Annotated in this window: 102 protein-coding genes (1 of these 102 running past the window's edge); 49 read left to right on the top strand and 53 right to left on the bottom strand. The window is 44.8% G+C overall.

Annotated features, from left to right (window positions below; translation table 11 throughout):
- The 4 genes from panD to radA all read left to right on the top strand — a co-directional run.
- Positions 1–82, top strand: the 3' portion of a protein-coding gene (panD, locus tag BT112_RS04900) for an aspartate 1-decarboxylase (RefSeq protein WP_072316264.1). The gene continues 269 nt to the left of window position 1, outside the view; only the last 82 of its 351 coding nucleotides appear in the window; its start codon lies beyond the left edge, outside the window; the stop codon is at positions 80–82.
- Positions 83–136: 54 nt separating this feature from the next.
- On the top strand, positions 137–1,102 hold the full coding sequence (locus BT112_RS04895) for a lysylphosphatidylglycerol synthase transmembrane domain-containing protein (RefSeq protein WP_072316263.1): 966 nt from the start codon (positions 137–139) through the stop codon (positions 1,100–1,102).
- 175 nt (positions 1,103–1,277) lie between these two features.
- Positions 1,278–2,408, top strand: a complete 1,131-nt coding sequence (locus BT112_RS04890; protein ID WP_072316262.1) for an alpha/beta hydrolase — start codon at positions 1,278–1,280, stop codon at positions 2,406–2,408.
- 69 nt (positions 2,409–2,477) lie between these two features.
- Positions 2,478–3,845: a DNA repair protein RadA gene (gene radA, locus BT112_RS04885; RefSeq protein WP_072316261.1), complete on the top strand. Its 1,368-nt coding sequence runs from the start codon at positions 2,478–2,480 to the stop codon at positions 3,843–3,845.
- A gap of 52 nt (positions 3,846–3,897) precedes the next feature.
- Here the strand turns inward: radA and BT112_RS04880 are convergent, their stop codons facing one another.
- The 6 genes from BT112_RS04880 to trhO form a co-directional block, all read right to left on the bottom strand.
- Entirely contained in the window at positions 3,898–4,551 is a 654-nt protein-coding gene (locus BT112_RS04880; RefSeq protein ID WP_072316260.1) for a 3-oxoacid CoA-transferase subunit B, read from the bottom strand.
- A gap of 23 nt (positions 4,552–4,574) precedes the next feature.
- Positions 4,575–5,273 (bottom strand): CoA transferase subunit A, encoded by a 699-nt coding sequence (locus tag BT112_RS04875; RefSeq protein ID WP_072316259.1) that lies wholly within the window; start codon positions 5,271–5,273, stop codon positions 4,575–4,577.
- A gap of 87 nt (positions 5,274–5,360) precedes the next feature.
- Entirely contained in the window at positions 5,361–7,685 is a 2,325-nt protein-coding gene (locus tag BT112_RS04870) for a penicillin-binding protein 1A (protein WP_072316258.1), read from the bottom strand.
- Between the two features lie 50 nt (positions 7,686–7,735).
- Positions 7,736–8,227, bottom strand: coding sequence for a gliding motility lipoprotein GldH (locus BT112_RS04865; RefSeq protein ID WP_072316257.1), 492 nt, complete (start codon positions 8,225–8,227; stop codon positions 7,736–7,738).
- 77 nt (positions 8,228–8,304) lie between these two features.
- Positions 8,305–9,468: a PSP1 domain-containing protein gene (locus tag BT112_RS04860; protein ID WP_072316256.1), complete on the bottom strand. Its 1,164-nt coding sequence runs from the start codon at positions 9,466–9,468 to the stop codon at positions 8,305–8,307.
- A gap of 199 nt (positions 9,469–9,667) precedes the next feature.
- A complete protein-coding gene (gene trhO / locus BT112_RS04855) occupies positions 9,668–10,699 on the bottom strand; it encodes an oxygen-dependent tRNA uridine(34) hydroxylase TrhO (RefSeq protein ID WP_072316255.1) in 1,032 nt (343 codons plus the stop codon).
- A gap of 215 nt (positions 10,700–10,914) precedes the next feature.
- On the opposite strand from trhO, the gene recA reads away from it, so the two are divergent.
- The 4 genes from recA (at position 10,915) to BT112_RS04835 (ending at position 14,905) form a co-directional block, all read left to right on the top strand.
- On the top strand, positions 10,915–11,922 hold the full coding sequence (gene recA, locus BT112_RS04850) for a recombinase RecA (protein WP_072316254.1): 1,008 nt from the start codon (positions 10,915–10,917) through the stop codon (positions 11,920–11,922).
- Between the two features lie 212 nt (positions 11,923–12,134).
- Positions 12,135–12,575, top strand: coding sequence for a hypothetical protein (locus BT112_RS04845; protein WP_072316253.1), 441 nt, complete (start codon positions 12,135–12,137; stop codon positions 12,573–12,575).
- A 211-nt stretch (positions 12,576–12,786) separates the two neighbouring features.
- Positions 12,787–13,329, top strand: a complete 543-nt coding sequence (locus tag BT112_RS04840) for an RNA polymerase sigma factor (protein WP_072316252.1) — start codon at positions 12,787–12,789, stop codon at positions 13,327–13,329.
- A gap of 4 nt (positions 13,330–13,333) precedes the next feature.
- Complete coding sequence (locus BT112_RS04835) at positions 13,334–14,905, top strand: outer membrane beta-barrel protein (RefSeq protein ID WP_072316251.1); 1,572 nt, start codon at positions 13,334–13,336, stop codon at positions 14,903–14,905.
- Positions 14,906–15,041: 136 nt separating this feature from the next.
- Here BT112_RS04835 and BT112_RS04830 read toward each other — a convergent pair whose 3' ends face one another.
- Both BT112_RS04830 and BT112_RS04825 read right to left on the bottom strand, forming a co-directional pair.
- Positions 15,042–15,809 (bottom strand): enoyl-CoA hydratase/isomerase family protein, encoded by a 768-nt coding sequence (locus BT112_RS04830; RefSeq protein ID WP_072316250.1) that lies wholly within the window; start codon positions 15,807–15,809, stop codon positions 15,042–15,044.
- Positions 15,810–15,853: 44 nt separating this feature from the next.
- Positions 15,854–17,206, bottom strand: a complete 1,353-nt coding sequence (locus tag BT112_RS04825; protein WP_394333347.1) for an MATE family efflux transporter — start codon at positions 17,204–17,206, stop codon at positions 15,854–15,856.
- A 148-nt stretch (positions 17,207–17,354) separates the two neighbouring features.
- On the opposite strand from BT112_RS04825, the gene BT112_RS04820 reads away from it, so the two are divergent.
- Entirely contained in the window at positions 17,355–17,738 is a 384-nt protein-coding gene (locus BT112_RS04820) for a VOC family protein (RefSeq protein ID WP_072316249.1), read from the top strand.
- Between the two features lie 50 nt (positions 17,739–17,788).
- Here BT112_RS04820 and rsmI read toward each other — a convergent pair whose 3' ends face one another.
- A complete protein-coding gene (gene rsmI / locus BT112_RS04815) occupies positions 17,789–18,478 on the bottom strand; it encodes a 16S rRNA (cytidine(1402)-2'-O)-methyltransferase (protein ID WP_072316248.1) in 690 nt (229 codons plus the stop codon).
- Positions 18,479–18,528: 50 nt separating this feature from the next.
- The gene (locus tag BT112_RS04810; RefSeq protein WP_072316247.1) at positions 18,529–19,209 is read right to left on the bottom strand and encodes a hypothetical protein; all 681 of its coding nucleotides are present in this window, start codon (positions 19,207–19,209) and stop codon (positions 18,529–18,531) included.
- Between the two features lie 396 nt (positions 19,210–19,605).
- On the opposite strand from BT112_RS04810, the gene BT112_RS04800 reads away from it, so the two are divergent.
- The gene (locus BT112_RS04800) at positions 19,606–20,256 is read left to right on the top strand and encodes a thymidine kinase (RefSeq protein ID WP_072316245.1); all 651 of its coding nucleotides are present in this window, start codon (positions 19,606–19,608) and stop codon (positions 20,254–20,256) included.
- A 75-nt stretch (positions 20,257–20,331) separates the two neighbouring features.
- A complete protein-coding gene (gene alr, locus BT112_RS04795; RefSeq protein ID WP_072316244.1) occupies positions 20,332–21,438 on the top strand; it encodes an alanine racemase in 1,107 nt (368 codons plus the stop codon).
- 6 nt (positions 21,439–21,444) lie between these two features.
- Here the strand turns inward: alr and BT112_RS04790 are convergent, their stop codons facing one another.
- The 7 genes from BT112_RS04790 to BT112_RS04760 all read right to left on the bottom strand — a co-directional run bounded on the left by BT112_RS04790 (position 21,445) and on the right by BT112_RS04760 (position 30,161).
- Positions 21,445–23,079, bottom strand: coding sequence for a S41 family peptidase (locus BT112_RS04790; RefSeq protein ID WP_072316243.1), 1,635 nt, complete (start codon positions 23,077–23,079; stop codon positions 21,445–21,447).
- A gap of 52 nt (positions 23,080–23,131) precedes the next feature.
- Positions 23,132–23,737, bottom strand: coding sequence for a bifunctional nicotinamidase/pyrazinamidase (pncA, locus tag BT112_RS04785; RefSeq protein WP_072316242.1), 606 nt, complete (start codon positions 23,735–23,737; stop codon positions 23,132–23,134).
- 23 nt (positions 23,738–23,760) lie between these two features.
- Positions 23,761–25,176, bottom strand: a complete 1,416-nt coding sequence (locus BT112_RS04780) for a nicotinate phosphoribosyltransferase (protein ID WP_072316241.1) — start codon at positions 25,174–25,176, stop codon at positions 23,761–23,763.
- Positions 25,166–25,573, bottom strand: a complete 408-nt coding sequence (rnpA, locus tag BT112_RS04775) for a ribonuclease P protein component (RefSeq protein ID WP_072316240.1) — start codon at positions 25,571–25,573, stop codon at positions 25,166–25,168. The genes BT112_RS04780 and rnpA overlap by 11 nt, the downstream gene beginning before the upstream one ends.
- Before the next feature lie 74 nt (positions 25,574–25,647).
- Positions 25,648–27,516 (bottom strand): M1 family metallopeptidase, encoded by a 1,869-nt coding sequence (locus BT112_RS04770; RefSeq protein WP_072316360.1) that lies wholly within the window; start codon positions 27,514–27,516, stop codon positions 25,648–25,650.
- Between the two features lie 98 nt (positions 27,517–27,614).
- Positions 27,615–29,249 (bottom strand): S8 family serine peptidase, encoded by a 1,635-nt coding sequence (locus tag BT112_RS04765; protein WP_072316239.1) that lies wholly within the window; start codon positions 29,247–29,249, stop codon positions 27,615–27,617.
- A 45-nt stretch (positions 29,250–29,294) separates the two neighbouring features.
- Positions 29,295–30,161, bottom strand: coding sequence for an MBL fold metallo-hydrolase (locus BT112_RS04760; RefSeq protein WP_072316238.1), 867 nt, complete (start codon positions 30,159–30,161; stop codon positions 29,295–29,297).
- A 329-nt stretch (positions 30,162–30,490) separates the two neighbouring features.
- Here BT112_RS04760 and BT112_RS04755 point away from each other — a divergent pair, with 329 nt between their 5' ends.
- The 5 genes from BT112_RS04755 (at position 30,491) to BT112_RS21775 (ending at position 37,153) form a co-directional block, all read left to right on the top strand.
- Complete coding sequence (locus tag BT112_RS04755; protein WP_245776983.1) at positions 30,491–30,946, top strand: DUF202 domain-containing protein; 456 nt, start codon at positions 30,491–30,493, stop codon at positions 30,944–30,946.
- Between the two features lie 47 nt (positions 30,947–30,993).
- Complete coding sequence (locus tag BT112_RS04750; RefSeq protein ID WP_072316237.1) at positions 30,994–32,778, top strand: monovalent cation:proton antiporter family protein; 1,785 nt, start codon at positions 30,994–30,996, stop codon at positions 32,776–32,778.
- A gap of 85 nt (positions 32,779–32,863) precedes the next feature.
- A complete protein-coding gene (locus tag BT112_RS04745; protein ID WP_072316236.1) occupies positions 32,864–34,885 on the top strand; it encodes a cation:proton antiporter in 2,022 nt (673 codons plus the stop codon).
- A 10-nt stretch (positions 34,886–34,895) separates the two neighbouring features.
- The gene (locus BT112_RS04740) at positions 34,896–36,671 is read left to right on the top strand and encodes an SLC13 family permease (protein ID WP_072316235.1); all 1,776 of its coding nucleotides are present in this window, start codon (positions 34,896–34,898) and stop codon (positions 36,669–36,671) included.
- Positions 36,672–36,982: 311 nt separating this feature from the next.
- Positions 36,983–37,153: a hypothetical protein gene (locus tag BT112_RS21775; protein WP_175545749.1), complete on the top strand. Its 171-nt coding sequence runs from the start codon at positions 36,983–36,985 to the stop codon at positions 37,151–37,153.
- A gap of 114 nt (positions 37,154–37,267) precedes the next feature.
- Here BT112_RS21775 and accC read toward each other — a convergent pair whose 3' ends face one another.
- From accC to pdxA, 6 genes are all read right to left on the bottom strand, one after another.
- Entirely contained in the window at positions 37,268–38,620 is a 1,353-nt protein-coding gene (gene accC, locus BT112_RS04735) for an acetyl-CoA carboxylase biotin carboxylase subunit (protein ID WP_072316234.1), read from the bottom strand.
- Between the two features lie 20 nt (positions 38,621–38,640).
- Positions 38,641–39,129: an acetyl-CoA carboxylase biotin carboxyl carrier protein gene (gene accB / locus BT112_RS04730; RefSeq protein WP_072316233.1), complete on the bottom strand. Its 489-nt coding sequence runs from the start codon at positions 39,127–39,129 to the stop codon at positions 38,641–38,643.
- Between the two features lie 62 nt (positions 39,130–39,191).
- On the bottom strand, positions 39,192–40,190 hold the full coding sequence (locus BT112_RS04725) for a beta-ketoacyl-ACP synthase III (protein WP_072316232.1): 999 nt from the start codon (positions 40,188–40,190) through the stop codon (positions 39,192–39,194).
- Positions 40,191–40,526: 336 nt separating this feature from the next.
- Positions 40,527–40,724, bottom strand: a complete 198-nt coding sequence (gene rpmF, locus BT112_RS04720; protein ID WP_072316231.1) for a 50S ribosomal protein L32 — start codon at positions 40,722–40,724, stop codon at positions 40,527–40,529.
- A gap of 26 nt (positions 40,725–40,750) precedes the next feature.
- Positions 40,751–41,284 (bottom strand): YceD family protein, encoded by a 534-nt coding sequence (locus tag BT112_RS04715; protein WP_072316230.1) that lies wholly within the window; start codon positions 41,282–41,284, stop codon positions 40,751–40,753.
- A gap of 294 nt (positions 41,285–41,578) precedes the next feature.
- On the bottom strand, positions 41,579–42,628 hold the full coding sequence (gene pdxA, locus BT112_RS04710; protein WP_072316229.1) for a 4-hydroxythreonine-4-phosphate dehydrogenase PdxA: 1,050 nt from the start codon (positions 42,626–42,628) through the stop codon (positions 41,579–41,581).
- A 97-nt stretch (positions 42,629–42,725) separates the two neighbouring features.
- Between pdxA and BT112_RS04705 the strand changes: the two genes are divergently transcribed.
- On the top strand, positions 42,726–43,316 hold the full coding sequence (locus tag BT112_RS04705; protein WP_072316358.1) for a riboflavin synthase: 591 nt from the start codon (positions 42,726–42,728) through the stop codon (positions 43,314–43,316).
- Between the two features lie 6 nt (positions 43,317–43,322).
- Here BT112_RS04705 and BT112_RS04700 read toward each other — a convergent pair whose 3' ends face one another.
- The 13 genes from BT112_RS04700 to BT112_RS04640 all read right to left on the bottom strand — a co-directional run bounded on the left by BT112_RS04700 (position 43,323) and on the right by BT112_RS04640 (position 57,411).
- Complete coding sequence (locus BT112_RS04700; protein WP_072316228.1) at positions 43,323–44,066, bottom strand: LytR/AlgR family response regulator transcription factor; 744 nt, start codon at positions 44,064–44,066, stop codon at positions 43,323–43,325.
- Positions 44,067–44,105: 39 nt separating this feature from the next.
- Complete coding sequence (locus tag BT112_RS04695) at positions 44,106–45,140, bottom strand: sensor histidine kinase (protein WP_072316357.1); 1,035 nt, start codon at positions 45,138–45,140, stop codon at positions 44,106–44,108.
- A gap of 10 nt (positions 45,141–45,150) precedes the next feature.
- Positions 45,151–46,371: an ABC transporter permease gene (locus BT112_RS04690; protein WP_072316227.1), complete on the bottom strand. Its 1,221-nt coding sequence runs from the start codon at positions 46,369–46,371 to the stop codon at positions 45,151–45,153.
- A gap of 1 nt (position 46,372) precedes the next feature.
- On the bottom strand, positions 46,373–47,113 hold the full coding sequence (locus BT112_RS04685) for an ABC transporter ATP-binding protein (protein WP_072316226.1): 741 nt from the start codon (positions 47,111–47,113) through the stop codon (positions 46,373–46,375).
- Between the two features lie 49 nt (positions 47,114–47,162).
- Entirely contained in the window at positions 47,163–48,392 is a 1,230-nt protein-coding gene (locus tag BT112_RS04680; protein ID WP_072316225.1) for an efflux RND transporter periplasmic adaptor subunit, read from the bottom strand.
- A gap of 5 nt (positions 48,393–48,397) precedes the next feature.
- Positions 48,398–49,717, bottom strand: coding sequence for a TolC family protein (locus BT112_RS04675; protein WP_072316224.1), 1,320 nt, complete (start codon positions 49,715–49,717; stop codon positions 48,398–48,400).
- A 250-nt stretch (positions 49,718–49,967) separates the two neighbouring features.
- Positions 49,968–50,753 (bottom strand): enoyl-CoA hydratase/isomerase family protein, encoded by a 786-nt coding sequence (locus BT112_RS04670; protein ID WP_072316223.1) that lies wholly within the window; start codon positions 50,751–50,753, stop codon positions 49,968–49,970.
- A 4-nt stretch (positions 50,754–50,757) separates the two neighbouring features.
- Positions 50,758–52,194, bottom strand: coding sequence for a sensor histidine kinase (locus BT112_RS04665; RefSeq protein WP_072316222.1), 1,437 nt, complete (start codon positions 52,192–52,194; stop codon positions 50,758–50,760).
- A gap of 110 nt (positions 52,195–52,304) precedes the next feature.
- Positions 52,305–52,859, bottom strand: coding sequence for a CopD family protein (locus tag BT112_RS04660; RefSeq protein ID WP_072316221.1), 555 nt, complete (start codon positions 52,857–52,859; stop codon positions 52,305–52,307).
- A gap of 77 nt (positions 52,860–52,936) precedes the next feature.
- Positions 52,937–54,301, bottom strand: a complete 1,365-nt coding sequence (locus BT112_RS04655; RefSeq protein WP_072316220.1) for an MATE family efflux transporter — start codon at positions 54,299–54,301, stop codon at positions 52,937–52,939.
- A gap of 101 nt (positions 54,302–54,402) precedes the next feature.
- Complete coding sequence (gene hemH, locus BT112_RS04650) at positions 54,403–55,440, bottom strand: ferrochelatase (protein ID WP_072316219.1); 1,038 nt, start codon at positions 55,438–55,440, stop codon at positions 54,403–54,405.
- A 216-nt stretch (positions 55,441–55,656) separates the two neighbouring features.
- Positions 55,657–56,376 carry a ThuA domain-containing protein gene (locus BT112_RS04645; protein ID WP_072316218.1) on the bottom strand — a complete coding sequence of 240 codons (720 nt, stop codon included), beginning with the start codon at positions 56,374–56,376 and terminating at the stop codon, positions 55,657–55,659.
- A 144-nt stretch (positions 56,377–56,520) separates the two neighbouring features.
- Positions 56,521–57,411, bottom strand: coding sequence for an AraC family transcriptional regulator (locus BT112_RS04640; protein WP_072316356.1), 891 nt, complete (start codon positions 57,409–57,411; stop codon positions 56,521–56,523).
- A 206-nt stretch (positions 57,412–57,617) separates the two neighbouring features.
- On the opposite strand from BT112_RS04640, the gene hemA reads away from it, so the two are divergent.
- From hemA to hemB, 9 genes are all read left to right on the top strand, one after another.
- Entirely contained in the window at positions 57,618–58,919 is a 1,302-nt protein-coding gene (gene hemA / locus BT112_RS04635; protein WP_072316217.1) for a glutamyl-tRNA reductase, read from the top strand.
- 88 nt (positions 58,920–59,007) lie between these two features.
- The gene (gene hemC / locus BT112_RS04630; protein ID WP_072316216.1) at positions 59,008–59,967 is read left to right on the top strand and encodes a hydroxymethylbilane synthase; all 960 of its coding nucleotides are present in this window, start codon (positions 59,008–59,010) and stop codon (positions 59,965–59,967) included.
- A gap of 166 nt (positions 59,968–60,133) precedes the next feature.
- Positions 60,134–61,888 carry a TrkH family potassium uptake protein gene (locus tag BT112_RS04625; protein ID WP_072316215.1) on the top strand — a complete coding sequence of 585 codons (1,755 nt, stop codon included), beginning with the start codon at positions 60,134–60,136 and terminating at the stop codon, positions 61,886–61,888.
- A 67-nt stretch (positions 61,889–61,955) separates the two neighbouring features.
- Complete coding sequence (locus BT112_RS04620; protein ID WP_072316214.1) at positions 61,956–62,642, top strand: potassium channel family protein; 687 nt, start codon at positions 61,956–61,958, stop codon at positions 62,640–62,642.
- Positions 62,642–63,313 carry a uroporphyrinogen-III synthase gene (locus BT112_RS04615; RefSeq protein WP_072316213.1) on the top strand — a complete coding sequence of 224 codons (672 nt, stop codon included), beginning with the start codon at positions 62,642–62,644 and terminating at the stop codon, positions 63,311–63,313. The genes BT112_RS04620 and BT112_RS04615 overlap by 1 nt, the downstream gene beginning before the upstream one ends.
- A 57-nt stretch (positions 63,314–63,370) precedes the next feature.
- Positions 63,371–64,396 (top strand): uroporphyrinogen decarboxylase, encoded by a 1,026-nt coding sequence (hemE, locus tag BT112_RS04610; protein ID WP_072316212.1) that lies wholly within the window; start codon positions 63,371–63,373, stop codon positions 64,394–64,396.
- A gap of 36 nt (positions 64,397–64,432) precedes the next feature.
- The gene (locus BT112_RS04605) at positions 64,433–64,924 is read left to right on the top strand and encodes a DUF6973 domain-containing protein (RefSeq protein WP_139276003.1); all 492 of its coding nucleotides are present in this window, start codon (positions 64,433–64,435) and stop codon (positions 64,922–64,924) included.
- 13 nt (positions 64,925–64,937) lie between these two features.
- Positions 64,938–65,840, top strand: a complete 903-nt coding sequence (hemF, locus tag BT112_RS04600; RefSeq protein ID WP_072316210.1) for an oxygen-dependent coproporphyrinogen oxidase — start codon at positions 64,938–64,940, stop codon at positions 65,838–65,840.
- 42 nt (positions 65,841–65,882) lie between these two features.
- Complete coding sequence (gene hemB, locus BT112_RS04595; protein ID WP_072316209.1) at positions 65,883–66,872, top strand: porphobilinogen synthase; 990 nt, start codon at positions 65,883–65,885, stop codon at positions 66,870–66,872.
- Positions 66,873–66,916: 44 nt separating this feature from the next.
- Here hemB and BT112_RS04590 read toward each other — a convergent pair whose 3' ends face one another.
- Positions 66,917–67,987, bottom strand: a complete 1,071-nt coding sequence (locus BT112_RS04590) for a DUF3667 domain-containing protein (protein ID WP_139276001.1) — start codon at positions 67,985–67,987, stop codon at positions 66,917–66,919.
- Positions 67,988–68,152: 165 nt separating this feature from the next.
- Here BT112_RS04590 and BT112_RS04585 point away from each other — a divergent pair, with 165 nt between their 5' ends.
- The 6 genes from BT112_RS04585 (at position 68,153) to BT112_RS04560 (ending at position 72,748) form a co-directional block, all read left to right on the top strand.
- On the top strand, positions 68,153–68,518 hold the full coding sequence (locus BT112_RS04585) for a hypothetical protein (RefSeq protein ID WP_139275999.1): 366 nt from the start codon (positions 68,153–68,155) through the stop codon (positions 68,516–68,518).
- 99 nt (positions 68,519–68,617) lie between these two features.
- Positions 68,618–69,091 (top strand): hypothetical protein, encoded by a 474-nt coding sequence (locus tag BT112_RS04580; protein ID WP_072316206.1) that lies wholly within the window; start codon positions 68,618–68,620, stop codon positions 69,089–69,091.
- A 127-nt stretch (positions 69,092–69,218) separates the two neighbouring features.
- Entirely contained in the window at positions 69,219–70,295 is a 1,077-nt protein-coding gene (locus tag BT112_RS04575; RefSeq protein ID WP_072316205.1) for a CNNM domain-containing protein, read from the top strand.
- Entirely contained in the window at positions 70,292–70,774 is a 483-nt protein-coding gene (locus tag BT112_RS04570) for a methylated-DNA--[protein]-cysteine S-methyltransferase (protein WP_072316204.1), read from the top strand. The genes BT112_RS04575 and BT112_RS04570 overlap by 4 nt, the downstream gene beginning before the upstream one ends.
- 104 nt (positions 70,775–70,878) lie before the next feature.
- Complete coding sequence (locus BT112_RS04565; protein WP_072316203.1) at positions 70,879–72,033, top strand: serine hydrolase domain-containing protein; 1,155 nt, start codon at positions 70,879–70,881, stop codon at positions 72,031–72,033.
- 1 nt (position 72,034) lies between these two features.
- Positions 72,035–72,748, top strand: a complete 714-nt coding sequence (locus tag BT112_RS04560) for a 3'-5' exonuclease (RefSeq protein WP_072316202.1) — start codon at positions 72,035–72,037, stop codon at positions 72,746–72,748.
- On the opposite strand, the gene BT112_RS04555 is transcribed toward BT112_RS04560, so the two are convergent.
- The gene (locus tag BT112_RS04555; RefSeq protein ID WP_072316201.1) at positions 72,737–73,702 is read right to left on the bottom strand and encodes an endonuclease/exonuclease/phosphatase family protein; all 966 of its coding nucleotides are present in this window, start codon (positions 73,700–73,702) and stop codon (positions 72,737–72,739) included. The two genes, BT112_RS04560 and BT112_RS04555, sit on opposite strands and share 12 nt — an antisense overlap.
- A gap of 256 nt (positions 73,703–73,958) precedes the next feature.
- On the opposite strand from BT112_RS04555, the gene hflX reads away from it, so the two are divergent.
- The gene (hflX, locus tag BT112_RS04550; protein ID WP_072316200.1) at positions 73,959–75,170 is read left to right on the top strand and encodes a GTPase HflX; all 1,212 of its coding nucleotides are present in this window, start codon (positions 73,959–73,961) and stop codon (positions 75,168–75,170) included.
- Positions 75,171–75,222: 52 nt separating this feature from the next.
- On the opposite strand, the gene BT112_RS04545 is transcribed toward hflX, so the two are convergent.
- The 4 genes from BT112_RS04545 to BT112_RS04530 form a co-directional block, all read right to left on the bottom strand.
- Positions 75,223–76,143: a DUF3078 domain-containing protein gene (locus BT112_RS04545; protein WP_072316199.1), complete on the bottom strand. Its 921-nt coding sequence runs from the start codon at positions 76,141–76,143 to the stop codon at positions 75,223–75,225.
- Between the two features lie 103 nt (positions 76,144–76,246).
- Complete coding sequence (locus BT112_RS04540) at positions 76,247–76,750, bottom strand: DUF2480 family protein (RefSeq protein WP_072316198.1); 504 nt, start codon at positions 76,748–76,750, stop codon at positions 76,247–76,249.
- Positions 76,751–76,787: 37 nt separating this feature from the next.
- On the bottom strand, positions 76,788–77,114 hold the full coding sequence (locus BT112_RS04535) for an SUF system Fe-S cluster assembly protein (RefSeq protein ID WP_072316197.1): 327 nt from the start codon (positions 77,112–77,114) through the stop codon (positions 76,788–76,790).
- A 42-nt stretch (positions 77,115–77,156) separates the two neighbouring features.
- Complete coding sequence (locus tag BT112_RS04530; protein WP_072316196.1) at positions 77,157–77,579, bottom strand: SufE family protein; 423 nt, start codon at positions 77,577–77,579, stop codon at positions 77,157–77,159.
- Between the two features lie 329 nt (positions 77,580–77,908).
- Here BT112_RS04530 and BT112_RS04525 point away from each other — a divergent pair, with 329 nt between their 5' ends.
- Positions 77,909–78,775, top strand: coding sequence for a cupin-like domain-containing protein (locus BT112_RS04525; protein ID WP_072316355.1), 867 nt, complete (start codon positions 77,909–77,911; stop codon positions 78,773–78,775).
- Positions 78,776–78,812: 37 nt separating this feature from the next.
- Here the strand turns inward: BT112_RS04525 and BT112_RS04520 are convergent, their stop codons facing one another.
- From BT112_RS04520 to BT112_RS04510, 3 genes are all read right to left on the bottom strand, one after another.
- The gene (locus tag BT112_RS04520) at positions 78,813–79,313 is read right to left on the bottom strand and encodes a regulatory protein RecX (RefSeq protein WP_072316354.1); all 501 of its coding nucleotides are present in this window, start codon (positions 79,311–79,313) and stop codon (positions 78,813–78,815) included.
- A gap of 116 nt (positions 79,314–79,429) precedes the next feature.
- Entirely contained in the window at positions 79,430–80,974 is a 1,545-nt protein-coding gene (locus tag BT112_RS04515) for an Rne/Rng family ribonuclease (protein ID WP_072316195.1), read from the bottom strand.
- Between the two features lie 327 nt (positions 80,975–81,301).
- Positions 81,302–81,592, bottom strand: a complete 291-nt coding sequence (locus BT112_RS04510) for an HU family DNA-binding protein (RefSeq protein WP_072316194.1) — start codon at positions 81,590–81,592, stop codon at positions 81,302–81,304.
- Positions 81,593–81,723: 131 nt separating this feature from the next.
- On the opposite strand from BT112_RS04510, the gene mutY reads away from it, so the two are divergent.
- From mutY to BT112_RS04455, 11 genes are all read left to right on the top strand, one after another.
- Positions 81,724–82,761, top strand: a complete 1,038-nt coding sequence (gene mutY, locus BT112_RS04505; protein ID WP_072316193.1) for an A/G-specific adenine glycosylase — start codon at positions 81,724–81,726, stop codon at positions 82,759–82,761.
- Between the two features lie 61 nt (positions 82,762–82,822).
- Positions 82,823–83,290 (top strand): single-stranded DNA-binding protein, encoded by a 468-nt coding sequence (locus BT112_RS04500; RefSeq protein WP_072316192.1) that lies wholly within the window; start codon positions 82,823–82,825, stop codon positions 83,288–83,290.
- A 25-nt stretch (positions 83,291–83,315) separates the two neighbouring features.
- On the top strand, positions 83,316–84,644 hold the full coding sequence (locus BT112_RS04495; protein ID WP_072316191.1) for a gliding motility-associated protein GldE: 1,329 nt from the start codon (positions 83,316–83,318) through the stop codon (positions 84,642–84,644).
- 43 nt (positions 84,645–84,687) lie between these two features.
- On the top strand, positions 84,688–85,251 hold the full coding sequence (gene gldD / locus BT112_RS04490) for a gliding motility lipoprotein GldD (RefSeq protein WP_072316190.1): 564 nt from the start codon (positions 84,688–84,690) through the stop codon (positions 85,249–85,251).
- Positions 85,252–85,361: 110 nt separating this feature from the next.
- On the top strand, positions 85,362–86,543 hold the full coding sequence (locus tag BT112_RS04485; protein ID WP_072316189.1) for a glycoside hydrolase family 88 protein: 1,182 nt from the start codon (positions 85,362–85,364) through the stop codon (positions 86,541–86,543).
- A gap of 127 nt (positions 86,544–86,670) precedes the next feature.
- A complete protein-coding gene (locus BT112_RS04480) occupies positions 86,671–87,705 on the top strand; it encodes a LacI family DNA-binding transcriptional regulator (protein ID WP_072316188.1) in 1,035 nt (344 codons plus the stop codon).
- Positions 87,706–88,110: 405 nt separating this feature from the next.
- Positions 88,111–91,242, top strand: a complete 3,132-nt coding sequence (locus BT112_RS04475; RefSeq protein WP_072316187.1) for a SusC/RagA family TonB-linked outer membrane protein — start codon at positions 88,111–88,113, stop codon at positions 91,240–91,242.
- Between the two features lie 47 nt (positions 91,243–91,289).
- Positions 91,290–92,924, top strand: a complete 1,635-nt coding sequence (locus BT112_RS04470; protein ID WP_072316186.1) for a RagB/SusD family nutrient uptake outer membrane protein — start codon at positions 91,290–91,292, stop codon at positions 92,922–92,924.
- Between the two features lie 78 nt (positions 92,925–93,002).
- On the top strand, positions 93,003–94,583 hold the full coding sequence (locus tag BT112_RS04465) for a discoidin domain-containing protein (protein ID WP_072316185.1): 1,581 nt from the start codon (positions 93,003–93,005) through the stop codon (positions 94,581–94,583).
- Between the two features lie 80 nt (positions 94,584–94,663).
- Positions 94,664–96,637: a heparinase II/III domain-containing protein gene (locus BT112_RS04460; protein WP_083564792.1), complete on the top strand. Its 1,974-nt coding sequence runs from the start codon at positions 94,664–94,666 to the stop codon at positions 96,635–96,637.
- A 4-nt stretch (positions 96,638–96,641) separates the two neighbouring features.
- A complete protein-coding gene (locus tag BT112_RS04455) occupies positions 96,642–98,792 on the top strand; it encodes an alginate lyase family protein (RefSeq protein ID WP_072316183.1) in 2,151 nt (716 codons plus the stop codon).
- Between the two features lie 94 nt (positions 98,793–98,886).
- Here the strand turns inward: BT112_RS04455 and BT112_RS04450 are convergent, their stop codons facing one another.
- Entirely contained in the window at positions 98,887–100,953 is a 2,067-nt protein-coding gene (locus BT112_RS04450) for an insulinase family protein (RefSeq protein WP_072316182.1), read from the bottom strand.
- Positions 100,954–101,017: 64 nt separating this feature from the next.
- Positions 101,018–102,340, bottom strand: coding sequence for a M16 family metallopeptidase (locus BT112_RS04445; RefSeq protein WP_072316181.1), 1,323 nt, complete (start codon positions 102,338–102,340; stop codon positions 101,018–101,020).
- A 224-nt stretch (positions 102,341–102,564) separates the two neighbouring features.
- Between BT112_RS04445 and BT112_RS04440 the strand changes: the two genes are divergently transcribed.
- The 3 genes from BT112_RS04440 (at position 102,565) to rpmA (ending at position 104,126) form a co-directional block, all read left to right on the top strand.
- Complete coding sequence (locus BT112_RS04440) at positions 102,565–103,032, top strand: DUF4199 domain-containing protein (RefSeq protein ID WP_072316180.1); 468 nt, start codon at positions 102,565–102,567, stop codon at positions 103,030–103,032.
- A 105-nt stretch (positions 103,033–103,137) separates the two neighbouring features.
- A complete protein-coding gene (gene rplU / locus BT112_RS04435; RefSeq protein ID WP_072316179.1) occupies positions 103,138–103,791 on the top strand; it encodes a 50S ribosomal protein L21 in 654 nt (217 codons plus the stop codon).
- Positions 103,792–103,865: 74 nt separating this feature from the next.
- Positions 103,866–104,126, top strand: a complete 261-nt coding sequence (gene rpmA / locus BT112_RS04430; RefSeq protein ID WP_072316178.1) for a 50S ribosomal protein L27 — start codon at positions 103,866–103,868, stop codon at positions 104,124–104,126.
- A 100-nt stretch (positions 104,127–104,226) separates the two neighbouring features.
- On the opposite strand, the gene BT112_RS04425 is transcribed toward rpmA, so the two are convergent.
- Complete coding sequence (locus tag BT112_RS04425) at positions 104,227–104,583, bottom strand: hypothetical protein (RefSeq protein ID WP_139275997.1); 357 nt, start codon at positions 104,581–104,583, stop codon at positions 104,227–104,229.
- 463 nt (positions 104,584–105,046) lie between these two features.
- Between BT112_RS04425 and BT112_RS04420 the strand changes: the two genes are divergently transcribed.
- Positions 105,047–107,497 (top strand): TonB-dependent receptor, encoded by a 2,451-nt coding sequence (locus BT112_RS04420; RefSeq protein ID WP_072316176.1) that lies wholly within the window; start codon positions 105,047–105,049, stop codon positions 107,495–107,497.
- Positions 107,498–107,593: 96 nt separating this feature from the next.
- Here the strand turns inward: BT112_RS04420 and BT112_RS04415 are convergent, their stop codons facing one another.
- The 5 genes from BT112_RS04415 to BT112_RS04395 form a co-directional block, all read right to left on the bottom strand.
- A complete protein-coding gene (locus tag BT112_RS04415) occupies positions 107,594–109,015 on the bottom strand; it encodes a purine-cytosine permease family protein (RefSeq protein WP_072316175.1) in 1,422 nt (473 codons plus the stop codon).
- A gap of 34 nt (positions 109,016–109,049) precedes the next feature.
- Entirely contained in the window at positions 109,050–110,453 is a 1,404-nt protein-coding gene (locus BT112_RS04410) for an FGGY-family carbohydrate kinase (RefSeq protein WP_072316174.1), read from the bottom strand.
- Positions 110,454–110,499: 46 nt separating this feature from the next.
- Positions 110,500–111,774: a sugar isomerase gene (locus tag BT112_RS04405; protein ID WP_072316173.1), complete on the bottom strand. Its 1,275-nt coding sequence runs from the start codon at positions 111,772–111,774 to the stop codon at positions 110,500–110,502.
- 52 nt (positions 111,775–111,826) lie between these two features.
- Complete coding sequence (locus BT112_RS04400) at positions 111,827–113,935, bottom strand: bifunctional aldolase/short-chain dehydrogenase (RefSeq protein WP_072316172.1); 2,109 nt, start codon at positions 113,933–113,935, stop codon at positions 111,827–111,829.
- A 194-nt stretch (positions 113,936–114,129) separates the two neighbouring features.
- Positions 114,130–115,146: an IS4 family transposase gene (locus tag BT112_RS04395; RefSeq protein WP_245776987.1), complete on the bottom strand. Its 1,017-nt coding sequence runs from the start codon at positions 115,144–115,146 to the stop codon at positions 114,130–114,132.
- Between the last annotated feature and the right edge of the window lie 197 nt (positions 115,147–115,343).

Raw genomic sequence — 115,343 nt, 5'->3', positions numbered from 1 at the left:
CGGCATTATGGATTTCGAAGAAGCCAAATCTTTCAAACCTTCCTTGGTTTTCCCGAATGAAAAAGACAATTCGCTGCAATAGATCCCTTTTGTCAGAGGCAGCATTAACCCTACACCTATTTTCGGCAGATTCGCAGTGAAAAAGAAATTATCCAAGATTATTCAGATAGTCCTCCCCCTTGCACTGGGGTTGTTCCTGATCTGGTACACGTATACCAAGTTTACCCCGGAGCAACTCGACCAGCTCAAGGATAATTTCCTCAAAGCAGACTACCTCTACATCTGGATTTCTATGATTTTCGGAGCGCTAAGCCATTTTTCGAGAGCCTACCGGTGGAATTACCTGCTGGAACCGCTCGGCCACCGGGCCCGGTTGGCCAATAGCTTCATGGCCGTAAGCATAGGGTACCTTCTCAATTTTGCAATTCCCCGATCGGGGGAAGTTTCAAGAGCACTGGTCATTACAAAATACGACAACGTCCCTTTTGAAAAAGCTTTCGGCACCATCGTAGCCGAAAGGATCGCGGACCTTTTCATATCGGTCTGTATCCTATTTATAGCTCTTTCCCTCCAGTTCGATACGCTTTGGGGGCTTATGGACACACACCATATCAATACCGGAAAGCTTATTCTGCTCGGCATTGCAGGCATATTGGTTATGCTGTTGTTCTGGATCTACCTCAAGCGTACCCGGTCGGCTTTCGGGATCAGAATCAGAAATTTTGTTCACGGTCTTAAAGACGGAATACTAAGCATACTTTCCATGAAGAAAAAATGGGCTTTTATCGGCCACACCCTTTTCATCTGGATCATGTATGTACTCATGTTTTACATCTGTATTTTCGCTTTTCCCGAAACAAAAGCGATCACATTCTCACAGGCACTTTCTCTTTTCGTTGTCGGCTCCTTTACGATTGCCTTCACCAACGGAGGCTTCGGTACATACCCTTTCCTAATTGCTGAGGCCATATTGCTTTACGGCGTAGACTACACCGTAGGTACTTCTTTCGGATGGATCGTCTGGCTATCACAGACCGCAGTCATCGTATTCCTCGGGCTTGTTTCTTTTCTTCTGCTCCCCTGGTACAACAGGACCCGCTGAAGCCCGTATTTTCTTTTCGTTAAAAAACGTATTCGCGATTTGAGATTATTGTAATAATTGCTATCTTGGCTCTACAGTCCAATCCCCCAGGATTCAAATCATTACAGATCAAAAAGACAGCCTTGACCCTGTTACAAGCATAGTCAATCAAACCCAAAAATACACCTTTAGAGCCATGAAATCGTTGTGTCATATCCTGCTCGGGCTGCTTTCGTCAGTCTACGCGTATTCCCAGTCCAGGGAAATCTCCTTCGATTCGGAAATCCTTGAAGAAACCCGCAACATACGTCTGTATGTTCCGGAAAACTATACCGACGACCGGGCCTATCCCTTGATTGTGGTTCTGGACGCAGACTATCTCTTTGATCTTGTGGTGACCAATGCCAGGTTTTATGCTTCCAACGACCAGATGCCGGAAAGCATAGTTCTGGGTATTGACCAGAAAGGACAATCGGACAAAGACTGCATATATGATGCCGAAAACGGGTTTCCGGCCGGTAAGGGGGCCGACTTTTTTGAGTTTATCGGCGGAGAACTGCTTCCTGCTATTGCCGACAAATACAACCTGGCCAACTTTAAAATGATTGCCGGACATCTTTTCTCCGGAAATTTCATCAATTATTTTATGTTTAAAGACCAACCTATTTTTGATGCTTATATCGACATACAACCGGAATTTGCTCCCCTTCTCGAAAAAAGAATTCCCGACCGGTTAGCCGCACTTTCTTCTACCAAGTTTTATTACCTGGCTACGGGAGAAGACGCAGACAAAAACCAGGTAGAACGCATTCACGACCTGAACACTTCGATGAAAAAAGTAAAGAACGAGCACGTCTTTTATTTTTTTGACAGTTTTGAGAATACAGACGGCCATGCAGCCGCATCCTGTGCTATTCCCCGTGCGCTCAACAATATTTTTGCCATCTACAGGCCTATAACACCATACGAATACAAAAACAATATTCTCACTTCGGAAAATCCGGTATATGAGTATCTCGACACTAAATACAAAAGGGCAGAAGACCTTTTCGGATTTCGGAAACCGGTAAGTATCAACGATATTATGGCCATATATGCAGGATGCCTGAAGAAAGAAGATATGACATCCCTCGAACAGTTGAGCGAGCTGGCTAAAAAAGAATATCCGGACACGATGCTCGGATATTACTTTGAGGCAGAATACCTCGAAAAAACAGGGGATACCAAAAAAGCCACCAGGGCGTATAAAAAAGCATTCGGGATGAAGGAAATTGACTTTATCCACAAAGACCTTATCATGGAAAGGATTGAAGCCATTAACTACTAAACCTGTCTTCGATCAGAAAATAATGCCTATTTTAGACCGGGAAAAAACATCGTATCCGAACTCTATAATATGGCCAAAGTAAAAACCTCCTATTTTTGTCAGAACTGCGGGGCCCAATATGCCAAATGGCAGGGGCAATGTACGTCTTGCCGCGAGTGGAACACCATAGTCGAGGAAGTTATACAGAAGGAAGAAAAGAGTTCCTGGAAACAGGGAACATCGGGTTCGGGACAAAAAAAAACCTCCAGACCCCTCAAAATACATGAGATCACAAGAACGGAAGAGCACAGGATGTCTTCCGGAGATCATGAGTTCAACCGGGTACTCGGAGGGGGGATCGTACCAGGTTCTGTCATCCTCCTGGGCGGGGAGCCCGGCATTGGAAAAAGTACGCTGCTGTTGCAAATTGCCCTGCAGCTTCCTTACAAAACACTCTACGTGTCGGGTGAAGAAAGCCAGTCTCAGATAAAAATGAGGGCAGAACGTATTAATCCGGGCAGTGAGCATTGCTATGTACTGACCGAAACCAAGACCCAGAATATCTTTAAGCAAATCGAAAGCACGGATCCGGATATCCTCATTATTGACTCGATACAGACCCTGCACTCCGACTATATCGAATCTTCCGCCGGGAGCATTTCCCAGATACGGGAATGCACGGCAGAACTGATCAAGTTTGCCAAAGAGACGGATACTCCTGTGATCCTTATAGGCCATATCACCAAAGAAGGCAATATTGCCGGCCCAAAGATCCTGGAACACATGGTAGACACGGTATTGCAGTTTGAAGGGGACCGAAACTACGTTTACCGTATACTACGCGCCCTGAAAAACCGTTTCGGCTCTACAGCAGAACTGGGAATTTACGAAATGCTTGGCGACGGGCTACGGGAAGTGACAAACCCATCGGAAATACTTATTTCCCAAAGTAAGGATGCCCTCAGCGGAACGGCCATTTCAGCCACCCTGGAAGGAATCCGCCCGCTAATGATAGAAATACAGGCACTGGTAAGTACGGCGGTTTACGGAACTCCACAGCGCAGCACCACCGGATATAACGTTAAACGGCTCAACATGCTGCTGGCAGTCCTCGAAAAACGGGCCGGATTCCGCCTCGGAGCAAAAGACGTTTTCCTGAATGTCACCGGAGGGATCTCTGTAGATGACCCCGCTATTGACCTCGCCGTAGTAGCTGCGGTATTGTCGAGCAATGAAGACATTGCCATCCCGAAAGATGCGTGTTTTGCCGCCGAAATAGGGCTTGCCGGGGAGATCCGCCCGATACAACGGGTAGACCAGCGTATCCTGGAAGCCGAAAAACTTGGATTTTCCACTATTTTTATCTCCGGACAAAATAAAGTTGCTGTGAAGAACAGCAACATCCGGATAGCCCTCGTCTCGAAAATAGAAGATGTCATTTCCGATCTTTTCGGATAAGCAGAAAGAATATGATACGGAGCCGAAACACCATACGGCTCCGAAGATTAGTTTAGAGAATCATTTCCGGAATATCTCCCTCAACGACAAGCCTTCCTGCAGTCGCGTTTTTAATTTCCTCTACGGACACCCCGGGTGCACGTTCCAATAATTTAAAACCTTTGTCCGTAACTTCGAGCACGGCCATATTGGTCACAATTTTCTTAACACAGCCTACCCCGGTAAGCGGCAGCGTACATGCACTGAGCAATTTGGATTCCCCAGCTTTATTGGTATGCATCATGGCCACGATAATATTCTCGGCAGAAGCAACCAGATCCATGGCTCCTCCCATTCCTTTTACCATTTTCCCCGGAATCTTCCAATTGGCGATATCGCCGTTATCCGCAACCTCCATAGCCCCGAGAATAGTAAGGTGTACGTGCTGCCCTCTTATCATGGCAAAACTCAGGGACGAATCGAAAAAAGATGCACCGGGTAACGTTGTTATCGTCTGCTTCCCGGCATTAATAATATCCGCATCTTCATCTCCTTCATAAGGAAAAGGCCCCATTCCGAGCACACCATTCTCACTCTGAAACTCCACATCTATACCATCAGGCACATAATTGGCTACAAGGGTCGGAATTCCGATCCCCAGATTTACATAATATCCGTCTTTTACTTCTTTTGCAATTCGTCTTGCGATACCGTCTTTATCCAACATAACAGGTGATTGAAGTTTATGAGTTATCGTTTCCGAACGGTTCGTTGCTCGATCCTCTTTTCGTAATGCTCTCCACGGAAGATCCGTTGTACAAATATTCCGGGAATATGCACCTGGTCAGGCTCCAGTTCTCCCACAGGCACCAGTTCTTCCACTTCAGCCACCGTAATGGCAGCGGCACCGCACATACAGGGATTAAAATTTCTTGCAGTCCCCTTAAAAACCAGGTTTCCGGCTTCATCTCCTTTCCAGGCTTTTACGATAGCATAATCGGCCCGGAAAGCTTCTTCCATGACATACATTTTTCCGTTGAATTCACGGGTTTCCTTTCCTTCGGCCACTTCGGTACCATATCCGGCAGGAGTAAAAAATGCGGGAATGCCTGCCTGAGCCGCACGGCATTTTTCAGCAAGTGTCCCCTGGGGGGTGAGTTCTACCTCGAGTTCCCCGTTTAGCATCTGTCTTTCGAACTCTTCGTTTTCCCCCACATAGGAAGATATCATCTTCCTGATCTGACGCTTATGAAGCAATAATCCGAGACCAAAATCATCTACCCCGGCATTATTGGAAATACAGGTAAGATCCTTAACACCCAGCCTTACCAGCTCTGCTATACTGTTTTCGGGAATTCCGCACAAACCGAACCCACCCAGCATAAAAGTCATCCCATCACGGACACCTTGCAGAGCCTCGGTTACCGAAGCTACCCTCTTATTTATCATTCCGTAATTTTTTATTGGAAAAATACGAATTTTTCAACAAATAAGAGAAAACGAAGGATTTAAATTTTGAATATGTAAAAACAGGAATTAAAAATCGATCTCTTCGAAATTCAGTTCTTCCGGAGTGTGTTCTTCACTCACTTTAGAACAGTCGATTTCGATAGAAAGGTTTTCCGGCTTCCTGAAATCTTCGGTAGAAATACCGAGCTCTTTATCCTTGTAGCATTTACGCATGTATAATCCCCATATCGGCAAAGCCATAGTCGCTCCCTGTCCGTATGTAATGCTCCTGAAATGCACGGCCCTGTCTTCTCCACCTACCCATACTCCGGTCACCAGGTTGGGAACCATCCCCATAAACCATCCGTCACTCTGGTTTTGCGTAGTTCCTGTTTTTCCTGCAATAGGGTTGGTAAATTCATAGGGATATCCCGTGATTACTTCTTTGTACAACGTATTATTTACGGCCCATTTATTGCGCAATCTCGCACCCGAACCGGATTCGGTAACGCCTTCCATAAGTTTTACCGTAGTATAGGCCACTTCTTCACTCATCACGTCTTTGGTCTCCGGGACAGACTCAAACAGCACGGTACCGTTCTTATCCTCGATACGGTTTATCATGACAGGTTTTACGTAAACCCCCTGGTTGGCAAATGTACTATATGCTCCTACCATCTCATACACGGTAAAATCCGGAGTTCCGAGGGCAATAGAAGGTACCGGGGGAATATCGGACTCTATCCCCAGACTTCTCACCAACTGTGTCACGGGAACGGGCCCCACCTTATCTATCAGTGTAGCTGTAATGGTATTGACGGAATTAGCCAGCGCTTCTTTAAGCGTCATCATTTTACCGGTATACTTTCCGTTGGAATTCTTAGGGCACCACGGCGTAAGATTACCGTACTTATTAGCTTCTATACAATGTTGAACATCCGGCAGTTTATCACAGGGCGACATGTGCAACTGGTCTATGGCCGTAGCATACACAAAAGGCTTGAATGTAGATCCCGACTGGCGGGCTCCTTGTTTTACCTGATCGTACTGAAAATGCTTGTAGTTTATTCCGCCCACCCAGGCTCTAACATGCCCCGTCTGCGGCTCCATGGACATCATCCCCGTACGAAGGAAAAACTTGTAATACCGGATAGAGTCCATCGGCGTCATGATCGTATCCTTTTCACCGTCCCAGGTAAACACAGTCATTTCTGCTTTTTCCTTAAACGAAGCCCGGATCTCCTTCTCGGATTTACCCAGCTTGTCACGCATCTTACGCCAACGATCCGACTGCTTCATGGCACGTTCCATCGTAGCATCTATCTCTTCCTGATTAAGCCCCAGAAAAGGCGCTGTCTTGTTCCTGTCGGGAGTATTCTGATGGAAAAACTCGGCCTGTAGTTTTTTCATGTGTTCGGAAACGGCTTCTTCCGCATACCGTTGCATTCTGGAGTCTATAGTGGTGTAAACCTTCAGCCCGTCCAGGTAAATATTATACTTATCTCCGTTAGGCTTGCGGTTTTTGGAATCTTCTGTCCATTTTTTCAGAAAGTTCTGAAGATACATCCTGAAATATGTTGCGAGACCTTCCCTATGACTTTCTGCCGAGAAATTAAGTTTTATAGGCAATTGTTGCAGGGAATCTTTAACTTCTTTCGTAAGAAAATCGTTTTTCTCCATTTGCCGCAACACCACATTGCGCCGGTTCCAGGTAAGCTCTTCACGTTTCAGCGGGTTAAACAGGGAAGAGTTCTTCAGCATCCCCACCAGCATAGCAGATTCTTCTGTTTTGAGATCCCTGGGTTCTTTGCCAAAATAAATCCTCGAAGCAGATCGGATCCCGTCTGCCCTGTACCCGAAATCGTAGATATTGAGATACATGCTTATAATCTCTTCTTTGGTATATTGCCTTTCCAAACGGATCGCGATAACCCATTCCTTTATTTTCTGGATCACACGCGCTACGATATTATTAGCCACCTGCTCTGTAAACAGTTGTTTTGCCAACTGCTGGGTTATGGTACTCGCCCCTCCTTTTCTACCGAGAAATACTACTGCCCGTAAAGTTCCCTGCGCATCAATTCCGGAGTGCTCGTAAAAGCGCTCATCCTCCGTAGCTACCAATGCCTTTACCAGGTGATCCGGGAGTTCGTCGTACGCCACCGGGGTCCTGTTATCGTTGAGATAATATTTTCCGAGCGTTTTTCCATCCGAGGAAATGATTTCAGTAGCGAGATTTGTCTGCGGATTTTCCAGGATTTCGAAAGTGGGCATGGTTCCGAAAGCTCCCCATGAAGCGAGCAGGAATAACAATACGACGAGGAGAACACCTCCGAAAAACAATCCCCAAAACCACTTTATATACCTACCGAAGCCTTGTTTCTTCTCTTTCTTTACAGGAGTCTTTCCCATTTTTATTCTGTTAATTGGATGTTGATATACCGAAAAAAACCGGTATGATATTATTCTTTATTTACCTTTTCAATCTCCAGACCTACATCGGTTATTCCTTTGAGATCCGCTATACCCTGTTCTTCCCCGACCTTTCGCATCGCATGCTCTATGCCTACCGTATACGTCCCGGACACGGGAAAAACAACATTCTCCTTATACCATAACTTATTCTCCTTCAAATCGGTAAACCCACTTCCCAACCACTCTCCATCCGGCTTGGCCATCTCGTATTGGAGAGTGTCAGCAATAATCCTGCCATCCGGAAAATTCAGTTTTACAATAAGGAAAAGATTGCTGAAAGGATAATCGTTATCATTCCGCAAATTGATAAACATATTGTAGGCTTTCAGGGTATCGGGGGACTGAAAAGTAAAATCTACGCTTTGTCCTTTTTCCCAGGAATCGTTTACCGACTGATAGCCGGAATACACACTACCGTGATCACATGACCATAACAGCAGTATGCCCAGACCAAAAAACAATCTGAAGATATTACCCATTTTTAAAATTAACGGTTTTCTGTTGTCATCGTCTCTTTAATGCGATTGCGCTGCCTAAAGCCACCCGGTTATTCCACTTACTCCCTTTTCTTGGCAGTCCTCTTAGCGGGCCTCTTTTTCCGGCTTTTGCTCTTTCGTTTCTTCTTAGGCTGATCAAATCTCGTAAGACTGTCTTGTCCTACAACGTTTTCAAACTCCCGTTTAGTATCTTCTTCTGCAATTTCTGACGCATAATCCTCCAGACTCTCTACGCGGATGTCCTTCTGGTTCTTCTCGATAATCTCCAAAACCTGGTCCAGCATGAGTTTATGCCAGTTGGCACTGTTCTCTTCGTAGGCATACCACAGAAAACCTTTGAAGATATCGATCTTCTGACAAGCGGCACGGCCTTTCTTGGTATGCAGCTTAACATCGGCCTTCGGAAAATCCCGAAGCGCATCCAGGTAGGCGTCCAGTTCGTAATTGAGGCAACATTTGAGTTTTCCGCATTGTCCTGCCAGTTTCTGAGGATTAAGCGACAATTGCTGATACCTGGCCGATGACGTATTTACCGAACGGAAATCCGTGAGCCATGTAGAGCAGCATAGTTCTCTTCCGCAGGAACCAATGCCTCCGAGCCTCGAAGCTTCCTGGCGAAACCCTATCTGGCGCATCTCGATACGCACATTGAATGCCCTGGCCATATCTTTTATAAGTTGGCGGAAATCCACACGTTCTTCTGCGGTATAATAAAAAGTAGCCTTGGAGCCATCTCCCTGATATTCGATATCGGAAATTTTCATCTGTAATCCGAGGGCAATAGCAAGCTCTCTTGACCTTTTTTTGACTTCTTCCTCCTTATCACGGACTCCAATCCAAACATCGATATCGCGCTGGGAAGCTTTCCGGTATATTTTGGGGAGATTCTGGTCTTTACAGTCTGTTTTTTTTCGCTTCATCTGCACTCTTACCAGTTCGCCGGTAAGCGTTACGATGCCCACGTCATGACCGGAAGTTGCTTCCGTTGCCACGACATCACCGATAGAAAGCGACAGGTTTTCTGTATTTCGAAAAAACTCTTTTCTGCTGTTTTTAAATCGGACTTCCACACAGTCAAAAGGTTCCTGACCTGCGGGAAGTGACATATTGGAAAGCCAATCAAAAACGGTAAGCTTATTACAACCATCGGTCCCGCATGTACCATTATTCTTACATCCCCTTGGCTGCCCATCCTTGCCGGTTGAACAACTGCTACATCCCATATTTCCTCTATATTGTAACTGTATTACTCACAAAAAAACGTGAAAAACACAGAAAAAGGTTCATAATTCAATTTGTCGTACGGTAAAGCACATGTATGCCTTACAAAATGTAAAGATACATTTTTTTATTTACCGGGTTTGCGAACGTTGTGGTTTTGCCGGTCCCCGAAAACCGGTATTTTCAACACGGTCCGACAGGTCAGGATTTGAATTTAAGCACCGCTGACCTGCCTTTTTTAAAGATGTTATTACTCTTGTATTTTCCTTTACGCAAGGCCTTCTGCTCTTCGTAAGGCAGGGCCACAACCTCCTTACAGGCATCCGAACAACAGTTGTTCATTTTTGCCGCACATTCGTCACATTGTATAAATAACAGATGACATGCTTCATTGGCACAATTCACATGAGTATCGCAGGGCTTCCCGCATTGATGACAATGGGCTATAATATCTTCGGATATACGTTCCGAACGACGCTCGTCAAACACGAAATTCTTCCCTATAAATTTATTTTCCAGCCCTTTATCGTTTACCTGCCGGGTGTATTCGATGATCCCTCCTTCAAGCTGATAAACATCTTTGAAACCCTTGTGTTTAAAATAAGCGCTGGCTTTCTCGCAACGGATCCCTCCTGTACAATACATCACCAGTTTTTTATCTTCCTTATGCGCCTTAAGGTCATCTTCTATAATGGGAAGAGAGTCACGGAACGTATCTACATCGGGAGTTACGGCATTCTTGAAATGCCCGATCTCACTTTCGTAATGGTTACGCATATCCACCAGGATAGTATCCGGATCTTCGATCAGCTCGTTAAATCTTACCGCATCGACATGTGTACCCTTATCGGTAACATCAAAAGTATCATCGTCAAGACCATCCGCAACGATCTTACCCCTGACTTTCACCTTCAGTTTCAGGAAGGACTTGTTATCCTGTTCTACGGCAATATTGAGACGAACATTTTCCAGGAAAGTAATACTGTCCAGATGTTCTTTGAATGCCCGGAAATTATCTGCAGGAACGGAAAGCTGCGCATTTATCCCTTCTTTTGCGATATAAATACGTCCCAACACCTCCATGTCGTTCCACGTAACGAAGAGATGATCCCGGAATATCGGCGGGTTTTTAATATGGTGATATTGATAAAAAGAGAGCGTAAGACGGTCTTTGCCTGCCTTTTCGATAAGTTCCGCCCTCTCTTTAGCGCTTAAGGTATTGTACAGTTGCATGCTATACTAATTTAATTAAGGTTAAAGAATTCGGATATTTTTTGCAAAAGTAATATTTTTAACCGGTATCACAAAAGTCCGCCCATATAGCCTGTTTTCTGCTTTCAACACCGTATAAAGCTTCCCTACCTGATCAACAAGAGTAAAAGACCCGTTGCCACTCTGAAAAAGAAATGGTACTTTAGCACGGATTATTTTTTAGAAAAAACGCAGTAATGAGCTCAGAGAAAGACGCAAAATTAAAAGCCCTTAAGCTTACCCTGGATAAGCTGGATAAGACTTACGGGAAAGGCACGGTGATGAAAATGGGAGACAATGTGGTCGACAATGTAGAGGTTATCCCCACCGGATCTATCGGCCTGGATATCGCCCTGGGAGTAGGTGGATACCCCAAGGGAAGAGTTGTCGAAATATACGGACCGGAATCCTCGGGTAAAACCACACTGACCTTACACGCTATAGCCGAAGCACAAAAAGGAGGAGGTATTGCTGCTTTTATAGATGCAGAACACGCATTCGACCGTTTTTATGCCAAAAAACTCGGTGTTGATGTGGACAATCTCATTATTTCCCAGCCCGATCACGGAGAACAGGCCCTGGAAATCGCAGACAACCTTATCCGCTCCGGAGCTATCGATATTGTCATCGTCGACTCGGTTGCCGCACTGACACCTAAAAGTGAGATCGAAGGAGAAATGGGAGATTCCAAAATGGGACTTCACGCCCGGTTGATGTCACAGGCACTGCGAAAGCTTACCGCCAGTATCAGCAAAACCAAATGTACCGTTATCTTCATTAACCAGCTCAGAGAAAAGATCGGTGTAATGTTTGGTAACCCGGAAACGACTACCGGGGGTAATGCCCTGAAATTCTATGCTTCCGTACGCCTCGATATACGCCGTTCCACACAGATAAAAGACAGTAACGGAGATGTTGCCGGAAACAAGACAAAGGTCAAAGTAGTTAAAAACAAAGTAGCTCCTCCGTTTAAGGCTGCTGAATTTGATATCATGTACGGCGAAGGGATTTCCCGTGTAGGTGAGATTCTCGACCTCGGCGTAGAATATGAGATCATTAAAAAGAGTGGCTCCTGGTTTAGTTATGGCGACACCAAACTGGGACAGGGAAGAGATGCAGTAAAACTACTCCTGGAAGACAATCCGGAGCTTCTCGAAGAACTGGAGAACAAAATCAAAGAGGCTTTAAAAGCTATCAAGGAATAAATATTCCGATAACTCATAATACTTAAAAAATCCTGCTATCCTAAAAGAAGCAGGATTTTTTTTATCTCTAACGCAACCTAATATAAAACCATGCATCTTTTTGTTGAATAATACACCTCAAAAAGGTGTTTTATACTAAGAGAAGTAAATAGCGACAGAAATAATAAACAAGCTTTTAATTATAAACCTCCTAAAAATTAAACAGAATTAGTATGAAAAAAGTAAGTATTGCCGCAGTATTTTTAACCTTAGTACTGTCTTTATCCGGATGCTTGAATGATGATGGCGCAAACTTTTACTACACCACACTCCCCATTTCAAGTGCAGTGACTCCCGATACTCTTGTGTATAACAAAACAGACTCTATCACCATACGATACTCAATCCCAGGTGCATGTCATGAATTTATAGGTATTGATTTCAGCAATGATACGCAAACCGGAGACACTATACAGCGAAGAACCTTCTGGGCCGTAGCACAGGCACAGACCGGCGAAGAATGCGAAGGCGCGCAGTCCGTAACCAGAGAACACAAGTTTGCCATTGAAGTGAGATACAAGCAACCTTACCAGCTTCGCTTTATTACCGGTGTAGACAGTGAGGGTGAGTACACTTTTATAACCAGGGACATCCCGGTAAAAGAAGAAGAATAACCCACCACCGGAACCATAACCGAATTAACCAGTACCTTTAAAGAAAAAAGGAATACAGGAAGGCATAGCCTCATTTTTCCGGATGTACGGAAAGATTATCGGACAGGAAACACATCAATTTCTTCATCCGGAAAAATGAAATAACATCAGATCACATGTTCAATCCATTCCGATTTTGACAAGGGAACCAAAACTAACGCAGACTATATAAGTGAGTTTAGAGGAACTCATAAACCGGTGCAAGGATCGGGATAGAAAAGCGCAAGAGCAGTTATACCGCTTATTCAGCAGTAAATTATACAGCATTTGCCTTAAATATTCCCGTAACCAGACAGAGGCGGAAGATAATCTGCAGGATAGCTTTTTGGCCATATTTGACAAGATCGGCAAGTATCATTTCAAAGGTTCTTTTGAAGGATGGATTCGCAGAGTAACCGTAAATACGGTCCTTCAGAAGTACAGGAAAGAAAAGGTGTTTAATATTGTCCCGGATGACATTGAAGACGAAATAGAAGTGGAGATCGAGGAAGAAGATATCAGTCTCGATTATCTCCTCAGCCTTATACAAAAGCTTCCGGATAAATACAGGTTAACCTTTAACTTATACGTATTGGACGGATACTCGCACAAGGAAATTTCCGAAATGCTGGGCGTTTCCGAAGGCACATCCAAATCCAATCTATCCAGATCAAGAACGATCCTCAAATCTTATATCGAAGAGGATCTAAATAAAAAAAAAGTGAAGTCACTATAAATTAATGGGCGACAAAAAAAACATAGACAGACTTTTCCAGGAAAAATTCAAGGATTTTGAAGCTTTTCCGGAGAAGGATTTATGGTCCGGAATCGAAGCCAAGCTCAATGCACCTTCAACCCTTCCTGCCGAAGCCCCGAAAAAAGACGGAAGGACTATCCCTTTCTTTTGGTGGCGTTTGGGAGGTATAGCCGCCACTATAGCCCTGCTATTGTCCATAGGCTTTAACCTGGTATTTACAGATCCGGAATCGCCCGACATGGATCCGCTTGAAAAAATTACCCGGGAACACCCGGAACAAAAAACACGGCCGGGCGACGAAGCCACCAGGTCTGCAGAAGAATACATATCCAATCCGGACAATAATACCCGGGAAGAGAAAGAAAAAAGCAACCCGGTCACCACTACCGAACGCTTCACAGCCTCTCCGGACACATCGGATAATACAGCCGGAACAACTTTACAAAATAACAACAGCCAGGCTAAAGCAGGCAATACGAAAACACAACAATACAGCACTTCCAAAAATGAAACGGGAATAGCCGTACGACAAACCACCCCTTCTCATCATACTCAGGAAAATGAGAAGCTGGTAGAAAATGGTAACCCTACGACACAGCACAATCCGGATAATAGCACTTCCGGACAGGTTATCGCATCGCAAAAAAGCACTGTGGCCGAACACCCGAACCACGTAACCGGGCAGAACAACAACACAATCAGCGTTGCGGAAAAGGAGCAAAAAGATATCCGTAATAAAGAGGAAGAAAATAAAAAATCCCTGCTTGAAGCGATTGCCGAAATGGAGAATGAAGCAGAACGCGAAAAAGAACTGGCATCGGGAGACGGGGAGCACAAAAAATGGAGCTTAAATCCAAATATCGCTCCCGTGTATTATAATTCGATCAGTAGCGGATCGCCAATCGATCCGGAATTCAAAAGCAATTCCAAATCCGGGAAGGTCAACCTCAGCTACGGGGTTAATGTCGCCTACCAGGTCAACGACAGGTTGAGTTTACGTTCCGGTATCAACAAGGTCAATTACGGCTATGACACCAACGACATTTCTTTTGCTCCGAATTTCGAGGCCAGGTCGCTTAGTAACATTAATTACGCCCGACAATCCGAAAGGGCTTCCGGGCTGTATGTAGCCAATAGCCCTGCAGACCCCGCTATGCCGGGGAAGCAAGAAGTTACAACAAGCCTTGCCCCACAGGAAGGCGCCATGCAACAGGAATTCGGCTATATTGAGGTTCCGATGGAATTGAAGTACAGGATATTAAACGAAAGATTCGGGCTCAACCTGATAGGCGGGGTAAGTTCCTTATTCCTTACGGACAATACGATTCTGCTCAAATCAGATGCGATTGCCACAGAACTTGGTGAAGCCAACAATGTGAACAATGTCAATTTCAGCACCAATGTAGGACTCGGAGTAGATTATCTCCTATCCGACAAACTCCAGTTGCAACTGGAACCCATGTTCAAATATCAATGGAATACATTCTCCAATGACAACGGCGGTTTCCGACCGTATACATTTGGCGTATATACAGGCTTTAGTTTTAGGTTTTAGTTAGTTAGGTTAGTTTTAATTGCTCAAAAAGCGTATTAAGGCTGCAAAAAAGGTTGTCAGTGGTTAGGCAACCTTTTTTCTTTTATATCGGTTACGACCTCCTCAAAAACGATAATTTAATCTAAGGCTTCCCCCTCTATTTTTTAAATTTCACCAGGGCCTGCTGCGTAAATTCGGAAAGCACCAGTCTCCCGGATATTTCCGCACGAGAATTGAGCAGTGCATCCCATTGATCTGTTCCTTCCCATAATATTTTCTTCATTTCTAAAAGTGCCTGCGGATTATAGGACGACAGTTTCTCCGCGAAAAGTGCCACTTCTTTATCGAGCTCACTCACCCGATCAAAAACACGGGCATACAGTCCTTTTTCTTTGGCCCAGTACGCATTTTTCCACTGATCCGGAGCCAATGTCAGTTCTGCCAGCGCTGCATTTCCCATTTTACGCACTACCGCTGGAGCAATGACAAAAGGACCTATCCCTATAGAGAGTTCGGATAGTTTTATTGCAGCTGCTTCGGCAGCCAGGACATAATCACAGGCAGCCGCCAGTCCTACGCCTCCACCTACAACCTTCCCGTGAACCCGCCCTACGATAAGTTTTTTACATCTTCGCATGGCATTGATCACCCCGGCAAAACCACCGAAGAACTTCTTCCCTGCTTCCGCATCACTGACCGCAAGGAGTTCATCAAAAGACGCACCTGCACAAAATGCCTTTTCGCCTTCGCTTTTCAATACAATTACTCGTATATCTTCGTTTTCGGAAAGGGTATCAAACTCTTTTTCCAGTCGTTCCAGCAATTCCAAGGGAAATGAATTCCCTGCGGGATGACCGAATTCGACAATAGCAGTTTTTCCCTCTGTTTTGGTGTATAGGCTACCGTTAGGACGTGTTGTGGACATCATAGAAAGTTTAAGAATAGCGTTGATCTACGAATTTACAAATATTAATCTACTGCATTCAGATATTTTCTACGGAATTTAATGATCAGGGCCCCGGCCCTGATCAGCATCCACACCATAAAAGCTATCCAGACACCATGCAGCTTCAACCCCCAATAATCTGTTATAAAAAGGGTAGGCGTAAAACCAAGGAACGTAGCGGCAATAAGTACATTTCTGAGATAAGCGGCTTCTCCGAGTCCTTTAAAGATCCCATCGAACATAAAAGCTACGGCATTGACCGGCTGCATGAGAAGCACCATCCAGAACACAGCAGCGAACGTGGCCAGGACCATGGGATCTTTACTAAATAACAAGCCGATTGCATCATAGAACACCCCGCAAACCACCATGAGTATTACGGCTATTCCGATAGCATATTTGCATATATCCACACTCAGGTACCATAACCTGCGATAATCACGGGCACCGAGAAGTTTCCCCGAAATAGCATTTCCCGCATTAGCGTATCCGTCGATAAAAAAAGAAAAAAACAGCCATATATTCATCAGCATACTTTGGGCTGCAATGTAATTTCTGCCATAGTCCGTGGCATAGGCATTGGCCAGGTAAATTGCAAAGTTAAGTGCCGCTGTACGGATAAACAGGTTAAAACTCATGGCGAGCAATCCCCGGAGACGAGGATTTATATGCAAACTGACTTTCCAGGAGAACGGCGTTTTGCTGAAATAAAAATACAGGGCCATGCACAGCATCACTAATTGCGCCAGCAAACTGGCATAAGCAGCGCCTTTGAGGTGGTATGCAGGCACCACACCTGCTATGCCATATACCAGGATATAATCGAACACGATGTTAACTACAGCCCCGGCAAGGCTGGCTTTCATCGCCCACAAGGTATTTTGCAAACCCCGAAATACCCCAAACAACGCAAAGGTCACCAGGGTTAGCGGATATCCGATGGCCCGGATACGGTAATACTCCACACTGTATTGCAACATGAGACCTTCGGCATTATAGGCCCCGAAAATGATTTCCGCGAATACCGATGTACTCACGTAGATAAGCAAACTGAGCAAAATATTAAAAACTATAGCCTGCGGAACAAGTGTACGAATGGCATGAAGCCGGTTGGCCCCCAGATGCTGGGAAACCATTGCGGAAATTGCCGTTTTGGTCTGGGCTACGATCCATATGATCGCCGAGAGAAAAGAACCTACTATACCCGCTGCTGCAAGGGCCTCCACGGGATTTTCATCGACATTCCCTATAATTGCAATATCGGTAAGTGAGATCAGCGGCTCGGCAATGCCTGCTATAATAGCGGGAATGGCCAGCTTATTGATCGACCGGAATGAAACTTTATTTTTGATATCTTTTATATGGGTTCCTGACAAAATGCGGGTTTTTGGCTTACAAAAATACTATGAATATCATTTTCAGCAACAAAAAGAGAGGTATTCGGGGGTGTTTATTCCAGGCAGAAAAATAATCGAAGCGGAACGACGTTGATAATCTTATCTGACAAGCAAAACAGGACGAACGATGAGACGAATGAAATTAATTGCAGGCCATCAACAGGTTATGCCATACCTGCTCACTCCCCGGGCTGATGCCCTGGTAGAATTTATAAAAAAGATCTTCAGGGGACAGGAGATGGTACGGATTCTAAATACAGATAAAAAGATCCAGCATTCGGAAGTTAAAATAGGAGATTGTACCATCCTCCTCGCTGAAGCCACTGAAGCCGGCCCTTCGATCCCCGGATGCATGTATGTCTATGTTACGGACACCGATAAAACATATTATGATGCTCTGGATGCAGGCAGTGAGTCGCTTATGTCTCCGTTGGATGAAGATGACAATACCCGGAGCGCTGGCTTTCGCGATCCTTTCGGAAATACATGGTGGATTACTACCCTGGCATAAAAAACAGCGGCGACAAAAATATCTCCGAACTGTACTTTCGGACAAAAGAGCTATTCCTTTTCCCTTGATTTCACCATTCCCCCCACAATAATAACGATCTCTCCTTTGGGCGGTTTTTCTTCGAAATGCCGGAGTACTTCTTCGGCAGTTCCGCGGATATTCTCTTCATAGAGTTTGGTGAGTTCACGTGACACCGACACCGGTCGGTCTGCTCCGAATACCTCTACAAAATCTCCGAGTGTTTTTGCCAGTTTGTATGGCGACTCATAAAATATCATCGTGCGGGTTTCTCCGGCAAGAACTTTAAGGCGGGTCTGCCTTCCTTTTTTTACCGGTAAAAAACCTTCGAATACAAACTTATCGTTAGGGAGCCCGCTGTTCACCAAAGCGGGAACAAAAGCAGTGGCTCCGGGCAGGCACTCCACCTCGAGGCCGTTTTCTATACATGCCCGGGTAAGCAAAAACCCCGGGTCGGATATAGCAGGTGTTCCTGCATCGGAAATTAAAGCTATATCTTCACCTCCTGCGATACGCTGCACGATATGCTGCACGGTTTTATGCTCATTGTGCATGTGGTGACTCTGCAACGGTGTCACAATTTCGAAATGCTTCAATAATTTTCCGCTGGTCCGGGTGTCTTCGGCCAATACGGTATCGACCTCCTTCAGTATTTTTACAGCCCTGAAAGTCATATCTTCCAGGTTACCTATCGGCGTAGGCACGATATATAGTTTAGCCATACTTTTCAGTTACCGGCATCGCTGCCGGAATTACAAATCAGGGGGCTGTGTTAGATATATTTTTTTTCAAGGATATACATAAAACGCTCTTCATACTTCTCCTTACCTTCCCAGTTGTTATAGTCGGGCTTTATCATGTGCCTGATAAAGTTCTTGGCTTCGTCCTCACTTTCGATGGTATTGATCTGGGAAATGACCCGGTTATAATCTTCCGTACTATCGTTAAAAAGGTGTTTTATAAACGCCAGTTTATCGTTGAGCCCCACACTGATACCTTCTTTAAACCTGTCGTTGATAGAAGACACTTTAGGTCTCCCTGTTTTTTCCATAACCGGCACGACATCATCTGCATCCCGCTTTTCAAACACCGGGTCGGGCAGGATATCTGCCAGAATATCATCGAGAGTTTCTTCCTCCGGCATCTCTGCGACCATATCCTTTATCGTATCGATCCCGGGAATAATGATATCTTCGCTATGCGGATTACTTTCGGGCACCTGGGTATTTTCTTCCATGACCGCCCCGGCAAGCTGTTCGAATTTGCGAAGGGCTTCACTTTTTCCTGCAGTGGGTTGTATTTCCCCGAAGTGTTCTTCGACAAACTTCAGCAAGGTAAGTTTCTCATAGACTTTCTGCGCCTGCACCTGGAGTGCCGCCAGATCTTCCTTACCCTTTAGCTTGAGGATGTCATGGGCTATACTCACCAGTTCAGATTCCAGTTTCTTTCTCATTGCTTTATTTTTATTATTTATTCAAGGTTTGTCCGGACTCATTTTCACTCCCTTCATTCCCTTACTTCCTATTAAAATATAAATTTTTCCGGGAACAGACACAAATATATTCTTTATTATTCTGATATCCTCAATTTGCAAAAAGCTTGTCTTTCGACAGAAAGGGATTTCATTTTTTCCTTAGCTTTGCATGGATTTTAATGAAAAAAAGCTACTTTAGTTCACACAAGCTTTATACCAAAGGTTATAACCTTGTGCTGAACATACAGCTTTTATTTCCCTGGTTTCACAACAAGGTTTTTACTTACTGTCGGAAAAATGTACGAAGCCTGTCTGTTATTTGCAGAATATCGCAAACAGCGGCCTGATATTTGTTTCCGAGTTGAAAAATACAAAATGTTTCTCGAAAATACGGTTAATCATAAAGAACAATTTGGCTGGATAGAGGTTATTTGCGGATCCATGTTTTCCGGAAAGACCGAAGAACTCATCCGCAGGTTGCGAAGGGCACAGATCGCCAGGCAGAAGGTAGAGATCTTCAAACCTTCTATCGATGTGCGACACAGTGAGGATATGGTGGTATCCCATGATGCCAACGAAATACGCTCTACACCTGTTCCTGCTGCGGCTAACATCCGTATTCTTGCCGATGGATGTGATGTGGTCGGTATCGATGAAGCCCAGTTTTTCGATGACGAAATCGTAACCGTATGCAATGATCTGGCCAACAAAGGCATACGTGTAGTGGTTGCCGGACTGGATATGGATTTCAAGGGCAATCCCTTTGGCCCCATGCCTGCCCTTATGGCAACTGCCGAATATGTAACCAAGGTCCATGCCGTCTGTACCAGGACGGGAAATCTTGCCAATTACAGTTTCAGAAAAACCAATGACGACAAACTGGTACTGCTCGGAGAAACGGAAGAATATGAGCCGCTGAGCCGCGCAGCTTTTTACAAGGCCATGCTTCGGCAAAAAGTCAGTAAAATGGATGTCAAGGAACCGGAAGAACTCCCTAAGAAGGACGAGAGCAATTCCACAGGCTGAGCCCGGCTTAAAAAACCACTTTACCTGTTAAAATACCCGCCAACACTCCGCGGAAGCATTCTAAACGCACAAAAGATGACAAAAGTTGCAGAAACCGTGCTCGAAGTAGACCTGGGAGCTCTCCGGCACAACTACGAATTTCTTAGATCCACACTCCGCCCCGGCACAAAATTTATAGCGGTGGTCAAGGCATTTGCTTATGGGCACGACTCCCGGATCATTGCCCCTTTTCTGGAAAAACTCGGGGTCGATTATTTTGCCGTGGCCTACACCAGTGAAGGTATAGAGCTTCGCGAAGCAGGCGTACGCACCCCCATTATGGTATTGCATCCGCAACATGTGCATTTTAACAGCATTATAGACTCCCAACTCGAACCCTGCATATATTCCAGGCGCGTTCTGTCGTTATTTCTGGAAACTGCCCGGTCCCGGAATCTCAAAACCTATCCGGTACACCTCAAATTCAATACGGGGCTGAACAGGCTGGGATTTGAAGAAAAAGAAGTGGCAGCGCTTGTTTATCAACTCGGACAACAGCAGCATATTCGGGCGGCTTCGCTATTTTCGCATCTCGCGGCTTCCGAGGACCTCAACGAAGAAGCTTTCACACGAAACCAGATCGAACTGTTTAAAACGATGGCGGCAGCTTTCGAAAAACAAGCCGGATATAAACCACTGCTACACCAATGCAACACTTCGGGAATCCTGTGTTACCCCGATGCTCATTTCGATATGGTTCGAAGTGGTATCGGACTTTATGGCTATGGTAATGACGAAACCAAAGACAAGCTCCTTCGACGGGTGGGCACACTCAAAACCATCATTTCACAGATCCATCACCTGGAAAAAGGGGAGAGCCTGGGTTATAACCGGGGTTATATCGCAGAACACAGCACGGTAACAGCTACACTGCCCCTGGGGCATGCCGACGGGATAGGCCGGCAATATGGCAAGGGCAAGGCTTTTGTAAACATCAACGGGAAGAAGGCCCCTATTATCGGGAACGTATGTATGGACATGCTCATGGTTGATATCACGGGAATAGACTGCCAGGAAGGTGACGAAGTCATCGTTTACGGCGGCTTTCCTACCGCAGAAGAATTTGCCGCTACGGCAGGTACCATCTCCTACGAGCTCATTACCGGGATTTCGAGAAGGGTAAAACGGATATATACCGAATAATTTCGTTTACTTGAGCAGCGCATTGTACTTCGTTCTGTTTTTCAACAGGCTGGAAGCAGACACGATAGCCTCATCGTGCGACAGGTAATAATCGTAAAGTCCCTCCCTGTAGAAGTATCTCTTAATGATCTCGTCTTCGATCTCTTTGGTCAGTTCATCCTTATAATTGTCTAATGCGGCTATTTTACTGTTGGAAATATCTTCCAGCAACACGCTGTAATCTTCCTGCACCTGGGCACCAAAAAGCTCCATCTCTTCATTTGCTCCTGCCTTTTTAAGCAATTTCTCTACCTCGGTTTCATAATGAAATCCGGTACGGGAGACGTAGTTTTTAAAATCTTTATAATCGGCTTCCGAAAATGAAAACTTTTCCGGATCGTTTACCTGATGGCTATAATAATAATCCGTCACATAATTAAACACCACCTGATTATTCAGCAATTCCTGAATCAGTGTATTCTGGCGCAGCACTTTTACCTCCAGGTCCGGGGTTATTCCTCCGCCGTCATATACGGTTCTGCCTTTTCGGGTTTTAAAGGCGTTATATCGCGAGGCATCTGTCCTGACCGCATTTCCGTTTTCATCGCGGTGTGCATAGTCCATGGCCTGGATACATCTTCCGCTGGGAGTATAGTACCTGGATATGGTTACTTTCAATTGTGTTCCATACGTCAGTTTGAGGGGGCGCTGTACGAGTCCCTTCCCAAAGCTCCTCGCTCCGACTACTACAGCCCTGTCCATATCCTGCAAAGCCCCGGCTACGATTTCACTGGCAGAAGCACTTCGCCCGTTGATAAGGATCACCAGGGGAATTTCGGTATCTACAGGATCTTTCCGGGTCCGGAATTCCTGATTGAATTTTTTCACCTTGGATTTGGTCGTTACTATGGTCTCTCCTTTGGGAACAAACAAATTGGTAATATCGATAGCCTCCGTGAGCAAACCACCGGGATTTCCACGCAGGTCAAGTACCAGTTGCTGTACCCCCTTCGATTTCAGGTCTTCCAGGGCTTCTTTGGTCTGGCTTGCCGCTTTCCGATTGAAACGGGATAATACGATATATCCCGTATTATCATTGATCTTACCGTAAAAGGGAACCGCATCTACTTCAATCTCTTTCCTGGTCAACGTCGTTTTTGCTGTTTTCCCCTGCCTCCTGTACGTTATATCCACACTACTGTTTATAGTGCCTTTCAGCAGTTCTCCCGCATCATCTTTAAAGTCTGCAATGCGGATATCTCCTATCTGGATAATTTCATCTCCCGCTTTCAACCCGGCTTCATCCGCCGGATATCCCTTATAGGGTTCCACGATAAGCAACTTATCGTGATAACTGCGTACCACCGCACCTATACCGGAATACTCTCCGCTGTTCTTTATTCGGTAATCTTCCACATCCTGCTCATTCATATACACGGTATACGGATCGAGATTATCGAGCATTTCCTTGATCGCTCCGTCCATGAGTCGTGCGGGATTGATCTCATCCACATAATTCATATTCAGCTCCTTGAACAGTGTGGTGAAAATTTCGATCTGCTTGGCAATCTCAAAGAAATCATTTTTAAAGGATGTCGCCGTAAAAAGCATCCCTACGGCAAGAACCGGGATAACTATTCGCTTTCTAAATATTTTTTTCATGGCTTACGGATATTGCATTGGTTAGAGCTGCCTGTACAGGAAAAACACTGTTCTAAAGTTCTGTAGAGGATATCAAATGTACTCCTATTTCACTTAAATCGGAAATTGCTTTTTCATAGGTATCTGCAGCTATATACTTTGTAGCATCGGTAATATAATAGGTTCGGAAGCCCTCATTCCGGGCATCTTTTGCTGTGTAATAGACACAATAATCTGCCGCGAGACCACAGACAAACAATTCCTTCACACCCATACTGCGGAGATAAGAAGCCAATCCGGTGTGGTATTTTTTTCCATTGTCATAAAAACCGCTATAACTGTCTACCCGACGATGCATTCCCTTCCTGAAGATAGCCGCTATCGTCTTTTTGTTTAAAGTATCCGCAAGATCAGCTCCTTTGCTTCCCTGCACACAGTGATCGGGCCATAGCACCTGGTTCAGTCCGTGCAGACGGATCTCTTCGAACGGTTTCTTTCCGGGATGTGCGGACGCAAAGCTTTCATGTCCTTCCGGATGCCAGTCCTGGGTAGCGACTACCAGATCAAAACGATCCTGCAGCACATTAATGACGGGTATAACTTCATCTCCTCCGGGAACCTCCAATCGCCCCCCGGGCAGAAAATCATGTTGCACATCAACAATCAGCAATGCTCTCATAGACAGATTATGGGTTTAAACAATTATGATTCGCTTTCTTTCAGTTTTTCTTCTTTGAGCCGGTCCCGCAACTGTTCCATTTCCCTGCTCAGTCCAACTTTGTAAACATGTGGAAAATCGAAACGTTTGTGTTCATCCGGCAATTGCCGGAGGTTTTCACCGGCGGCCATGGCGATATCCCTTACGGACCTTTCGGGAAACAGCCGTTTTCCGTCTTTCATCACAGCCTTGAGCATAGGACGTGCCGAAGCAGGGCGAAGCGGCATTCTCTTATGCGGCTCAAATGGGTGTGCCATACTCCCGGGTGCCTCCAGTGTTTCGAAGGTTATGGCATCTGCGACAAACTGCCCGTCGTCATTAAAATACCGGTACACCTGCTTCTCGCCGGGAAAATTCATTTTCTTCAGGTTTTCGGATATCTTGATACGGGGCTTGTCCTCAAAGCTACACAGCTTATAAACCCCGTCAAGTGCGGCATTCTCATGGCCGACAACGAGGTTGGTCCCTACCCCGAAAATATCTATAGCAGCCCGTTGTTCCCTGAGACTTCGGATTACGTGTTCGTCGAGCTGGTTGGATGCTGCGATCTTCACATAAGAGAGTCCGGCATCGTCCAGCATTTTACGGGCGGCTTTGGACAGATAGGCAAGGTCTCCGCTATCGAGCCGGATCCCTATGAGTTTCTTCCCGGTTTTCTCCATTTCTTTTGCTACTGTAATTGCATTGGGAATACCGCTTTTCAGCGTATTATAGGTATCCACAAGCAGTACACAATTGTCCGGATGTGTTTCGGCAAAATCGCGGAATGCGGTTAACTCATCATCATAGCTTTGTATATAGGCATGCGCCATAGTCCCCGTGATGGGTACCCGAAAGGTTTTACCGGCAAGCACGTTGGAAGTAGCATCAAAACCACCTACAAAAGCTGCTCTTGAAGCCTGCAGTCCGGCGTATCCCTGTGCCCTTCGCAACCCGAACTCTGCCAGGATTTTGTCCTCCCCGGCAATATACCGGATACGGCTGGCCTTGGTTGCTATAAGCGACTGAAAGTTCAGGCAGTTCAGCAGAAAAGTTTCTGCAATCTGGCATTCTACCACAGGCCCCGTAACCGTGAGAATAGGAGCAAAAGGAAACACCACATCACCTTCGGCAACACTTTTTACGGTGCCGGTAAATTTAAATCCGGCAAGATATTCTACAAAACCTTTATCGAAGCCCTGATCGGAGAGATACTGCAGATCTTCTTCTGAAAAAGAGACATTTTCCAACCATTCCAGGGCATCCTCCAACCCGCAAAAGAGCACGAAACCACCCTCAAAAGGCGCTTTTCTGTAAAAGTAATCGAAAGTTGCCTGCGTTCTGTGTTTGCCTTTCAGGTAATAGGCCTGCCCCATTGCAAGCTGATAAAGGTCTGTGTATAATGCGGTATTAAAATTCATGTGCTTCTTTTTTTGACGGGTCTTCTTCACTTTCCTTCTCCAGGAAGAGGTGAAGCAGTTCTTTCATTTTCCGATCTGTTTTCGCGTAGTCCGGGATTTCCTTACCAAGATACAAAATCATAAATGCAAAAGACGCCCCTGCTCTGTCTGTAACTCCCTGCTTGTTGAGTCGGTATGTTTCTCTTAACAGCCGTTTTATACGGTTGCGGTCTACGGCCTTCCGAAACCTGCGTTTGCTTACGGATACCGCTACCTGAACTCCTGTTGCTCCGGGCAATTCCGTTTTTACATACACCAGTCTAAGCGGAAAGCGGGAAACACTTTTTCCCTCGGAAAAGAGCTTCCCGATGAGCTTTTTGCTTTTTAATTTTTCCGCTTTAGAAAAACGTTGATCCATCGGATTATCTTTCTGTAAAAATAGAAAAACCTCCCGAAAGCGGGAGGTTTTCCTGTAAACGATTCTGTTTTTAATTACTCAAAACTAATGGCGTTATTGCTTTTATCCACATCGGCCATAAGCTCCGAAGGGTCGATAACAATAGCTTTGATATCGCTTTTGGGCCTTCCTATACTGAATTCGTAGGTGGGATACGCCCACGCCCAACTGGGGAGCACAGTCCTCTCGAGATTCGGATACGGATTGGCTTTTTCTCCGTGCATCATACGCAACGGCGCGTAAAAGGTTTCGTATGTATCATCGTTATAGACTACCAGCACATCAATTGGCATAGGCATGAGACCTATACGCTCCAGCGTCACTTTGGTACTGTCTCCCGACTCTTTTACCGCTTTGATACCATAATCTATGGTGTTGGTGGTCATAGTCCAGTCGGTCAGGTACCAGTCGAGCTGAAAACCGGATACTTTTTCGGCCACGCGTTTAAAATCGTTTGGAGTAGGGTGCTTGAATTTGAAATCTTCATAATATTTACGAAGCGTTTCCATCAGCTTATCCTGTCCTATGATATATCCTAACTGCGCCAGGAAAACTTCTCCTTTACTGTACGCCGCATAGGAGTAAGCCATATTCATGGCATACCTGTCGCCATGTGTGGTTTGCGGTTGTTCTTTACCGGACATCGCCAGCATAAAATAACTGCGGTAAGCATTTTCGAAAGGATTTTGTTTATTCCTTTCCATGATCTCGTTTTCGGCGAGATCGGAAATAAAAGAGGTAAATCCTTCGTCCATCCAGGGGTGCTTGGACTCATTTGTAGCGAGCAGATGCTGGAACCAGGCGTGAGCCATCTCATGGGCGGTAACACCGACCAGGCTTCCGAAACTACGCTCCCCGGTGATCAGGGTGCACATCGCATATTCCATGCCGCCGTCTCCCCCCTGTATTACGGAGTACTGTTTCCACGGATAAGGCCCTATATTTTTATTGTAAAAGTCGAGAAGTGCCGCAGTTTTAGGCTGCAGGTTCTTCCAGTTCTCCTTGATTTCTGCCTTATCCTTATATAAAAAATGCAGCGTTACTCCACCGGGAGTCTCCAGGGTATCATGAATGTATTCCGGATCGGCAGCCCAGGCAAAATCATGGACATCGGGCGCTATAAAATGCCAGGTCAGTTTTTTCCCTTTACGTTTTACTTTGGTTCCGGGTTTTTCGTAACCATATCCGATCTCGTCCCCGTTTTGAAGATTTCCGGTTCCTCCGATGATATAGTCTTTATCAATGGATATTTTAACATCGAAATTCCCCCACACCCCGTGAAATTCACGGCCGATATACGGATCGGCATGCCACCCCTCGGCATCGTACTCCGCGAGTTTAGGGTACCATTGTGTCATGGACAAGGCTACGCCCTCGGCACTGTTCCTTCCCGATCTTCTGATCTGTAACGGTACCTGTCCTTCGAACTCCATGACCAGTTTGGTAGAAGTCCCGGGCTTCAGCGGACTTGCGAGTTTGACCTCTACAATAGTTCCTTCCGCGTCATACACCACAGGCTTACCATCCTGGGCAAGGGATTTTACGTCCAGGTAACCGATCTCATCCGGCTTCAGTTTCCCGATACGGCTTTCGAATTCCGGTTCTTCTTTGGTCCCTTTATTGGTAACCATACGCTTATCCGGATCTTCGATCGTTTTCAGGCGGACATCCATTTCACTACCGGGCTGGAAGGCATTAAAATACAGGTGATAAAACACCTTATCCAGCACATCGAGTGAATTATTGGTATAAACCAGCTCCTGGGTCCCGGTATAACGAAAGGTTTTTACATCCATGTCTACCTCCATCCTGTAATCCACATGTTGCTGCCAGTAACAATCATTCTGTGCCACTGCAACAAATCCGACAAGAAGGGCTGAACATGCTACGATAAATTTTTTCATAAACTTTGCTTTTACATCTATACTGTACATACAGGCAAGTCAGGTATTTTTAAGCAAGCAAGGACATTTGGGAACCCTTGCATTGCACGTTTCTCCGATTACAGCTCCAGTTTTTTCCTAGATACTTTATCAGCCATGATAATGGCATTGTATGCATTGACCATACGCCCTGATTTCGACACTTCAGAGAACGGCTTCTTTTTGGAAGGATCACCCTCGAGTACCACATTGGTTTTTGAAGTCAGTCCGGAATGCATGATAATTTTCTTCACCTGTGAAGCGGTCAGCTCCGGGTAGTACGATCTTATGAGCGCAGCTACTCCGGCTACTTCGGGAGAAGCCATGGATGTACCCTGCTGAAACTCATATCCATTGTTAGGTACTGTAGACCATATTTTGGTTCCCGGGGCAAAAACATCTACATTATTTTTCCCGTAGTTAGAGAATTTTGCCACCATTTCCGGGCCATAGGTATAATCCAGTGCACCTACAGTCAGGAAATTATCAGAAACCTCTTTACCATTGTCCACTGCATCGTTCGGATAAACATTGGTTTTATCGAGGTCTTTAGACTCGTTTCCGGCGGCATTTACGATAAGTACATCGTGTTCTCCTGCATATTTTATAGCATCGCGGACCCATTCCGGATGCGGAGAATAGTATTTACCGAAGCTGGTATTGATAATCTTGGCACCATTGTCTACCGCATAACGTATGCCAAGAGCGATATCCTTATCATACTCATCGCCACCCGGAACGGCACGCACAGCCATGATCTCTACATTATTGGCCACTCCGTTCATTCCAATACCGTTATTGCGGGTAGCCGCTATGATACCGGATACGTGCGTCCCATGCTTGGCTTCTTCTTTATCGGGCCCCGTCACGTTATTGTTTCCGTAATCGGTATCGGTAATATCATCCGGATTGTCACCGACCGGTCCTCTCCCGTCAAAATCCAGATTGAGATTGTAATTCAACTGATTTCCGAAATATTCAATACCTTCTTTAAGTTCGGACTTCAATTCTTTTACGGAGGTCAGGGACTTATCAACCGACATAATATTGGTCAGGAAAGCTTTGGCCTGTGCCAGTTTGAGATCGGACGAAGGAAGTTTTTCGATATCTTCGCGGGTATAATCTTCTTTTTTGAGTTCTTCCTGAACAACTTCATCCGAACTTTTCACCATCTGAAGGATCTGCTCGTACTGGTTTTTGTTCATTTTGGCTTCCTGAAGCTCTTTGTCATATTCGGCTTTGGCTTTTTTGTATTCGGCCGAACCATCATCTCCCTTTTTAATAATTCTTACATACTCCAGGTTTTCATGTACGGCATCTCCGAGGAAGTTCCATCCATGAACATCATCGATATAACCATTGCCATCGTCATCGATTCCATTACCGGGAATTTCCTTTTCATTCACCCAAAGTACATCCTTGAGATCTTCATGTTCTATATCCACTCCGGAATCTACGACTCCGACGACAACTTTAACTCCTTTTCTCCCTTTCAGCAGTTCTTCATACGCGCGATTTACACTCATTCCGGGAATGGTATCGGTCAAAAGATCTGCATGGGGCCAGGTTTTAAACTCATTTTCATTGAGATCGGCAACCTTTAGGGGTACCGTATCAATATTTTCTATCGGTGTAGAAACAATGGCCGCAGTTCCGCAACCTGCGAGCAAAAAAGCTGCCGAAACCGGCAAAAGAAATGATCTTGTAAGGTTCATAATTAATCGATTTTTTATACTGCCGGTTGTTTTCCGGCTGTTTTTTTAATTAAATACTTCGTCAAAGGTGTGAATATCCCGGAGACGAACTCCTTTTTCTGTATGTTTGAGAGTGCAGATCTCGTGGTGTGCATCGTGTTCCAGAAAAAGATAATAATCTTCGGAAGCCGCTTTATCCAGGAAAGCCGCTTTTTCTTTCAGGGTAAGCAGGGGTCGGGTATCGTACCCCATAACGTAAGGTAAAGGGATGTGACCCACCGTAGGCAGAAGATCGGCCATAAACACCAGTTTTTTTCCTTTGTACTCCATAACCGGGATCATTTGTTTATCGGTATGTCCGTTGACAAAAAGAATATCAAACCCCAGCTCGGAACTTTTCAGGTAGTCGGTATTACGATCCTGTACTTGCACAAAAGACAATTGCCCGCTCTCCTGCAAGGGTAGTATATTCTCTTTCAGAAAAGAGGCTTTTTCACGTGCGTTGGGCTCCGTGGCCCATTGCCAGTGTGCTTTATTGCTCCAAAACCTGGCATTGCGGAATGCGGGTTCATACCCGGTCCTGTTTTTATTCCACTGTATACTGCCTCCACAATGGTCGAAATGCAAATGGGTCATAAATACATCGGTAATATCATCGCGATGAAAACCGTATTTTGCCAGCGACCGGTCTATGGAATGATCTCCCCAGAGGTAATAAAAACCGAAAAACTTATCGCTTTGCTTGTTGCCCATTCCCGTATCGATGAGGATAAGCCGGTCTCCATCTTCTATAAGCAGGGACCTGGCTGCGAGGTCTATCATATTATTCGCGTCTGCCGGGTTGGTCTTATTCCACAAAGATTTAGGAACCACTCCGAACATGGCCCCGCCATCCAGCTTAAAATTTCCTGTTTCTATAGGGTATAACCGCATGTAAATACTGTGATTTATGGTTTAACGGGAAGTGTATTTCATTTTCACTGACACTTTCCGGAGCACTGTCGCCAGGAACTGCCATGACCTCTTCAAGCCATTTATAATTTGTTTTCTCTACTTGACCACAGGACTGTCCGCACTGTCACAACACAGCTTTCCGGGAGTCTTTTGTATACCGGAAACCGGGAATATGATTTTTTACTTTTTTCCTGTTTAAATATAGTCCGCAAAATAACAAAACAGCGGAAGAAAATATTAAAAAACACTGTTTTATTGGGTCTTTTTTAACATTTCTCCATTTTCTCGGAGATTTAAAAAGCCAAAGTATGGTTATTCTAAAATATTACGCTATTTTTAATCCTGAAGCAGGCCGGAATTACTCCGGAAATAACCTGTCGGAACAACCTCCGCATTTCGCGGAAAAAGCAATCGAACAACTGTTGACCATGAAAAAATTTGTCCCATTCCGAAAAATGCAACTGCTACGGTTTGGCCGTGATTTCGAGCGGGATGAAGAAATGATATTACGGGATTATCTCTCTGTGGAAAGAACCAGGTTATCGAACGAAAGAACACTTTTGTCGTATATACGTACTTTCCTGTACCTGATTCTGGGTGGTATCACTTTTATCCAACTGGATGATTTTTACAACATCCGTTATCTCGGGATACTATCGCTGTTCCTCAGTGTCATATTTCTCTTTATCGGCGTTTACAGGTTTCTTTTGCTCAAAAAGAGTTTAAAACGATTTCATCACAGGCCCGGGGACAGGAAAGCATAGTTTTTTCCTTTCACATTCCGGGAATCACAACAACACCACATATCACTATGGAATTAGAACTGTTGAATTTACTTTTAGTTTTGGTTGCCGCCTGGATCGGGGGCTCCCTGGCTACCCGCCTTGGCTACCCTTCTATTCTGGGTGAGCTCACCGCGGGGATCATTTTCGGCCCCGCTTTACTGGGAATCCTGGCACCTACCGAAACTACCGCAGTACTCGCAGAAATTGGTGTACTCCTGATGATGCTTTACATAGGTATGGAAATAGATTTTCGCGAACTAGGCAAGGCCTCCAAGGCCGGTTTACTGGCTGCTATCGGCGGATTCCTGGTTCCTTTTGTCCTGGGGTATTATGCCGTACTCGGTTTCGGCGGCTCTCAGATGGGTGCCCTCTTCGTGGCTATTGCCGTAGGGGTTACTTCACTCGCCACCAAATCGCGTATCCTTGTAGACCTTAAACTGCTCAATACCCGTATTGCCCATGTTCTTATGGCCGGGGCACTCATCTCCGACACACTGGCCCTGATTATTTTTGCCGGGATTATAAGTTTTGCAGATGCAGGAAGCATCGAGCTTACCGAGATCCTTATGGTTACCGGAAAAGCAGTCCTGTTCTTTGTGGTTACGGGACTGCTCGGAATATATGTATTACCCTTTCTGGGCAAAAAACTGGAAAAAGCAGGCTTTACCAATCGTACCCTGTATTTTACCATCATGCTGATCATTGCCATCGGTTTTGCAGAGCTGGCGGAACTGGCCGGTTTACACTCTATTCTCGGCGCTTTTATCGCAGGGCTGTTTTTACGGGAAAGTGTCTTTGACCGAAGACTCTCCAAAGAATTGAATAAGGTGTTTTACGATATTTCCATAGGCTTTCTTGCCCCTATATTTTTTGTAACGGCCGGCTACAATGTGACTTTCGATGTTTTCCAGAACAATCTTACCCTTCTGCTTGTTATCCTTGCCGTAGCCGTGCTCGGAAAGGTCTTCGGTACCGCACTTTTTTACCTGCCCAGCGGTAACGGGTGGCGGGAAGGAATAACGGTAGGGACCGGTATGAACGGACGCGGAGCAGTAGAAATCGTGATTGCAGGGATCGCCCTGAATATGGGCTTTATCGATAACGAAATCTTTTCCATACTGGTATTTATGGCCATATTCACCACAGCTACGGTCCCCGTTTTCCTGACCTGGACCACTTCGTGGCTGCGCAAACGCGGGGAACTCGTATTATCTTCTTCGGAAAAACAAGGTGTACTGATCCTTGGAGCAGGTCCGCTGTCGCTTTATATCGCCAAAAAATTATCCGGAAAAAATCCTGTTTCACTGATCGATTCCAATGCCGACAACTGTGCCAGAGCCACTAATATGGGCCTCAGGTGCATCCAGGGGAATGCTCTTAAAGAAGAAACCATCATAGAAGCCGAAGGGCATGAGGCAGGCTTTTTTGTCAGCCTCACCAACAACAGCGAGATCAATGTACTCGCCGCCCAACTGGCCAGTGAGGTTATAGGCATCCCCAATATTTACGTCTCCATTACGCCCTCCTCGGAAGGTGCGAACATCGAATTGCTGGAACCTATAGGAGCTTCTACCATTTTCGCTAAAAAAACAGACCCTTATAAATGGGATTACAAGCTCGAGAATAAAGATTTTGAAGAGATCAGTGTCGAAATATCCGAGGAGATATCTTCCAGGAATTTCCTGAAACAACTATCGGGCAGGGAAGGGGACGTTCTCCCCGTTTTCTATGAGAACACCGACGGAAAATTACATATATATCATTACGGAGCGGAACTGGAGCCCGGATACAAGGTTCATTACATCAAGTAACAGTAATACCCCGACGGAAAAAGTATGCCTCAGGCAGAAGCAATTCCCCCAGGCTGTTCCTTACCAAGTTAATTAACTACTTCTCATGGATACTTTTTTTGAACATCTCGCACACGAATTTGAGCTTCCGCTGGCAAACCCGGTTCTGGTCTTTACCCTCATATTACTCATCATCCTGGTTTCACCTATCTTGCTGAGAAGACTCAATATTCCCGGCATCATCGTACTGATCCTATCGGGCGTGCTGATCGGTCCGCACGGTCTGAATTTACTGGCTAAAAACTCGGCTGTAGACCTTTTTTCCACCATAGGGCTGTTGTATATCATGTTTATTGCAGGCCTCGAACTGGACATGAACGAATTCAGGGCCAATCGCAACAAAAGTCTGATGTTCGGCTTTTTCACTTTTATCATTCCGCTGGGTATCGGACTGCCGGTATGCTATTACCTGCTGGATTACGGTTTTAATGCCAGTTTCCTCACGGCAAGTATGTTTGCCACACATACCCTGGTTACTTACCCGATAGTAAGCAAACTGGGCGTATCCAAAAATCAGGCTGTCGCCATTACGGTAGGCGGGACGATCCTTACCGACACTGCGGTGCTTATTATTCTTGCCGTAATCATGGGATCGGAATCGGGCGGACTGACCACTGATTTCTGGATCAGGCTCGCAGTATCATTAACTATATTTCTCTTTATCATATTCTTCCTCATTCCGAAAATAGCCAAATGGTTTTTCGGCAAATTACAAAACGAGAAACATTCACATTACATTTTTGTACTGTTTATCGTTTTTGCCGCGGCTTTCCTGGCGGAAATTTCCGGGGTAGAACCCATCATCGGAGCATTTATGGCCGGACTGGCCCTCAACAGGCTGATCCCACATTCTTCAGCACTGATGAACCGCATAGAATTTATAGGCAATGCTCTTTTCATTCCTTTTTTCCTGATCAGCGTAGGTATGCTGGTGGATATTCGCGTTATACTAAGCGGCCCTATGGCCCTGGTGGTGGCAGGAACACTCTCGGTGGTAGCGCTGCTCGGCAAATGGCTGGCTTCGTTATGCACACAGGTGTTGTTTAAATATTCGGGAACGCAAAGACAGCTTATTTTCGGACTCAGCAGTTCTCATGCAGCTGCCACCCTGGCAGTAATCCTGGTGGGCTATAAGGCAAAGATACTGGATGAAAACATCCTCAACGGCACCATAATCCTGATACTGATCACCTGTATCATCGCTTCTTTTGCCACAGAGAAAGCAGCAAAAAAAATCCTGAAGAATTCCGAAGAAGACTATGGGAACTCCACAGAACCCGTAGTTTACGACGAGCATATTCTTATTCCTATTGCCAATACGCAAAATATGGAAAAGGCCCTGGAGTTTGCTACATTGGTCAAGGATAAAAAATCCACTTACCCCATATCCATACTCCGTGTAGTTCCCAATAACCAGGAGGCCGAAAAAAATATCGGCAAGGCAAAAGACAAACTGGAGAGCTTCACACGCGATGCGTCAGCATCCGAAACAGCCACGGAAGTTATCGCAACCATCGACTACAATGCTTCCAACGGGATTGCCAGAACGGCAAGAGAGATCATGGCAAACCTCATTATACTGGGGTGGCCACGCCGTAAAGGATTCATCCAGAAACTCATAGGCGAGAAAATGGAGCATGTTCTCACCTATACGGATAAAACACTTTTTATCTGCGATTTCCAATATCCCCTTGTCGACCACGGCAGAATATTGGTCATGGCACCTCCATTCGCCGAACTGGAAAAAGGTTTTATCCTTTGGACCGCTAAAATATCGGCCCTTGCACAAGAACTCAGCACCCCCATCGTTTATAGCTGTAATACGGAAACCCGAAAGGCCATTGAAAAATACAAACAGGAAAACAGCATAAATGCGGTATATGGTTTTGAAGAAATAAACAGTCCGGAGGATTTTTTTACACACACGGGCAAACTAAAGCGACAGGATCTTTTGATACTCATTTCGGCCCGTAAGGGAGCTATTTCCCATCGGCACGGTATGGACAACCTTCCTGCCCGAACAGAGAAGCATTTTCACCAGAACAGCAAGATTATTATCTACCCTTAACCGAAAGCACATGTCTCTTGACCTCATCATCACCATGGTGATTATTGCCATAGGAATCTTTCTCTTTGTAAAGGATTATTTTTCTATAGACACCACTTCTGTCCTCATCATGGCCCTTTTTATCGTGGCCGGGGTACTTAGTCCGGAAGAAGGTTTTTCGGGCTTTAATCATCCCGCTACCATCACTCTCGGATGCATGTTTATTATCAGTGCAGGGGTCTTTCAATCCGGACTACTGGATGGCATCAGCATTAAACTGGTCAGACTGGCCCGGACCAATTATTTTATCGCCCTGCTTATCTTCTGTATCACGGCATCTGTCTTTTCCGCTTTTGTAAATGATTCGGCCGTAGTGGCATTACTACTACCGATAGCGCTCAAAGTTTGCAGGGAAAGCGACATCAGCCCTTCCAAATTACTTATACCCATATCATTTGCCGCACTATTTGGCGGAACCTGTACCCTTATAGGAACTTCCACCAATATCCTGGTAAGCAGTTATGCCGAAAAATACGGGCTGGAAGGTTTCGGGATGTTCGAATTCAGTCTTCCGGCACTTTGTATTGCGTCCGTAGGTTTCGCTTACCTTCTTTTTGCCGGGCCCCTCTTATTACCCAAACGAAAAAGCATAGATTCCGGACTTAGTGAGGAAGCCGGAAAATATGTTACGGAGATTATTATCGAAGAGGATTGTCCTGACCTGAACAAACCGGTTTTCCAATCCCGGCTCGTCAAAGAGTTTAATGCCCAAGTCTTAAGGATACGAAGACAGGACAGGAATTCTTTTGATATAGGCCAGGAAACCTCACTGCACCAAGATGATATTTTACAGGTTATTCTGCCTTCGGACAGCCTCAACAACCTTCGGAATGCAAGTGGTTATAAGATCAAAGGAGATTATTCCGAATACGGGTTTAAAGACCCGGAGAACGAAAGAAACCTTTACGAAGCTATAATTCCTTACGGGTCGGCACTTGCGGGAAGTTCGCTACGGGCTATTAACTTTCGAAGAAAGTACAAATCTTCTGTACTCGCCCTCCGGCATCGCGGGCAACTCCTTCTCGAAAAACTACCCGACATCCGGTTGGTCGAGGGCGATATGCTGCTCATACTCGGTTCTAAAGAGGAGTTGGGTATACTTTCTTCACAAGGACTGATCGTAACACTCTCCGAGCACAAAAGCACAAAGATTAATTTTCGAAAAGCTATTCCTGCTATTCTTATTGCCTTGGGTGTAGTACTTGCTGCGGCACTGGATCTTACTTCCATACTGATAAGCAGCATGATAGGATGCCTGCTGCTCGTCACTACAGGAACGCTTAAACCCCAGGAAGCTTACCAGGCCGTGGAATGGAAAGTGATTTTTATGATGGCAGGTGTGCTCTCCATGGGAACGGCTCTCGAAAAAACCGGCGGAGCCGAGCAGATTGCCCAGTTCGTACAACAAAGCCTTGGAGCCTATGATCCCCGTATTACGCTGAGCCTGCTGTACCTCATCACCTTTCTATCGACCAATATATTATCCAGCAAAGCCGCCGCTGCACTAATGACCCCGATCGTAATCAGTCTCGCATCGGCCATGGAAGTCAGCGAGAAACCGTTTCTCATTGCCGTCATGTTTGCGTGCTCCCTCACTTTTATGACCCCGGTAAGCTACCCTACCAACACCATGGTTTATGCGCCTGGAAATTATAGGTTTAATGACTTTCTGAAAATAGGAACCCCTTTGAATATTATCACCTGGTTAACGGCATCATTTATAATTCCCCAGTTTTTCCCTTTTTAACGAAGACATAACACAGAATTCATTTGTTTTATAGCGTAAAAAACATATTTTTGTACATAGGATCGGCTTAAAATCAGAAATAATTCTTGCTTCGGTTTTAGTACTGATTGTTACAGCCGTTTCGTGAAGTAAATCTACTACCCCTTTTTAGCTTCGCAGGCCTTGTTGTGGTCTATCCGACAGAGGAGAAAACGGTATAACCTGTGACGCTTTTCATGTATCAATTGATATTGTAATGAATTTTTATTGCTACCGGCTCGTACGGATAGCAGTGTGTACGACAATGAAATAAATATTACAGCACCACGATTATGATCAGTAAAAACAAAAAGGAGTTGGAGAAGCTTCCGGATCAGATTAAACACGAGATCAACAAGTGTCTGGAAATACACCATGAGCTCGAGAAATTCAATGAGGGAGAGACAGATATTGTCGCTCTGCATAAAAAGCTCGAAAAGATACTGGACAAATATGAAGTATAAGGGACACCTGCTATTTCCAGGAAGTAAGCTTTAAAAGGAAAAGCCCGGAGATTTACATTTCCGGGCCATTCATATTATAAACGTTGATTTTTTTCTAAGTCCACCGATTGAAAACTATTCTTCTTCCTCCGGTTTCATCCTGAAGTCTTCCATAAACTTGGTCGTATAATTTCCGGCGATATAATCCGGATGATCCATTAATTGTCTATGAAATGGTATCGTTGTCTTTATTCCCTCTATAACAAACTCGTCCAGGGCACGCTTCATTTTATTAATCGCTTCATCCCTGGTCTGAGCCGTGGTGATAAGTTTTGCAATCATAGAATCGTAATTGGGCGGAATGATATAGCCACTGTAGACATGTGTATCGAGCCTCACCCCATGTCCTCCCGGAGCATGCAACGTAGTAATTCTACCTGGCGAAGGACGGAAATCATTATAAGGATCTTCCGCATTGATACGGCACTCTATAGAATGCAGTTTAGGGATATAATTTTTGCCTGAGATCGGCACTCCGGCAGCAACTAAGATCTGTTCCCGGATCAGGTCATAATCTATAACCTGTTCTGTGATGGGATGCTCTACCTGAATACGGGTATTCATCTCCATGAAATAGAAGTTCCGGTGTTTGTCCACGAGGAACTCTACGGTTCCGGCTCCTTCATATTTTATATATTCTGCGGCCTTTACGGCTGCTTTTCCCATTTTTTCACGAAGTTCATCGGTCATAAACGGAGAAGGGGTCTCTTCGGTAAGTTTCTGGTGCCTACGCTGTACGGAACAGTCTCTCTCTGACAGGTGACATGCTTTACCATACGCATCTCCGACGACCTGAATCTCAATATGTCTCGGCTCTTCGATGAGTTTTTCCATATACATCCCATCATTACCAAATGAAGCCGCAGCTTCCTGCTGGGCACTTTCGAGCGCCTTTCTGAGATCCTCTTCCTTCCATACGGCACGCATTCCCTTACCACCACCACCGGCAGTAGCTTTGAGCATCACGGGATATCCCATTTTTTTAGCGAGCTTTGCAGCTTCTTCATAGGATTCCAAAAGACCATCGGACCCGGGCACTGTAGGTACTCCGGCCTCTTTCATAGTCGCTTTGGCCGTGGCCTTATCTCCCATTTTCGCGATCATCTCGGGAGACGCTCCAATAAATTTGATATCGTGCTCAGCACATATCTTGGAGAATTTGGCATTTTCAGAAAGAAATCCATACCCCGGGTGGATGGCATCGGCATTGGTAATCTCTGCCGCTGCAATGATGTTTGACATCTTCAGGTAGGACATATTACTCGGAGGAGGTCCTATACAAACTGCTTCATCGGCAAAGCGAACATGCAGGCTTTCGGCATCGGCAGTAGAGTAAACCGCTACGGTCTTAATTCCCATCTCCTTACAGGTACGAATGACACGAAGTGCTATCTCCCCTCTGTTTGCTATCAGTATTTTTTTAAACATCTGTTGAAATTTAAAATTTCTTATGATGGATCAACAAGGAAAAGGGGTTGATCGAATTCTACCGGTGAAGAATCGTCTACCAACACTTTCACGATTTTTCCGGAAACTTCAGATTCTATCTCATTGAACAGTTTCATCGCTTCTATAACACAGAGAACGTCTCCCTGTTTTATAGTGCTTCCTACCTCGACGAAGGTAGGCTTGTCCGGTGAAGGTTTACGGTAGAATGTACCGATAATAGGAGATTTTATAGTAATGTATTTATCGTTTTCCGCAGGAACAGCATCTGCTGTCTTAACCGGAACGGCTTGTTCCTGGGGTTGTTGCGGAACAGGTTGTTGCGGAACCGTAGGGGCTACCGGAACGTGCTGTATGTATGTGGTCTCTGACGCATTTCCTTCTGTACCAGTCTTAATGGTAATCTTAACGTCATCCATCTCCAGCTTTACTTCGCTGGCACCCGACTTGGCTACAAACTTGATCAGATTTTGAATTTCCTTTAGATCCATGAGTATTCGTTTTGTTAGTATTTAAGTCCGTTTTTTTCGTCAATGAAGACAAAAACAAAGCTTTACTTCGTATCGTAAGCCCATTTGAGGTAAATGGACCCCCAGGTAAAGCCGCCACCGAAAGCAGCAAATATAAGGTTATCTCCTTTTTTTAATTTAGTTTCGTAATCATTTAACAGTAAGGGAAGTGTTGCCGAAGTGGTATTTCCATACTTTTCGATATTGATCATCACCTTATCTTCTTCCAGTCCCACTCTGCCTGCAGTAGCATCAATGATCCTTTTATTGGCCTGATGAGGCACCAGCCAACTGACATCTTCCCTGGACAGACTGTTTCTTTCCATGATCTTCTCTGCAACATCGGCCATGTTGGAAACGGCAAACTTAAATACGGTCCGCCCGTCCTGATGTACAAAATGCTGTTTGTTCTTCACGGTTTCTTCGGTTGCCGGGAATAGCGACCCTCCTGCTTCCATATTCAGAAAAGCCCTTCCCTGTCCGTCTGACCTGAGATATTCGTCCTGAAGACCAAGCCCTTCTTCATTGGGTTCGAAAAGTACAGCTCCGCCGCCGTCCCCGAAGATAATACAGGTGGTACGATCGGTATAATCAATAATAGAAGACATTTTGTCGGCTCCTATAAGCAGTACCTTTTTGTAACGTCCGGATTCTATATAACTCGCCGCTGTCGACATCCCATAAAGGAAACTCGAGCAGGCAGCCTGTAAATCATAAGAAAAGGCGTTTACCGCCCCTATTTCCGTAGCCACATACGCTCCCGTAGAGGCCACCAGCAAATCGGGTGTGGCAGTAGCCATAATTAACAAATCTATTTCTTCCGGGTTGATATTTGCCTTTTGAATAAGGTCTTTTGCAGCTTGGATAGCAAGATATGAAGTTCCCTTGCCTTTGTCTTTGAGAATACGCCTCTCTTTGATACCTGTTCTTGTGGTTATCCACTCGTCATTGGTCTCTACCATAGTTTCCAATAACTGGTTGGATAGTACAAAATCCGGAACGTATGCTCCTACAGCGGTAATTGCTGCTGTTTTTCTACTCATAGTCTAATTTCGTTTATACCAAAACCGCTAAACCGAAGAAAATTAACACAAGAATGCCTTTCCCTATATGATTCCGCATAGATTTTATCCCAGCAAAATCATTTCGTTCCGGTATCTCACTATCTTAATTTCTACAATCAAACCAAATTAAAATCACATTCTCTCCGTATATTCAAACGCGCATCTTCCTGTGTCTTACAGGGTTTTCATAATGTGAAATTATTAATTTTCTCTGAATATCGGTGCAAAATAGTTGGTTTTTACTATTTAGAAAAATATTTCTTCATAAAAAAAACCCTCACACCGTGAGAGTTTTGCTTTTTCAGACCGTAATTACTACGCTACTTCTTCGGTAGAATTGTCGATCAACACTTTACCTCTGTAGTACAACTTTCCTTCATGCCAGTGTGCTCTGTGGTAAAGGTGAGCTTCACCTGTAGTGGAATCTACGGCAATTTGAGGAGCAGTCGCCTTGTAGTGCGTTCTTCTTTTATCTCTTCTCGTACTAGACTGTCTTCTTTTAGGATGTGCCATTTTCGTCTATTTTAAATTTCGCTTTCTTATTTATCACTCAACAGCTTCTTCAGTGAATCCCACCTCGGATCTGTCTCTTCGTCTTTTTCTTTTTCTGTTCCCGGCTGTAACTCTGTGAGTTTGCGCACTATCTCCGAATCGAGCGTACCGTCTTTCACTCCCGGGTGTATCTTCTTCGCGGGAACGGAAAGCACAGTCATCTCATAGATATACTGGGCTACATTGATCTGATGTTCGCCATGTGGCAAAATGAGTATATCCTCATTCTCATCATTATACTCTTCTCCGAACTTTACAATAAGTTCCAGTTTCCCTTTGATCTTCTGATCATAAGGCTCATTGGAAAGATCGCAGTTTACATTTACCGTACCTTTTACGGCAAAGTCCAGCTCCAGCATATTGCTTCTTTTGTGCAGGACTACATCCACTTTCAACGATGTTTCGTTGAAATCGGTATAGCCAAACTCCTCAAAGAACGAATTATCGATACGATAATCAAACCGGTGTTCTCCTTGCTTCAATCCCACAAAGGGGATATCGAACTCCTTGAACTTCTTCATCTTAAAACACAGTTACCTTCGCATCTCATTCCTAACCTTCCGGTATTGGAACGGGTGTGCAAAGATATAAATTTTTATTAATGACCAACTTACTATCTTTATTTTTTCCACTCCTTTTTTAAGGAAGTCCTTTTTCGAAATGAAAAAAACAGTAAATACCATCGCTTTTTTAGCTCTTATTCTGCTGTCGTACGATCAAAAGTACACAAACAAAACGAGAAAAAGATCAAAACGAACCGTATTAACATCATTGCAAAACTCCTTTGCGCAACGGCCGTTTACACGCTTCCGTTGTTATTTGTTGTTTGCAGGTGCTTTTTTTAACGGATTGGAGGTCAACTCTTCATATTCTTCCCGGTTCCGGTAAATCTGCAGGGCAGTAAACACCGCTTCCTTGAACGACTGATAATCGGCCACTCCTTTACCGGCTATTTCATAGGCCGTTCCGTGGTCGGGAGATGTCCGCACTTTGTCCAGCCCGGCCGTGTAATTCACCCCCCTGCCAAAAGACAGCGTCTTAAACGGAATAAGTCCCTGGTCGTGGTATGCGGCCAGCACGGCATCGAACTTTTTATACCCGTCCGAACCAAAAAAGCTATCGGCAGAATAGGGCCCGAAAGTCATAATTCCTTTTTCAAAAAGCTCTTTCACCACAGGACGGAGCACCGTATCGTCTTCTTTACCTATCACCCCGTTATCTCCGCTATGCGGATTAATACCGAGCAATGCGATCCTCGGTTTACGGATGCGGAAATCGCGCACCAGGGAGTCGTGTATTTTTCCGGCTTTTTTAAGGACGAGATTTCTCGTTATCGCCTTACTGACATCCTTAACAGCAATATGGTCGGTAAGCAAGCCTACTTTGAGCTCTTCAGTCACCATAAACATAAGGGCCTCTCCATTCAGTTCTTTGGCCAGATAATCGGTATGACCCGGAAAATTAAATTCTTCAGACTGTATGTTATGTTTATTGATAGGAGCAGTTACCAGCACATCCACCTCGTCTTTTTTCAGGGCCTCGACTGCCATTTTCAACGAAAGAAAAGCATATTTCCCGGCCTCTTCCGTCTCTTTTCCAAATTCTATCTTCGGGGCATTTTTGGATATATTCACGATATTCACTTTACCCTCTACAGCCTGAGAAGCCTCCTGCACACCATTATAATTGACCTCCAGTCCGAAATGCTTTTTCTGAAAGGCTATTACCTTGTTAGATGCAAATATGACCGGTGTACAAAATTCCAGCATACGGCTGTCTTCAAAAGCCTTGAGGATAATCTCTCCGCCTATACCGTTAATATCTCCTATAGATATTCCTACCCGTATATTGCTCATTGTTTTCATGTTCAGTTTTTATGTAAATTTTATAAAAGTATTGATCGGGGGTCTTTTTTATAATGCGTACTTTTACCTTGCAAAATTAACCAATAAATACGAAAGAATGTTCACAGGGATCATCGAAGAACTCGGAACCGTAACAAATCTTGTTCCGGAAAAGGACAATCTGCACATTTCCGTGAAGAGCAACATGACTTCCGAATTGAAAATAGACCAGAGTGTTTCTCATAACGGTGTCTGCCTTACCGTGGTCTCTATAAGCGAGGACGAATATACGGTGACTGCCATAAAAGAGACTTTGGAACGGTCTTCACTGGGCCATTTGAAAACCGGCGATACCATCAACCTGGAACGCGCCATGAAGCTGGGAGACCGGCTGGACGGCCATATTGTTCAGGGACATGTAGACCAGACCGCCGTATGCTCGGACATTAAAAATGCCAACGGAAGCTGGGTTTTCACTTTCACTTACGACCCCACATCAAATAACATAACCATAGAAAAAGGCTCCATCACCATAGATGGCACCAGTCTTACGGTGGTGGATTCGGGTAAGGACTTTTTCAGCGTAGCCATAATACCTTATACGTATGAGCACACCAATTTTAAGAATTACAGGCCGGGAACTACGGTAAACCTGGAATTTGATGTTGTCGGAAAGTATGTTGCGCGATTGCTCGATCTGCACAAATAGTCTTTTTCAGTCGAGAGAGTTCCGGGATATATAAGCCATAAACACCGCACGATATTGTTCTGAGACCGTAATCCGCTTATCCCCGATAAGCACCTGGCTTCGCTCCACACTATCTATGCTACGCAGGGCAATGATATAGGAACGGTGCACCCTCATGAATTGCTCTGCAGGCAGTTCGGCCTCCAGCGCTTTGAGGCTCATCAGGGTCAATATCGGCTTGGATTGTCCTTTTACATATATCTTGATATAATCTTTCAACCCCTCGAAATACAGCACATCATCGAGCCTTATTTTCAACTGCCTGTATTCCGATTTCACAAAAAGAAATTCCTTTCCGGGCCTGACCGCGACCTCTTGTTGCTTTTCCGGTTTTTTACGGAGCAGAGCAAACCATTCTCTGGCCCGGGTCGCAGCGGAAAGAAACTCTGCATAATTGAATGGTTTGAGCAGATAATCCAGGGCATCCACTTTAAATCCTTCGAGCGCATAGGCATCGAAAGCAGTGGTAAACACTACGCGGGTCTCCGCGGGAAGCATCCTGGAAAGTTCCATCCCGGTAAGGTCCGGCATCTGAATATCGAGAAAAACGAGGTCTATTTTTTCCTTCCCCAGATAATCCATGGCATCCAGAGCATTGCTACACTGCCGTTTCAGTTCCAGAAAAGGTGTTTTAGAAACATAACTTTCCATCAGGCGAAGCGCCATGGGCTCATCATCTACAATGATACAACGTATTTTTCCTGCTTCCATACTACTTGACTTTTATTTAAGTGCACCGTTAGGGCCTGCTTACTGAAATTCCAAAGACAGCACAGCGATAAACCTGTCGTCTTCTACCCGCGTCTCCATCGTATAACGCTCCGGGTAAAGCAGGTGCAAACGTTTTTCCAGATTTTGCAACCCGATACCCGATCCGCTTTTATCCCCGGATGTTTTTGGCACGTTCCGGTTTGCCGCCGTAAATGTCAGCTGTTTCCCTTCCAGTTTCATCACAAATGAAATATCTGCCCCAGAACCCGCCGAAACACCATGCTTAAAGGCATTCTCCACAAGAGAGATAAACAACAGCGGGGCTATATGCCGCTCCTGCCCAACCGCAGGAAAATCGTAATACACCCGGACATTATCGGAATAGCGCAACTTCATCAGTTCGATATACTTCTCCATAAAACCGATCTCCTTCCGAAGGCTGACTTCTCCGGTATTGGTTTCATAAAGAAGGTAACGCATGAGTTTTCCGAGGCTATGGATAGTCTCCTTGGCCATTTCGGGAGAAACATCCACCAAGGCATAGATATTATTGAGTGCATTGAAAAAAAAGTGAGGCTGCAACTGGTATTTCAGATGCCTGAGTTCGGATTGCAGTCTTATATTGGCCGCTTCCCGTTGCTCGGCTTCTGTCCGAATCCAGCGTTCTGTTGCTTTAAGCGCTACGGAGAAAACCAGGGGCACTGTAAACGAGATCCCTTCCAGATAAAGAAAAAACTGTCTGGGAGGTGCCTGACCTCCAGGCGGTGGGGACATGAATTCTGAGAAAAAGTAGTCTTTCAGCATTCCGTTCAGCCATACAAAAGCAGCGATTAATACCACATTAAACACCAGAAAAAGCCCGTTTTTTTTACGAAACAGCAAGGAAGGTATCCACCAGAGATAATTGATGTAAAAGATAACGGCATAAAAAGCCATCGGTATCCAGGTATGTACGGCAATACGCCGGATCATCTCCTCCTGCCCGGAGGACAAAAAATAGGGCAACCCGAACAAAACCAGCCATACCAACAAGTGAAGCACAACGATGGCCACTTTGTTTTTCCTGATTTCCATGAATTTTCTGTTATTCATATCGCAAAGCTACTATAGGATCTAAAGCTGATGCTTTTCTGGCCGGATACCATCCGAAAAATATCCCGGTCACGGCGCATACTGCAAAAGACAATACTATGGAATATATTGTAATTACCGTAGGCCAATTCAAAACCTTTTCGATAAATACAGTCGCACTCACCCCCAATACCACTCCTATAAGCCCGCCGGTAACACTGATCACTACCGCTTCTATCAAAAACTGTATTAAAATATCCGATCCCTTTCCACCTACAGCAAGCCGTAGCCCTATCTCCCTGGTACGCTCTTTTACAGATACATACATAATATTCATGATCCCTATACCACCGATAAGAAGGGAAATACTGGCTATAGCAACCAGAAGCACCGTAAGCATTTCACTTGTGGAACTAAAGGTAGAAATTAATTCTTCCATAGAAAACACATTAAAATCATCTTCGTCATTCCCGGAAATATTGTGTTGTTTACGCATTATCGACAATACCTCTTCTACCGCATCCAGGGCTTTATCTTCACTTTCGGCAGAGGCCAGCACGGACTGTAAATAATCGACAGCCAAAATACGTTTTTGAACAGTAGTATAAGGAGCCAGAATAACATCATCCTGATCCTGACCGAAGGTGTTTTCTCCTTTCTCTGCAAGCACTCCTATAACTTTAAACGGAATGTTATTGTACCGTATTGTCTGTCCTACCGGGTTCTCGCCATCGGCAAAAAGGTTTTCCACCACGGTTTGCCCTATCACAGCAACTTTGGCTGCAGCATTGACTTCGGCATCGGTAAACATACTTCCATTGGTTACCTCCAGCACCCTTATGGAAAGGTATTCGGGAGTTACCCCATAGATAGACGTAGGCCAGTTATCAGATCCATGAATACTCTGTCCACTGCTACTCACCTGTGGTGAAATAGCTGTGAGCAGGGTAGCATCCTTTTTCAAAGCCTGGTAATCGGCAAGTTTTAAGGATTGCATTTCAGTGGGATCCATACGTACCCCTCCCTGTATACCTGCCCCTGGGCGTATGGTTATCATATTGGACCCCATACTGGATATCTGCTTTCTTATGCTTTCCTTGGACCCTTCACCTATGGCCAGCATGGCAATCACCGAAGCCACCCCGATTATAATACCGAGCATGGTAAGGAACGTCCGCATTTTATTCAGCTTAATGGCGTTCCAGGCTATTCTTAATAAATTTAATATCCTCATATCAATCTTCTTCTTTAGGCATGGCCGCCAGGGCCCCGGATGCACTCAGCACCTTATCGTTGACACTGTCTTTTATAATGGTACCGTCCTTTAAAACTATGGTGCGGTTACTAAACATTGCTATATCGGGCTCATGGGTTACGAAAACTATGGTTTTCCCTGCGGCATTGAGTTCCTGAAAAAGAGCCATGATTTCATAAGACGTACGGGTGTCCAGGTTCCCGGTGGCCTCATCGGCAAGAATAACTACCGGATCATTTACCAGAGCACGTGCAATTGCTACGCGCTGTTGCTGCCCACCAGATAATTGTGAAGGTGTATGGTATAATCTTTCACTTAAACCAACTTTTGTCAACGCTTCTATGGCTCGTTCTCTCCGCTCTGCAGACGATACAGATGAATTGTACAACAGGGGTAGTTCTGCATTTTCTACGGCAGTAGTTCTTGGCAACAGGTTATATGCCTGAAAAATAAAACCTATTTTTTCGTTACGTATCTCCGCAAGAGCATTGCGACTCAAATCTTTTACCGCTATACCATCTATGGCATACCTTCCCGAAGAAGGCTGATCGAGACACCCCAGAATATTGAGCATCGTACTTTTACCGGACCCACTCGACCCCATAATAGTGACGAACTCTCCTTCTTCGATAGTATACGAAATACCTTTTAGTGCATGCACGGTCTCTTCTCCCATCACAAAGTGGCGTTTCAGATCTTTTATATCTATGATATTTTTCATCCTCTTTTCTTTTGTTGTTAACTAAACGCTCCGTCTAATTCCCAAAAAACTACTTTCTTTTTCCGGGAGGTTTAGGCATGAAAGGGCTGCTGCTGTCCTCTGCACTGCTACTGGTTCCGGATCCTTTTTGAAGCACTTCTATATGGTATACCACGCTATCGCCTTCCTGAAGTCCGTCGAGCACTTGTACATGAACACCATCACTGGCCCCGAGAGTAACCGTGACCGGACGGATATTCCCATTCTCCGCCACCCATACTACTACCGCATCTTCATCTGGTGCGGAAGGTCCTTTGGTCCCCGGCTCTGGTCGTTGCATTGGCTCCTTACCCTGCTGCTCCGCATAGGTACCAAGCACAGCCGGATCCGGTCGAAAATTCACTGCTTTAGCCTCCAATGTCAACACATCACTTAACTCTAAAGTATAGATAGAAATAGTAGCAGTAAGTCCGGGCTTGAGTTTAAGATCCGGATTATCTGCCTTAATTACTACGGTATAGGTAACCACATTGGACGCTGTGGTAGGGTTGAGACGTACCTGGGTTACCTCCCCGTTAAACAGCACGCCCTGATAGGCATCTACCGTAAAAGTAACTCGCTGTCCTTCCTTAACCTCTCCTATATCAGCTTCATCCACATCAGCTTCTACCTGCATCTCTTTAAGATCCTTGGCTATGGTGAATAGAGTAGGAGTACTATAACTCGCTGCCACGGTCTGCCCTTCGTCCACATCTCTCGAAAGCACGACTCCATCTATAGGCGAATAGATATTGGCATACCCCAGATTGGCTTTTGCTCTTTCCAGATCGGACAGCCTTTGTGTAACCGTATTTTTAGCATTGGTATAATTGTATACGGCTTCATCGTAATCGGAACGGCTTATCACCTGGTTCTCATAAAGTTCTTTCTGCCGGTTGTAAATTTGCTCCCGGTAGCTTTTTTCATTAATGGCATTGTTATAACTCGCCTGAGCATCGGATAGCGATGCTTTAAGGCTCACTTTATCCAGTTCGGCTATAAGTTGTCCTTCTTTTACCTCACTGTTATAATCCACATAAATCTTCTCGACTACCCCGGACACCTGGGTACCTACTTCGACCTGTATAATAGGCTCTACAGTACCTGTTGCCGTAACTTCGGTAACTACTTTTCCTTTGGCCACCGGGACTGTCTGTATCTCTACATTGATTTTTCCACTTCCCGAAAACAGGAAAAATGCTATAACACCAAGAATTACTACAAGCCCTGTTATGATTATTTTTGCCTTTTTACTTTTCATGATTCTTAAATTTTAATATCGTTTCCCTGATAGAATTCGAGTAATTGGCTGTATAACAGCCTTAAATATTTTGTCTGTGTATATTTTTGCGCTGCATTGACATACGTATTCTGGCTTACCACCAGATCCACGGTGCTCAATCCACCAAGCTCATATTGTTTCTGTGCCAGCTCGTACGATTTTTGCGCCGCATCCCGCGCCACCCTCAAGGCCTCTAATTGCTCCTGATACGCTATGGCATTCAGCCATGCAGTCTCCACTTTTTTATACAATTCCTTTTCTTTAGTGTTCAGGGAGAGTTTGGCTTTCTCTATATCTATTTTGGCATTTGCTACCTGTGCTTTGGTGGAATATCTCTGGAAAATGGGAATGGAAAGAGAGAGTCCTACTCTTTTGTAAAAATTAACATCCAACTGATCGTTAAAATTCAGATCTTGTGTATTGGTATACCCGGAACCTAAACCCCCGGTAAGAGACAAGGTTGGCAAATAGGCCCCTTTGGCAATGTCCAGGCTCTTTTCCGCAACCTCAACATCATTTTTACTACCTCCTATTTCCGGCATTTTTTCCAGGGCAGTAGTATATACTTCGATTTTATCCGGCACCAGTGAAGGCACAGCTTCCACTTCCTTAGTTTCGATATCAAAATCGACTTCCGGTCCCAGTTCAAGCAATTGCTTCAAGGTAAGCACCTGCTGTGCGTAGTTGTTTTTTGCTGCTATAAAATCGTATCGGAAAGAGGCAGATTGCGATTGTGCATCGGTATAATCCTTGATCGCTATATCACCGGCATCGTACCTGGCTTTAGCACGAGCTTCTTCTTTCTCCGCTGAGGCAAGCGTATTTTCGGCTATAACTATAGACTCCTTATTATACAAAGCCTGCAGATAGGCTTCGGTAATACTGAGAACCACATTGTTCTTCGCTTCCTCCATATAAAAGGAGTTACCATCAACCAGCAACCTGCTTCTTTTTATCTGGTTGTTGATCTGGTTTCCCTGGAACAGGGTGACCGATGAATTCAGCCCCAAACTGGTAGCGTATATATTCTGAGAGACAAAATCACTGGTAATGGGATCTATACTGCTACCGCTGGTTAAACTCTGCGACACGCTTCCGGACAGATTGGGTAATCGTGACATTTTGGATTCTTCGTAATCCACTTCAGCGCCAGCCTTGTCCAAAGCTGCTTCTTTGATGGTGATATTATTCTCAACGGCATGATCTATACAATCCTGTAACGACCATTTTATCCCATCATCCTGTGCAATTAATCCTGCATTTACTCCCAGCAAAAACAGGGTCATAACAATAAGTCTTTTCATTCGGTATTATTTTTAAGACACTGTATACCAGCTCTTAATTACAGAACTAAAGACGTACTAATTATGCCGAAAACAAACAGGGATAGACGTTTGCCAAAATTCTCTATACGGAAAGTAAAATTTTATCGACGTAAAAAAGCAAAAACAAAAAACCGGCGTTTTGTATGTAGAAAAAAAAGAGGTCCTTTCACCGGTTCTGGAAAGAAAAAAAGCTGCAAAACTTACGTCTTTTTGCAGCCCGATATGCTCTTTATTTTCCCGGAAAATCTGCTTTTCTCTTTTCCAGGAATGCCGTAGTCCCTTCTTTGAAATCTTCGGTGCCAAAGCAATTCCCAAAGGCTTCGATCTCGGCCCGGTAACCGTCCATACCATCCTTATAACCGGCATTTATAGCCCGGATAGCCGCCGCTATGGCCACTCCTGAATTCTTAATGATCTTACGCGCTATGCTTTCACAATAATCCAGCAACTCTTCCTGTGCCACCATGTGATTGACCAACCCATAGCTCTTGGCTTCCTCTGCATTGATCATTCCCGCAGTCATAATCATCTCCATAGCTTTTCCTTTACCGACCAACTGAGGAAGTCGCTGCGTACCACCGTATCCCGGGATCACACCCAGAGACACTTCGGGCAACCCCATTTTGGCATTGTGCGATGCTATACGAAAATGGCAGGCCATGGCAAGTTCCAATCCGCCACCCAGGGCAAAACCGTTTACAGCAGCGATCACCGGGGTAGACAGATTTTCTATAAAGTCGAAAAGCACTTCCTGTCCTTTTGCGGCAAGCGCCCCGCCTTCTTTTACCGAAAAATCCGAAAATTCAGAGATATCGGCACCTGCCACGAAAGCTTTCTCACCGCTTCCGGTAATGATAATAACCCTGATCTCCCGATCTTCGTCAAGCTCTTTAAAAGCCTCGTGCAGTTCGGCTATTGTTTCCCTGTTGAGTGCGTTGAGTTTCGAAGGACGGTCTATGGTAATAAAGGCTATTCCGTCATCTTCTTCTACGTAAATATTCTTGTATTCATCCATAACGTTATTTTTTAGGTTCTTCTTCCGGTTGTTCTTTAGGAAAAACAATACCGAATACTGTTCCTCTCCCGGGTTGTGAAGTAAAGTTAATACTTCCTTTATAGTTTTCTACAATATTCTTTACCATTCCCAAACCGAGTCCCATGCCACTGGTTTTGGTCGTAAATTTGGGCTCGAATATCTTATCCCTGTTTTCTTCAAGAATCCCGATACCGTTATCTGCTACGGTTATTCTTACATGGTCACCCTCGGAAAACACAGAAACCACCACCTTGGGAGCTCTGTCTTCGGGGATGGACTGAATCGCATTTTTCACCAGGTTGGTAATTACCCGGATAAGCTGAGTACGGTCCAGACGCGCTGTAACTTCTTCTTCGTATGTACTGAAAACGATATAATCTTCGGTAAAAATATCGAGGGCCAGCTTTACAATCTCCACAACATTAAGCGTTTCGTTCTGCTGAGCCGGCATACTCGCAAAATTGGAAAATGCGGAAGCTATACTGCTCATCGTGTCTATCTGCTGGATCAGGGTACGAGAAAATTCATTGAGTTTCTTTTCCATTTCCGGGTCGGAAGGATCGAATTTTCGCTGAAAACTCTGTACACTGAGCCTCATGGGTGTCAGCGGATTTTTAATTTCGTGTGCCACCTGCCTTGCCATTTCCCGCCAGGCCTGCTCCCTCTCACTCCTTGCCAGTTTTACCGCACTGTCTTCGAGCGCATCTACCATACTGTTGTAGGCATTGACCAGATTGTATATCTCCTCACTGGCATGGTCGAGTATGATCCTCTTGTTCTGCACCCCGGAACTGAATCGGGTGTCCTGGAGTTTATCGCTGATCGTCTTTAAGGATCTCGTAATGTATTTTGAAATGAAATAGGCAAGGAAAATGGCTATGATAAGGATAAACACATAGACTCCTCCGAGACGAAACAGGAACGAGCGAAGCTCCCTGTTATTGAATGTATCATCTTCGAAATACGGAATATTGAGTATCCCTATGGGCTTAAACCGCATATCGGTAATATATGAATACGAGGACCTGTAGCGGTCACCGGCTGCAAGATGCTTTTCCACATACCGCTTAAACGGGCTCATCGCAATTTTACTAAGCGTAAGTGTATCCAGCCGGAACATGGCAGAGTCTTCTTCCGAGTAGGGTTTGGAACTCACAATGAGGTTCCCCTCCAGGTCGTAAATATTAAAGGATACATTCTGCACGTCCGAGATCTTGTAGATCTCATTGCGAAAGATATATTTCAGGTTTTCCGTGGTGGGCGGCCATGTGGTCGTTTCGAGTGTGTAATTGATACTCGCGATCACCTGATCTTCCTTTCGTTCCATGCGCTCGCGGTGGTACTCTTCGGACTGCTGCTTGTACTGCAGAATGGTAACGCCTGCGATAAGCACAAAAGCCACCAGCACCAGAAGGATCATGGTGATAAAAATGCGGAGCCTTAATGATATTCTCTTGTCCAATTATAGCGTTACATTTAAAAACATTTGGCAACATGAGGGAATGTCGCAAATTCCGGGGCATAACTTTATCAGGCTTCCGGGTTCTTTTCCCTTATGCGTTTGTACAACCGGATACCCAGCATAAGTAGGATACCGAGGACAATAATTCCCAGCACTCCGAAAATCCAGTTGATACTGTTTTTCAGGATAACCAGGAATACTATGGCAAAAAGCAGGATAGTAGCCCCTTCATTCCAGATACGCATAAACCCGGAAGTATACTTCAACGCTTCACCGTTTTGCAGTTTCCTGAATATCCGGTGTGTCTCCCCATGGTAGAGAAACAGGAGAAGCACAAAGAAAAGTTTTACGTGCATCCATCCCATTTTCAGCCAGAAAGGGTAGAGGAACAACAACCACACGGCAAAGATGACGGCGAGCACTGCAGAAGGCCAGGTAATAATATACCATAACCTCCGGGCCATAAGCCCCAACTGTTTTCCGAGGATCTCTCTTTCCGGCGAAGGCTTTCCGGCAGCTTCGACCTGGTACACAAATAAACGGGGAATATAAAACAAACCTGCAAACCAGGTTATTACAAATATCAAGTGCAGGGATTTGATATAATTATAGTAGTCTGTCATGAAGCGACTGATTTGTTCCGATAAATTTAGGAATAATATTCATAAAGAGGATGACCCGAACGATATAGATTTTCCTTTTATTCCTTTTCAGCAGAGATGGCCGGCTTGAGCTTTTGCCTGACCTCCCTGTTCAGGTAATAGCCCGTAACCATTGTAGAAAGCAGATCGGCTATGGGAAAGGATATCCACACCCCGATCTCTCCGTAAAAACGCGGAAGCACCAGGATAAGGGGGATAAAGAAAAAACCTTGCCTGGTCAGTGTGAGCAGCAGGGCCGGAACAGCCTTGCCTACGGCCTGAAAATATGCCGCCCCGATAAGCTGTATAGCAATAACAGGGGTAGCGGCAAACACCCAGCGCATGGCATGGGGTGTATTGTTGACCACGTCAGCGTCTGTCGTAAACACCCTTGCGATGGCCTCGGGAAATATCATGATAAAGGTAAAAACGAGTAAAGCCAGCAGAGCTGCGTATTTGATAGCAATATTTATACTTTCCACCACCCGCTTGTACATTCCGGCACCGTAATTAAACCCTGCAATAGGAAGGAATCCCTGTGTTACTCCAAGCACGGGAAACAGGGCAAACATGAGCATCCTCCCGATAATAGCATAAACGGTTACGGAGGCCTCTCCGCCAAGGTGATAGAGAATGTTATTTACAAAAAGATAGGTAATGCTCACTACGGCCTGCCTGGCCAGCGTCACAAACCCGAGTGCTCCTATTTCCCGGACGATATCCAATCGTAGCCCGAGATGTTTCCAGCCAATCTTTAATTCGGAATTTCCGGAACGGAAGAACCATACGATATAAATAAAGCATAGAAAATAAGACCCCGTGGTCGCCCAGGCTGCACCGTACATTCCGTAATCGAGCAGATTGATAAATATATAATCGAGTACCAGGTTACCCACGGAAGGGATCATCATGGCTACCATCCCGAACTTGGGTTTACCTTCTGCCCGGATCACATTGTTCCCCATCATGCACAGAGCCAGGACGGGAACTCCATATAAAACGATGATATAATATACTTTAGCAGGGTCAAAAATATCACCTTTTCCCCCGAAACTGGGTACGATGGAATCTACAAAAGTAAGACCTGCCGCCACAAAAGCAAGGGTAACGATCAGCGTCAGTGTTATCTGGTTACCAAAAGTATAGAGTGCCTTTTTCGGATTATCAGCCCCGAGCGACCTGGATATAATCGATGCCCCTCCTATACCTATCGCCATTCCGAGAGCAGCAATGAAAAAAGATACCGGCAAAACCACATTGATGGCAGCGATAGCTATAGAACCTATCCAGTTACCTACAAATATCGTATCTATAAGAACATTAAGCGACATGACCAGTATCCCGATGGACGCCGGTACTGCCTGTTTTATAAGTAATTTGCCGATGGGGTCCTGCCCCAGGTCTTTCGATGAAATTTTCGTCATAATCTTTTATATCAGACTTCCGGAGACCGCTGCAAAGGATGATAACAGGGCAAGGAATCCCCCTGTTGTTTTTGTACTGCTTCCGGACATGTAGGCAAAGTTTAATTTGTCGCCAAAAGCTCCTCTTCTTTGGCCCATTCGTCCATCCAGCGGGCAAGCACTTTTACCCAGTCGTCCCTGTCGTTGATACACGGAACGACGTGAAACTCATCTCCTCCTTTCTCAAGAAAGTCCTCACGTGCCTCCATCCCGATCTCTTCCAGGGTTTCGAGACAATCCGAAACAAAGGCAGGAGTTACGATAGCCATTTTTTTAGTTCCGTTTTCGGCAAGACCGGCTACGGTCTTATCGGTAAACGGCTGCAACCAGGGATCTTTTCCCAAACGGGACTGAAAAGATGTAGAATACATTCCTTCCTTAAGGCCGAGATATGCAGCCACCTGTTTGGTGGTTTCATAACATTGGTGACGGTAGCAGAACTGGTGTGCCGGAGAAGGCGTATTACAACATTGTCCGTCAATCTTACAGTGCGACTTCGTAATATCTGATTTTCGTATGTGACGTTCCGGGACCCCGTGATAGGAGAACAACAAGTGCTCCCAGTCCTTATTCTGCAATGTTTCCTGTATGGATACCGACAATACACGAATGTAATCGGGGTGGTTATAAAAAGCCGGCAGCGTCGTAAAACGCATGTCGGGAAAGAGCTTCTTTCTGAGCTTTTCGGCAAGGACAAGAATAGTTTCGGTTGTAGCCATGGCAAACTGCGGGTATAAGGGTATCAGCAGAACTTCCGTGACCCCTTTGTCGTATAACTCCTTCAAACCGGCCTCCAGAGAAGGATTGCCATAACGCATGGCGAGTGCCACCGGGACAGATACCAGTTCTTCTACTTTCTCCCGCAATCTCCTGGACAACACGATAAGCGGGGATCCCTCATCCCACCAGATCTTCCGGTATGCTTCCGCAGATTTCTTCGGGCGGGTCCGGAGAATAATCCCTTTTACGATAAAAGCCCGCAATATCCAGGGAACATCTATAACCCGTTCATCCATCAGAAACTCATCGAGATACTTCTTTACATCTTCAACTTTAGTACTGTCCGGCGAACCGAGATTAACCAATAAAACACCTTTCATCCTCTTGCTCTAAATTTTCGGATAAAAATAGGGATTATTTAAGGTTTACAGTCCAGGATTGCCTTTTTTTTACCTATCCTGTTATGGGCAAAATCAATTGCGCGTCTTATTATACGCCGCAGCATTACTCGGTCTGACAGGGCCATAAAAGAGAAAGGCTGCGTTGGTAAACGCAGCCTTTCTCTTCTTATGTGTTTTAAGATATCCGTGGTTTTCTTAACGGAAGAGACAATACTTGATCCCCTCTAAAAGATGTTTTACAAAAGCTTCTTCACTATACGACTCTTTCGTATGCCCTCCACCGGTGTAAAAAGAGCGTCCTCCGGCAAATTCCTGATACCAGGCAATGGGATGTGACGGCCCGTTTGTCCCCCCTTCATAAGAGGATTCATCGAGGTTGAGCAACACTTTTATATTCGGACTTATATTTTTAAAGTTGTACCATTCATCGGTTCGCGTCCAGGTTTCCCCGAGGTGTGAACAGGTGGAGTGGCTCGGCATTTTTACCTGTATACGGGCTTCCTGTATCTTCGGATGATTTTCAAAATAAGCCCCTACCAGCATTCCGTACCAGGGCCAGTCATATTCCGTGTCGGTTGCGGCATGTACTCCTACGAAACCTCCTCCCTTTTCCATAAAAAATTCGAATGCCCGTTGCTGTTCATCGTTGAGAATATCTCCTGTCGTATTCAAAAACACCACAGCATTGTAGTGAGCCAGTGTATCCTTGTTAAAAAGAGAGGCATCCTCGGAATGGGTGACGCCAAAGTGGTTTTCCTGTCCGAGTTTTTCTATCAGCTCCACACCGGTCTCAATAGATTCATGTCGAAAACCGGCTGTCTTGGTAAACACCAGTACATTTTGTTGTTTTTGCGCGTAAAGTCCGAAAGACATTACAGAGAACAATACACCCAGCAGGGCAGAGGTTAATTTCATTCCAAATATATTGTGATTCTTTGATTTTCAGTGTTGATCCGGAACTCCTTCAAGCACAGTAACAACATTTTGTTTTTTTATAAGAGTTCCAAATTTAAGGATTAGTTACGGATTATTACACTCGTGAAAGCTTTTTTTATCGCTTTATCCGTTATTGAGTGACATCAGATATTTCTTGGGCGTTGTCCCGTATTTTTTCTTGAAGGCAGCAATAAAATGACTCGCCGTACTGTAACCTATCTTAAACCCTACTTCGTTGACATTGTGCGCGCCCCCTTCGAGCATTTTCCGCGCGTATTCCATTTTATAATCAAAAAGAAAACTATAAACAGAATCTCCGTAGATCTGTTTGAATCCCGTTTTGAGTTTTTTGAGGTTGAGCCCTACTTCATTGGCCAGTGTTTCCAGTCCCGGTGGCTCTGCCATATTGGCGATGATTATATCCTTAGCCCGTCGTATTCTCGCCACGTTCTCTTCATCTACCAGAAAGGGACACTGCTCTATATCCGCGTCTTCGGGTTTATTGAAAAACAAACTTATAAGTTCGTAAGCCTTCCCTTTCAGATACAGTTTTTTAACCGAATCGTGCATATTATAGTGTGTCATCTGGTTGAGGACCACCATCATGGCCGGAGAAATATCTTCGTTATTGTAGTATTTTTTGTCCCGGTTGTCCTCACTCAGAAAGTGAATATAATCGGCTTCATGCGAAAACAGGGCATGAAATTTCTTAATGGAGATCAACAGGGAGATCAGTTGGGCACGAGGCCCTATTTTCAGGTCTATAGGTAAATCACGTTGCGGGTTGTAAAGCAACAGTGACTGCTCCTCTTCGACCTGCAGGTGATACCTCCCTTCGTTGAAATTAAACCTGGAACTCCCGCGAAGACAAAAGTGAAACTGAATAAAACTACAGTCTATTTCCCTGATTATATGCCGGTCCGAATTCTCCTCATTTTGAATCTTTAACATGGAAAAGCCTTCTTCAAGACCAATTTCGTCAGCAGAACTTACAGCGATATTTTTGTTCTCCATAATCATGCTTCAATCCTTGCTTTTTATTTAGAATTATTCTAAACTGATATTTTTTAAACCGTTGATATTACTACAAATTTATGGTATTTAGGGCACACAGCCCTTCAAAAAGGTAAAAATTTCCTAAAGCGGCATAAAAAGTCCTTTGAGCGTTATTTTTTTATAATGAGGTATTTTACTTTTGTTGCGATTTTAGAAGTTACCTAATGGAAAATTACAACCTTAGCCGGGGAAAATATTTTTATGTCGTAGGACTCAGCTATAAAAAGGCTGATGCGGAGATAAGGGGTAAATTCAGTCTGGACGAAGAAAGAAAGACTATTTTATTGCAACAGGCCAAAACCGAAGGTCTCGATGAAGTGCTGGTGATCTCCACCTGCAACCGCACAGAGATATACGGCTTTGCACAACATCCTTTTCAACTTATCAAATTACTTTGCGACAATTCTAACGGGAGCGTGGAAGAGTTCCAGAAAGTCGCCTATGTATTCAAGAGCAATGAAGCCATTACGCACATGTTTCGCGTAGGTACCGGCCTGGACAGCCAGATACTGGGGGATTTTGAAATTATAGCGCAAATTAAAAAAAGTTTCGCACGCTCCCGCGAGCAGGATACGGCCAATGCTTTCCTGGAGCGTCTCTGTAATTCGGTTATTCAGGCCAGTAAACGCATCAAGAACGAAACAGACCTTTCTTCGGGAGCTACTTCTGTTTCTTTTGCCTCGGTGCAATACATCCTTCAGAACGTAAAAAATATTTCAGAAAAGAACATCCTGCTTTTCGGAACCGGAAAAATAGGACGTAATACCTGCGAAAACCTTATAAAACATACCCGGAACGACCATATCACTCTTATTAACCGCACCAAGGACAAAGCGGAAAAGATAGCCGGGAAATTCAATCTTACGGTTAAAGACTTCAGCGAACTTCCGTCCGAAGTTGAGAAGTGCGATATTCTTATCGTTGCCACGGGAGCACAATACCCGACCGTCACCTCCGATCTCATCCCACACGGGAAAGAAATGCTTATTCTCGATCTTTCTGTTCCGAAAAACGTGGCCGGAAATATTACCGAAACCGGGGTGTCCCTGATCCACATGGATCATCTTTCGCAGATGACGGACCAGACCCTGGAACGAAGAAAAACCTATATACCCAAAGCCGAAGCCATCATCGACGAAGTGAAAGGAGAGTTTACAGAATGGCTTGGTACCCGAAAATTTGCACCTACCATAAAAGCTCTGAAGAAAAAGCTGAAATTGCTGAAAGATGCCGAACTGGATTTTCAACGCAAGAAAATCAACGGTTTTAACGATGAGCAGGCGGAGATTATAGGCAACCGTATTATCCAGAAGATCACTACACATTTTGCCAATCACCTCAAAGAAAACAACGCTTCGGCAGACGAGAGCCTTGAGCTCATCAAGAAGGTATTTCAGCTGGAAAATCTCCATGGCAGTACCGGACCTCTTTCCACGGAAAAAGTATCCAAAGCCGTTACCCGTTGAAAACTTCCGCTAACCTTTAATTCAAAGTCCGCTAAGGCAATGATTGCCATGGCACACCTCATCCAGGAGATGCGGTAAAACCGACAACATGAAAAAAACCATTCGAATAGGAACCCGAGACAGCGAACTGGCCTTATGGCAGGCAAATAAAGTTAAAGAAGGCCTGGAACAATTAGGGTGCAGTACGGAAATAGTTCCGGTTAAATCGGTTGGAGACATTATACTGGACAAACCGCTGTACGAACTCGGAATTACGGGTATTTTTACAAAAACGCTCGATGTAGCCATGATCAGCGGGCAGATAGACGTTGCCGTACACAGCATGAAGGATGTACCAACGGCCCTTCCTCATAGTATCGTCCAGGCTGCTGTATTACCAAGGGCTGATGCCGCCGACCTTCTTATTCATAAAGGAGATCTTTCTTTCTTCGAAAAATCCGGCACTATTGCCACGGGAAGCCTTCGTCGAAGAGCACAATGGCTACACAGGTATCCCGCTCATAAAGTGGAAAACCTGAGAGGAAATATCAATACGAGAATGCGTAAATTACAGGACAGCGACTGGCAGGGTGCTATTTTTGCCGCAGCCGGACTGGAGCGCATCTCTCCGTTCGAAGGCACGAACATACATCCGGAACACAGACTTGCCCTGGACTGGATGATCCCGGCTCCCGCACAGGGCGCCATGCTTGCCGTGGCACTTGAAAACGACACGTACAGCAGGGAATGCCTGGCCAAACTGAATCATCGGGAAACCGAGATATGCACACATACAGAAAGACAGTTTCTTCGTGTGCTGGAAGGCGGTTGTACGGCTCCGATAGGAGCCCGGGCGACAATAACAGATAACGAAATAACGCTTACAGGCGTACTGCTTTCTCCGGATGGAAAACGAAGGCATGATATAAAACGTACTGTTTTGCTGGAACACTACACTTTTCTTGGCGAAACATGTGCCAAGGAAATTCTTGAAGACGGAGGGAAAGAAACTATGGCCCTGATGAAATTGTCCGGCCCTCTGGGTTCCGACCAACAGGTTTCTTCGTAAGAACCTACACGTAACAAGGAAAAGAACCGGTCCTCACTTTATTTTTCAATAAACCCTCTTTATCTTTTTTGTTTATGTAATTTATTCTGAAATTTGCATCTCATTGGTTTGCCACTCAAAATCCGGCAATTAGAGATTAAAGAGAGGAAAATATTTCGGATGGAAAATGCCTAAAAAGAACTTAAAAAATTATAAAAGCCCACTCTCCAAGATTTACGGCTTTACGGATATTATCCTCATCGTGTTCCTGGTTGTCGATTTCGGATACAAGGCAGACTATCACCTGATTTACAATAAATCACTGAGTCTTCTGCTCATTGCCATAACCCTTATAGCACTAAACTTCGTCAGACTGTATATCTCCAAAGATCCCACGGTCAACCGGATGTACAAAGCTAATCTTATCGTATTGATAAGTACGATCGTCATTACACTGACCGTTTTTTTCCTGGGCGATTTTGACAGTTTTCACAAAATAAGGGATATTTCATATCTCATAGACATCGGGCTGATCCTGTATTTCCTGTTACGGCTTACACACCTGCTCCGCAAACTTTATACGGTATATCACAACCCGCTGATCCTGTTTATCGGAAGTTTTATGGTCATTGCCCTCATCGGCTCTTTCCTGCTTATGCTTCCCAACGCTACCACGAATGGTATCGACTATACGGACGCTCTGTTTACTTCGACCAGTGCCGTATGTGTTACAGGGCTTATCGTGATGGATACCGCCACCCAGTTTACTTCGCTGGGGCAAACAATTATCCTGATCATTATTCAGCTTGGCGGAATAGGAATGCTGACCTTTACATCTTTCTTTGCCTTCTTCTTTAAAGGTGGTACTTCGTTCCAGGAAGGCCTCAACATTCGCGACCTCATGGGCACCGAACAATTGAATGACGTTCTGAAAATGGCCATGCAGGTGGTGATCTTTACTTTTGGGCTGGAACTGGCCGGAGCTGTTCTTATTTTCTATTCCGTACACGATATCTCCGAAATAGACAACAAGGTATTTTTCTCTATATTTCACTCTATTTCCGCATTTTGTAATGCCGGATTTTCCACCTTGTCCAATGGCCTGCATGAGCAATATATCAGTCACGCCTACGGTTTTCAGTGGATCATCATGTATCTCATTATACTTGGAGGTCTGGGATATAATATTGCCTTCAATTTTATACGATATGCCAAGCAGTTGTTGCTGAACATTATCACCTTCAGAAAGTTCAAACAACCGGTAAGAGTACTGACGCTCAATTCTAAGATCGTAATTGTAACGACCTCTTTTCTGCTGTTTCTCGGCACCCTCTTTGTAGTGCTCGGAGAATGGGGAAATACACTACAGTCGCACGAAGGCTTCTGGGGAAAGCTCACCACGGCAAGTTTTGTTTCGGTAACAACAAGAACTGCCGGTTTCAACACCGTGAATTTTTCCGAACTCACCATGCCCGTCATTCTGTTCACGATCCTCCTGATGTGGATCGGGGCATCACCGGCTTCGACTGGCGGAGGGATAAAGACCAGTACTTTTGCGCTTGCAACCCTTAATATTATTGCAACGGCCAGGGGAAAAGAACATATAGAAATAGGCACCCGTAAGGTAAACAGCCAGTCGGTAAAACGAGCATTTGCCATTATTTGTATTTCTCTTATCGTTATCGGAAATGCCATATTACTACTTCTGATATTCGAAAAGAAATTTACGCTGATCCAGATTGCATTCGAGGTGTTCTCGGCTTACAGTACCGTAGGACTTTCTTTGGGAATTACAAGCGAACTAAGCAATCCGAGCAAATACGTCCTTATCTTTGTCATGTTCTTCGGAAGAATAGGCCTGCTCAATTTACTGATCGGCATGCTCCGCCGTATACAGCACAATTCGTACAGGTATCCGGAGGAGAATATTTTAATAAACTGATTGTTAATCAATACCGAGTAGGGAAGGTCATACCATTGTCAGACCTTCTTCTCGAAAACACGTACACATGAAAATTATCATCATCGGACTGGGTAACTTCGGATCTTCACTTGCCGTATATCTCACGGAAACGGGAAACGAAGTAATTGGTGTGGACAACAAAATGGAAAAGGTAGACCGTTTAAAGGACACCATAGCCCATACCGTGTGTATGGATGCCACTAATGAAATGGCCTATGAGGCCGTCCCGCTCAAGAATGCAGATATCGCAGTGATTGCCATCGGAGAAAATGAAGGGGCTACCATTATTGCCACGGCTATTATAAAAAAACTCTCGAAAGCCAAGATCATAAGCCGCTCCCTGTCGGCTATTCACGATACGGTATTGCACGCCATGGGCATCGAGATCATCGTGCACCCGGAACAGGAATTTGCAGAAGCACTGGCCAAAAAGATCAACCTCAAGAGTATGATCAACAATTTCGAACTGGACCCCTACCACTCCATTTCGGAAATCAAAGCGCTTCCGGAGTTTGAAGGTAAAACCCTTCAGGAAATAGATTTCCGGAACGAATACAACCTCAACATCATTACTATTATCCGCAAAGAGGTCAAAACCACACTTTTCGGAACCAGACAATCTCTTGGAAAAGTTATGGGCGCCGTCAATAAAGACACGGTAGTTATAGCCAATGATGTTCTCGTCGTATTCGGAGCCAATAAAGATATTGCCAAATTCTGTTCGATGGAATAATGCAAAACAATCTGCGCATATTATCTACGAAAAAGCTACAGATCAATCAAAGAGACCTCCTGCTCCATGCAGGGTTCCGACTGATCGAAGCAGACTTTATTACCGTAAGCCCCAAAAGCACGGACCTCTCTTCGGTGAAAGAAGCGTTGATCTTTACCAGCAGTAATGCCGTAAAAAGCGTAATGCAAAGCGGAGAAGGCAAAAAATTCACGGGCAAGCCCTGTTTTTGCGTGGGGAAAAAAACCAGACTGCTACTCGAGCGCTATGGCTTTGAAGTGGTCCTGCAAAAAGATTATGCTACGCAACTGGCCGAAGAACTCACCACCGTACACCGCCACCGGAGTTTTACATTTTTTTGTGGAAACCTTCGAAAAAATGACCTTCCGGAAGCCCTCACAGAAAGTGGTATAGATTTTAATGAAGTCGAAGTGTACACTACGGAACTCACCCCTTGTAAGATCGATACGCCGTTACAGGGCATCCTGTTTTTCAGTCCTTCCGGAGTTCGCAGTTTTTTGAAAAGCAATACAATTTCCGATGCTGTTTGTTTCTGCATCGGTACCACCACGGCAAAACCCCTCGAAGGGCTTACCCGGAATATTGTCATAGCCTATAACACGGAGATAGAAAGTGTGATCGCGGCTGTGGCAAAACATTTTAAAAAAATATAACCCAGGAAAGTAACCGGGAGCTCACTGCTCCGGTCAACACCTACAACAATGGTAAACATGATAAAAAACGACCTGTTCCTGAAAGCACTTAACGGAGAAACCGTAGAACGTCCCCCGGTGTGGATGATGCGCCAGGCCGGAAGGTATTTACCCGAATTCCGGGCGCTACGCGACAAATACGATTTTTTCACCCGTTGCCGTACCCCGGAACTCGCCGCCGAGATTACCGTACAACCTATCCGTATTGTTAAACCCGATGCCGCCATTTTATTTTCGGATATCCTCGTTATACCACAGGCTATGGGGATTGACGTGGAAATGAAAGAAAACGTGGGACCCTGGCTCCCCAATCCTATCCGCTCCGCCGAAGATGTGAACAACGTTATCGTTCCTGAGATCCACGAAACACTCGGATATGTCATGGATGCGATAAAGCTCACCAAAGAAGAACTAAACAACGAAGTACCACTTATCGGATTCGCCGGATCTCCATGGACCATCTTCTGTTATGCAGTCGAAGGAAAAGGGTCCAAGAGTTTTGACACGGCCAAGGGTTTTTGTTTTTCACAACCCGAAGCGGCTCATAAACTTCTCCAGAAAATTACAGACACCACTATTGCCTATCTGCTTGAAAAGGTCAAAGCAGGATGTAATGCCATACAGATATTCGACAGCTGGGGCGGTATGTTGTCGCCGGTAGATTACCAGGAATTTTCCTGGCCCTATATCAACCAGATCGTGGAAGCCTTAGCTCCGCATACCAAGGTCATCGTATTCGGGAAAGGGTGCTGGTTTGCTCTTCACGAGATGGGCAAAAGCAAAGCAAGTGCTTTGGGTGTAGACTGGACATGCTCTCCGAGGAACGCCCGTTACCTCAGTGGAGGACAGGTAACCTTACAGGGAAATTTTGATCCGTCCCGATTACTGTCTCCACCTGCCACCATCAGGAAAATGGTGCACCAGATGATAGACGAATTCGGAAAAGACCGTTATATTGTCAATCTCGGGCACGGTATTTTACCCCATATTCCCGTGGACCATGCCAAGGCGTTTATAGATGCGGTAAAATCGTATAATTCTTAGTATTTTACACCTCCCCCAGAAAACGTAAACATGTCGTTGTGGAAGTTAATCCGGCATCTGAAATTCAGGCAGATTTTAAGCCTGGTTGTTTTATTTGCAAAATGGCCCCTGATGCTTTACCCCACGGCAAAAGCGACACTAAAGACCATGCGGATATGCCACGACCTTTACCCCGAAAAACACCAGGGAAATGGTCGTGGCAACGCTTTTAGACACGCCTTGTGGAATATCCTCATTACCCGGGAGGCCATGAAATGGAACAGAAACAAGCAAAAATCGCTTGACTGGGCCAAAATCATAACCGATTGGCACGAAAAGTTCGCACCCAATAAAGAGCCGGCCAGATTTATGGACCTGCACAACAATGCCAAAGGAAGAGAATTGTTTGAACGATGGACGGAAAAACGAGATGTGCTTACAGACCGGTATATCGTAAAACAGCTCAAAGAAGCTATGGCCGGCAGTAAAAAAATAACCGGGATCACGGAAACGGATTATCCCGGATTAGTATATATTGAAGAGCCGTAAAACCAGAAGATTTATGAAAAACAAATTCTATTCATATATTCAAGACCTGCAAAACACCATAACCAATGCCCTGGAAAAAGAGGACGGAAGTACTGTTTTCCGCGAAGATCTCTGGGAGCGCCCCGGAGGCGGAGGCGGGCGTACCAGGGTTATAGAGAATGGTGAGGTTTTTGAAAAAGGAGGAGTCAATATCTCCAGGGTATTCGGAAAACTTCCGGAGTCCATGCAAAATTATTTCAAAGTTCAGGATGCCGATTTCTTTGCCTGTGGACTCAGCCTTGTACTTCATCCCAAAAACCCGTTCGTCCCCACCGTACATGCCAATTGGCGTTATTTTGAAATGTACGATAAAGAAGGGAACATCGTAGACCAATGGTTCGGAGGCGGACAGGACCTCACTCCTTATTATCTTTTTGAGGAAGATGCAGTGCATTTTCACCAGACCTGCAAAACGGCATGCGACCTTCACCATCCTTCTTTCTATGCCGATTTTAAGAAAAAATGCGATGACTATTTCCGGAATCCGCACCGGGGAGAGGCCCGCGGCATAGGAGGACTTTTTTTTGACTACTGCAAACCTACGGCCGGGATGTCCGTGGAACGCTGGTATGATTTTGTTACCGGAGTAGGTGACAGTTTTCTACAGGCTTACCTACCCATCGTAAGCAAAAGAAAAGGACTTACATACTCCGAAGCCCACCGTACCTGGCAGGAAATACGCAGGGGACGGTATGTGGAATTCAACCTGGTACACGATAAAGGCACATTGTTTGGCCTGAAGACCAACGGCCGAATAGAAAGTATTCTCATGAGCCTGCCTCCTCATGTACAGTGGGTATACGATCATCGTCCGGAGGAAGGCAGCGAAGAGGAGAAACTTCTCCAAGTGCTGCAAACACCGAAAGACTGGTTGTAGCTCCTGAAAAATAAGTATTCATTTACAGATAAAAACAATATTATGTATCCGCTCAGAAGAAATCGAAGATTACGCAGCAACGAAGTTATCAGAGGACTTGTAAGAGAAACTATCCTGAGTCCTGATGATTTTCTCGTTCCGTTATTTGTCACCGAAGGCAGCAATGTAAAAGAGGAAATCGCCTCTATGCCTGGTTACTACCGGTACAGCCCGGATTTGCTGGAGAAAGAAGTGAAAGAATTATTCCGTATGGGGTTAAGATCCGTACTTCTTTTTGTCAAGGTCCCGGATAACCTCAAGGACAACCGGGGTACCGAAGCCCTTAACCCGGACGGTCTTATGCAGCGTGCTGTAAAAACCGTTAAAAATGCGGTTCCCGACATGCTGGTCATGACCGATGTTGCTCTCGACCCTTATTCTGGTTACGGACATGACGGCGTCGTGGAAAACGGCATTATCCAGAATGACGAATCCGTAGATATTCTTACCGAGATGGCCCTGTCTCATGCCCTTGCAGGAGCCGATTTTGTAGCTCCCAGCGATATGATGGACGGCCGTATATTGTCTATGCGAGAAGCACTGGAAGAGGAAGGTTTGACCCAAACCGGAATAATGAGTTACAGCGCTAAATACGCCTCGGCATTTTACGGCCCTTTCCGCGATGCTCTCGACTCTGCTCCGGTAGATAAACAGGGAATCCCGAAAGACAAAAAGACCTACCAGATGGATTATGCCAACCGTATCGAAGCCCTTCGCGAAACCGAAATGGATATCGATGAAGGCGCGGATATTGTCATGGTTAAACCCGGTTTGTGTTACCTTGATATCGTGAGAGACATCAAAAACGAATTCGATGTTCCGCTGGCAGTATACCAGGTGAGCGGAGAATATGCGATGATAAAGGCTGCATCCGAAAAAGGATGGCTCGATCATGATACTGTGATCATGGAGCAACTCACTGCCATTAAAAGAGCAGGAGCGGATATCATCGCTTCTTACTTTGCCAAAGATGCCATAAGACTGATGAAATAATCATATATACCGGGGGATGCTCGATATGTAGTGTTCCCCGTTTCTTATATAAAACGCAGCGACAGATATATCTCGTAGCACAGCGCAACCCAGAAGAGGACAAAATACACAAAGCCCAGTACATTAAACTTCAGAAGGGTCTTAAACCATCCCTGTCCGTAGACATTGAGCAGGGAAATATAGGCATAGGTGGAAACCAGCATAAAAAGAATGATCGAAACCCAGGTAGCATCGCCTACCCCAAAGTAAATCAATGTAATTCCCAGGCCGTATATCAGATAGGCAAAACTGTGCAAGTGCAGCCCGTGGATGAGATGCTCCACATAATACCGGTCTCCCCGTATGTAAAGAAGCTTTAGCATCAGGGCGAAAAAAGGTAAAAGGAAAAGCATCATTACCGGAAGATTTCTTGCAAACCCCAACAGAAAGAGATTGGAATTGGCCACAAAATTGCGTCTTGTCTCAATATTTGCAAAGTCCAGACCTTTTAAGTTGCTTTCTCCCCAGGCCCGGGCAAAGGTAGTATCCGAAACGGCAGGGTCCTGGGCAAGTATCTTAAGCTCCCGCCAACCCGTTTTGTTCTCAGGATCTTTTCGAAGTTTTGTCACCAATGTATCCAACCCGCTTAAAACGGAAGGATTTTTGTTTCCTGCTACCCGGAGAACACTGTCAATCTCAGCTCTTTTGTTATTTTCCGGATGATCTTGAGCCACCAGGGTATCCTGTAGCGCTATGTTCTCATCCAGCATTCCAAGATAATCGGTAGTCATTACCCGATCGAAAAAATTCCGGGGTATAATAAGACTCACTGCAAAAAAATAAAATATAGACATCACCAGATATAGACGTATCGGGTTCAGATATACGCGTCGCTTACCTTGGTTGTATAAGTTGGTCAGCTTTCCCGGTCTGAAAAAAAATGCCGGAACCGTCTTAAAAAAAGTAGAATCGAAATTGAAATACGTGGAAAAAAAATCGGATATAAAGGTTTTCAGCGGCACTTTCTGGTCCCAATTCTCCTGTCCGCAGACCGGGCAATAATTCTGGGCCTCTCCGAGATCCGCTCCGCAATTGAGGCAATAGGGCAGTTTTTCTTTATTTTTCATAATATCCATAACATCGGAGGGCGATAAAAATACTAAAAAGGTATTATCTGCAAACAGTAACACCTTAAAAAATAAAAATTAAGGTCCCCGTTTTACTTTCACTTCTTTTGACGGCGATAAAAATTTTAACTCCAAATTGGCTGACATACTGTTCTATTCACGTAATTTTGTATTGTGAAAAAGCAGAGACACAAAGTATATACGGCTTTGTCTTTTATGTTTTTATGGCTGGCCACTGTTCTGATGCCGATTCCTCAGGCAAAAGCCGAAACCATAACTCAAAAAAACAAAGACCAGACTTCGCTTAGCATCGCAAAGGCCTCGACCTATGCAGGAGTGTTGAACGAAGAAGAGTCTTCCCGTGCTTTTTTCTCAGGAAAGATAAAAACACTTCCCTCGGGACTTCCCCTTCAGGAATGCTGGCAAAACAATGTTCCACATCGGACAGTTCTGAATAACAGGGCAGTAGATTTTCTGCCCCCCACAAACCTTAAACACCATATCGAACAGCTGCTGTTCCCCTTCCATTTCTTTTATTGATAAACATCTCTTTGTATTGAAGATACACTGTTTCCGGCACACCCTCGATGTCCCGGAACATATCGTCACACTTTTTGTTGATCAATAAAAACTAAAAAAATGGATTTTATATCTCTGGAAATGGGAATAGGTTTCCTGATTATATTCATGGGTCCCATCATATATATTCTGATTAAAGAAAAATCAAAAAAGAAAAAACTGGAACGTCATATCGCAAAGCTATGTGCAGACAATCACATACAGCAAAATCTAACGGTAAGCCTCGCGGGCCATATCCTTGTTTCGGATACGACAGATAAAAAACTGTTGAGCTATCACAAAAAACAGGGCGATTACAGTATTGTAAACCTAAGCGATTTCGACAGCTGCAACGTGCATAAGTCCTGGAATAACGGAGAAGGCTCCAGGAAGATCATACAGAATATCTCAATGATCTTCAATAGAAAAGAGCAAGGTAAACCACTTACTATCAGAATATTTGACGACTCTTATGAGAATCCGCTCGAAGCCGAAGCCATTTTATACGAAACCGATCGTTTTGTACGACACCTCAATACTGCAGCCTTGAAATAAGACTACAGGGCCGTACATTAACGAGGTGTACGGCCTTTTTTTACAGATAATATCCATTCCTTCGCATGCAGGTTTAGGTTTACCCGAGTTCATTTGTTAAATTAGCGAGGACAAAATTAAAACTACAATGACGCTATTGGTCCTCTATGCATTGGTTTCCATACTCTTTTCCTTTTTATGTTCCGTATTGGAAGCCGTATTGCTCAGCATTACCCCTACTTTTATCAACCTTAAAAAACAAGAAGGGAAAAGTTACGCCGCCAACCTGGAAGCTTTGAAAAATGACGTAGACAGGCCCCTGGTAGCTATTCTTACTTTCAACACCATAGCTCACACTGTCGGGGCTATTCTGGTCGGGGTACAGGCCGAGAAAACATTTGGCAGCGGTAACAATGCCGTAGGGATCGTATCGGCAATAATGACCGCACTGATACTTATCGTCTCCGAGATCATTCCTAAAACTATTGGAGCAACCTTCTGGAAACAACTGGCCAACTTCACTTCGAAAACATTGAACCTCCTGATATTTCCCCTGCAATATACCGGCCTGTTGTGGGTACTACGTCTGGCGACCCGTTTGATAGGTGGTAAGGCTGCCCACGAATCGGTTTTCAGCAGGGAAGACTTTACGGCCATGGCAGATATTGCCGAACAGGAAGGTGTGTTTGAGCAGGGCGAGAGCAAGATCATAAAAAACCTGCTTCAATTCAACGAAGTCTATGCCAGGGACATCATGACCCCGAGAACTGTGATAAAAACCGCTTCGGAGGATTTGTCTATAGAGACTTTTTTCAAAAACAATCCGAAACTGCGCTTTTCCAGAATACCTGTTTATAAAGACAACCCCGACAATATTACCGGGTTTATACTCAAAGACGAGGTTATGGAAGAGATCATCAACGGAAACGGAGACCTGAAACTTGCCGATATCCGACGAAATATTCTGATTATCCAGCGCAACCTTCCGATCCCCGATCTGTTCGAGAGTTTTATCCTGCAAAGAGAACATATTGCACTGATCGTCGACGAATACGGCTCCGTAAGCGGGCTGGTTACTATGGAAGATGTTATTGAAACACTTCTGGGGCTGGAAATTGTAGACGAAAGCGATAATGTGGAAGATCTCCAGGTACTGGCCAGAAGAAACTGGCAACTCCGGGCCAAAAGACTGGGTATAATCGATGATACCGAAGAAGAAACATGAAAACAATTTTTGTAAAAACCCCTCTTGGCCCAGCAGCCCTTACAGGAGATAAAAACGGGGTATCTTCCATATCTGTAAGGGATATTGCAGCAGATGAGGTCATATATGATGAAGTCATTCCGGAGGAACTCGAAGATTGTGTCTACCAACTCCGCGAGTATTTTTCGGGCGAACGACACGAATTTGATCTGAAACTCAATCCTTCCGGTTCCGACTTCCAGAAAAAGGTCTGGGATGCCCTTCAGGAAATATCATACGGGAAAACCATGTCCTACCTGGAACTGTCTAAAAAACTCGGAGACGTCAAAGCCATACGCGCCGTGGCAGGAGCCAATGCCCGGAATCCGCTGTGGATTGTTGTCCCCTGCCATCGGGTAATAGGTAATGACGGCTCGCTGACCGGGTATGCCGGAGGTTTATGGCGAAAAAAATGGTTGCTTGAACATGAAAGTCCTTATAAACAGCAATCCTTGTTTTAATCGCTACCGGACAATTTTACCGTAACCCGGTTTCGTTCGGAGAATAAGACCACGGTCCCCAAACGGTTAATTTCTTATCTTTAACTACATCAAACATATTCCGAATGAAAGTCGTCAAAGCTTTTTTCAAATGGCTGCTTATCGTCCTTATCACGGTCATTGCAGGTCTTTACCTCTTCGGGTATGGCTATCTGATCAAGGCGGTGGTCACCATTTACGGCACCGGTCATACCACGGCCTACCTGGAAGATTATACGGCATTTGATAACCGGACCATAGCGGCAGGAAAAGGACAGCCGTGGCCCATACACAAGAATTACAATAAAACGCACGCAACCGAAAACCTGGAGGCCATTCATAAAAAACTCGGTACCGTCGCATTTCTCATCATCAAAAACGACAGCCTTTGGTTCGAGAAATATTATGAAGATTACGATATAAAATCCAGAAGCAATTCCTTTTCCATGGCCAAAAGCATCGTATCGGCAATGTTGGGAAAAGCCATTATGGAAGGAAAGATAAAAAGTCTGGACCAGCCGGTAAGCGATTTTTTTCCGGAATTCTCAGAGGGTACCGCTGCCCGGCTAACGGTCGGTGACCTTTCATCTATGTCCAGCGGTCTCAACTGGGACGAATCGTATTACAGTCCTTTTTCCGTCACCACAAGAGCGTATTTCGACCATAATTTACGGGAGATTATCCTCGGACTCCGCGTTACGGAACAACCGGGCGAGTCTTATAAATACCTCAGTGGAAATACGGAACTTCTTGCCATGGTCCTCGAAAAAGCTACAGGCCGGACCCTGTCGGGTTACCTCTCGGAAAAATTCTGGAAACCCCTGGGTGCCGAGAGTGATGCCTTCTGGCAATTGGACAGTGAAAAAGACGGGCTGGAAAAAGCCTATTGCTGTATAGCGAGCAATGCCCGCGATTTTGCACGTTTCGGAAAATTATACAAAGACTACGGTGTCTGGAACGGAGAGCAACTGCTCGACTCTGCCTTTATCTCCAAATCCATTACTCCCCGTTTTGCCGATGCTCCGCATTACGGATATGGCTTCTGGCTCAGCGACTACAACCATAAAAAAGTATTTTATATGAACGGCCATCTCGGCCAGTACGTTATTACGATCCCCGAAGATAATATCATTATCGTGCGCCTGGGGCACCGCAAGGAAAAACACGCGGATAAAGATCCCCACAGTGAAGATTTTTATGCCTATATACGGGAATCGTATCACATGCTAAATCTCCGATAATATGCTACACAAAATCCCCCTGGAAAATATTCTGTTTCTCGATATCGAAACTGTTCCCGAAAAAGAACATTTCGAAGAACTTTCTGAGGCACAACAGGAACTTTGGAGCCAGAAAACCGAATACCAGCGTAAAGACGAGTACACTGCCGAAGAATTTTATGACCGGGCAGGAATATGGGCCGAATTCGGAAAGATCATCTGTATCTCGGTAGGATACTTTTCCCTGAAAGGAAGCGAAAGACAATTCCGGACGACTTCTTTCTACGGAGAAGAAAAAAGCCTACTTACCGATTTCAAAAACCTGCTCGAAAGTCATTTCAGCCAGTCCTATCACCTGTTGTGTGCACACAACGGGAAGGAGTTCGATTTCCCTTATATTGCAAGGAGAATGATCATCCATGGAATCTCTATTCCGTTCAAGATCAATCTTTTCGGAAAGAAGCCCTGGGAGGTGCCCCACCTGGACACCATGGAACTCTGGAAATTCGGAGATTTCAAACACTATACTTCACTGAAACTCCTGACCAGTATCCTCGGTATCCCATCGCCGAAAGACGACATCGATGGCAGCCAGGTCAGGGATGTGTTTTACATAGAGAAAGACCTTGATCGTATCATTACGTACTGTGAGAAAGACGTGATTGCCACCGCACAGGTACTGCTTCGCTTCCGCGGAGAAGACCTGCTTCCGGAAGCCGCTATATTACACGTTTAGTTTTAACTGGATGTATACCGGAAAGTGGTCGCTATAACCACCAAGATACCGGCGGCCGGCATACGTGCGAAAAGGGCTGTCCTTAAATCTCCCGCCCCATTCTGCCAGAAAGGATTCATTAAAAATACCTGCCCCTGTGAAACTGTGCTTCCCTTGCCTGTCGGTAAGAAAATCGCGGGAAAACAGGATCTGGTCGAAAAGGTTCCATTTAAAATTGTAGTTGGCACTTCCGCGGTCATGAGAGATCAGTTTTTCCATGGGGTTATAAAGATCGGGAGACAGCAGGTGTTTTTTTATACTCTCTGAAAAAGGGTCATCGTTAAAATCTCCCATGACAATAAACACCGGTGACTTTTCTTCTGTTCGTACCCGCTCCATCATCTCATGTATGAGAGACGCGGCAGCCACACGTTTATACACGGTATCTTCGCTTCCCTCCCGGCGCGATGGCCAGTGATTTACAAATACATGAACCTGCTCACCGTTGAGCAGTCCGGTAACATGCAGGATGTCTCTGGTATAATCGCGTTCTCCGTTGACATTATCTATGAGGAGCGGAACAGCTTCCGATTTCAGCACCCGAAAAAATTTTTCCCTGTAAACCAACGCTGTGTCTATTCCCCTTTCGTCCGGCGAATCATAGTGCACCAGGTTATATCCCTGGTCCCGTAACGAGCGCGACCGCAACAATTCTTCCACAACCTGTCTGTTCTCCACTTCGGCAAGTCCCACCAGTACAGGTGGCATTTTACTGGTTCCATACCCTATACGCGATATAGACTTCCCCAATTTATAGAGTTTCTTTCCGTATCTCTTCTGCGTCCAGTGCAAAACTCCTTCGGGCGTATAATCGTTGTCCAGGGTATCCGGATCGTTATGGGTGTCAAAGAGATTCTCCACGTTGTAGAATGCTATGGTAAATAATTTTTCCTCACTTTTTTTTCTGAAAAACATACGCTTGATATCTGTTGTCTTGCTGAACTAAAAATACGAATAACAGCACACGCACGAAAATAAACGAAGAGATTCCGTATATTATCTCCTTCTTATTGCCAAAAATAGTGTGAAAGTGCGGAATTGTGTACCTTTGTTACAGCCTTTAAAAAGCACATATACATTTTGTTAACCCCTTGGGGGGTAACAGGGCATTACGGGCTGGTTTCACCCAAGAAGAAAAACCGGCATATTATTGTTGATCTTGTAGTACTATATGTTAGAAAAAAAGACCTTAGATTATGAAAAAGTAGTGCTCATCGGTGTGATAAACCGTGAGCAGGATGAAGAAAAGTCGAACGAATACCTGGATGAGCTGGAATTTCTCACCTACACCGCGGGCGGAGAGGTCGTGAAACGCTTTACACAAAAGGTCGATATCCCCAATCCGAAAACCTTTATAGGAACCGGTAAAATGGAAGAAGTGTCGGCTTTTGTAGACGAGTATGAGATCGGTACGGTAATTTTTGACGACGAGCTATCTCCGGCGCAGCAAAAAAATATAGAGAAAATACTGAAGGCTAAAATTCTGGATCGTACCAGTCTGATTCTCGATATTTTTGCCCAACGGGCACAGACTTCCTATGCGCGGACGCAGGTCGAACTTGCGCAATATGAATATCTCCTTCCCAGGCTTACCGGGTTGTGGACTCACCTGGAGAGACAGCGCGGGGGTATTGGTATGCGCGGGCCAGGTGAAACGGAGATCGAGACCGACCGGCGGATTGTTCGTGACAGGATCGCCCTCCTGAAGAAAAAGCTGGAGACCATAGATAAGCAAATGGCTACGCAGCGTGGAAACCGGGGTGCTTTGGTCAGGGTTGCCCTGGTAGGATACACCAATGTCGGAAAATCGACATTGATGAATGTGATCAGTAAAAGTGAAGTTTTTGCAGAAAACAAACTCTTTGCAACACTCGACACCACCGTACGTAAAGTAGTTATCGGCAACCTACCCTTCCTGTTGAGTGATACCGTAGGTTTTATCCGGAAACTTCCTACCCAGCTGGTAGAATCGTTTAAGAGTACCCTTGACGAAGTACGAGAAGCGGATCTTCTGCTCCATGTAGTTGATATTTCGCACCCTAATTTTGAAGAACATATTGCATCGGTGAACCAGATCCTGTCTGAAATCGATACTTCGGAAAAGCCCACGCTCATGGTCTTCAACAAAATCGACCAGTATATCCCGGAAACTATCGAGGAAGATGACCTTGCTACGGAAAAATCGGAAAGGCACTTTACTATTGAGGATTGGAAAGAAACCTGGATGAACCGGGTAAACGGACAGGCTTTGTTTATATCTGCCCTGAACAAAGAAAACCTCCAGGAATTCCGGAAAAAGGTTTATGAAGAAGTCCGTAAGATACATGTTACACGCTTTCCTTACAACAATTTCCTCTATCCAGAATATATAGATGAGGACTAAAAAAAACTGCCGGGCAAACCCGGCAGTTTTCATATCTTAATATTTCTTTTCCTTAAAAACCGAAGTTCACCCCGAGTCCGAAGATTTCCCGGATCTGGAATCCTCTGAAAGCATTGTCGTCATAGATCGTCTGGAAGATCAGGTTGGTAGAGAGGTAATCGTTAATCTTCATCACCAGGTTCAGCGTATAGTTGATATCTACATTCTGAGGATCTTCGAGATAGTTGGAATACAGGTTCAGGATATTTTCTGCAGTTACGTTCTGCATCAGGTTGAACTTGTAATATCCTTCTACGTAAAAACCGAGTTCGTAACGAAGGCTTTTACCCGGATCTACTCCGAAAGTCTCTACGTCATCACTGGAAACAAAGGTAGCACTGGCCTTGTCATAGGTAAAAACTTCGCCCGTCAGCAGGGTCATTTTTGAAGTTGCCGGAGCCAGGTTCACTTTCAGGTTTTCGCTTCTTTTCCAGAGCATTCCCGGACCGAATGTCACATAAGCAGGTTTAAAGAATCCGGAAGTCTGAAAATCCCTATCGGCATCATTGCCGTAATCATAACCATTAGTAAACTGCGTCCTCAGGTTTGCAAAGAACGAATAGCTCCAATAGCCTGATGCTTTTTTGCCTACAAGTGAGTTGAATTCAAGACGGTCGTCTGTTTTTCGGGTATCCTGTCCTTTCAGTTTGGTAAGACCGTAGCTTGCAAGGACTTTGTTGTCCCACGTCCAGTCTCCTTTTTTGTAATTAAAATCGTAGTTGATAGCTAAATTTCCTGCCAGGTTGTTTTCTCCTCCCGCAAGCCAGTTGGAAAATGCAGACTGGTTCAATAAAAAGGTGACATTACCTGCCCGGATCCATCCGTCAGGCCTTACGGTATCCTGTCCCTGATTGAACGAATCTTCTTTTAACACCTGTGCGTTTACAGTGGCTACCCCCAAAACAAGGGCTAACGCCAATACAATTTTTCTCATCTCCTTACTTTTTTATTTTTAAGCCCGCAAACGTAATCCGGACAATTAGTTCTGACAAAAATAGGGAGTTTTTTTAGACAAAATGACGATAAAGTGTACGATTTTATCGTTTAAATAACGGAACAGAAGAACAGGCTTCGCCATACATCACGCTTTTCGCGAACTTCTGGAGTGTTGCCAAAAGCATAATATAGGCATTTTTCGGGATGTTTTTTTCGGTACATCCGCGGACGATAACAGGCAGATCTTTATATTGTTCGAAATCTGCGGTTTGCAATGCCTCCTGGTAAATGACGGTTTCCAGGAGCTCCATATCACCCACAACGACTTTCCGGCACACGGAATGCAGATAAGAAGCCACCAGCATAAAGGCCCATCCCGGAATAATGGCATCCACAGAACAGTTTACTGCTACGTAGGCGTCTTTATAAGCATTCCAGTCATGCTTTTTCAGGGCCTGCCGGAAATCCTTTTCGCGAAGTACAACACCTTCGTAGAGCCAGTCCTTAATATCGAGCTGTATCCTTTTGCCGGGCGTGTAGTAATCTCCCGGATCTATAGTTACCAGTTTGCTCTGGGCCACACGGTTTATAATATCTTCAGCCATACTACGCTTTTTAAATTTCAGGCAGGGCCTTCAGGGTTTATAACAGCCCTAATTCCAGTTTTGCTTCTTCACTCATCAGTTCCTGGCTCCAGGGCGGATCGAAAGTGATCTCAACTTCAACGTCTTTAAGACTGTCGATCGACTTTACTTTCTCCTCTACTTCTACCGGAAGCGTCTCTGCTACCGGACAATTGGGAGTGGTGAGGGTCATCAGTATTTTTACGTCATAATCCTCATTGACAAAAACGTCGTATATAAGTCCCAATTCGTATATGTCTACGGGAATCTCCGGGTCGTATATGGTTTTAAGAACTTTTACGATCTTTTCTCCGAGTTCTGCCGTATCTATGGTATCTGTACTCATAATTTTCTTATTTAAGCCGGGTCTTCCGGTCTGTAAACCGTATTAATTCAGTTGAGTCTGGTATGCTATAGCATACATTTTCAATTGTTTTATCATATTCACCAATCCGTTGGCCCGGGTAGGCGACAAGTGTTCTTTAAGTCCTATTTCGTCTATAAACTTCGTGTCGGCATCGATAATATCTTTCGGGGCCTGCCCGGAGAACGCCCTGATAAGTATGGCAATGATCCCCTTGGTAATGATAGCATCGCTGTCTGCCGTAAAGCACAGCTTTTCTCCCTGCAGTTCGGCATGTACCCATACCTTGCTCTGACAGCCCTTGATCAGATTATCGTCGGTCTTGTATTTGTCATCGATAAGCGGAAGGGATTTACCCATTTCAATCATGTATTCGTAACGTTGCATCCAATCGTCGAACATGGAAAACTCCTCAACTATTTCTTCCTGAATATCCTTAATACGCATAGTGTACTTTTTTACAAAAGTACGATAAGTATCGTTGCTTTTCAACAGTTTCTGCCAATGCTGCTATAGTTTTCGTCAATAGCCCGGTAATCCCGGGCGATACACCTGATGAGGACCGGCACAACAGGCGCTGTCCAATATGGAGTTTTATTGAAAAATAAAGGGATCACAACGGGAAAAACACGATCTCACAGATGGAAGATTCCGAAGAAAAAACACCATGCATTCTGACACAAACCCATACGTCACGCCAACATAAAATGAATTTTTTATAAACAATTTTGAAACAATTCTTTAACTTTGCCCGGTTCAAATTCAATGTACTTCGTATGCAACTACAGGAAATCCCTCGTGTAAAAAACATCACTAAAGAGGACTTTGTAGCCCGGTATGTAAAGCCTCAGAAACCTGTGGTGATCCAGGAACTCACAAAAGACTGGGGAGCATACGGAAAATGGCATCTCGATTACATAAACCGTATTGCAGGAGACCGAACCGTCCCCTTGTATGACGATCGCCCGGTGAGCCATGAAGATGGTTTTAACGAGCCTCATGCCACTATGAAAATGAGTGAGTACATCGAGCTTCTCGAGAAAGAACCCACTAATTACAGAATATTTCTGTATAACCTGATGAAAGAAGTGCCTACACTTCAGGAGGATTTCAAATGGCCGGATATAGGTATTCGACTGGTAAAACAGTTGCCCATGCTTTTTTTCGGAGGGGAGAACAGTAAGGTGTTCATGCATTTTGATATCGATTATTCCAATATACTACACTTTCATTTTCACGGTAAAAAACAGTGTATTATACTTCCGCCCGACCAGACTCCGTACATGTATAAAATTCCGCATTCCCTGATTTCGAGAGAAGATATAGATTTTGATCATCCCGATTACGACAAATGGCCCGCATTGAGACAGGCAAAGGGATATATCGCTAACCTGGAACACGGAGAGATGCTGTATATGCCCGAGGGCTACTGGCATTATATGAAGTATCTTACCCCTGGTTTTTCCATGAGCTTACGGGCTTTCCCAAGAAAACCTCTGAACCTTGCAAAAGCGGCTTACAATGTCCTGATCATGCGGCATTACGACAATTTCATGCGCAAGCGCAAAGGGCAGGCGTGGATTGACTATAAGAACGAGCAGGCCATTCTGAGAACACACCGCGAGCTGGGGCTTCAACTGTAATATATTTAAAGCATTGTGGGGTTATTTACGGATCGGGCTACCCGGCAAGTTCGTTGACCTTTTCGTAAACCAGGTGACTTTCCCACCCCCTGTATAGCAGATAATCGGCCAGTTTCTTCTTATTTCTGAACCATATTTCACGCTTATTTTTAGAGGCGTCCTGCGTACCGGCAAGTTGCTGCCATCTCTTTTCCGCTATTTCATGCAGCGTGTCCAGATACTCTTCCTCAGGGATCTCTTTGAGGGCTTCACGAATATTGGGTGCCGATATATCTCTTAGCTGCAATGCTCTGACAATACGCTGCTTTCCCCATTTTTTCACCCGGAACTTCCCCCTTGCAAAGCTTCTGGCGAAACGTTCTTCATGGAGAAAACCATGGGATATAAGATGTACAACGATAGTGTCTATAGCCAAAGGAATCATGTTCATTTCCATAAGTTTGGCCACTACTTCTTTATGACATCGTTCGCGATATGCACAGAAATGCTCCAGTTTATGGCGGGCTTCTTCTACGGTATAGCTCTGTTTGTTTGTCACGGAAATAAAGGTAAATAAAAGAGATAAGAAACAGGTTGTATCCGGGTTTATCGTGAAGACATTCGCTATGCCAAACAAAAAAACCACGCCGTAATAAATATAGCGTGGTATTTTGGTTAAGATAAAATTGTTCCTTTTTTATCTATAAATCGGTATTCCAAATACGTGTAAGCGTCTCTTGGTAAAATTTTTACCCATTTTTTATGTTCTAAGAACCACTTAGAACGGATGGATGGAAATCCTTTGGTTAAATATGCTGCAATAAACGGGTGCACATTGAGCACTACACCGTTTTTGAAGCTTTTACTCTGTATAATTTTTTCAAGATCGGCAGAGATCTTATCTATAATTAATATCGGAGCTTCTATTTCGCCGCCACCATTGGGATTGTCTTCCCTGGTTTTGATGTTCATCTCCGGTCTTACTCTCTGCCTTGTAATTTGTATCAGGCCAAATTTACTTGGAGGTAAGATCTTGTGCTTGGCCCTGTCTTCTTTCATTTCCTCTCTGAAATGATCATAAAGTTTTTTGCGGTTTTCCTGTCTTGTCATATCGATAAAATCTACGACAATAATTCCGCCCATATCGCGCAACCGTAGTTGCCTGGCTATTTCACTTGCTGCAATCAAATTGACCTCCAGCGCTGTTTCTTCCTGCGATTTGGCTTTGTTGGATCGGTTTCCGCTGTTTACATCTATGACATGAAGAGCTTCGGTATGTTCTATTACCAAATAAGCTCCTTTGCTCATGGATACTGTTTTCCCGAAAGACGTCTTGATTTGTCTTTCTATTCCATATTTCTCAAATATGGGATTACGGGCGTCGTGTAATTTCACGATCGATTCTTTTTCCGGTGCAATTTCATGTACATAGTCTTTAATTTGATAATAAAGCGTTTCATCATCTACATAAATACCTGTAAACGAATCATTAAACACATCCCTTAATATGGATGCTGCCCGGTTTAGCTCACTGAGCACTTTTGACGGATGTCCCGCTTTGTGGATTTTTTTACACATGGCTATCCACCTGTTGTACAGGTTGTGTAAATCTTTATCCAGTTCTGCGACTTTTTTGCCTTCTGCAACGGTACGAACTATAACACCGAACCCTTTAGGTCTGATGCTTTGCACGAGCCTTTTCAACCTGTCTTTCTCTTCTTTACTTTCGATTTTCTGAGAAACCGAAATGCGGTCCGAAAAAGGAACAAGAACCAGATAACGTCCGGCTATGGATAGCTCGGAACTTATTCGGGGTCCCTTGGTTGAAATAGGTTCTTTTACAATTTGTACCAATATAGACTGGTTGGATTTCAGCACATTTATAATGCTTCCGTTCTTGTCTATATCTTCTTCAAATGGGAAGTCTTTTAATGAAAAGTCTTTTAATTTACCTGTGCTTACACGTTTAATGAATTTCAATAAAGAAGGTAATTTGGGACCGAGATCGTGATAATGCAAAAAAGCATCTTTCTCATACCCTACATTCACGAAGGCTGCATTGAGCCCCGAAACAGGTTTTCTGATCTTGGCCAGCATGATATCGCCTACGGCAAAATCACTACTATCCTCTTCCTTATGTAATTCTATTAGTTTTCCATCCTTTAACAAGGCAAAATCAACGTCAGAGGAACCAGATCGTACTATCAATTCCTTATTCACTCTGAATGATTTTATGTTCATTCGCCAAATCTGAAAAGTTAAGGCGAACGAAAGGATTAAACAATAATTTTCACAGGTTTCCTGCCACAGGAGGCAGGTTATAAACCCGGCGAAACTCCCTCCCTTTAGGGAAAAGTTTCTATTTCAATGAACTTTTGTAATTCTTAAAACTGAAAACGGCAGAGACACACCTATGTGTGTCTCTACTTTATTTTTTCTTTTTATGTCGGTTAGCTCTTGCTCTTTTTTTACGTTTATGCGTAGCTACCTTATGTCTTTTTCTTTTTTTACCACTCGGCATAGTCTGTATGATTAAATTAATATTGCTTACTTAACTTCTACGTTGGTCTTTACTCCCTCTACAAAAACTTTTGCAGGCTTAAATGCTGGAATATTGTGGGCAGGTATCTTGATCGTAGTATTCTTGGAGATATTTCTTCCTGTCTTCTCTGCTCTGGTCTTGATAATAAAGCTTCCAAATCCTCGCAAATAAACATTGTCTCCGCTTTCCAAAGAATTTTTCACCTCATCCATGAAAGATTCTACTGTGGCCTGCACATCTCCTTTTTCCATACCAAGTTTTTCCGAAATCTTGGCTACGATGTCTGCTTTCGTCATTTTTATTATGTTTTATTAACTATATTAATTTTAGGGGTTGCAAATATATAAATTAATTACTCAAAATTTAAACCCTAATTGATTAAAATTTAACCATATAAACTTTATACTTTTGATCCATATTCAAAAACATGACTTTTTCAGAGACAATCACAGACTGGTACCGGCAAAATAAACGCGACCTGCCATGGCGTAAAACCACAGACCCTTACAAAATATGGCTTTCGGAGATTATGTTGCAGCAAACCCGGGTAGAGCAGGGACTTCCTTATTATAAGGAGTTTGTCCGGGCCTTCCCGACGGTACACGACCTGGCCGAAGCTACAGAAGAAAAAGTACTGAAAATGTGGCAGGGGCTGGGATACTATTCCCGTGCCAGGAACCTGCATTACACCGCAAAACACATTGCTTTCGAAAACAACGGGAAATTTCCGGACTCCTATAAAAGCCTTCTCAAACTGAAAGGAGTAGGTGATTATACCGCAAGTGCCATAGCCTCTATCGCTTTCAAGGAAGCTTCGCCCGTAGTAGATGGCAATGTCTATCGGGTACTTGCCCGCTATTTTGGTATAGATACTCCTATAAATTCGGCCCGGGGGATCAGGTATTTCAAAGAACTTGCCCAGGAACTCATAGACAAAACCGATCCGGCTACCTATAACCAGGGCATCATGGAATTTGGCGCTATACAATGCAAACCCAAATCTCCCGTATGCGGTGAGTGCCCGCTGAATACCAGTTGCGTTGCACTCAAAGACCAGCTGGTGGACAAGCTTCCGGTAAAGATCAGAAACACAAAGATAAGACATCGCTATTTCAACTATCTCATTATAGAGGATAAAGACCACACTGTGCTCTTTCAGCGAAAAGAGAAAGACATCTGGCAGCATCTCTACGAGTTTCCCCTGATCGAAACGGAAGCACCGATGACCGAAGACATGGTGACGACCCACCCTAAATTCCGAAAACTCATAGGCGACAGCCGGTTTCAGATTTCACTCTATAACAAAGATCACATTGTTCACAAACTTTCGCACCAGCACATTTTTGCAAGTTTCTGGGTCGTCTCCCCAAGAGACGGGATCAGTGACGGTATCCTTAAATCGGAAATAAAAGCATACCCTGTCCCCGTTTTAATTGCTAACTTTGTACAGGAATATGAATTTTGATCTCCTTTGAGGAGAAAACGATGAATTTTTAGTATTTTTGAGTAAACAGAAGTTAGTAATTATGAGTGGAACACTAAACAAAGTGATGCTGATAGGGCATTTGGGAGATGATGTGAAAATGCATTATTTTGAAGGCGGAAATTCCATCGGGCGTTTCCCTCTGGCCACGAATGAGACGTATGTGAACAGACAGACCGGCGAACGTGTTACCAACACCGAATGGCACAATATCGTAGTGCGCAACAAAGCCGCGGAAGTTTGCGAAAAATACCTTAGCAAAGGTGATAAAATTTATGTGGAGGGACGCATAAAAACAAGACAATGGCAGGGTGAAGACGGCAACACCAGGTACTCTACAGAAATACAGGTTACGGATTTCACTTTCCTGTCTACCAAAAAGGAAAGCGGTGATAATAATTTCTCTTCGGCAAACCAGTCCTCTGCGGCGGACAACAGGTCTGCCGCTACTAATACCCCGGCCCCCGCACCGTCGCGGGAGCAGGAAGAGGATGACGATTTACCGTTTTAACGAAGTTTAACCAAATTCGCAGCGATTGGACCCTGAACCCTCGAGTTTTTTAATTTTTCTTTCCGATACAGAAGGCGTCAATATTTTTAAGTTCGCCATCCTTTTGATATTGCTTTGTTGCTCCGCATTGGTATCGGGAGCGGAAGTAGCTTTTTTTTCCATGACGCAGACCGATCTCAACGAAGAAGAAGCTTCCAGAACAGCACGGGGCAAAGTGATCGTAAAACTGCTTGAAAGACCCAAAAGACTACTGGCCACCGTGCTTGTAGCTAACAACTTCATTAATATTGCTATAGTCCTGCTCTTCAGTTCCCTTGGTAAATCACTGTTTACCGGGCTGGACCAGAAAATATTCGGGATTGTGGAATTGAGGTTCCTGCTTGAGGTGGTCGTCGCGACTGCACTGATCCTGCTTTTCGGGGAGATCCTTCCCAAAATATACGCCAGCCGTAACCGGGTAAAATTCGTCCGGTTCATGGCATATCCGCTTATGGTACTGGACAAATTGCTGGTTCCTTTCAGCATCCCTATGAAAGCCTCGACATCTTTCCTGCAGGATAAACTCGGAAGAGAAAAAACAAACCTCTCCGTCGATCAGTTATCCCACGCTCTGGAACTTACCTCCGAGGAAGACACCACTAAAGAAGAACAAAAGATCCTTCAGGGGATCGTATCTTTCGGAAATACCGACACCAAACAGGTGATGTGCCCTCGTATAGACATTTTTGCCGTTAACGAAGAAATGAAATTCCCCGACGTCATCCGGGAAATCGTAAAAAACGGATATTCCAGGATACCTGTCTTTAAGGATAATGTAGATAATGTTACCGGGGTGTTGTATGTAAAAGACCTCTTGCCCCATCTCGAAAAGAAAGTCTTCAACTGGGCCAGGCTGAAACGGGAAGCCTATTTCGTACCCGAAAATAAAAAACTCGATGACCTGTTGAAAGAGTTCCAGGAAATGAAAATGCACCTGGCTATCGTAGTAGATGAATACGGCGGTACATCCGGACTCGTAACACTGGAAGATATTATAGAAGAAATTGTAGGGGACATCAGTGATGAGTTTGATGATGAAGACCTGATTTTTTCCAAACTCGATGAAAATAATTACGTTTTCGAAGGCAAGACCACCCTCAAAGACTTTTATCGTGTGCTACGCCTGAACAACGAAGAGATTTTCGAAGAGAGAAAAGGAGAATCGGAAACGATCGCCGGGTTTGTGCTCGAAATTGCAGGAAAGTTTCCCCGTATCCGTGAAAAAATAAACTTCCATCATTTTACGTTTGTCATAGAAGCCCTTGACGAAAAACGTATAAAGCAAATCAAGGTCACCATAGGCGAAGAAGTCTGAAACCATACCGCGAAAGCCTCCGGAAATAGCCAAAAAGCAGCAGGTGAAGAAAAACGTTATCTTATATTGTAGTGTACTTAGCATACTGTTGACTACGGCATGCGGTGAAGAAACCATTCCCAAACCCAAAGCAGTACTCCGTCTGGACTATCCGAGTGCGTCTTACCAAGCTACGGAAACCGGAGGTCCGTTTCGTTTCGAAAAAAATACCCGGGCAGTGATAAAACCAAAGGGAGATGGTCGTCTCAACATCGAATACCCCGACATGAAAGCCACGGTTTATCTCACCTATATGCCTGTAAGAGACAATCTGAAATCCCTGCTCCGCGATGCGGAGAAACTCACTTATGACCACGTGGTTAAAGCAGATGAAATAGGCGTAGGCGGGCAATTCGAAAATAACATACACCACGTATACGGTAGATTGTACGAAGTAACCGGAAATGCGGCTTCACAAACACAATTCTATATCACAGACAGTACTTCGCACTTTATCACGGGGTCGCTTTACTTCTACACCAAACCCAATTACGACTCCATTCTACCCGCCGCGGCATACCTCAATAAGGACATTCGCCGACTCATGGAAACCCTCAGGTGGGAATAAAAAACAAATACAATCGATTGTTTTTTGGTATTTTTATATATATTTGTTGTGTTCGCGGACACTTTTAGTGTGTTCTGTCAAAAATTCCGTTAACCAAAACACCAAAATGTATGAAACGACCACTTCTCTTACTGCTTATTGCTGTCGCGATCTCCGGATGTACAGAAAAGCCCGTCGCTAAAAAATCCTTATCACTCATTGACCGGGCTGCCGCTCAATACGATTCGCTTTATACCTCCATAGCCCCTTTTAAAGAGGACAAAAAACCCATCCCCCGTACCACAAAAGACGGAAAACTTGTTCGCGTAGGGGCTTATGACTGGACCAGCGGTTTCTATCCCGGTACGCTTTGGAATCTATACGGACTTACCAAAGACAATATGTGGAAGACCCGGGCCGAAGAATATACCCTGAAGCTCGATACCATTCAGTACTGGGAGGGTAATCACGATGTCGGTTTTATCATGGAGTGCTCTTATGGCAATGCCCTGAAATACATGGATTCACCCACTTATGATTCCGTTATCGTCAGGACAGCAAAGTCACTGTCTGCCCGGTTTCATCCGAAAGCAGGAATTCTACAATCCTGGGACTGGTCCAAAAAATGGGAATGCCCGGTTATTATAGATAACATGATGAATCTCGAACTCCTTTTTCATGCAACGAGAATATCGGGCGACTCTACTTACTATAATATTGCGGTTTCCCATGCCGATACAACCATAAAAAACCATTACAGAAAAGACTTCAGCTCATATCATGTTGTAGATTACGACACCATAACCGGAGACATTCTGCAAAAAAACACGCACCAGGGACTCAGCGACGACTCCGCATGGGCCAGGGGACAGGCATGGGGTCTCTATGGTTACACCATGAGCTACAGGGAAACAGGACATACCCGATACCTGGAACAGGCACTTAAAATTGCCGATTTCATCATGTATCATCCCAACCTTCCGGAAGATAAAATCCCGTATTGGGACTATAATGCACCGGCAGCCGACTCTACCCCGAGAGATGCTTCGGCAGCGGCCATAACCGCATCCGCACTCTATGAGCTCAGCACTTTTGAAGGCAACAAAAAAGCAGAAAGCCATGTAAAATTTGCGGACCAGATCATGCAGAGCCTTGGCTCCCCGGCATATTTTGCAAAGCCCGGAACCAACGGTGATTTTCTCCTGATGCATTCCGTGGGCAGCAAACCTCATAATGTAGAAGTTGATGTCCCGCTCAACTACGCGGATTACTATTTCCTGGAAGCAATGCTTCGCAGCAATAAACAGAAATAAGAACCTTTAGAAAGGTACGCTTTCTACAGACAACAGTTCTTTCTTTAACGGAAAAATCCATCCGGCCTGCATCATTATTAGACGACGATGGTATATTTACACCACCATCTCCGGAAAATTTATATCCATGAAAAAGGGAAAACCCACCATACACGAAATAGCGAGGGTCCTGAACATTAACAGTTCTACCGTATCCCGTGCTCTAAATAACAGTAGCAGGGTAACTCAGAAAACCAAGGAAAAAGTTCTGGCCAAAGCCAAAGAACTCGGGTACGAACGCAACCTGCTGGCCTCAAATCTTCGGCGTAATCGTACAAATACCATAGGCGTTGTGGTTCCCCGGGTGTCCAGACATTTTTTTTCCTCCACTATTGCCGGTATCGAAGAAGCGGCTTTTGCTTCCGGCTTTAATGTCATTATATGCCAGTCTCTCGAAAAACTGGATCGGGAAGAACGTATTGTTAAAAATCTTATTGCCAACCGCGTAGATGGGATCCTCATTTCCGTATCGATGGAAACCAACACCGGGAAACACCTTGAGTATTTTCAGGATAACGGTATCCCTCTCGTATTTTTTGACCGCCATTGCGAAGGTATCCCCGGTACAAGCAAGGTGATTATAGATGATGCACAGGCCGCTTACGAAGCCGTCCTTCACCTTTTGGAAAAGGGGTGCAAAAAAATAGCGCACTTCGCAGGCCCGAAAAAACTGGAAATCTACAAAAACCGTCTCAAGGGGTATAAACAAGCACTGAAGGATCATCAGATTCCCTACAACCCCAAACTCGTGCTCACCTCAAGGCTTATGGAAGCAGACGGTTACGATGCGGCGGAGAAATTGATGAAAAACAATCCTGAAGTAGACGGCATATTTGCCGCTAATGATGTCTCCGCTATAGGCGCCGTAAAATATCTTAAAAAACTGGGAAAAAAGATTCCGGATGAGATCGCCATCGTAGGGTTCAGTAACGAACCTATCTCAGAGGTCATAGAGCCGTCGCTTACCACGATAGACCAATCCGGATTTGAGATCGGTAAAATTGCCTGTGACCTTCTCGTCCGTAATATTCAGGATCAGGATCATTCCGTACACAATAAAACCATCATACTGAACCCTACACTCGTAGCGCGGGATTCATCGGATAGAAAAGTTAATGGATAAACTGAAGCCCTGTTTCAGTCTCAGCGGACATCTAAAAACAAAGTAAAGCTACATGGTTTGTATTAGGATACTTACAGAATAAGGGATGTTGAATTTACAAAAAAACAATCGATTGTATTTTACAGCCTATTTCTTTGTTTTTTAGCATCCTAAATTATACATTAGCCAATATTTTAAGATTTAATGCAAAATATTCACAATTCAATTCACCTAAAAAACACTTTTCCCTTAAAATAAAAAGTGTGTTCGAAACCATTTTTTAATATACTAAAACAAACGATTGTATCATGAAACAAACACCATTACACAGGTACTTTTATCCATAATGGGTATAAAATGAAGACCATGGCACACACCAATTTGTGCTCGATAACATAAACTAATTAATCAAAAACCGATCAAAACATGAAAGACTTTCCAACAAAAAGGCACGGCCTGATGTGCCTGTTCATTCTGTTATGCAGCCTGTCTTCTGCATACGCACAAACCCCGGTAAGCGGGGTCGTTACGTCCGCCACCGACAACATGCCCCTGCCAGGGGTAACCGTGGTACTTAAAAACAGTTCCAGGGGTGTTGCTACCGATTTTGACGGCAATTACGAAATTTCCGTTTCCGGCGATAATGCCGTTCTCGTTTTCAGCTACATGGGTTATATATCCCAGGAAATACCGGTTAACGGCCGAAAAACTATCGATGTGAGCCTCAAAGAGGATATTTCTCAGCTCGACGAGGTTGTTGTCGTAGGTTACGGAACACAGAAAAAAGCCACTATGACAGGGGCCGTAAGTACGGTATCTTCCGAAACCATACAAAACAGACCTGCAACAGGTATGACCACCGCCTTACAGGGAACGGTACCAGGTCTGTCCATAACAAGAAGTACCGGACAACCCGGAGAAGAAGGACTCTCTATGGAAATACGCGGGGTAAGTTCGGCTAACGGCGCTACTCCGCCATTGGTTATTATAGACGGTGTTACCTCGAGACCGGAAGCCCTTCAAGGTCTGAATCCTTCCGATGTCGAATCGGTATCCGTGCTCAAAGACGGTGCCGCCGCTGCCATTTACGGAGCCAGAGCAGCAGGAGGGGTTATCCTCATCACCACGAGGACCGGAACCAAGGGCAAGGCTGTCTTCGAATATACCGGTCAGCTTACCGCGCAATGGGCCCTGAATGTCCCGGACCGTTTATCACTTCTCGAAGAAGCGGAATACTCCAACCTCGCCAGGGCCAACGCAGGTATAGGTCCGGAGTACAGCGATTTCGATCTCGAAAATATCCGGAACAACATACCTTACGTGGTAGATCCCGAAAACCCGAACAAATACATTATGTATAACCAGCGTCATATTTCGGAAGACGTTTTGCGAAAAGTTTATTTTATGCATAATCACAATTTCAGTGCCCGCGGAGGTTCCGAAAAAATGAGATACAATTTTTCCCTGGGTTACCAGGACCAGGACGGTATATTTAAAATAGGACCGGATCAATACACCCGCTGGAATGCGAGGATCAATGTCAGCGCCGACCTTACCAAACACCTCAACCTGGATTCCCGTATTTACTACACGGACGAATACAAAAAGAGGTCCTCGTCCACCATCAACGGTTACGGTCTTTTTCAGCAAGTGTACCAGGCCAGAACACGATTCCCCATATTTACTCCCGAAGGAAAACTATTTGGTGGTGCAGGATCTTCGGGGAATAACACCTATGCCCTCCTTAAAGCAGGCGGTTATGTGCACGATAACTTCGGTGGATTGAACAGCGTTTTTACCCTTACTGCCAAAGATTTTGTAAAAGGTCTCGAGTTCCGGACTATCTACGGAAGGGAAGACCAGCGCAGGGATCTGGACACTTTCCGGCGTACGGTAGAACTCTGGGATCGCGCCGATACTCCTGTATACCTGCTCAACAATCCGAATTTCTACGAGGTTAACCGAAGGAATATAGTTACCCAGAACTTCCAGTTTCTCGTGGATTACGACCTTACCCTGGCCGAAAAGCATAACTTTCACGTTCTTGCAGGGTATCAATGGGAAGATTTCACCAGAAAAACCGTTGTCGCATCAGCCAGCAATATGTTTACCAACGACCTGCCCAGCCTGAACTTCGCCGATCAGGAAAACCTCAACAACAGCGAAAGTGTAGGCGAATTTGCCAATCAATCCCTTTTGGGAAGATTTAATTATACCTATGATGACAAGTATCTCCTGGAATTCACCTTACGTTCCGACGAAAGCTCCCGCCTGGCCCCCGGTCAACGTGTAAAGTGGTTTACTTCTGCTTCGGGAGGATGGAACATGCACCGCGAAAGCTGGTTCTCCGACAATATCTCCTTTATCTCTCAACTCAAACCGAGATTTTCCTGGGGGCAACTCGGAGGAGCCAATTCCGAAGACATCATAGGTAACTACTCATACCTCCCTATCCTGTCGGTATCCAATAACCTGGTGCTGGGCCAGGATAAGGGACGTAACACCTATGTATCACAGGGTAGTATTCCTTCGTCCAGTCTGGCCTGGGAAACGATCGAAACTTTTAACTACGGTATCGACTTCGGATTTTTCGGAAACAAACTGAGTGGTAGTTTCGATTTTTATGAAAAATTCAATAAAAACATGCTGGTGCGCATTCCACGTCCCGCTACCCTTGGTGTAACTCCTCCTATGGTCAATACAGGCGAACTGAAGAGCTGGGGATGGGAACTCAACCTGAATTACAGGAATCGTATCGGGGAAAATTTCAAATATAATGTAGGGCTCAACCTTTCCGATAACCAGAACAAACTCATTAATTACGGAGGTGTAAGTGTAGTAAGTGACGGAAACAATACCAGGATCGAAGGCATGCCCCTGCGTACGCTCTGGGGATACGAAACCGTTCCGGGATATATAGAAACCGACCAGCAATTAGCTGCAGCTCCTTTTTATCATAACAATACAGGTATCGGAGATATCGAATATGTCGACCTCGACGGAGACGGAAGAATTACTCCGGGTGACGGAAACCTGCAAAACCCGGGAGATCTCCGTATGATGGGCACCACCGATCCCCGCTATCTATTTGGCGTAACTCTCGGAGGAAACTGGAAAAATATAGATTTTAATTTCTTCTTCCAGGGAGTAGGCAAACGAAATATCATTCCGAGTATTTACGTACGGCAACCGCTCCAGGCCTCCTGGATACAGCCTCGTAAATACCATATGGATTACTACACACCGGACAATCCCGATGCGGCTTTTCCGAGGCCATTCCTCGCAGGCGGACACAATTTCGTAGCTTCCGACAGATGGATCCTGAATGCCGCTTATGTACGACTGAAAAATATGCAGATCGGTTATTCTTTACCGGAAAGTGTGCTCGAGAAAATCGGCTTTTCACGCTTCCGCATATACTGCTCGGCAGAAGATATTCTTACGTTCACCAATCTCGGACCTTTTAAAGGTGTTATAGACCCCGAACAAAGAGATCTCTCTAATTCCGATTATCCGCTGTCCGGGAAACTTGCTTTGGGGATTAACCTGGCATTTTAACCCTTTCACTACGTTTAAAGGAGTATCCATTAAAAATGACAAAAATTATGAAATCCACACTACATAAAATAGCTACCGGAATTCTTATCTGCACGATGGGAATGACCTCCTGTGAAGTAAACAGGATCCCGGAAACCGATATCACCGACCCCTCTTTCTGGCAAAATGAAGCCGATCTTAAAATGGGGACCAACAGGCTCTATACCTATCTTCCCGGACTACCGGTCACCGACGATGTATGGTCGGACGATGCGTACGGAACCAATAACAACTCCATCAGCGATGGCACCAGGATCGTGCCCGGAACCGACGGCTTTTACGAAAATCAGTATGCCCTGATACGCTGGGCAAACAACATCATGAAAAAATCCCAACTCGTTGTGGAGAATGGAACGGCGCAGGAACTCGTAGATGTTTACATAGGAGAAGCCTATTTTTTCCGTGCCTGGGGCTATTTTCAGCTTTTTCAGCGTTACGGAGGCGTTCCGCTGATTCTTAAAACACTTACCGAGGATGCTCCGGAGTTACTGGAGCCCCAGGCTTCCCGCGAAGAAGTTATACAAACCATATATGACGACCTCGACATCGCCGTTTCCCTGCTACCCGATCCGAGCGATCAGGATGCTTCCGAATACGGACGTATAACCCGTACCGCTGCTCTTGCACTGAAATCCAGGGCCGCCCTGTTCGAAGGAACACGCTCTAAATTTCACGGCTATGGTGATCCGCAAAGTCATCTCGCTATCGCAAAAGCTGCTGCTTCCGAAATTATACAATCCGGAGAGCACGATATTTTTCCCAATTATTTCAATCTTTTTCAGTACGAAGGAAACGGCCCTGATAACAAAGAAAATATATTGGTAAGAATGTACGGGCAAAATACCGAAAACAGCATTTCATATCATGTAACTCAGCGAAACCTGGAGACCGGGGTGGCAAACCCCACAAAATATCTCGCTGATTCCTATCTGATGACCGACGGCCTTCCCATAGACATGTCTCCGCTTTACGAACAACCTGCCAATACGGTAGAAGTGTTCAACAATCGCGATCCCCGTATGGGAGACACCTTCTTTAAAGCAGGTGACGAATATATAGGGACCAGGCCTGTTTATACCATTCCCCCGCTAAACTTTCAGAAAACAGGTTTCGGAAACCGAAGGTACGCAAACCTCAACGACTGGCAGGTATCGCGTTCTTACATAGACCGCCCTATCATAAGATATGCCGAGGTACTGCTCAACTATGCCGAGGCTACTTATGAGCTCGACGGCGCCATTAGCGACGAAGACCTCAACCTTTCCGTCAATAAGCTCAGGAGTAGAGAAAGCGTAAATATGCCTGCGCTCACCAATGCTTTTGTTGCAGCGAACGGGCTTGATATGCGGCAGGAGATACGCAGGGAAAGACGTGTGGAACTCGCTCTCGAAGGATTCCGTTATTGGGATATCATCCGATGGAAAATAGCAGAAGACGTACTGCAGAGAGACATCCTGGGCAACTACTATTTCGACGAATTCAAAGAACAGGAAGGTAACGACCCTTTGCTGACCGACGACAATATCATACTGCTCCAGAAAAAGGAAAACCGCTACTTCGACCCCGCCAGAGACTATTTATGGCCTTTTGCCACCGAACAACGGGCCTTGAACCCGAATCTCGAACAAAACCCGGAATGGTAAAAACATACCCCCTAAGACTTTTGTTTCCTGAGGGTCTTAGGGGATTTTTCATAAAATTTTAACCTCAAAACTTATAGTATGAACACTTTTTTCAAATCGATTATGGCATGCGGAATTGCCACTGCCCTGTACAGTTGTAACCCCGATTACTTAGGAGCAGACAATGGCCCCGGGAATGACAATGACCCCGGAAACCAGACGGCCAACGAATGGAGCAGCCAGCCTTACAAACTTAATGTGGTCTATTTTCTACCTCAAAACACCACTGCTTTTACGGATTTCGAGGAAAGGCTGAGCGGCATCCTGTTACAAACCCAGGAGTTTTTCGCAGAAAACCTCGACAGGGAAGGATTCGGGCGTAAATCGTTTGGGATGGAACTTATATCCCAGGACATGATCAGCATCGATATCGTGGAAGGACAGTATGAAGCAGACCACTACCCGTATTCCGGCGGGGGCTCCAATATTATTCCGGAACTCGAACAATACTTTGCAACTCATCAGAACCGTAAAAAAAGCGAACATACCCTGGTCATCCTGCCTTCGACATCGGGGGATTCCCTGAATCCGGGCGGAGTACCATTTTACGGCCTGGGCAAATATTGTTTTGCGCTCGATTATCCTGCCATGGATATACAGTATCTCGGACAATCCGACGTACACGGCAATCTGGCCACAAAATGGATAGGCGGGCTTATTCATGAACTCGGACACGGACTTAACGCCAGTCACAACAAAGAGCGAAAAAGCGAGCAGGCTACTTTAGGTACTGCACTCATGGGAGGAGGTAACCACACCTACGGCAAAACACCGACTTTTATCACCGGTGCTTCTGCTGCCACTTTTGCAAATTCCCAAACGTTCAGCACAACTTCACGAACCGACTGGTACCAGCCCGTCAATCATAAAATCATCAAACTAAGGGGTAAAACGGAAAACGGAAACATTATTATCGATGCAAAATTTGAAAGCGATCTCGATGTTAATGATATTAATATCTGGCACGATCCCTATCCGGCCGGGGGCAATAAGGATTATGATGCACCGGCATGGACCGTTAAACCCATCGGCACCGACAGCCTTCATATAGCATGCCCTCTGACCGATTTTTATACCCTGGAGGGTGAATACCAGCTCAGGATACGCTTTTATCATGAAAACGGTACCGCCAAAACATACAGCTATGAATACGAATTTGAAAACGGTACGCCCAATATCGGGATCATCAATACGAAAGAACTGATCAACCGGGACGGATGGTCCGTTATTGACGCTGATAGTGAAGAAGACACCGGGGCAGCAAGTAAAATGCTCGATGGTGACCAATCGAGTGTATGGCATACGGAGTGGAAAAATTCACTTCCGGCACACCCGCATTATTTTGTACTGGATATGGGGTCCGTAACTTCTGTAAAAGGTTTCGCTTTTGCAAACCGGTCCAACCTCAACGGGGCCATAAAAGATTTCGAGCTTTTTGGCAGTAATGATAACAGCACCTGGCAATCTCTCGGAAATTATACATTACAGCAAGTTATGAACTGGCAGTACATCGATCTGTCTTCCACACAGTCTTACCGCTATATAAAACTGGTTACAGCCAATAGCTATGGAAATTTCAACTACACCCACCTTGCAGAGCTCGGAGCCTATGTAGAATAATACAACGGGAGGGCCGGTTTTGCTTCTTAACCAACCATGCATAACCGGTCATTCCCTCAGCACATATTAAAACAAAAAAAATGAAACACTATTCAGGAATATGTTATCCGTTGGTTTTCACCGTTATTCTTCTAACGGTTTTCACACCTTCTACAGCACAGCAACAACGCAATCTTCTCGGTTCTTTTCTAAAAGACAACACCATACGGCACATCACCGAAACAAATTACACGCCTTACCGTAAAGATTCGGTAACGATCTATCTTAAAAACCTTCCTGCGGAAATCCGGAAAAAGATCATCACCGAAGGTGAAGAAGCCATGCGCTATGACTGGCCGGCAATTCCCGCAACCGCTTATCTCGACTTCAAGCGTACCGGAGACAGGGAAGTCATGCAGCAATACAGCCGCAAAAGAAGTGCGTCACTGAAAAAACTGATCCTGGCAGAACTCCTCGAAGATCAGGGGCGTTTTATGGATGCCCTGGTCAATGGTTCCTGGGCTATTTGCGAACAATCTACCTGGGTCTTATCGGCCCATCTGCCCGCACAAAAAGGAGGTGCCGGAATTCCCAATGTCAATGAACCCGTTATCGACCTCGGTGCAGGAGAGATCGCAAATCTCCTGGGGTGGGCCTATTACTTTTTCAGGGATGATTTTGCAACGATCTCTCCTTTTCTGCAAAAACGAATCCCACAGGAGATCAAAAGCAGAATTATCACACCTTATCTCGAAAGAGACGATTTCTGGTGGCAGGCTTTTAAAAAAGACGGTTTTGTCAACAACTGGAACCCCTGGTGCAATTACAATGTACTGATCAGCAGTCTCCTTCTGGGACCTTCCCTGGATGAGGACACCAAATACGAAGTGATCACAAAAAGCATGCATTCCGTAGACAAATTCATAAATTACTACAAAGACGACGGAGCTTGTGAAGAAGGGCCCGCATACTGGGATCATGCCGGGGGAAAGATGATGGAATACCTGGAACTGCTTCAAAAGATATCTTCCGATAAAATCTATATCGGAAATCAGCCGCTTATTGCCAATATGGGAAAGTATATCATGAATGCCCATATTGCGGGAGACTGGTTTGTAAACTTTGCAGACTCACCGGCCCGCCTGAATGCCGATGCGGGAATCATTTATCGGTATGGAAATTACCTCCGCGATACCGATCTGAAAAAATTCGGGGCTTTTATAGCTGATCAGAACAATTTTTTTTCCGAGCCTCTCGATCACAGTCTGGATCGTGCATTACATAACCTGTTTAATTACAATAACATCAGAAACACCCCTACCGAAAAAGAAAATACGCTTTATCTCTGGTACCCCCAGACCCAGATTGCCGGAGGGCGTACGGATAAAAATGCGCAAAAAGGTTTTTTCTTTGCAGCCAAAGGAGGATATAACGACGAAAGCCATAATCATAACGATGCAGGGAGTTTTATGCTTTTCCACAACGGTACCCCGCTGCTTGTTGATATAGGTGTAGAGACCTATACGCGCAAGACTTTCAGCTCCGAAAGATATACAATCTGGACCATGCAATCCGATTATCACAACCTCCCCAGGGTAAACGGCACTTCCCAGTCTTTCGGAAAACAATATAAAGCTGCAGCTGTCGATTTCGAAAACACCAGGTCAGGCCTCCGTTTTACACTGGATATCGCTTCTGCCTATCCCATAGATGCCAAATGTACATCCTGGAAGAGAACCTACCACCTGCAACGGTCTTCTGCTCCTGAGCTCCGTATTAAAGATAGTTTTTCACTCCGCTCGTTCCGGGATTACAATACGCTGCACTTCATAACCACGCTTCCTCCCGTAACCGGAAAAGATGGAAAGATCATATTAAAAACGGAGAAAAACCGGGAGGTATCTCTCTACTTTCCACAAGATACGTTTGATGTAACCGTGGAAGAACTCCCCCTTGAAGATCCCCGTCTGCTCCGTTCGTGGCAACAAAAACAACTCTACAGAATCGTACTTCGTGCAAAAGAAAAAACACTTCAGGGGAACTGGAAGTGTATCATAAAAGAAGAAAAATTATAAAAGTATGTACCGCTCCGTTAGAATATTGATATTTTATGTCTTTGCAGGCATCCTGGAAACTTTTGCATTCCAGCACAACATGCTCGATACACGGAGTTTGGACACTCCCATTCTGAAACCTGTGAAAGCGCTTTACGAACAGGGCGATTCCGAAAAAGCAAAAAAGATGTTACTGGATATTTTCCGGAAGCGAAAAAATCTTTACATCCGGGTATCCGAAGAAGATATTCCTGACATCCGCATACAATTCGGAAAAGAGGTAGAAAATTCCCTGCGAACTGCCGGAGAAGTAAAAAATAAATACTTTCTGTTCCGCTACGAATGGGATATGGAAAAAACAAACATACCTTATAAATTCCCCGGTGAAACAGACTGGGATGCAGAACCTTTCGGTGATGAAGAATGGACGTTTATGCTGAATCGTCACCGGTACTGGATCGATCTCGGCAAAGCGTACTTCCTTACCGGAAAAGAAAAATACGCCCGTACTTTTGTACAACAGGTAACACACTGGATCGACAATAACCCGCTTGAAGATGCCAAAAAACAGACCTCCTGGAGGCGTATAGAAGCGGGTATTCGTGCAGAAAACTGGATCAAAACCTTCGAACTCCTTAAAAATTCCAGGGCAATCACCCCTGATTTTATTGAAAAATTTCTTGGCGCCCTTTATGTTCATGCAGATTTTCTGAATAGCGCATACAATCGTCACTCCCAGATAAGCAACTGGGGTATCCTGGAATTTCACGGCTTGTTCAATCTATCCGTTTTCCTTTCGGATTTCCGGCAGGCAGCAGCCTGGCAAAAAAATGCGATTTCCCGGCTCGAAACCTGTATCCGTAACCAGATACTGGAAGATGGTACACAATGGGAGCAATCGCCCATGTACCACAACGAGGTTTTTCACTGCTACCTCAACACCCTTCTCCTTGCCCAAAGACGGCAGATCCGGTTGCCCGCAATTATTCATAAAAAAACCAGGGATATGGCCTATGCCAATATCATGTGGCAAAAACCCGATTATCACGAACCCCTTCTGGGAGACAGCGATGATAATGACCTGAGAGGGCTCCTCACCACAGCTGCCCTGTTGTTCGGGGACGGCACGATAAAATCGAGGGCATTTGAAACTCCCGATTATGAAAATTTCTTTATTTTTTCGGAAAAAGATAAACAAACCTATACCGGTCTCCGCACAGAAGACCCCGGCTTTCTGTCCGCCTGGCAACAAAATACGGGAGACCTCTATTCCCGCTCATCCTGGGAACACGACGCTTATTATAGTAGTTTTCACATGAAACGCCTCGGCGGGGGACATTCTCACGACGACCTGTTGCATTTCACACTCTATGCTCATCATCGCGACTATCTCATTGACGGAGGGCGGTACACCTATGTCAATACCAAATGGAGAAAATATTTCAAAGAGAACAGCGCGCACAATACACTTGGGGTAGATCACCTGCCCAACAGTATATATTCAGGATCGTGGAGCAATGCCTACGAAGCCCGCTCGGAAGGGGCATATACGGTTATTTCGGAGCAATACGATTATGCAGAAGCCATCAACACAGCTTATATGAGACTGGAAGATCCGGTACTAATAAAAAGACAAATGCTGTACCTGAAACCCGGAATATGGATTCTCGCAGACAGTTTTAGGGGAAAGGGAGAACATACATACTCCCGGTACTTTAATTTTCCCGACCAAAAGGTCGCCATACAAAACAACGGCTTGTCTACCCTCCACACTTCGGACAACCTTCGTATTCAGCCTCTTGAAGATATTGAGATACAACTCTCCGATGCCTGGTGGTCACCGGAGTACAATCTGAAAAAACCTGTAAGACGTGCAGAGTTTTCTGCCGGGGGAAAAGGATTTCAATCGTTTACAACCCTGTTATATTTTCCGGAGCACACCCGGGTGCAATACGAAAAGATCCCGGTTTACGACCGCAACGATAACGCCCTTGATGACGAAGATGCCGAAGCTGTAAAGATCAGGTTGCCGGAAAAAGAATATATATGGGTCATAGCACACCGACAAGGAAAAAGATTACACCCGTTCCTTATTGTAGAGGGGCAGGTCGTGACAGGTGATGTAATACTTATAGAAAAAACACCCGACACTTCCGAAATTCATGTTTTAAAATAGAAAACGGCCCTGTGACTCCTGTTCGTATATTATCCTAAAAGGTAGGTAAACAGGAGTCGCAGAGCCGTTTTGAGGGGTTCCGAAGGAATATCAATTACTCGAAATCGGCCTCGGGAATTTCTTCATTGAATTTCACGGTCGCCGTATGGAGTTCCATCTCCATACCCATCCCGGTATCCATTATTGTTTTGAACGGTATTTTTATACCTTCGACATCCTGGTAATCCTCAAATTTGAATGTTTGTTTTAAAGATTGCCCGTTAACCTCGGTGGTAAATACCTGGAACACTTTCAGCCCGGATTCTACATCATAGTACGAGGTATAAGCCCCGTTTTGTATGGCATACGCATCCTTCCCATCTATTTCTTCTATGCCCTTTAACGTAACGGTTTCCTTATTGCGCAGTTCCAGTTCCGGAAAAGGATAGGCATTATCTTTCATCTGCTCCAGCTTTTCTCCTTCGAGCTCCATACGCTGTCCCTGTTGTACGACATACCCTGTCTTTCCGTTAAATACCTGTTTGCTCATCGTATTACCCATCATGGCTGTTTCGGTGAGGACCTTTCCGTCCGAAGTATTTTTGGCGATGATATCGAGCTGCATTCCCTGTATGGTACCTTTGGTCTCACTCACCATGTTCTTTACGGTTTCGAGTTTTGCCACTCCTCCTACAGCTGCTATATAACTGTCCAATACACTTTGTACGGTAACACCTTCGGCAATGCGTTTTTCCTGAGGTTTTTCTATAGGGTTTGCATACTTGTCATAGTAACGTACCGGCACCTTTTTTCCGCGGAATGTAACCTTTTCCAGATTCTCCGCAATGTCTGCGGCTTTTCCTGTAACAACGATCCTGGCCTGGTTACCTTTAAAGAACTTTCTGGCAGCATCGAGTACTTGTTCTGCCGTAACGGCTTCGACCTTTTCCAGGTAAGTCTGGTAAAAATTCTCAGGCAGTTTTTGTGTTTTCGTCAGGAGTGCGTACCGTGCTATGGTTTCCGGCTTCTCAAGGGCCATTACAAAACTCCCTGCATAATCGGCTTTGGCCACTTCGAGTTCCTGAGCAGAAACTTTGTCAGTGGTTATCCGGTCTATTTCACCCAGAAAAGCGACCACGGCACTATCCGTAACCTCATTCCTGACACTCGCCCATGCACGAAACCTGGACGTCGTACGAAGATCGGCTCCTATCCTGGAATAGGCCCCGTACGTATATCCTTTATCCTCCCTGAGGTTGAGAAATAACCTGGCTTCTCCGCCACCACCGAGAATTTTATTGGCCAGCATGGCCGGAAAATAATCGGCATCGGACATACGGAGATCCATCAGGTTTTCTACGGCGATTTCGGACTGTACCGCATTGGGCATGTTAACAAGGTTGATCTGTGTGTACTGCGCATCAGAGGGTTTGGCATAATTTGCTACCGGAGGTGCTGCTTTTCTCCATCCCTTAAAATGTTTTTCTACCTGTTTACGGATATCCTTGAATTTTACATCGCCTACGATAACGAGGTAGGCATTTTCCGGAACAAAATAATTTCCATAGAAGTTCTTAACATCTTCGAGTGATACCCGGTTAACGGTCTCTTCCGTAACAAACTCTCCCTGCGGGCTGTTTTTCCCGTAGGCCAGGGCAGACTCTACACGCTTTGCCGTTGCGGAAACACTTTTCTCGTTACTTTTCAATCCTTCGAGCAAAAGGTCCTTTTCCTTCCCGAATTCGTCTTCTTTAAAATCGGGATGTAAAGCCGCGTCTGCCATAAGTTCCAGTATTCTCTCCGCATATTTGGACAATCCACTGGCATACGCACCACTATGTCCAAAATTCATACTGGCCCCCATGTAGTCTACCTCGTCATTAAAACTATCCTTATCGATATGGACAGAGCCTTTTCCGAGCATGCTCCCGGTAAGACTTGAAACACCGGCTTTTTCTCCTTCGGCAAAAAGCGGGTTATCTATGGTTAACGTATAAGAAACCCGGGGTAGTTTATGATTTTCAACAACGATCACTTTCAGTCCGTTGTTCATATCAAAAGTCTGGGGTGTACCCAGGTGGATTTCCGGGGCTGGCCCCGGTGAGGGCTGCTTGCTCCTGTCTATTTGTGCCTGCAAGGCAAAGGCACTGATAAATAATAAGGTAAATATTAATTTTTTCATCAGGTTTGTCTTTTTATAAAACACCAAAGTTTATTGTACAATAATTCCTTTTGTGCGATTACAATTAGTTGTTTTCGCTTTCCTCCGGAACATATTCCAGAAGTAACCGCTGGTTCGGATTCAGGTATTTCCTGGCTACTTCCCGGATATCCTCGCGGGTTACGGATCGGTAAATATCAATTTCCTCGTTGATGAGTTTGGTATCACCGTAAAGCATATAATACCTCGCCAGAGAGTTGGCTATTCCTTCTATGCTGGAGTTTGCATTGACAAACTGACTCTCAAACTTGTTCTGGAGTTTTTCATAATCACGCTCCGAAATAAGCTCGTTTTGCAGTTTCCCGACTTCTTCATCAATTTCTGCCACAAGGACATCGAGAGATGTCCCTCCGAGCGGGAGTGCGTAAATAATATAGGCCCCGTAATCTTCCAGGGCATAATTGAAAGCGCCCACCTCCATGGCCTTTTTCTCTTCATCAACCAGTTTTTTATACAGTCGCGAAGACTTTCCGTCGCTGAGTATGGAAGATATCATGTCGAGAACATAAGCATCGCGTTCCTTCATAGAAGGCGTACGGTATGCCGTAAGAATGGCAGGTATCTGTATATTGGGATCTTCAAACCTGGCTTTTTTCACCTGGGTTATGGGCGTTTCTTCAAAGGTTTCCCTTACAATATCCTTCCCGCGCGGAATAGGGCCAAAATAATCCCGGATCATCTTTTTGGTTTTCTCCGTATCGAGATCTCCTGCCACGACCAGCACCGCGTTGTTAGGCACATAGAATTTATCGTTAAACGCAAGAAACTCGTCGAGTTTGGCCGCATCGAGATGTTGCATCGAACCTATAATAGGCCAGCGGTAAGGATGTTTGTCGAACAGATTTTCAAAAAGTGCTGTCGCAAACTGCCCGTAAGGCTGATTATCCATCCGCATTCTTTTCTCTTCCTTAACTACTTCGTTTTGTGTCTCCACACCTGTCTGGTTTATAACCGGGTGCAGCATACGTTCAGATTCCATCCACAATCCCAGTTCAAGATTGTTGGAAGGAAAAACTTCATAATAATAGGTACGGTCCTGGGTGGTATTGGCATTATTTTGCCCGCCATTGGCCGTAACGATCTTAAACCATTGTCCCCGTTCTATATTCTTCGTTCCTTCGAAGAGCAGGTGTTCGAAAAAGTGGGCAAACCCTGTTCGCTCGGGATCCTCGTCTTTAGACCCTACATGATACATGACAGCGGTTGTGATCACCGGGGCCGTATTGTCTTTGTGAAGAATAACATGGAGCCCGTTATCCAGGTCGTATTCTTCATAAGAAACCTGCTGGGCCGTAGCAGGCAAGATTGCCGTTACCAGCAAAGCAAGAGGTAAAAATTTCTGCTTCATAAAATTTTGTGTTTTGTGTTGTGTAATTCTCCATATGAACCGTAAAGGTCCGAAAAAATATCCGGGAAGAGTACATGCATCCCTGTTGCAATATTAGTATAGTATTTTTAACTAATGTTACAGGATTTACTGTTTTTTCTGAAATCCGGGTTAAAAATACCAAAGTCTTGGTATAGTAATATATTTTTTTGTAACTTAATACCTATCATTCAATATTTTATATTATGACAGGAGGTAAAAATATTCATTGGAGATACGGGGTAGTAACAGCTATAGTGCTTATTGCCTACTTTTTGATCGTACGATTATTTAATCTGCACGAAAATATTTGGCTCCGTTTACTGAATGGGGTCATCGTAGGTTATGGTATTTATGCTTCCATTCGTTTTAAACGTCTTATACTCCGGGACAGATTTGATTATTATGCAGGTGCGACCACCGGGATCTTTACCGGGTTTATCGCAACACTCATATTCGTAGGTTTTATGGGCGTATACATGTTTCATCTCGACCCTGCCTTTCCCGAAAAAATCATGAATACCTGGATTAAGAGTTACAATCAGCGTCCCGGCATTCTGCTCTTTATTCTCGCTGTGGAGGGCTTTGCTTCTACCGTAGTATTGACCCTCGCTTTCATGCAAAAATTCAAGCCCAGCTGGAACCTCAGCAAAAAGGTACCCGAAAAAGCATAAAAATTATCCTCAGCCACTTGCCCTTTAAGGATTTAGGTGTATATTTGCACCCGCCTTTACCTATGGGTAGGGGTTTACGAAGATAATTTAATATAATTAAACGCTATGTACGCAATTGTAGAGATAGCAGGGCAGCAATTTAAAGTTGCGAAAGACCAAAAGGTATTTGTTCACCGACTGGCAGAAGATGAAGGAGCGAAAGTTTCTTTCGACAATGTACTTCTGGTAGATAACGGAGGAGATATCACCGTTGGCGCCCCGGCTATAGACGGTGCTTCTATAGAAGCCAAAGTAGTTAAGCACCTGAAAGGTGACAAAGTAATTGTTTTCAAAAAGAAAAGACGTAAGGGATACAAAGTGAAAAATGGTCACAGACAAGCCCTCACAGAAATCGTTATTGAAAGCATCGTAGGTTCGGGAGCTAAGAAATCAGCTTCTAAAGCTAACGCCGAGAAAGCAGAAAAACCTGCAAAAAAGGCTCCTGCTAAAAAAGCGACCAAAAAAGGAGATGACCTGAAAAAAATTGAAGGAATCGGCCCTAAAATTGCCGAGTTGTTCAACAATACGGGTATTATCACATATGCAGACCTCGCTGCTACTTCCGTAGATAAACTTAAGGATATCCTTACCGAAGCAGGTCCGAACTATGCAAACAAAGTTCCTGATACATGGCCTCAACAAGCTCAGCTTGCTGCAGACGGCAAATGGGACGAACTGAATGAATTACAGGAAAAACTGGACGGCGGTATTGAAAAATAACCCCGTGAACAAATAACTAAAGTATAACCCTCCCTTATTACTTTTGGTAAAACAGGGATTAAAAACCGAACAAAATGGCTCACAAGAAAGGTGTAGGTAGTTCCAAGAACGGTAGGGAATCAGAATCTAAACGTCTTGGTGTAAAGATATTCGGAGGGCAAGCTGCCATTGCCGGAAATATTATCGTACGTCAACGTGGTACAGCCCATAACCCGGGTGAAAACGTGTACATGGGTAAAGATCATACCCTGCACGCAAAAGTTGACGGTGTAGTGAAATTCGAAAAGAAAAAGAACAACAAATCTTATGTTTCTATTTTGCCTTTTGAGGCTTAAGAAATACTTTTCTTTTACAACATTAAAAAACCTCCATCTTTAACCGGATGGAGGTTTTTTGTTGCTATAGAAATGGCGGTACTCCATGTTATTCTGAAAATTATTCCTGAAATTTCCAGAGGGAATAACTCTCAGTGTCTTCCGAATATCCTCCCATAAAAAAGGCTCCCTTATAGCGGAATATTATTTCCGACACAATATCATCCCTGTCTTTTCTGAAATCCTTCATCCTGAAAATATGCTTCTCAATATCTCCCGGGACATGCTCGAAATTATTGTCGAACATACGGTTTATATACGTAGGCACAGAACCGCTATACGTAAAAAAGTGAAAAGCCATCGGGCTTTCAAAAGAATGGATCGTCACAGGAAAAGGTGCTGCAAAAGCGACCGGCACTAAACCGGAATCGTCAATGTAGTAAAACCTGAGTGTCGATCCATCCTTTTCGACCGCCATCACCACAAACCGGCCTTCGACATCAAAAATCTGAACGAATTTCTTCCCCTTTAACTTAAAATCAAATTTATTACTTGCATAACTTAAATGGTCAAAAGAAAATTTAATCGAGACAAATTTTCTTTATGGACTGCCTGAAAAGATGATTTCACCTCGGGCAGCATATCTTTCTCATAATTTTTACTCCATTCATTATGTTTTGTGCATATCTGCCGGAGACCAGTATACTTAAAGCACTCCATGTCATAATTCTTTTTTCACGTTTATTAATATGGGCTCGTGTTCAGAAATACAAGTTTCCCCAAAGCCTCTACCACTTCGATACACCAAAGGAAGAATAAAACATAAAATACTACTAATCAATAAATTAAATACACATAAATTATTCTGAAGAAATACTTTGTCATATAATAAAGGTTGAATACTTTTGCACTGTTTGAATTTATTCTAAATAAAAACCACTATGAAAAAGCTATTACCCATTTTGTCCCTTGTTCTGTTCGCTACCGGGGTCGCAGCGCAAAACGGAACCATCAGGGGCACCGTAATATCCAATAACAATACCCCTATAGAATACGTAACTATTACTATCGGAAAAAACGGAACTGCAAAAGGCGTACTGACTGATAGCAAAGGAAATTATGAGATTTCCGGTATCGCATCGGGTGCCTACCTCCTGAAAGCATCATCGGTCGGGTTCAAAACCAGAGAAACCCGTATAGTTGTCAGGGCCAACGAAGTTACTATAATTCCGAATATCATACTTACCGAGCAACAGGAGCAACTTGATGAGGTTGTTGTCGAAGGGAGTAAAGCCAATAGGTATGCACAGAGAGAAAGTGCCTACGTATCCAAAATGCCCCTGAAAGATATTGAAAACCCACAGGTTTCCAACAACATCGGCAGTCAGCTCCTCGAAGATCAGGTGATTACCAATTTCAACGATGCGCTCCGCAATGCTCCGGGGGTTACCATGCTCTGGGAACCGACGGGAAGGGGGACCGACGGGGCCGGATATTTTGCTATCCGCGGATTTGCCGTACAGCCCACCATGCTCAACGGTCTTCCTGCACTGACCAACGGTAGTCCCGAGATTGCCAATACCGAACGCATCGAGGTTATCAAGGGACCTTCCGGCACACTTTACGGAAGCAGTCTCATTTCTTATGGCGGACTCATCAATATCGTTACCAAAAAACCTCAGGGCATGTTCCGGGGTAATGTAGCGTACACCGCAGGAAGTTACGGACAAAACAGGGTTACCCTCGATGTGAATACCCCGCTGAGTACGGAAAAAGACATTTACCTCCGGGTGAACAGCGCCTATCACACCCAAAATAGCTTTCAGGATGCCGGTTTCCGAAGATCCTTTTATGTTGCTCCGTCCTTGTCTTACCAGGTCAACGACAGGCTCTCCTTCTTTATAAATACGGAAATATACAACGGGAGAAGCACCAATCAGACTATGTTGTTCCTGGATCGTTCTCATCCGCTCCGTGTACATAACATGAACGAACTGGCTTATGACCATAAAAGATCTTACACCGGTAACGACCTGTACATAGACAACCCGACCTACAGCCTTCAGGCACAGATGAACTATAAACTGAGTGACAACTGGACCTCACAAACCTCTTTCTCCACCTCCTCTGCGAAGTCGGACGGATACTATTCTTATCTTTATGAGTCTACCACCTCGGCAGAAACCGCTGCCTCCGTGAGTCTCAATGACGGTATTGTACTCTCCAGGTATCTCAGCAAACAAAATTCCGAAACGGTCGGAACAGATATTCAACAAAACTTTATCGGGGATTTCAAAATAGGCTCCATGCGCAACAGGATCGTCGCAGGACTCGATTACCTGAAAACCGATATTTCGAGTAATAGCAGTCCGTATGTAATGAACGGCCTTGTCTATATAGGTTCTGACCTTGAAACATTCAACCAGGGAATTTTACAGATCACAGACGCTGCCCGTTACACCGATGACAGCGGTATACTCACCCAGGCAGGGACCGATGCCCTACTCGCAGGTTCCAAGATAAACCCGTCCAGGACCGTGCAGGAAATACTCAGTGTGTATGCTTCCGACGTCATTAACCTGCTTCCGGAATTATCCGCAATGGCCAGTATCCGGGTAGACCGGTTCTGGAATGACACCTACAACCAGACGGCATTTTCCCCGAAATTCGGACTGGTTTACCAACCCATTCTCGACCAGGTCTCCGTATTTGCCAATTATATGGACGGTTTCACCAATGTCGCTCCACAAACAGAGGTTACAGGAGGAATTACCAGTGTACGGTCGTTTAACCCCGAGCATGCTACACAATTTGAGGCCGGAACCAAATTCAATCTTTTCAAAGATAAGTTGACAGCTGTTGTCAGCTATTACGACATTCAGGTCAAAGACAGGGTACTGCGCATAGATAGCGGAGACGGCAACTATGAATATACCCAAGACGGGGAGCAACGCAACAAAGGTATAGAAGCTTCTGTCAATGCCAATCCGGTAGAAGGTCTTAATATCATTGCCGGTTACAGCTATGTAGACAGCAGGCTTGAAGAAGGCGATGCTGCTTTTAAAGGACGCAGGCCGGAATCTGCGGGACCTTTGAATACAGCAAACCTTTGGGCCGATTACCAGTTTACATCCGGAAAATTGCAAGGCTTCGGTTTAGGTTTCGGAGGAAATTACGCCGGGGAGAATAAAATCATGAACCGGAACAATACCGGTGCATTTACCCTACCCGAATATACGGTGCTGAATGCCTCGGTATTTTATGGCACAAAAGATTTTCGGGTTACGTTAAAACTCAACAACATTACGGACGAAGAGTATTATACAGGATGGTCTACTATAAACCCACAGTGGACGAGAAACATTTCTGCAAACTTCTCCTATTCCTTCTAAATCATATCATTTTCATATCAAGGCAAACCCTGTCGTTATCCCTCTAAAAGGGACCCGGCAGGGTTTTTCCATACCAACTAACTAATCGGTTTATATCTATTGTCCTTTTTTCTGATAATACCTGCTGAAAACAAGAAACAGCACACCGCAGCATAACCATGTGGGCAGCGTGACAAACGACAGGAAAATATCAAACTTCCAGGCTACAAAATAAAACACGCCAAAACTGACAAGCCAGGCCAGAAATACGGCATTATTAAATGACACTCCGGTCTTTTCGGCATAAAATTTTCGAATCCCACAACGGGTTGCAAAGAAATGGTCAAAGACAATAATTGCTCCGAAAGGTGCCAGGATAAACCCATATAGGGCTACAAAGTCGAGCAGTTTCATCGCTATCGCAGGAAAAAGTCCGGCGACGGTTGCTATTCCACCGGCAAGCAGGGTTACTTTGAAGGTCGACATTTTGGGCATAACAGCCTGAAAAGCCAGTCCTGCCCGGTATATGGTAGGATTGGCCGTAGTCCAGCCCGCGAGAATTACCGCAATAATCCCGAAAATCCCTATCGTATTATACGCTAATGGTCCGGGGGCTACCGAAGGAGCTTCCCCCTGCGCCAGCATAGTCTGCACTTCCGGAGACCGAAGGTAAACAGCATAGATCAATGCCGCTGCAATCCAGGCCATATAATGTCCTACGTACATCCCTGCCGCGCTGGTCCACCCCACGGATGCCTTTCTGGCAAACCGGAAAACACTGAGATCGGACATCCCTATATGCATGGCCGCATTGGCAAACCAGGACCATAAAACCACGTGCCAGAATGTAAATTTTATCTGTCCCGGAAACGGATCACTCCCTGCTCCCCATACGTCCCAAAAGCCGGAAAAGTCAGAGACACCGAGCTGTTGCAAAGCAACTATACCACACAACAAAAAAGCCAGGACTATAAAAGGCGACATCCAGTTGGCCGCTTTGGATACCATATCATAACCTCTGGCTGCGATGAGTGAAATAACGAGCCCTATTGCTATGACGATAACCACCCATGTAACCCCGTTAGGCATCGTATCCGTAAGCCTTGGCATTTCCATATTAAAAGGAATTCCCACAGCCGTAGCCGATATGGTAATCATCGATCCCGCAAGGAAACAGAAAAGTACCCCGTTGGCTACATTATATAGGGTAACCAGACGTTTTCCGCATATTTTTTCCAGTTGATAATATAGGGTCAGCCTGTACTTTACCGCAATTTCTGCCGTCAGAAACCGCCAGCTCAGCACTGCGAGGAAGTTCCCCAGTAAGAGTCCCACGATCAGGTCAAATGCACTGACTCCGGTAGTCAGAAAAAGAGGCCCTATAACAAACTCCGTCCCCGCCGCATGTTCACCTGCATACATGCCGAGAAAGCTCTTCCACCCTTTCCATTTGGACCGTGGCACGGCTTCTCTCTCATATTCACCGCTTTCCGATGTTGTGTGCCCGGCTATTTCTTCTTCTGTATATGTTTGTTCCATGGATAATCATCTTGTTTTGGCTACAGGCTTTCGTTTACACATTGTCTCTTTGCACCGAAAGCAGCAAAGGCGCCAGTTTTTCCATTTTATAGGTCTTTTTCAGAAACTTGGGTCCTGGCTTCTCTTCGGAGATCACCATGGCAGCCCCTAATGCCGAACCCAGCGAATTCCGGGTAGTCCGAACTTTAAAATCCCTGAAATGATGTGACATCAGCTTCACAAAGACATCATTGTCCGTAAAACCGCCATCGATAAATATCTTGTTGATCCGGGAATTCCCGATCGCTCTTCCGGAAGTTTCTACCTGAAGCTCCATAAGCTCTATCATCAGCTGATGAAAAGCCTCTTCGAAAGTCGAAAAAGGAGCCAGGTCGGTTTTGTGGAGCTTTTTTCTCCTGAGTTTTATCCCCTCGAATTTAAAATGTATCGACGGGTTCGAGATCAGTTTCATATACAACCGCCTGTCGAACTTTACTTTGCGGTGGTATCCGTAAGCCTTGGCATAATACGCTCCCAGTTTTTTTACCTGTATGCGGTATTCGTTGCCCATAAAAAAACGGGTGGCCTTAACCCGGTTCCCATCGGTACGCATGTAATTCAGGCAATTGTGCTCTACATCTTCTCCGGACAGCGGCTCCTGGTTATAAGGGTTAAGAGAAATACTCCAGGTTCCGGTAGACACCAATAAAAACGGTTTTTTTTCACTGAGAATATAAGGCAACAGCGCTGCCGAACTATCGTGTATTCCTACTCCTATTTTTATTTTCCTCCGTTTATAGGTCATGCTCAAAGCAGTTTCCGAAGGCACGATGGGCGGAAGTTTTCGATCTATTTCCTCTTTGTACACCCACGCGTGATAATCGTTGGCCTCATAATCCCATAACCCGGTATGACATCCTATACTCGTGTAATCGCTCAACGGTATTCCGGTGAAGAGATAGGAGAGATATTGCGGAAAATGCAGGGAATACTTTATTCTTTCGAATATTTCGGGCTTAGTCTTCTTTATCCAGTACAACTGCATTCCCGAATTGAGCATTTCCGCCCGGGGCGACCCCGTACGGGTTGCAAAATCAATGGGATCACCATAGGTGTCGTAAAATTCCTTACTGATGTGTTCCGGCAGCGGCTTGGTGTAGTTGTACAGCGGCGTAAGTACATTACCATTTTCGTCCACATGCACGAAACTGGCCCCGTAGCTGGAAAAGTTGATCGCGGTAACCTTGTATTCTTCGGCATGGAGTATACGATCGAGCATTCCTTTGAGCCATTGTTGCAATTGCTCCAGATTTTCCGCAGGGTAGCCATCTTCATCCGTGGTGTCATCCAGCATAGTATATTCCCGGTACACTTCCCGGAAACCGGTGTCGAATAGAAAAAATTTCTTATTGGTCTTTCCGATATCAAAAACAGCAGTTACCTCGGTTTTGGTCGTCATCGGTTTAAGTTGTTTTAGTTGGTTGGGGGCACATATTGACTTTATCTTACAATCCTGTAGCCCGTACTTTCAGCCCTCTTTCCCGGATCAGTTTTTTTCGTATTTCCAGGTCCCTGTAAACCTGTAACGGATACATGGCTCCACCGGAGCGAAGCCGGGATTCCCGGAGCAAGGGACGGACATCTGTACGGTATGCCTCCTGCAAAATTTCCTGGCATTGAGCAACATCACTGTACTGCTGAGCTTCCGAAAGTGCTTCCCGATCTACAAGAAGGGCTTGTGCGTAAGCGACCAGGATGGCTTCGAGAGACTGAATAAGATCTTCCAGAGGGTCTTTTATATTATGACTGGCATCAATCATCCAGGAAAGCGGAGGATTCTCAGCATTGTTTTCCATACCGTAAACCAGTTCGTTAAAGATGAGGAACAGGTTGTAGGGTTTTACAGAACCCACGGTAAGATCGTCGTCTCCGTATTTGCTGTCATTAAAATGAAAGCCTCCCAGTTTTCCCTGTGCCATCAACGTAGCCACAATTTGCTCTATATTGGTGTTCGGCAGGTGATGCCCGAGATCTACAAGGGTGAATGCTTTTTCCCCGCAGGCATTTGCGAGCATTAAGGAAGTCCCCCAGTCCTGGATAACAGTACTGTAAAAATGAGGTTCATAAGGCTTGTATTCGATCAGCATTTTCCAGTCGTCCGGCAATGCCGCATAAATGGTTTTAAGACTTTCCCCGGTATGTTTCAAAGCCGTTTGAAAATTGTATTGCCCGGGAAAACTGGCCCCGTCTGCCAACCATACAGTCAGTCCTTTGGAACCTAGATTTTCCCCGATACGGATCACCTCTCTATTATGTTCCACAGCCTGTTCTCTGGCGGCCTCGTGAACACTGCTCAGCGAACCGTTCCTGTAGCTTTGAGCCGCCCCCTCATGGTCCTGAAACGTATTGGAGTTCATGGCATCGAAAGTAATATCGAGGGAATCCGCAAGTTCCTTAACCGCCGGAATATCATCCGGGATATCCCACGGTATATGTAAAGAAACCGCCCCGGCAGTTCTGGTTAGCTGATGTATGAGCCCGATATCTTCGATCTTCTGCTCCAGGGATCCGGGTTCTCCGCCGTAGGAAAAACGGCCGAAACGGGTTCCTCCTGCACCGAGGGCCCAGCTTGGCAATGCCACCTGAAATTCAATAAGCTTCCCGATGATCCCTTCTATACGCGACCCGGAATGAAGTTGTTTCAGGATATCCATCTGCCGGTTATGGATATCGTTGTTGCGGGTATTTACTTCCGTTATTTGTTGCTGGTCAATTCTCATAATATCTTAAAACTACGTGACGATCTCTTTTTCGGATTGTCCTTCCTGTTTTTTATCGCACAAAGGCATTCGGCATTCCTCCGTCTACATTAATGGTATTACCTGTACTCTTATCCAATATCCCCAGAAATGCGTAAACCCCGTTGGCTATATCTTCCGGGCGGATGATCTCGTTGAGGAGATTTCTCTTTGCGTAATGCGCGGGAAGTTCCTCTACGCTTATCCCATAAGCTTTTGCCCTGCCTTCGGCCCATGCGCCTTCCCAGATCTTACTTCCAACGATAACGCCATCCGGATTTATCGTATTGACACGGATTTTATCGGTACCGAGCTCCGCGGCAAGCAAGCGCGACATGTGCTGCTGGGCAGCTTTGGCCGTACCGTATCCTACATTGTTCGGGCCGGCAACGAGGCCATTCTTACTGGCTATACTGATGATATCTCCGCCAAGACCCTGCTTTCTCATAATATCCACACCGGCCTTGGCCAGCAGAAACTGCCCTTTAACCAGTACATTCTGTAACAGTTCCCAGTCTTTTTCGGTGGTATCAGGAAGTGATTTGGATATCGCCAGTCCGGCAGAATGTACAACCATATCGACACCTCCGAATTCGAGACATGCTTTTTGAAATGCTTCTGCGACTGACGCCGCTTTGGTTACATCGCATACCGCAGAAGACACCTCATCTTTTTTATAGCTTTCTTCCGCTTCCCCGAGAAGTTTTTCATCGAGGTCGGTAAGCACTACATTAGCGCCTTCGGCGACCAGCTTATCCGCTATGGCTTTCCCTATTCCTCCGGTCGCCCCGGTAACCAGGGCCACTTTCCTCGAAAGGGTTTTCTCTGCAGGCATTCGTTGTAGTTTTGCTTCTTCGAGCAACCAGTATTCGATATCAAAAGCCTCCTGGCGGGGCAGGGAAGTATATTCGCTTATCGCCTCCGCTCCGCGCATCACATTGATGGCGTTGATATAAAACTCGGAAGCTACCCTTGCGGTTTGTTTATTCTTGGCAAACGAGAACATTCCTACTCCGGGCCAAAGGATAACTACCGGATTGGCATCGCGTATGGCAGGACTGTTATCATGCCTACAATTGTTGTAATATTCCTTATACTCCTTGCGGTACTGCCCGAATGCCGGCTCCAGTTGCTTCAGTACATCTTCTGGTCTGGTCACGTCCGCACCGGCGTCAAGCGGCAGCAGCAAAGGCTGTATTTTCGTACGCAGAAAATGATCGGGGCAAGAGGTGCCCAACGGAGCAAGACGCTCCAGATCATTACTGTTTACAAACTCCAGTACGCGGTCGGTATCGGTAAAATGACCGATCATTCGCCTTTCCGAAGAACAGAGTCCCCTGAGTAAAGGAGCTATGGCAGAAGCCTGGTCTTTCCGGCGTTGCGGATCGAGGCTATTCGTTTTTTCACCGCCAAAAACAATGCCGTTCGACTGCACGTGTTCTTCGATATAGGCCGAAGCCTGTTCGATCACTTCAAGGCTGTTGATATAACATTCATAAGCCGTATCTCCCCAGGTAAAAAGTCCGTGACTTCCCAGTATTATACCCCGGATCCCCGGATTGTCGGCAAGGCATTTCTCGATCTGTAACCCGAGATCAAACCCGGGCCGCTGCCATGGAACCCATCCCATGGTGTTTCCCCATATTTTCCGGGTGATCTCCCTGCTGTCTTTTGCCGCTGCAATAGCAATAAGCGCATCGGGATGCAGGTGATCTATGTGTTTAAAAGGCAAAAGTCCGTGTAAAGGCGTATCAATAGAAGGTGCTTTACTATTCAGGTCGTATATGCAATGATTGAAAAGGGCTACCATTTCATCTTCGTGTTCCAATCCGCGATATACTTTTTTCAGCGCCCTTAACTTATCTACATATAACCCTGCCAATCCGCTTCTGGTAAGGCTTCCTATATCCCCTCCAGACCCTTTGATCCACATAACCTCAGTGTCATGTCCCGTGAGCGGATCTTTTTCTATAGTCCGGCAACTTGTATTTCCACCACCGTAATTGGTGATGCGAAGGTCCGATCCGAGAAGATTGGACCTGTACAGCAACAGGTCTACCTCGTTGCCTTTCATGGCTGCTGCTTTGTCATCATCCCACAGATAGTCCACATATTTGAAATTCTTCTTTTCAAGTATTTTCATCGATTTACATTTTAAGTTTCCAGGATAACATCTGCTTTCATCAGCGGCAGCCCGTATTATCCTGTTTCACGGATTAAGATTTTCTATTCAAGCAAGGACGAAAATATTGGTTATAAGCAAAACAACTATCCTGTAGTGTGCTGCTCACAAATTGTTAATTAATCAGATATTCGCAACGATAGTGTAAAAAATACCTAAGTACATGACAAAAAATTTATGAAATTGATTTTCAATTTGTTAAAATTTGTCAGCAACCAATTAGATAGGCAATCCAGTCCATTTTTAAAGACACTCACGGCCCTTCGCCCATGTTTTTTGATGGTAATGGGTTTAATGTTCCTATCGATAAAGTCCCCAATTTTGTAACACCATACAAAGGCAATCATAGTAAGCATAAAAAGCTTTTCCACCCTGTCTAATTGTGTTACATGGGTGTCCTCAATATTGAACCCGCTTGATTTGAGTGCTTTAAACAAGGTTTCAATTTGCCATCTTTCCCGATAATATTCCAAAGCTTCTTCAGGTTTGTTATAAGAGACAATGATCAGGTATTCTATGTTCCCGTTCCTTACGGTCTTAACCCCTGAAAGGTAGCACAATTCCCCATGCATCCTGACTATTTTCGGGGAATGGCAACATTGGTTTATCTTCAGATGGTGGAACCAATGAAAGGCCGTTACCTTCCTGTTCTTTTTAAAGCAATAGACCTTAAAATTGTTCCGGATACGGATGTGATACCGAATGCCATTTTCATTGAGGAACCCTATCCAATGTTGGCCAACAAACTCCCTATCAGCTAACAGGCAATCGATACGCTCGCGGCCAAACCACTGGATAAACCGCTTCACAAGCGCAATGCGTTCTTCCTCGTTGGAATTTCCCCTTTTGTCCAGCATAGTGAACATCAGTGGGAAAGCCACATTCCGGTAACTCACTCCCAACATTAGTATATTGATGTTTTTTTGGCCGAACTTCCAATTGGTCCTATCCATGACCAATGTAAGGGCACTTTTTTCAGGCAATAGCTCAAAGATGAACTTAGCCACCATTTCCATAGAAAGGCTGGACTCAGCCATGAAGCGTTGAATACGCCTAAAACAGCTTAAAGTCGAGGCCTTACTGTCAAATCCAACACTAAGTTTGGAATAATTGACAGACTTTACCTTGCATAAAGCCGTGATAAAATGACAGATCAGGCGGATCCTGGACAAATGGAGTTCCCCTTTAAAATGGGCTTTAAATATTGATAGCAATTGCGTATCTTCCGTGCGGAGACTGGTATTCTTTTTTAAAGGCAATTTGTGGTGAATTTTCCTTTAATATACTGAATATCAGTCTTTTTGACAAATTATCAAAGAGCTATTTTATTGGTTTTTAATCAATTAGAGTGTTTTGTCATGTACTAAAA

The sequence above is a fragment of the Sinomicrobium oceani genome, assembly GCF_900119185.1.
Taxonomy (GTDB): Bacteria; Bacteroidota; Bacteroidia; order Flavobacteriales; family Flavobacteriaceae; genus Sinomicrobium; species Sinomicrobium oceani.
The sequence above is the reverse complement of the archived record's forward strand: the minus strand, read 5'-3'. Positions and strand labels throughout refer to the sequence as shown.

What these genes read in the sequence shown, in the direction of transcription:
- BT112_RS04890 (WP_072316262.1), top strand. Translation starts at nt 1,278, where the DNA reads ATGAAATCGTTGTGTCATATCCTGCTCGGGCTGCTTTCGTCAGTCTAC.
- radA (WP_072316261.1), top strand. Translation starts at nt 2,478, where the DNA reads ATGGCCAAAGTAAAAACCTCCTATTTTTGTCAGAACTGCGGGGCCCAA.
- BT112_RS04880 (WP_072316260.1), bottom strand. Translation starts at nt 4,551, where the DNA reads ATGTTGGATAAAGACGGTATCGCAAGACGAATTGCAAAAGAAGTAAAA.
- BT112_RS04875 (WP_072316259.1), bottom strand. Translation starts at nt 5,273, where the DNA reads ATGATAAATAAGAGGGTAGCTTCGGTAACCGAGGCTCTGCAAGGTGTC.
- BT112_RS04870 (WP_072316258.1), bottom strand. Translation starts at nt 7,685, where the DNA reads ATGGGAAAGACTCCTGTAAAGAAAGAGAAGAAACAAGGCTTCGGTAGG.
- BT112_RS04865 (WP_072316257.1), bottom strand. Translation starts at nt 8,227, where the DNA reads ATGGGTAATATCTTCAGATTGTTTTTTGGTCTGGGCATACTGCTGTTA.
- BT112_RS04860 (WP_072316256.1), bottom strand. Translation starts at nt 9,468, where the DNA reads ATGGGATGTAGCAGTTGTTCAACCGGCAAGGATGGGCAGCCAAGGGGA.
- trhO (WP_072316255.1), bottom strand. Translation starts at nt 10,699, where the DNA reads ATGCAACTGTACAATACCTTAAGCGCTAAAGAGAGGGCGGAACTTATC.
- recA (WP_072316254.1), top strand. Translation starts at nt 10,915, where the DNA reads ATGAGCTCAGAGAAAGACGCAAAATTAAAAGCCCTTAAGCTTACCCTG.
- BT112_RS04845 (WP_072316253.1), top strand. Translation starts at nt 12,135, where the DNA reads ATGAAAAAAGTAAGTATTGCCGCAGTATTTTTAACCTTAGTACTGTCT.
- BT112_RS04835 (WP_072316251.1), top strand. Translation starts at nt 13,334, where the DNA reads ATGGGCGACAAAAAAAACATAGACAGACTTTTCCAGGAAAAATTCAAG.
- BT112_RS04830 (WP_072316250.1), bottom strand. Translation starts at nt 15,809, where the DNA reads ATGTCCACAACACGTCCTAACGGTAGCCTATACACCAAAACAGAGGGA.
- BT112_RS04820 (WP_072316249.1), top strand. Translation starts at nt 17,355, where the DNA reads ATGAGACGAATGAAATTAATTGCAGGCCATCAACAGGTTATGCCATAC.
- rsmI (WP_072316248.1), bottom strand. Translation starts at nt 18,478, where the DNA reads ATGGCTAAACTATATATCGTGCCTACGCCGATAGGTAACCTGGAAGAT.
- BT112_RS04810 (WP_072316247.1), bottom strand. Translation starts at nt 19,209, where the DNA reads ATGAGAAAGAAACTGGAATCTGAACTGGTGAGTATAGCCCATGACATC.
- BT112_RS04800 (WP_072316245.1), top strand. Translation starts at nt 19,606, where the DNA reads ATGTTTCTCGAAAATACGGTTAATCATAAAGAACAATTTGGCTGGATA.
- alr (WP_072316244.1), top strand. Translation starts at nt 20,332, where the DNA reads ATGACAAAAGTTGCAGAAACCGTGCTCGAAGTAGACCTGGGAGCTCTC.
- BT112_RS04790 (WP_072316243.1), bottom strand. Translation starts at nt 23,079, where the DNA reads ATGAAAAAAATATTTAGAAAGCGAATAGTTATCCCGGTTCTTGCCGTA.
- pncA (WP_072316242.1), bottom strand. Translation starts at nt 23,737, where the DNA reads ATGAGAGCATTGCTGATTGTTGATGTGCAACATGATTTTCTGCCCGGG.
- BT112_RS04780 (WP_072316241.1), bottom strand. Translation starts at nt 25,176, where the DNA reads ATGAATTTTAATACCGCATTATACACAGACCTTTATCAGCTTGCAATG.
- rnpA (WP_072316240.1), bottom strand. Translation starts at nt 25,573, where the DNA reads ATGGATCAACGTTTTTCTAAAGCGGAAAAATTAAAAAGCAAAAAGCTC.
- BT112_RS04770 (WP_072316360.1), bottom strand. Translation starts at nt 27,516, where the DNA reads ATGAAAAAATTTATCGTAGCATGTTCAGCCCTTCTTGTCGGATTTGTT.
- BT112_RS04765 (WP_072316239.1), bottom strand. Translation starts at nt 29,249, where the DNA reads ATGAACCTTACAAGATCATTTCTTTTGCCGGTTTCGGCAGCTTTTTTG.
- BT112_RS04760 (WP_072316238.1), bottom strand. Translation starts at nt 30,161, where the DNA reads ATGCGGTTATACCCTATAGAAACAGGAAATTTTAAGCTGGATGGCGGG.
- BT112_RS04755 (WP_245776983.1), top strand. Translation starts at nt 30,491, where the DNA reads ATGGTTATTCTAAAATATTACGCTATTTTTAATCCTGAAGCAGGCCGG.
- BT112_RS04750 (WP_072316237.1), top strand. Translation starts at nt 30,994, where the DNA reads ATGGAATTAGAACTGTTGAATTTACTTTTAGTTTTGGTTGCCGCCTGG.
- BT112_RS04745 (WP_072316236.1), top strand. Translation starts at nt 32,864, where the DNA reads ATGGATACTTTTTTTGAACATCTCGCACACGAATTTGAGCTTCCGCTG.
- BT112_RS04740 (WP_072316235.1), top strand. Translation starts at nt 34,896, where the DNA reads ATGTCTCTTGACCTCATCATCACCATGGTGATTATTGCCATAGGAATC.
- BT112_RS21775 (WP_175545749.1), top strand. Translation starts at nt 36,983, where the DNA reads ATGATCAGTAAAAACAAAAAGGAGTTGGAGAAGCTTCCGGATCAGATT.
- accC (WP_072316234.1), bottom strand. Translation starts at nt 38,620, where the DNA reads ATGTTTAAAAAAATACTGATAGCAAACAGAGGGGAGATAGCACTTCGT.
- accB (WP_072316233.1), bottom strand. Translation starts at nt 39,129, where the DNA reads ATGGATCTAAAGGAAATTCAAAATCTGATCAAGTTTGTAGCCAAGTCG.
- BT112_RS04725 (WP_072316232.1), bottom strand. Translation starts at nt 40,190, where the DNA reads ATGAGTAGAAAAACAGCAGCAATTACCGCTGTAGGAGCATACGTTCCG.
- rpmF (WP_072316231.1), bottom strand. Translation starts at nt 40,724, where the DNA reads ATGGCACATCCTAAAAGAAGACAGTCTAGTACGAGAAGAGATAAAAGA.
- BT112_RS04715 (WP_072316230.1), bottom strand. Translation starts at nt 41,284, where the DNA reads ATGAAGAAGTTCAAGGAGTTCGATATCCCCTTTGTGGGATTGAAGCAA.
- pdxA (WP_072316229.1), bottom strand. Translation starts at nt 42,628, where the DNA reads ATGAAAACAATGAGCAATATACGGGTAGGAATATCTATAGGAGATATT.
- BT112_RS04705 (WP_072316358.1), top strand. Translation starts at nt 42,726, where the DNA reads ATGTTCACAGGGATCATCGAAGAACTCGGAACCGTAACAAATCTTGTT.
- BT112_RS04700 (WP_072316228.1), bottom strand. Translation starts at nt 44,066, where the DNA reads ATGGAAGCAGGAAAAATACGTTGTATCATTGTAGATGATGAGCCCATG.
- BT112_RS04695 (WP_072316357.1), bottom strand. Translation starts at nt 45,140, where the DNA reads ATGGAAATCAGGAAAAACAAAGTGGCCATCGTTGTGCTTCACTTGTTG.
- BT112_RS04690 (WP_072316227.1), bottom strand. Translation starts at nt 46,371, where the DNA reads ATGAGGATATTAAATTTATTAAGAATAGCCTGGAACGCCATTAAGCTG.
- BT112_RS04685 (WP_072316226.1), bottom strand. Translation starts at nt 47,113, where the DNA reads ATGAAAAATATCATAGATATAAAAGATCTGAAACGCCACTTTGTGATG.
- BT112_RS04680 (WP_072316225.1), bottom strand. Translation starts at nt 48,392, where the DNA reads ATGAAAAGTAAAAAGGCAAAAATAATCATAACAGGGCTTGTAGTAATT.
- BT112_RS04675 (WP_072316224.1), bottom strand. Translation starts at nt 49,717, where the DNA reads ATGAAAAGACTTATTGTTATGACCCTGTTTTTGCTGGGAGTAAATGCA.
- BT112_RS04670 (WP_072316223.1), bottom strand. Translation starts at nt 50,753, where the DNA reads ATGGATGAATACAAGAATATTTACGTAGAAGAAGATGACGGAATAGCC.
- BT112_RS04665 (WP_072316222.1), bottom strand. Translation starts at nt 52,194, where the DNA reads ATGATCCTTCTGGTGCTGGTGGCTTTTGTGCTTATCGCAGGCGTTACC.
- BT112_RS04660 (WP_072316221.1), bottom strand. Translation starts at nt 52,859, where the DNA reads ATGACAGACTACTATAATTATATCAAATCCCTGCACTTGATATTTGTA.
- BT112_RS04655 (WP_072316220.1), bottom strand. Translation starts at nt 54,301, where the DNA reads ATGACGAAAATTTCATCGAAAGACCTGGGGCAGGACCCCATCGGCAAA.
- hemH (WP_072316219.1), bottom strand. Translation starts at nt 55,440, where the DNA reads ATGAAAGGTGTTTTATTGGTTAATCTCGGTTCGCCGGACAGTACTAAA.
- BT112_RS04645 (WP_072316218.1), bottom strand. Translation starts at nt 56,376, where the DNA reads ATGAAATTAACCTCTGCCCTGCTGGGTGTATTGTTCTCTGTAATGTCT.
- BT112_RS04640 (WP_072316356.1), bottom strand. Translation starts at nt 57,411, where the DNA reads ATGGAGAACAAAAATATCGCTGTAAGTTCTGCTGACGAAATTGGTCTT.
- hemA (WP_072316217.1), top strand. Translation starts at nt 57,618, where the DNA reads ATGGAAAATTACAACCTTAGCCGGGGAAAATATTTTTATGTCGTAGGA.
- hemC (WP_072316216.1), top strand. Translation starts at nt 59,008, where the DNA reads ATGAAAAAAACCATTCGAATAGGAACCCGAGACAGCGAACTGGCCTTA.
- BT112_RS04625 (WP_072316215.1), top strand. Translation starts at nt 60,134, where the DNA reads ATGCCTAAAAAGAACTTAAAAAATTATAAAAGCCCACTCTCCAAGATT.
- BT112_RS04620 (WP_072316214.1), top strand. Translation starts at nt 61,956, where the DNA reads ATGAAAATTATCATCATCGGACTGGGTAACTTCGGATCTTCACTTGCC.
- BT112_RS04615 (WP_072316213.1), top strand. Translation starts at nt 62,642, where the DNA reads ATGCAAAACAATCTGCGCATATTATCTACGAAAAAGCTACAGATCAAT.
- hemE (WP_072316212.1), top strand. Translation starts at nt 63,371, where the DNA reads ATGATAAAAAACGACCTGTTCCTGAAAGCACTTAACGGAGAAACCGTA.
- hemF (WP_072316210.1), top strand. Translation starts at nt 64,938, where the DNA reads ATGAAAAACAAATTCTATTCATATATTCAAGACCTGCAAAACACCATA.
- hemB (WP_072316209.1), top strand. Translation starts at nt 65,883, where the DNA reads ATGTATCCGCTCAGAAGAAATCGAAGATTACGCAGCAACGAAGTTATC.
- BT112_RS04590 (WP_139276001.1), bottom strand. Translation starts at nt 67,987, where the DNA reads ATGGATATTATGAAAAATAAAGAAAAACTGCCCTATTGCCTCAATTGC.
- BT112_RS04580 (WP_072316206.1), top strand. Translation starts at nt 68,618, where the DNA reads ATGGATTTTATATCTCTGGAAATGGGAATAGGTTTCCTGATTATATTC.
- BT112_RS04575 (WP_072316205.1), top strand. Translation starts at nt 69,219, where the DNA reads ATGACGCTATTGGTCCTCTATGCATTGGTTTCCATACTCTTTTCCTTT.
- BT112_RS04570 (WP_072316204.1), top strand. Translation starts at nt 70,292, where the DNA reads ATGAAAACAATTTTTGTAAAAACCCCTCTTGGCCCAGCAGCCCTTACA.
- BT112_RS04565 (WP_072316203.1), top strand. Translation starts at nt 70,879, where the DNA reads ATGAAAGTCGTCAAAGCTTTTTTCAAATGGCTGCTTATCGTCCTTATC.
- BT112_RS04560 (WP_072316202.1), top strand. Translation starts at nt 72,035, where the DNA reads ATGCTACACAAAATCCCCCTGGAAAATATTCTGTTTCTCGATATCGAA.
- BT112_RS04555 (WP_072316201.1), bottom strand. Translation starts at nt 73,702, where the DNA reads ATGTTTTTCAGAAAAAAAAGTGAGGAAAAATTATTTACCATAGCATTC.
- hflX (WP_072316200.1), top strand. Translation starts at nt 73,959, where the DNA reads ATGTTAGAAAAAAAGACCTTAGATTATGAAAAAGTAGTGCTCATCGGT.
- BT112_RS04545 (WP_072316199.1), bottom strand. Translation starts at nt 76,143, where the DNA reads ATGAGAAAAATTGTATTGGCGTTAGCCCTTGTTTTGGGGGTAGCCACT.
- BT112_RS04540 (WP_072316198.1), bottom strand. Translation starts at nt 76,750, where the DNA reads ATGGCTGAAGATATTATAAACCGTGTGGCCCAGAGCAAACTGGTAACT.
- BT112_RS04535 (WP_072316197.1), bottom strand. Translation starts at nt 77,114, where the DNA reads ATGAGTACAGATACCATAGATACGGCAGAACTCGGAGAAAAGATCGTA.
- BT112_RS04530 (WP_072316196.1), bottom strand. Translation starts at nt 77,579, where the DNA reads ATGCGTATTAAGGATATTCAGGAAGAAATAGTTGAGGAGTTTTCCATG.
- BT112_RS04525 (WP_072316355.1), top strand. Translation starts at nt 77,909, where the DNA reads ATGCAACTACAGGAAATCCCTCGTGTAAAAAACATCACTAAAGAGGAC.
- BT112_RS04510 (WP_072316194.1), bottom strand. Translation starts at nt 81,592, where the DNA reads ATGACGAAAGCAGACATCGTAGCCAAGATTTCGGAAAAACTTGGTATG.
- mutY (WP_072316193.1), top strand. Translation starts at nt 81,724, where the DNA reads ATGACTTTTTCAGAGACAATCACAGACTGGTACCGGCAAAATAAACGC.
- BT112_RS04500 (WP_072316192.1), top strand. Translation starts at nt 82,823, where the DNA reads ATGAGTGGAACACTAAACAAAGTGATGCTGATAGGGCATTTGGGAGAT.
- BT112_RS04485 (WP_072316189.1), top strand. Translation starts at nt 85,362, where the DNA reads ATGAAACGACCACTTCTCTTACTGCTTATTGCTGTCGCGATCTCCGGA.
- BT112_RS04480 (WP_072316188.1), top strand. Translation starts at nt 86,671, where the DNA reads ATGAAAAAGGGAAAACCCACCATACACGAAATAGCGAGGGTCCTGAAC.
- BT112_RS04475 (WP_072316187.1), top strand. Translation starts at nt 88,111, where the DNA reads ATGAAAGACTTTCCAACAAAAAGGCACGGCCTGATGTGCCTGTTCATT.
- BT112_RS04470 (WP_072316186.1), top strand. Translation starts at nt 91,290, where the DNA reads ATGAAATCCACACTACATAAAATAGCTACCGGAATTCTTATCTGCACG.
- BT112_RS04465 (WP_072316185.1), top strand. Translation starts at nt 93,003, where the DNA reads ATGAACACTTTTTTCAAATCGATTATGGCATGCGGAATTGCCACTGCC.
- BT112_RS04460 (WP_083564792.1), top strand. Translation starts at nt 94,664, where the DNA reads ATGAAACACTATTCAGGAATATGTTATCCGTTGGTTTTCACCGTTATT.
- BT112_RS04455 (WP_072316183.1), top strand. Translation starts at nt 96,642, where the DNA reads ATGTACCGCTCCGTTAGAATATTGATATTTTATGTCTTTGCAGGCATC.
- BT112_RS04450 (WP_072316182.1), bottom strand. Translation starts at nt 100,953, where the DNA reads ATGAAAAAATTAATATTTACCTTATTATTTATCAGTGCCTTTGCCTTG.
- BT112_RS04445 (WP_072316181.1), bottom strand. Translation starts at nt 102,340, where the DNA reads ATGAAGCAGAAATTTTTACCTCTTGCTTTGCTGGTAACGGCAATCTTG.
- BT112_RS04440 (WP_072316180.1), top strand. Translation starts at nt 102,565, where the DNA reads ATGACAGGAGGTAAAAATATTCATTGGAGATACGGGGTAGTAACAGCT.
- rplU (WP_072316179.1), top strand. Translation starts at nt 103,138, where the DNA reads ATGTACGCAATTGTAGAGATAGCAGGGCAGCAATTTAAAGTTGCGAAA.
- rpmA (WP_072316178.1), top strand. Translation starts at nt 103,866, where the DNA reads ATGGCTCACAAGAAAGGTGTAGGTAGTTCCAAGAACGGTAGGGAATCA.
- BT112_RS04425 (WP_139275997.1), bottom strand. Translation starts at nt 104,583, where the DNA reads ATGGCGGTCGAAAAGGATGGATCGACACTCAGGTTTTACTACATTGAC.
- BT112_RS04420 (WP_072316176.1), top strand. Translation starts at nt 105,047, where the DNA reads ATGAAAAAGCTATTACCCATTTTGTCCCTTGTTCTGTTCGCTACCGGG.
- BT112_RS04415 (WP_072316175.1), bottom strand. Translation starts at nt 109,015, where the DNA reads ATGGAACAAACATATACAGAAGAAGAAATAGCCGGGCACACAACATCG.
- BT112_RS04410 (WP_072316174.1), bottom strand. Translation starts at nt 110,453, where the DNA reads ATGACGACCAAAACCGAGGTAACTGCTGTTTTTGATATCGGAAAGACC.
- BT112_RS04405 (WP_072316173.1), bottom strand. Translation starts at nt 111,774, where the DNA reads ATGAGAATTGACCAGCAACAAATAACGGAAGTAAATACCCGCAACAAC.
- BT112_RS04400 (WP_072316172.1), bottom strand. Translation starts at nt 113,935, where the DNA reads ATGAAAATACTTGAAAAGAAGAATTTCAAATATGTGGACTATCTGTGG.